Here is a 112,846-nt window from a genome sequence, read left to right on the forward strand (position 1 = left end):
GATCTTCCACGTCATCTTCTGTAACCGGAAAATTAGCGAAATCGATCTACGAATCGAGCTGTAAAATGACTAGACATGTGTCACCTATGTCTCTAGACATGTGTCACCCATGTCTCTGTGCCATACACGGCCCCCGCCCACCAAACGTATGCGTCGCCGTAACGCATGGTGGGCACGGGGTGCCCATCCTACTGGGATAGATAGGAGTATATACACGTATCTTGAAAACCGCATGACGCGCGTCGACGCGGCCGGTTAAAAAATCAGGACTGCTCGCTGCCGATGTCGTGGATGCCGGTCTCGACGACGGCGCGCAGCAGCATCCGCAATTCGAGTGCGCGTTCGCTGCCGAAGTTCCGCTCGAACGTCTGCTGGGCGCGGCGCCACAGCGGCAGCACGGCTTTCACCTTCGCCTTGCCGGCCGGGGTGAGGACGATGACGCGCTCGCGCTTGTCATGCTCGCTGGGACCGGTCGTCACCAGGGCATCGCGTTCAAGCGGCTTGAGGTTGCGGGTGAGGGTCGTGCGGTCCATGACCAGTTCGGCGGACATCTGGTTGACCGTCATCGGCCCCAATCCCAGCAGTTTATACAGGATCGAAAACTGCGTGACGCGCAGGCCGGCCTCGCTCAGGACCTGGTCGTACACGCCGGTGATGTAGCGCGACGCCTGGCGCAGGGCCAGGCAGTTGCACAGCGGGTCGTTCGGTTGCGGGCGCGAAGTCATGGTCGGTGTGTCCGGTGCCGGGCCGGCGTTAGTGCCCGCCCTCTAGCGAGTATAACCCCCCGTGCGCCGGAATCTGTGCATAATCGGCATCGAAACCTGCATATACACTCAATAACGGACGAAGGAGATTGCATGGACACGCAGCAGACGGTGGCGGAACAATGGGACGCGCAGCTGCGCGCGGTGCGCGCGCGCGTGACGCAGGGCGGCGGACGTCCAGGCATCGTGCCGGCGCAGGAAGCACGCGGGATGACGGGACTGGCGATCATGCAGGCGCTGCTCGACGGCCGCTTTCCGTACGCGCCCATCGCCGAGACGCTCGACTTCTTCCTCGTCGAGGTGGACCAGGGCACGGCCACGTTCCAGGGCACGCCGCAGGCGCAGCACCTGAATCCGATGGGCACCGTGCACGGCGGCTGGTACGCGACGCTGCTCGACTCGGCCGTGGGCTGCGCCGTGCAGACGATGCTGGAACCCGGCTATGGGTACACGACGGCGGAGCTGAGCGTGAACCTCGTGCGCGGCGCGCGGCTGGACGGCGGGCCGCTGCGGGCGATCGGGACGGTGCTCCATTGCGGGCGCCAGCTCGCCACGGCCGAAGGAAAGATCGTCGATGCGCAGGGACGCCTGTACGCGCATGCGACGACCACGTGCCTCGTGTTCGAGGCGCGCTGACGCCGTCAAACCACGCCGCGGAGTTGGCCGGCCAGCGCCGCGCCGAACCGGCTTTCGAACTCGGCCTGCGCCTGCTGCCACACGGGCAGGGCCTGCGCCAGCCGCGCGCGGCCCGCGTCGGTGAGGCGCACAACGTTGCGGCGCGCGTCGTCCTCGTGCGGGCCGATGGCCACGAGACCGTCGCGCGCCAACGGCTGCAGCGCGCGGATCACGCTGGTGCGCTCCATCGCCAGCGTGACGGCGAGATCCTTCATCGATGCCGCGTCGACCTCGTCGACGTAGACCAGGATCGAAAACTGCGTGCTCGTCAGGCCCACGCGCGACAGGTGGTCCTCGTACATCTTCGTGATCAGGCGCGCCGCCTTGCGGGAGGCGAAGCAGTTGCAGGCGAGGAGCCGTTCGGAGGCAGTCATGGGCAGATGATATCCGAAAGCCCCGACGCCAGTGACGTCCCGCCCTTCAGCGCGCGGCGAGGCCCAGTTGCCGCATCAGTGTCAGGTTGTCCTCGATGTGCCAGTTGTCGGCGATCTTCCCATCCGCGATGCGGTAGATGTCGGTGGCGATGAAATCGACGGCTTGTCCCTGTCCCTGCCTGCCGGCCCACCGTCCCGTGAAATGGCCGTGGAAGCGGTAGTGCACGGTGACGCGGTCGCCCGCGACGATCATCTGGCGCAGGTCGGCCTGCAGGTCCGGGATCGCCGTGCGCACGAAGGCCGACGCCGCGAGCGGCCCCGCCACGCCTTGCGCGCGGCCCGGCGGCAGGGTGCGGTCGGTGAAATCGGGAGACAGTGCGGCGTGGGCGAAGCGCGCATCGCCCGTGTGCCAGAACGTGGCGTAACGGCGCGCCGCCAGCATTTCAGACTCCCGCTGCGCCGGCGACAGCGACGCGTCGGCGATGACTTGCTGGGCGCTGACGAGTTGTTCGTCCGCGAAGGCCGGCAGCGACGCGAGCATGGCCGCGGCGGCGAGGAGGTGGTGAAGTGTCATGGTCGGACTCCATCGTTGATCGATGGGCGCATCATAGATTTCACGCTGGCCGAAAAATAGCGGCAGAATACGAAATCATTGTTTCCGAAAAGCGCAAGATGGACACGCTCGCCAACCACTTCCCCGCCCTCGTCACGTTTGCCCGGATCGTCGCCGCCGGCAGCCTGTCCGCCGCCGCGCGCGAGCTGGACGTGCCCGTGTCCGTCGTCAGCAAGCGTTTATCTCTGCTGGAGGCCGGCCTGGGCACGCGCCTGCTGCAGCGCACGACGCGGCGCCAGACCCTGACGGAAGAAGGCCGGCTGTTCCACGCGCGCGTGCTGCGCATCCTGGACGAAGTCGAGCAGGCCGAGGCCCTGCTCGCGCAGCGCCGCGACGGCGTGCACGGCCTGCTGCGCATCACGGCGCCGGGCGAATTCGGACGGCGCTGGCTGGCGCCGCTCGCCGCCGCGTTCCAGGAACGGCACCCGCAGGTGACGATCGAGCTGGCGCTGTCGGACGCAGTCGTCGAGCTGCTGGACAGCGGCCACGACCTCGCGATCCGCTACGGCGCGCTGGCCGATTCCTCGCTCGTCGCGCGCGCGCTGGCGCCGAACTACCGCGTGCTGTGCGCGTCGCCCGCCTATTTGCGGCGCCACGGCGAGCCGCGCACGCCGGCGGAACTGGCGGGCCACCGCTGCATCGTGATCGGAGAGATGCGCCGCACCGACTGGAAGTTCGACGGCGACGAAACGGCACCGGTGCGCGCGGACGCCGCCTTCCTCACGAACGACGGCGGCGCCGCGCAGCAACTGGCGCTGGCCGGCAGCGGCATCGCCCTGAAATCGATCTGGGACGTGGGCGACGACCTCGCGGCGGGCCGCTTGCGGCGCGTGCTGCCGAACCACGCGATGGCGGCGGCGCCGCTGCACGCGGTGTATCCGCACCAGAGAAACCTGGCGCCGCGGGTGCGGATGTTCGTGGACTATCTGAAGGAGAAGCTGCAGGAAGCGTGGCACTGGTAGCCGTCAGCTGACGCCCGCCTCCAGCAACGTCACCGTCCGCGCCTCCGTATCCAGCCGGCCCCGGATCCCGACGGGAATCGTGAACTGGTTGCGGATATGGCCGAACGAATACCCCGTCACGGCCGGCACGCGCAGCCGCTGCAGGTGCACGTCGAACGTCTCGTCCAAGGTCAGCGACGGCCCGTCGCCCTGCGGTCCGCAGTTCTCGCAGATGCCGATCATGACCCCGGCCGCTTTATCAAAAGCGACGGCCAGGTCGAGCTGCGTCATCCAGCGGTCGATGCGGTACGGCTCCTCGTTCACCTCTTCGAGGAACAGCAGGCCGCCCGTGAAATCGGCCGCATACGGCGTGCCGGCCAGCGCGCTCACGAGCGACAGGTTGCCGCCGATGAGCGGGCCCTCGGCGACGCCGCCATGCACGGTGCGCGTCGCGTACCACGGCTCGTCCAGCGCGCGGCGGTCGTTCTCCGCCGACATCGGGATCGTGTACGACGCGCGCGGTTCCGTCAGCACGGCCAGCAGGTGCTCGGTCGCATAGTCGGATGGCGTGCTGGATGCGACCGGGCCGTGGAACGTCACGAGGCCCGCGTGGCGGTGGATGGCGAGGTGCAGCGCCGTGATGTCCGAATAACCCAGCAGGATTTTGGGGTGTGTGCGGATCAGGCGGTAGTCCAGGTGCCGCAGCAGGGAAATGCAGCCGGAGCCGCCGCGGATCGCCCAGATGGCTTTTACTTCAAGGTCGCGGAACATCGCGTGCAGGTCGGCGATGCGGGCGGCGACCGTGCCGCCGTAATTGCCCCAGACCTCGCGCAGGTACGTGCCCTCCTTGACGCGGAAGCCCAGCGACTCGATGTGCTGCACGGCTTTCTGGATGGCGGCGTCGTTCGTGTAGCCGCCCGGCGCGACGAGGCCGACGACGTCGCCGCGCGCGAGGCGCGGTGGTTTGATCAATGGTGTCATGGTGGATGCGGCCCGCGCGGGCGCAGGCAGGGATGCAAAGCGCAGCAGCAGCGCCGCCGCCATCATCCGGTTGAATCTGCGCCTGCCGTTCATGGGTGGGTTCAAGTAAAACGGCCCGCGCCGCGGAAGCTTTTGGCTTCCAGGGTCGCGGGCCGCCGGTACGCCATGGATACTGGCAATCCGGATGAAGAGGTCAGAAGACGCGGGTCAGAAGAAGCGGTACTTGACGTCGAAGCTCAGCGAGCGGCCGCGCGGATCGGCCACGCGCGGATCCCAGCCGGCGCCCACGACTTCGTCCACGTTGTGCGCGGTGAACGGCGGCTCGCGGTCGAACAGGTTCTGGATGCCGACGGTGAGCGTCGCGTTCTTGAGGCCCGTGTACGTCGTCGACAGGCCCCACGTCGTGTAGCTGGCCACGCGCGGATTGAAGCCGGCCGGCGGCGTGCCCTTGCCGCCGTTCGGCAGCTCGTCCGCGTAGCCGTCGCGGTACAGGTTACTGAGCAGGAAGCTCCACGGGCCCTTGCTCACGCTGAACGTGGCGCTGTGCTTCCAGCGCAGGTACAGGTCGCGCGTATAGAAATTGCCGACGTATTCGACGTACGGCTGGCCTTCGAACTCGGCGAACTTGTAGCTCTGGGTCCAGGTGCCGTCCAGGGTCGCGTTCCAGCGCCAGCCGTCCGGCAGCTTGCCGCGGCCGCGCAGGCCGACGTCGGCGCCGCGCGTCTTGAGGCCGGCCGCGTTGATCCAGCCGGCGTCGACGTACTCGATGACGCCGTCGGCGTTGCGGTGGATGTACTGGGGCAGCGCCGCCTCGTTGGCCAGCACGACCTGCGGGGTACGGTTCAGGATGCGGTCCTTGACGTTGATGGCCCAGTAGTCGACCGAGGCCGAGAAGTTGGCGTTCGGCTCGACGATGAAGCCCAGGGTGCCCTGCTTCGAGGTCTCCGGACGCAGGTTCGGATTGCCGCCGCCGAAGTAGCGCAGGCGCTCGATCGCGCAGAAGCGCGGGTCGCCCGGGTGGGTCGCGCAGCCGACCGGATCGGTCACGCCATTGGGCAGTTCCTCGTCCAGGCGGCCCGAATACAGCTGGGCGAAGCTCGGCGCCAGGAAGCCCTTGTTCGCCGAGCCGCGCAGCATCAGCCAGCTCATGGGACGATAGCTGAACGCGATCTTCGGATTCGTCGTCGCGCCGATCACGCTGTAGTCGTCGCGGCGCAGCGCGAGCTGCAGTTCCAGGTTCTTCATGACCGGGACCACGAGCTCGGTGTAGATCGCCTTGATGTTGCGGTTGACCGTGTCCTGGTTCGCATTGCCCGGCGCCAGCAGGATCTTCGTCGCGTCGACGTCCTGCGCGAAGCCGTAGCCCTCGCGGCGCAGGTCGGTGCCGATCGCGCCCTGCAGCGGGCCGGCCGGCAGCTGCCAGAGTTCGCCCGAGATCGATGCGTTGAACTGCGTCAGCGTGGTCTTGCCGTGCTGCAGGCGGCCATAGAACTTGGTCGCCGCCAGCGCCTGCATCGCTTCCGCGCTCTGGCCTTGCGACGGCGCGGCCCACGGGTTCACGACGCCGCTGCCCAGCACCTTGTACAGCGCGTCCGTGTAGGCATAGCCGTCGACGAGATTCGTCTTCGTGTGGCTCTCGCTATGCGACAGGTCGATCTTGTAGTCCCATTTTCCGGCGATGGTGCCGTCAAGCCCCGTCATCACGCGCACGGTGTCGGTCGTGTAGTTCTGCGTGCGGTTACCCAGCGGCCAGGCGCGCCATTTGTAGATGATCGGTTTCGTCTTGTCGAACGTGGCGATGTACGGCGACAGGTCCTGGTAGTACGGCTCGCCCACCGGATACGCGTTGCCCTTGGCGAGCGACGTCGAGATCTGCACCGGCGTCAGGATCGCCAGCGAATTCGTGTGCGCGGCGACGGCCTCGGCGAACACGCGGTGGTCCGGATTGATCTGGAACGTCGCGCGGGCGACGCCGTTCGTGCGTTCCGTCGGCAGCTGCATCACGTAGTCGGCGCCGTAGTCGTAGGCGCAGGAATACGTCGAGCGCAGCGGCGACGTCACGTCCTTCCACAGCGCCGTCGCGTACTGCATCATGCCCGGCACGCTGTCGCACTTGCCTTGCAGGCTCAACAGACCGGCCTGCAGGTATTTGTTCGGATCGCCCGGCATCTGGAAATTCGAGCCCAGCGCGGTGCCGGCACCCGCCAGCTGGTTGGCGACGGGGGCGCCGGTCGTGTCCGGCGACAGGCCGCGCGCCGGCTGGTAGCCGTTGGCGAAGGATCGCTGGTGCGAATCCAGTTCGTTGTTCCTGTCGTAGCCGACGGCCACCATCACGTTGTAGCGGTCCGTATCGAGATTGCCGCGGCCGGCGACGACCTGCAGGCGGCGGGTGGCGCCGCCGCCGTGCTCGGTCCAGTTGCCGGTGGCATTCGCCTGCAGGCCCTGGAAGTCGGTCTTGAGGATGAAGTTGATCACGCCGCCGACGGCGTCCGTGCCGTAGATCGCGGACGCGCCGTCCTTCAGCACCTCGACGCGGGCGACGGCCGCCAGCGGGATCGTGTTCAGGTCGACCGCCTTGCCGGACAGGCCGTAGCCGGCAATGCGGCGGCCGTTGATCAAGACGAGGGTGCCGGTCGGGCCCAGGCCGCGCAGCGACGCGAACGAGCCGCCGCCGCTGACGCGGTCGGCATCCGCGCCGAACACGTTATTACCTGAAGTCATATTGTCGGCACCCGTGCCGTTCGCCGAGATCAGGCGCATCAGCTGTTCGGCGTTCGTGATGCCCTGCTTGTCCAGCTGGTCCGGCGTGATCGTCTGCACCGGCAGGGCGCCTTCGGTGGCGATGCGTTTGATGCTGGAACCCGTGATTTCGACGCGTGCGATCGGTTTATCCGTTTGCGCTTCCTGCGCGACAGCCGGTGCGGCGGCGCCGATCAGGGCAATCATGAACGCTAGCTTTTTGACTCTCACGTGGCTCTCCTTGTGCGCGGTGGCGATGGCCGGCTCGATGGCATGGTGGCGTAATGTCTTGGCATTACGATATGTAGTCTTTCAAAGGTAAGCGCACTGGCGCGCGCCCAGCCAATGAAAATTCCGGAGCTGACTATAACTTCAGGGAATGTTTCACTAAGTTAATCTAGCAAAAACGCTCATTTCCCTCGAGCCGCACGTGCTCTTTCCGCAACATCTACGTCGAGATAACGCCATTGCGTGAACTCGACGGGGTGCCGTTTGTAGTTTTTGAGCCACGGTTGTCGTATATCGGCCGACAACACATTCGTCAGCGGCACCCACGGGTTGTAGGCGTGGATCAGCTGGTTCATCTCGAAATACAGCTGTTGGCGTGCCGGGCCGTCCTTGAGTTGATGGGCCCGCTCGTACCGTTCGTTATAGGCCGGCAGGTTGAAGCGCGCATAGTTGGCGCGGCCCGCGTTCGGACCGTACAGCAACTGGTAAAAATTGTCGCCGTCGGGGAAGTCGGCGACCCAGTTACTCTCGAACATCTGCACCTTGCCGAGGCGCGACGCCTTGATGATCTCGGTTTTCTTGTCGGACTTGAACACGACGCGCAGGCCGACGGCATTCAGGCATTTGCGCCACAATTCGTCGCGCAGGCGCCCGCCGATCGTCGCTTCGCTGCTCATCTGCAGGGTGAGCGGCACCGTGCCGCCGCCCGGCCTGGGCATGCGTCTGAACCCGTCGGGGTCGCGCTTGTCGTAGCCGTAGCGGTCCAGCAAGGCGTTCGCCAGCGCGGGGTCGTAGGGGACGGGGCTGCGATAGTTCGGGTCATAGCCGAGCACGCCCGGCGCCAGCGGCGACTCGGCCTTGATCGCGAAACCCTGTTTCAGCAGGGCGATGTCCTCGGCGCTGTTGTAGCTGAGCGAGATGGCGCGGCGCAGCGCCACTTTCTCCTTCGAATACCCGCCCAGCACCGGGTCTTCCATGTTCATCCACATGTAGTACGTCTGCAGCACGGGAAAGCGATACAGCTGCATGCCGCGCGCGGCCAGCGCCGGTTTCAGCTTGCCGTGCTTGATCACCATATCCGTCATCGACTCCGGCACCTGCTCCAGGTAATCGTATTCGCCGTTCAGGAAACCCAGCATGCGGCCCTGGAATTCCTCCGCGATCTTGACTTCGACCCGGTCCACGCGCGGCAGCTTCTGCCCTTCGAGCGCGCGCGCGATGGCGCGGTCGGCCGGATCGGTGGCCGTGTCCGCCGTGACGCTGGAGTGGAACACGGCCGTCGAGGCCGGATTGGCGACGAGGACGATGCGGTCGCTGCGCTTCCAGTCCCCCAGCATGAACGGGCCCGTGCCGACGGGGTGGTTGCCGGCCTGGCCCGGATACGCCTCGATCACCTCGCGCGCGACGACGCCCGTGGCCGGCATGGCGAGGTAGAACAGGAAGTCGTTGTCCGGTTCGACGAGGCGGATGCGCAGCGTGTAGCGGTCGACGGCCTGCAGGCCGGGGATGCCGGTCGCGTAGCTGAATTTGTCTGTCCACGCCGCGTCGCCCAGCAGTTTGCCCTGGAACAGATAGGACCACGGCGATTTCAGCGCCGGATCGTACAGGCGCTGGATGCTGTAGACGTAGTCGGCGGCCGTCACCTCGCGCGGCGGTCCCTTGAACGCCGGGTCGGGCGTGAAATGCATGCCGGGGCGGATGTGGAAGGTGTACGTGAGGCCGTCGGCGGAGATCTCCGGCAGATCCTTCGCGCCATTGCCCTGCAGTTTGACGGGACGCGCGAGATAGTCGTAGCGCAGCAGCGGATCGAACAGGTTTTCCAGCAGGGACAAGGTCGCGATGTCGGACGCGACGGCCGGGTCGAGTCCCGTTTCGCTCGTCGACAGGAACATGTGGAGGACCTTGGGGGCGTTGTGCGCCGGCCCTTGCGCGGCGGCGAGTGGAGCGAAAGCGGTGAGCAGCAGGGAAGCGAGGAGGGTACGGCGTGTCGGCATGGCGGGGGTCCTGGGAGCGTTGCGTATCATAGGCTCAGGCGTCGGACGCAGGCAATACGCTCGCACAGTACGCAACAGCGGCAACAGCGGCAACAGCGCCGATGCGATGACAGAACGCTACGATTCACTGCGGCGCATAACTTTTTTACATATCCCCAGCCCATTCTTTCATCAGCGCAGCTTGCTCAGCGCCTATACTCTCCGCTGCACAATCGAGCTCGGGCAAGCCTGCGCGGCGCGGCCTGCCAACCCACGACATCATGGCGTTAAATTACATCTGGACCGGCTTCTTCCTCGTCGGCTTCATTGCGGCTTTGGCCCAATGGATCTTTCTCGGGGATACAGAAATTTTCAAGCGCATCATCGACGGCACCTTCGACGCCGCCAAGATGGGCGTGATGGACATCGCCCTGCCCCTGGCCGGCGTGATGACCTTATGGCTGGGCATCATGAACATCGGCGAAAAGGCGGGCGCCGTCGGCTGGCTGGCAAAACTCATCTCGCCGTTCTTTTCGCGCATCTTCCCGGACGTGCCGAAAGACCACCCCGCCACCGGCCATATGGTGATGAATTTTTCCGCCAATCTGCTGGGCCTGGACAATGCCGCGACGCCGTTCGGCCTGAAGGCGATGGAAAGCCTGCAATCGCTGAATCCGGACAAGGACACGGCCAGCAACGCGCAGATCATGTTCCTCGTGCTGCACACGTCGGGCCTCACGCTGATCCCGCTCGCGATCATGGCCCAGCGCGCCATCCTCGGCGCGAAAGACCCGTCCGACATCTTCATCCCCTGCATGATCGCGACCTATGTCGCCACCGTCGCCGGCATCGTGGCCGTGTCGATCCGCCAGCGCATCAACCTGCTGAACGGCGTCGTGCTGGGCTGGCTGGGCGGAATGACGGCCGCGATCGCGGCGCTGATCTGGTACTTCACCCACTACCTCACGAAGCCGGAGATCGAGACCGTCTCCAAGGTCGCGAGCAACCTGATCCTGTTCGTCATCATCGTCGCGTTCATCGTCGCCGCGCTGATCAAGCGCGTCAACGTGTACGAGGCATTCATCGAAGGCGCCAAGGGCGGCATCCAGACGTCGCTCACGATCATCCCCTACCTCGTCGGCATGCTCGTCGCCATCTCCGTGATCCGCAATGCCGGCGTGCTCGGCTACATCGTGCAAGGCCTCGAATGGCTCATCCGGCTGGCGGGCCTGGATACCGCATTCACGCCCGCCCTGCCCACCGCGCTGATGAAGCCGCTGTCCGGCAGCGGTTCGCGCGCGCTGATGATCGACGCCATGAAGACGTATGGCGTGGATTCCTTCGTCGGCCGGCTGGCCTGCGTGTTCCAGGGCTCGGCCGACACCACGTTCTACATCGTCGCGCTGTACTTCGGCTCCGTCGGCGTGCGCAAGACCCGCTACGCGATTCCGTGCGGGCTGATCGCCGACGTGGCCGGCATCGTCGCGGCCATCGCCGTGGCCTACGTGTTCTTCGGCTAACGTTTTGACAGGGACAGGCATGCTTCGTCGTCACGCGCTTTCTTTGATCTCCGCCGCGCTGCTGTGCATCTGCAATCCGGCCGCGGCCCAGTTGCAGCCGGCGCCGCCGTCATCGATGACGGCGCCGCTGCCGCTCCCGGTGCTGGATGCCTTGCGCACGGCCGCGATCCCCGAGGACGACGTGAGCGTGCTCGTCCTGCGTGGCGACAAGACGGTGCTGGCCCACCTGGCCGACCGTCCCATGCAGCCGGCGTCGACCATGAAACTCGTCACGACCCTGGTCGGCCTCGAGCAGCTGGGCCCCGCGTTCCGCGGCCGCACGGAGCTGCGCACGACGGGCGAGCTGAAAGGCGGCGTGCTGAACGGCGACCTCGTGCTGCGCGGCGGCGCCGACGCCGACCTGTCCACCGACACGTTGACGGACATGCTGCGCAGCCTGCGCTACCAGGGCATCCGCACCGTCAAGGGCAACCTCGTCGTCGACCGCCAGCTGTTCAATCCGGCCCGCCTGGACATCGGCGTGCCGCCGTTCGACGAATACCCGGAGGCGTATTACAACGTCGCCCCGGACGCCGTCTTCGTCAACCGCAACATGCTGCAACTGGACCTGCGTTCGACGCCCCGCGCCGACGGCCGCCCGGCCACGCGCGTGCGCGTGGCGATGCTGCCCGAGCTCGACGGCGTCACGGTCGAAGCGGACATGCAGCTCGTCGACGCCGACTGCTGGGCCTGGGAACGCGGCTGGAAGACGCCGGAAGCCGTGCCGCGCCCGGGCGGCCGCATCAAGGTCGTGCTGCACGGGACCTTTCCGCGCAACTGCGTGGCCAGCAACTCGATCAACGTGATCGACCGCCAGGAATACGTCGCCCGCCTCGTGCGCCACATCTGGAAGACGCTGGGCGGCACCCTCGCCGGCACGGCCGTCGAAGGCGCCACGCCGCCGGATGCGCGCCTGCTGGCCGCGCACGTCTCGCGCGCGCTGCCGGAAATCATCCGCGACACCAACAAGCCCTCCGACAACACATTGGCGCGCCTGCTCTTCCTGAGCATGGGTGCGCTCGAACCGGACCCGCAGCTGGGCAGCCGTCCGCAACCGGCCGGCCCCACGTCAGCCACGTCAGCCACGTCAGCCACGACGCTCGCGCGCAGCGAGGCCGTCGTGCGCACCTGGATGCACGCGCACGGCATCGACGACACGGGCCTCGTGCTGGAAAACGGCGCGGGCCTGTCGCGCAGCGAGCGCATCACGCCGATCCAGCTGGCGGGCGTGCTGCAGGCCGGCCTGCGCAGCGACTGGGCGCCGGAATTCCTGGCCAGCATCCCGATCGCCGGCGTGGACGGCACCATGCGCCACCGCCTGCAAGACGGCCCGGCCGCGGGCCGCGCGCGCCTGAAGACGGGCTCGCTTTCCAACGTCGTCGCACTGGCCGGCTATGTGCGGGACGCGGACGGCAGGCAATGCGTGCTCGTCGCCTTCGTCAACAATGACCAGGCCGGCAACGGACGCGGCCGGGCCGTGCTCGATGCCCTCGTCAACTGGGTGGCGCGGCTGGACGGCACGCCGTCGGCCGTGCCCGCCACGCCGTAACGTCACGGCTTGCTCGGCGTTCCCGTTTGCGCCGTCGCGAGCGGCACATCGCCCTCCAGCCACGGCGTGCCCTGCAGGTTCGGCTTCGCTTCCACGAGCGCGACCTGGGCCCGGGTCTGCGCGCGGATCGAACGCACGATGTCCAGCATCGTGTTCTCCGTGAATTTTTCCGGCGTGCCGAACATCATGCCGCCCACGCGGCGCGGCCACGAGAGCCAGCCGCCGTCCGGCTTCGTGAAGACGGCGTACATGTCGAGGTGGTAGCCGCTCTTGTACGGGAACAGGCAGGCGACCATGTTCATGTTGTCGCTGCCGCGCACGTGCGGGGCGGCCTTGGCGGTCCAGGCGGCGCCTTCGCAGGTCGGGCTCTTGTCGACGGCGGTGCCCGGCGCAGCGCTCGCGGGATCGGCCATCTTGAAGTGGCCCGGCAGCTCGGTGGCCTCGACGCCGGCCGGCGTCGCGACGACGGCATCCTTCACGTTGCGGTCGATGCCGTCGGTGGCGGCGCGCGCGACGGCCTGCGGCGCGGCGTCGGTCTTGATGTCGAATACGCGGTAGTACTCGACCGTGGTGTCGTGCGAAGCGAACCGGCTGCCGGCGTCGGTGCTGCAGCCGGCCAGCATCGCGAACAGGGCAAGACAGGGCAACCACGGGGACAACAACGAGCTCTTCATCTGGAATCTCCTTCGCTTGGGCGTGGGTCAGTGGACCGATTGTCCCGACAGGCGAAGGCAGGAGAATGAGCTTGCTCAAGCGTGCACGGGGGCCGTCAGCGTGGCGCGACAGCGCCGTGCGACGGGCTCAGAGCACGCGGCGGAAAGTCTGGCGCACGAGGTTGCGGTCGCCGCAATCGAAGTGCCACCACTCCGTGTTGATGCCGACAAAGCCTGCTTGGAACATGGCGTCGCGCAGCAGCCGGCGGTTGGCGACCTGGTCCGCCGTTAACTCGCCGCCGGCGAGGAAGCGCTCTTCCAGCGCGGGATGCGACAGCTCCGTCATGTCGTCGAAGCCCGTCCCCATGTCGAGTTCGCGGCCCGCTTCGTCGAGGATCGTGATGTCGAGCGCCATCCCGAACGAGTGGATCGAGCCGCGCTGCGGATTCGCGAGGTACATCTGCAGGTTCGTCCCGGCCAGCGCGTCCCACAGCTGCTGCTGCACGCGCTGCGGGCGCAGGGCGTCCAGCACGAGCGGCGTGCAGCCGGGGCGCCGGTCTTTCAGCCACGCGACGGCGCGCTCCAGCGCCGCGGCCGCGTCGCGGTGCAACCAGGCGCAGTCGTAGGGCGAATACAGATCGCGGCCGACGAAATTGTTCGGGGTCGCGTAGCGCAGGTCGACGGCGATGCCGGCGATGGTCGACAGGTGGCGGAATTCGGGGTGGCCGGCGATGTCTTCGCTGGCGATGGTCGTCATGAACATCCTTTTTCCAGGAGATGGCGCGCGGTGGCGCCGATGCAGTTGGCCAGTTCGCGCGCGCCGTGCGACAGCGGCGCGTGGCTGGCCGTCAGCAGGTACAGCTGGACGGGGATCGCGGGCGCCCACGGGCGGCACTGCACCTTGCCCGGCGCGGCGGACGCGGCCGTGAACGGGTCGAGCACCGCCGTGCCGGCCCCCGCCTCGACGAGCGACCTGGCGATCTGGTAAGTCTGCACGACCGTGTGGAAGACCGGGTGCACGTCCTGCGCCTCGCACGCGGCCACGACCATTTCGCCGAGCGGATCGCGGTCGGCCAGGCCGATCAATTCTCCGCTGAGGCCGGCCGGCGTGATCGGTTGCGCACACTCCGCCTCGGTCCACGTGCCGGCCGGCGCCATCACCGTGAGCGCGCCCTGGGCGATCGGCTCCGCTTCGATGCCGGGGTGGCGCGGGTCCTGCAGCGACAAGGCGAGATCGGCCTCGCCCAGGCGCAGCGCGTTCACGATCTCGCTCGTGTGGAACGTGGCCAGCTCGCAGCGGGTCTGGGCGAAATCGCGGCGCCAGACGGTCAGCGCGGCGGGCAGGACGGAGATGGCGATCGTGGGCGTGGAGATCAGCCGCACGGTTTCTTCGGCGCGGTTCTTGAGGCTGGCGGCCAGGCGGCGGATGCCTTGCAGGTCGCGGTTCAGCTTTTCGGTCTCGGCGAACAGGCGGTGCGCTTCCGGCTTGGGATAGAGTTTGCCGCGCACGCGCTCGAACAGCGGCATCCCCAGCTGCAGTTCGGCGTGCTGCAGGACTTTCGTCACGGCCGGCTGCGAGATGTGCAGGACCTGGGCGGCGCCGCTGATGGTGCCGACCTGCATGATGGCGTGGAACACTTCGATATGACGCAAACGCATCGTTCAATCCCCGGCGTGTAAATAGTTTCCGCGCCTCATGAGCGCGGACCTGTCGAGGATATCGGAAAACGGACGGCCCGGTGCGGCATCACTGCTGGACGGGCATCGGCGGTGTTGCAGGAACGGCATCCGACGCCGGCGGCACCGGCGGGGCCGGCAGGACCGGCGGCGCGGACGGCACAGGCGGCACGGACTGCACGGGCGGCTGCGGCGGCACGGCCGGCTGCGGTGGCACGGCCGGTTGCGGCGGCACCTCCGACGCGGGCGGCACCGGCGTGACGTCCGGGGTGATGACGGGCGACGTCGTCACGGGCGCCGGCAGCGGCGCCGGCAGCGGGCCCGTCGGGTTCGTCAGCGCTTCCAGCAAGGCGGCCGTTTCGACGTCCGGCATGCCGTCGATGTTGGCCGGACGGTATTTCATCTGGAAGACGGACAGCACGGTGCGCGTCTGCTCGTCCAGGTTACCGGACTGGACCAGGCCGTAGCCCCACGTCGCCAGCTTTTTCTGGAACCACGCGATGTCCGGCAGCTGAACCTGGAAGATCGGCTCGAGCATGGCCACGCGGTTCGCGTCCGGCCACGCGACGAGGCCGGCGGCGGCCAGCTGGCGCCACGGGAACATCGGGCCCGGGTCCTGCTTGCGCAGCGGGGCGATGTCGGCGTGGCCCAGCACGTTTTCCGGCGCGATGTGGTGGCGCGTGACGATGTCGCGCACGAGCGGGATCAGCGCGTCGATCTGCGACTGCGGGAACGGCGCGTAGACGCGGCCGTTCGGCGTGTCCTTCCAGCCCGGGTTGACGATCTCGATGCCGATCGAGCTGTTGTTCAGCTGCGTGAAATTCTTCCAGCTCGAATTGCCCGCGTGCCAGGCCGCGTTCTTCTCGTCGACGAGGTTGTAGATGACGGGGACGGGATCGTCCGTGACGAGGTAGTGGGCGCTGACTTCCTGCTGGGTCAGGATCCGGATCGAGTCCGCGCGGTTGCTGACGGTGTAGTGCAGCACGAGGAAGCGCACGCGGCTGCTCTGGCCGCGGGCCGTGTACGTGTGGTCGTATTGCGGGCCGGTCGGCGGCGTGGCGCAGCCGGCCAGCAGGGCGAGGAGCAGGGTCGCGACGAGGATCTTCATGTCGGTATCGTGAAATGGGTTGAATCGGAAGCGAGCGCCATGCGCGCCGCCGCGTGATGGGCCTGGCCGGGGGCCTGGGTCAGGTCGACGCCGGGCAAGCTGGCGCGCATCGTGTCGACGATGAGCGGATGCAGCTCCGCCGCCCGCCCCGAGACGGCCACGGGCCGCGGCCCGAAGCGTCCCGTCAGCGCCAGCGCCAGGCGCGCGAGTTCGCGGCCGGCCGCGCGCAGGATGCTTGCTGCGACGGGATCGCGGTCCGCCGCCCTCGCCACCGCGAGCGCCAGCTTGCCGACGGCGCCCCGTTCCTGGCCGTAGATGAACTGGCGCGAGTATGCCCAGTCGGCGCCGCCGACGTAGTCGAACACGGCGCGCGCCAGCGCCGACGCTTCCCAGCTGCCGGGCCGCTCGTCCTCGCGGCGCCAGATGTGGCGCAGGGCCTCCCGCGCGATCCAGAAGCCGCCGCCGCCGTCGTCCAGCACGACGCCGCGCCCGCCCGCGCGGTGGAACTGGCCGTCGGCGTCGACGAAGGCGCCGATGGAGCCGGTGCCCGCGTACACGAGATAGCCCGCGCCCGGCGCAAAGCTGGCGCGGTAGGCGATCTCCATGTCGCTGCAGAAGCGGATGGCCTGCGGGTCGAGATGCAGTTCTTCCGCGAGCCAGCGCTGCAAGAGCTCGCTGTCGCCGCCGAAGCCCGTCAGGCCGGCCCGCACCCGGCCCGGCACGCCGTGCACGAGGGCGTCGGTGGCCAGTTGCGCGAAGGTGGCGCGGACCGCATCGCGGCCTTGCGGCGTACCCATCTGCAGGGCGGACAGGCCCGCGACGCGGCCTTCGGCGACGATGGCGCCGCCGGGCGCGGCGAAGGCCCAGCGCGTCTCGGTGCCGCCGGCGTCGATGCCGAGTCCGAGGCCGCCATCCGGCCTCGGGCTCGGCGGTATAGGTTCGGGTTGCGAATCGATCATGATCATCCGCCAGTGTACGCCTTCAAACCGGCACCGAGCGAATGAATGCTGTCGTGCAATGCATGACCCAAGGTTATGCCTTGCGCCACGCCTCGACACGGGCGCTTTCGTTGCCCAGGCGGTCCACGGCGCTGACGACGACGACATCGGCCGCGCCCAGGCTGGCGTCGTCGGGCACGGCCCAGTCCACGCGCGACGCGGGCGCGACGGCGAAGCGCCACTGGTTGCCGAAGCGCGACCAGATCGCATATGTCGCGTTGGCCTTGCCGGGCACCAGCTTCAGGTAGACGGACGGTCCCTTGCGCACGGCGGCGACGGACGGCGCGCCGGGCGCGTCGTTGCCGAGCCACGGCGTGGCGGGCACGAGCGCGGGGCCGGGGTAGGACACGGCCCGCAGCCGGTCGCTGATGCCCTTGCGGTTTTCCATCAGCGGCGCCATGCTGAAGTGGAGGTGGCCGCCCGCGTTCGGACGGGACCGCGTGTGCGCGATCTGGTCGAGGATTTCCTGCGGCGCATAGTCGCGGGTGGGCGCGCCGATGCGGCTCGTGAACAGGCCCGGCCACACGTGGCGGCCTTTCTCGTTCTGGGTCAGCCAGTAGTCGAGCAGCACGTCGTAGGCCTGGCCCGGCTGGCGGATGCCCCAGTACAGCTGCGGCGAAAAATAATCGAGCCAGCCGTTCTGCAGCCACGTTTCCGCGTCCGCATACAGCTTGTCGTACTGCGAAAAGCCGACGATGCCGGGCGGACGGCGGTCCGGGCGGCCCAGGCCGAACGGGCTGATGCCGAAGCGCACCCAGCTCTTTTCGCGGTGGATGCCGGCGTACAGCGCCTCGATCAGGCGGTTGACGTTCTGGCGCCGCCACGACGCGCGGTCGAGCCGCCCGCCGCCGGACACGTAGCGCTGCCACGACGGCTCGTCCGGGAAATCCAGCTCGGCCCTGGCGCTGCGGCCTTCCAGCGCGGCGCCTTCCGCGCCCGTCGCCGCGGGCGCCTCGATCGGATAGGGATAGAAATAATCGTCGATGTGGACGCCGTCGATGTCGTAGCGGCGCACGACGTCCAGCACGACGTCCAGCGTCTGCCTGACGGCGGACTCCTCGCCCGGATCCATCCACAGGTATTTGCCGTAGGCCTTGACGACCGCCGGGTTCGTGCGCGTGATGTGATTGGGCGCCGCCGGCGAGCGGGCGCCGTTCTGGCGGGCGCGATAGGGATTGAACCAGGCGTGCAGCTCGAGCCCGCGCGCGTGCGCCTGCGTGACCCAGAATTTCAGCGGGTCGTACCACGGCTGCGGCGGCTGGCCCTGCAGGCCCGTCAGGTACTCCGACCACGGTTCCAGCTTCGACGGGTAGATGGCGTCGGCGGACGGCCGCACCTGCAGCACGATGGCGTTCAGGTTCAGCGCCTTGGCGCGGTCGAGGATGGCGAGGGCTTCGGCCTGCTGCCTGGCGGCGGGGAGGTTCGGCCGGCTCGGCCAGTCGATGTTGGCGACGGTCGACACCCAGGCGGCGCGGAATTCGCGCGGGGCGGGCGGCGGCGCGTCGCCGGCGGGCACGTCGGCCGCCACGGGCGGCGTCGTAGCGCAGCCCGACAAGAGGCCCCCCGCCGCCAGCGCACCGGCGACTCCCGCGAACGCGAATGCGCGTCGTTTCTGATCAGGTTGCAACACCAACTCCTAGACTTTGACGAACCACCGTTTGCGCCACATGCCCCACGCGACGAGGAACATGCACGCATCGAACAACACGGCATGCAGCAGCGACGTATTGACGGCGCCGATCGGCAACGCGGCGATCGGCGCGTACAACGTCCGGCCCAGCGTGCGCAGGCTGCCGTCCGGCTGCGCGAATTTTACATAGCCCAGCATTTTCGCGATAAATCCGGAAAACGCAAAGACGAACAGTGCGTTCATGCCGTAGATGACGAACGGACGTGTCCACCGCGCCGCAACCGTACGTACGCGCGGGGACGGGCTGACGTCCAGCGGCCAATAAAACGCGGCAAACGCGAGACAGGCCAGGCCCGTCATCAGGAAGCAGTACGACGGCGTCCACAGGCTTTTATTGATCGGCATGAGGATGATATCGAGAAACATGCCGATCGCGACGCACGCGACGCCGGCGCCGATCAATCCCGCGACCTGCCGGCCGCGGTCCACGCTCGAGGCGAGCCAGCGCCCGGCCAGCACGCCGAACAACTGGCTGCACAGCGCGGGCAAGGTCGACACGAGGCCTTCCGGATCCCACGTCTTCGTTTGCACCCACAAGTGACGCCCGAGCAGCGTGCGGTCGACCCACGCGCCGAAGTCCTGCCCCGGCGCCAGCACGCCCGCGCCGATGCCCGGCACGGGCACGTACAGCATCAATACGCTGTACAACGCGAGCAGGCCCGCGATGACGGCCAGTTGCATGCGCCAGCCGCAATAGACGACGATGGGCGCGGCCAGCAGGGTGCACAGCGCGATCCGCTGCAGCACGCCGGGGATGCGCACTTTTTCGATATTGAAATACGGCATGAAGTTGAGCAGGAAGCCGATCAGGAAGATCAGCATCGCCCGCTTCGCCAGCTTGGCGAGGAGCCGCGGCTTGTCGGCACCGGCCGCGGCCAGGCGTCCCAGCGACAACGCCATCGCCACGCCGCCGATGAACAGGAAGAATGGAAAGATGCAATCGGTAAAGGTCCAGCCATTCCACTTGGCGTGTTCCAGCGGCGCGTACAGATGGCCCCAATCGCCCGGATTATTCACCAGCACCATCGCGGCGATCGTGAAGCCGCGGAAGGCGTCGAGCGACACGAGGCGTCGATCGTTCACTTCTTCCCGAACTCCGGATCGACCTTGACCAATGCCGCCATCGCGAATGCGGGGATCGTCGCCAGGCAGGTCCAGACGAAGAAATGCTGATAACCGATCAGCTCCTGCAGCTTGCCGCTCCACATGCCCGGCACCATCATCCCGAGCGCCATCAGGCCCGTGCAGATCGCGTAATGCGCCGTCTTGTACGGACCTTCCGAGACCATGATCATGTACATCATCAAGGCCGTAAAGCCGAAGCCGTAGCCGAACTGCTCGATGGCGAGGAAGCCGCTGATGACGCCGAAGTGCTGCGGCTGCACGGACGACAGGTAGACGAACACGAGGTCCGGCAAGTGCACGCCGGCCACCATCAGCCACAGGCAGCGTTTCAGGCCCAGCCGCGAAATCAGCCAGCCGCCGAACAGGCCGCCGATGGTCAGGGCGATGATGCCGATGGTGCCGTACGCGGTGCCGTATTGCTCGGTCGTCAGGCCCAGGCCGCCCGCGCCGACGGGGTCCTTCAGGAACGGCGCGACCAGCTTCAACAGCTGCGCCTCGCCCAGGCGGAACGTGAGGATGAAGCCGAGGATCAGCCAGATGTCGCGCTTGCGGAAGAAGCTGGCGAACGTGGCGAAAAAGTTGGCGAGCGGATTGGTGCCCTCGGCGGCCTTGTGGTCGGCGTCGGGACGCGGCAACACGGCCTGGTGCCACGCGCACAGGGCGAAGAACAGGCCGCACAGCACGAAGAACACGATGGCCCAGGCCTGGTGCACGTCACCGAGCGAGTGGGACAGATAGCCGGCCAGGATCACGAGCGGCCCCTGCGCGGCCAGGGTCGCGAGCCGGTAGAACGTCGAGCGCACGCCGACGAACGCGGCCTGCTGTTGCTGGCGCAGGCCCAGCATGTAAAAGCCGTCGGCGGAAATGTCGTGCGTGGCGGACGCGAACGCCATGATCCACATGACGCCCAGGCTGATCATGAAGAACGACGGCAGGTGCAGGGTCGCGCCGGCGGCGCCGAGCGCGGCGGCCAGCACCAGTTGCAGCGAGACGGTCCAGCCGCGCTTGGTGCCGAACATGTCCACGACCGGCGACCACAGCGGCTTGATCACCCAGGGCAGGTACAGCAGGCTCGTATAAAACGCGATATCGGTGTTGGACAGCCCCATGTCCTTGTACATGATGACGGACAGGCTGTTGGCGACGATGTAGGGAATGGCCTGGCCGAAGTACAGCGAGGGCACCCACAGCCACGGGTTCTTGGATTGCGTAGTCTGCATGTTCTTTCGTCGTCGGGCCGGCGGGCGGTGCTGAAGGGCCCGCGCCGCGTCAGCCGGCCAGGGCGGCGCGCACGCTGCCGCGCGCGCTCTCCAGCAGGGCGCGCGCCTGCTCGACAGGGATGTTCTTGGACAAGGCCACGATCGCGACCTTGACGTGGAAGTCGCACTGCGCCAGCACCGCCTCGGCCGCCTCGTCGCCGGCGCCCGTCGCGAACGACGTCAACCGGATGGCGCGGCGAACCAGCTTGGCGTTGGTCGCCTTCAAGTCTACCATCAGGTTGCCATAAACCTTGTTCAAGCGCACCATCAGTGCGCTGGAAAACGTGTTCAACGCGATCTTTTGCGACGTGCCCGCCTTGAGCCTCGTGCTGCCGGAGATGGCTTCCGGGCCCGTGTCCAGCGTGATGCCGATCTCGGCCTCGTCGGCGACGGGTGCGCCCGGATTGTTCGCGAAGCCGATCGTCAGCGCCCCGGCCGCGCGCGCGGCGCGCAGGGCGCCCAGCACGTACGGCGTCGCGCCGGACGCGGCGATGGCCAGCACGACGTCGTCCGGCCCCACGTTCGCTTGGCGGACGTCGGCCGCGCCCTGGTCCACGTCGTCCTCCGCCCCCTCGACGGCAACGAACATCGCCTCCGTCCCGCCCGCCAGCAGCGCCACGGCGCGCTCGTGCGGCCAGGAAAAGGTCGGGTACAGCTCGACGCTGTCCAGCACGCCCAGCCGGCCCGACGTCCCCGCCCCCACATACACGAGGCGTCCACCCTTCTCCATCCTCGGCAGCGCGGCCGTGACGGCCGCGGCGATGCGCGGCGCGGCGGCGCGCACGGCGTCGACGGCCCTGAACTGGTCGTCGACGAGCACATTGACCAGCTCGGCTGTCGGGTATTGATCGAGGGACGCGTGTTGCGGCGCGGGGGTTTCGGTGTTCAGCATCGCGGTTGTGTGTGTGCGGATCGGGATGAGGACATGACCAGTGTAATACCAATGCCGCCGGGCCTGTCATGAAAGGATCGGCCGTTGTCATTCCGAAAAGTTATGCGGCATTCACGTCCATGTATTTGCCCGGCGCGGGACGAGCCCGTATTCTGGCCCGGATACCGTTACGGGAGGATGACGATGAATCGAAGCCGACGCCATTTGCTGGGCGTGGCCTTGCTGGGAGCCGCCGGACCGCTGCTGGCGGCGCCGCCGCACCGGCGCGCCGCGGTGCTGGACGCGGCGCTGGCCGCCATCGCCATCGATCCGGCCTGCGAACTGGCGAGCCTCTCGGTGCTCGCGATCCGCGCCGGCGAGGTTCGCTACGAAGCCCAGTTCGGCCGGCGCTTCATCGGCCACGACGGCTTGCCGGACAAGCCGGTGGGCCCGGACACGCTGTTCCGCATCGCGTCGATCTCGAAGATGATGACGACGCTCGGCCTGCTGTGCCTGTACGAGGACGGCAAGGTCGACCTCGATGGCGACGTGTCCCGCTATCTCGGCTTTACGCTGCGCAATCCGCATTTCCCGGCCCAGGCAATCACGCTGCGCCACCTGCTCACGCACACGTCCTCGCTGCGCGACGAGGGCGGTTATTCCTGGGGGGCAGAGGTCGCGTTGAAGGACGTGCTCGTGCCCGGCGACGACCGGATGTACGCGACGAACGCGGGTCCGGGCGCCTACTTCACCTACTGCAATCTCGGCTGGGGCGTGATCGGCACCGCGATGGAGAACATCGCCGGCGAACGCTTCGACCGCCTGATGCGGCGCCTGCTGATCGATCCGCTGGGCCTGCAGGCCGGCTACCTCCCGGCCGAACTGCCGCCCGCGGCACTGGCCAACCTGGCCACGCTGTACCGCAAGCGCACGGTCGACACCGAGGTGTGGGATCCGCACGGCCCGTGGATCGCCCAGGCCGACGACTACAGCGTCAAGCCGCCGGCCGCCATCGAGCATTACGTGATCGGCACGAACGCGACGCCGTTCAGCCCGACGGGCGGCCTGCGCATCGGCGCGCGCGACATGGGGGTCGTGATGCGCATGCTGATGGGGAGCGGTCCGCGCCTGTTGAAACCGGCGACGCTGGACCTGATGTTCAGCCGCCAATGGACGTATGACGGCCGCAACGGCGACACGTCGGACGGCCTGTTCCGGTGCTGGGGCCTCGGCAACGAGCAATTCCCGGACGCGCCCGGCACGCGCCTCGTCGACGGCGGCGGCTTCCCGGCCGTCGGGCACCTGGGCGATGCGTACGGGCTGATGTCCGTGTTCGTCTTCGATCGGGCACGCCGCAATGGCATGATCGCGCTGGTGGGCGGCACCTCGACCGATCCTTTCTCGCCCGCCAACAAGGGCAGATATTCAGCGCTGGCGCGCTTCCAGGAGCGCATCCTGACGGCGCTGTACCAAGGTGTCATAACATGACTGGCGGTTATGCCCTGCCGCTCTACATTCATTAGCCGAGCGCAAGGCCAGCCCCTAAGCTTCTTCGCATGTCCAAGATCAAAAGCGTGCACGGATGCAACAAGTAATCGTCATCGGCGGCGGCGTGGTGGGCCTGACCTCGGCCTGGTGGCTGGTTGAGGGCGGCTACCGCGTCACGCTGGTGGAGCGCGCGCCGGGCGTCGGTATGGGGACGAGCTACAGCAACGGCGGGCAATTGAGCTACCGCTACGTGTCGCCGCTGGCGGATGCGGGCGTGCCGCTGAAGGCCTTGAAATGGTTATTCCAGGAACATGGCCCGTTGCGCTTCCGGCCGCAGTTCGATCGGCACCAATGGCGCTGGCTGGCCGCCTTCCTCGCCAATTGCCGCGCCGACGTGAACCGCAGGACGACGGCTAAATTGCTGGAGCTGGGCGAGCTGTCGCGCCGCGCGATGGCCGCGCTGGCGCCCGTCGTGCCGCTGGAATCGTTCCAATGGCGCGACGCGGGCAAGCTCGTCGTCTACCGCACACGCGCCGCGTTCGACACGGCCGCCGCGAAGCCGGACGCGGGCGAGGCATGGGATGCATCCGAATGCGTCGCGCGTGAACCGGCGCTGGCCGCGATGGAAAACAAGCTCGCCGGCGGCATCTACAACGGCGGCGAAGCCGTCGCGGACTGCTACGCCTTCTGCGTGGCGCTGGCCGACCGCCTCGGCGCCCATCCGCGCTTCGACGGGTTCATACACGGCGAGGCGCGGCGCTTCGTCACCGGCGGGGGCAGGATCGCCGGCGTGGAAACGTCGGCCGGGTTGCTGTCGGCCGACGCGTACGTGCTGGCCGCCGGCATGCAGAGCCGCGCGCTCGGGGAGTCGGCCGGGATTTCCCTGCCGATCTACCCGCTGAAAGGCTACAGCCTGACGGCGCCCATCCGCCAGGACGACGTGGCGCCCGAGATCAGCGTCACCGACTTCGAACGGAAGGTGCTGTACGCGCGCATCGGCGACAAGCTGCGGGTGGCGGCGATGGTCGACATGGTCGGCGAAGACCTGAGCCTGAATCCGGCGCGCCTGGACAGCCTCACGCGCCAGGTCAAGGAAACGATGCCGCGCGCGGCCGACTACACGCGCATCACCCCCTGGGCCGGCCTGCGCCCGGCGACGCCGAACAGCGCCCCCATCATCGGGGCCACGCCGTATTCCAACCTGTGGCTGAACGTGGGGCACGGGCCGCTGGGCTTCACGTTTGCGTGCGGCACGGCGAGCCTGCTGGCCGACCTGATGCGGGGGAAGGTGCCGCCGTTCGGGTTGGATGGATTGACGCTGGCCCAGGAGCGTCGGTTTTATCCAAAAAAAGTGTCCGCAAGGCAACACAGGAATGTTAGTATGTAAATATATATATATTCCCTCATGGTAATAAAATGCCGCTCCGCAGACTCGTCTCGCTGGCCGCCGTATTGTTCGTGTTGGCCGATCCCACATCCTCCCGTGCCGCGCCGACCATCGACGAGGTCAGCAAGGAGCAATGGATCGAGGCAAGTAGTACGAATTTTCGGGTTGTAACGGAGCAGCCGGAAAAAGTGGCCCGGCAAATGGTCATCGATCTCGAAAACCTGCGCTATATATCGAACCGTCTGCGTGGCGCGACATCGCTGGAGGGGCCGCCGTTGACCATCGTGGCGGTGGGACAGGACGATGCCGATGCGCTGCAGATACCCAAGGAGTTCGAGGGCGAGTTCCAACTGTCGCGCAAGGGATATGCGGCAATCGCCAAAGTTTCGGATTCCTGGTGGCTGAGCGACCGGATCGACAATTCACGCGCCGTCTTCCTGCACGAATACCACCATTTTTTATTGATGTATTGCCCGGAATCGACCGCGTATCCCCTTTGGTATAACGAAGGCATGTCGGAATACTGGTCGTCGATGAAAATCGAAGATGGCAAGGTGTGGTTCGGCGACCATAGCCGGGGCTACGGGCGGGAGTTGAACCTGTTCGACAAGTACGGTCATATCGACTTCGACACGCGCTTCCTGTTCAGCCGCACCAAGCTGAATCAGGGCATTTCCGATTTCGACAAACGGGAAAATGCGCGTTTTTACAGCCGGGCACGCTTTGCCATCCACTATTTCAATTCCACACCCGAACTGCGCCGGCAATTGGCACGTTACCTGCGTCTGTACAATATGGGCTTGTCGCAGGAACAAGCCGTACTGATCGCGTTCAAGCAGACCTTTTTTCAGCTTGACGCGGCATTGCGCGACTACGTGGAGAAAAAGATAGTCCGGCGGGGATTCGACATCGGGCCGGATGGCCTGAACCTCCCCACATTCGCGGTGAAGGTGACGTCGATCGACCGCGCGGCGGCCCTTGCCGTGCTCGCCGACGTCGTTCCGCGTTTCATCCCGTCGGGCAGCGCGGCGACCAAGGAGTTGATCGCGACCAATCTCGCCGCCAACCCGAACGACCCGGACGCGCAGGCACTCGACCTCGAGCTTCAGCTTGGGCACATGACCGTGCGCGATGCCCTGGCGAAAGTCGAGGAACTGGAACGCCGTTCCCCCGACAATCCACGCCTGCTGGCGCTACACGCCGACATCCTTGCGAACGGCACCATCCGATACCGTGCCAAAGGCGGCAAGGGATGGGAAGCGGGCGTCGACCAGGCACGCGGGCTGTATCGCAAATCGATCGCCGCCAGCGCGTTCAACCCGCGCGCCTACACCGGCCTTGGCTACCTCTACGCCGCCGTGCCGGAACTGGATCCGGTCGACGAGGGCATCGCCGCCGTCGATACGGCGGTCATCTACGAGCGACGCCCCGAATTATTCCGCGCCCTGGCCGACCTTTATCTGCGCAAGAAGCGATTATGGCCGGCACTCTTGAGTATCCGCAGCGCCGTCGCATTCAATACCCAAGGGCAACGACCGTTCGACGTCCTACTGCTGGAAAACCTCGAACTCCTCCAGGACCTGACAGAAGCAACCCCGACCGCGACAGGCCTGAGTTTCAAGAGCGGCGACATCTATACCGGACCGGTGCGCGATGGGAAGCCGGAAGGCAGAGGCACCTGGCTGCGTCCGGACGGCTCCTCCTACGCAGGAGAATTCAAGGACGGTCTGCCATCGGGCCACGGCACGCTGAGGAGCGAGCGCGGCGACCTGTATGACGGCGACTTCGCCAACGGCTATGCGTCCGGCAGAGGAAACATGACCTTTTCGCCAGGCAAGATGAAGTCATACGACGGTGACGTCGTCAACGCCACCCCGAACGGTCAAGGTACGCTGACGACGCGAGAGGGCCGCCTGGAGGCGACCTTTCGGAACGGCCTGGCCGTGGCCAGCGGTGCCTTTACCCCGGCCCGACCTGCGGCCAAGGGAGGCAACCCAGGCAAGGCAACGTCGACTGCCGGACTATCGAGCAGCCCCGGCGGCGGAATCGTCGCGGTCGACGCGTGCAAGAATGCCGCGACGCTCAAACCGGCATGGTGCCGCTTCACCAACGGTAAATGATAGGCGCGGCACAACCTCGGCCCTCTCCGCCCTAGCGGCTCTCGACCTTCACCCCACACTCCTCCAGCCGCAGCCGGGTCTTGCTGTGATCGTCGATGGTGACGGTGATGTCGACGAAGCTACCCGCCTTCATGCTGTCGCAAGGGACGCGCAAGTGGTACTGGCCCGGCTTGACGTCGACCGGTTCGCCGCGCCGCGCGATGGCGCCGGCCAGGTCGCCCGCCTGCACGCGCTCGAAAAAGTGCGGCTGCGCGTGCTCGGGCGGGTCTTTGTCGACCGTGACCTCGGCCGCAACGGCCGTGGCCACGACGTTCATGAGCGCGGCGGCAAAAAATAGCTTGCGGATTGCGGACATGGCGCCTCCTTCAGCGTTCAGAGAGTCTGACAGCCGGTTTGTGCCATTCTTGCATCACTTTTCGGCGCAACCAAAATATTTCTCCGCCCATTTAATGGGCAGTTCATTTATTTTCGGCAAAAGATCTGCACAGATGCATTAACGCCCATCCATCTTCTCTTATCCTGCATCATGCCCCGCTCACCCTGATGCAGGAAATGGCGGATAATTGCCGCCATGTCTACTCCTGCGAAGCCTCTCCCCTGTCCTTGCGGTGGTCCGTCGATCATGCGCTGCTGCGGCCCCTTCATCGCCGGCGCGGAACTGCCGCCGACGGCCGAAGCGCTGATGCGATCCCGCTACACCGCGTTCGTGATGCGGGACGAGGCTTACCTGCGTGCCACCTGGCATCCCAGCACGCTGCCGCCCGAACCCATCATCGACCCGAATCAAAAAGTTCAGTGGCTCGGACTTGAGATAAAATCTGCTTTACGTTTACGTCAACGTAAAGCAGACCTGCCGGACAATCCTAACGAGGACACCGTCGAATTCGTCGCCCGCTTCCGGGTTCACGGCCGCGCGCACCGGTTGCATGAAGTCAGCCGGTTCGTGCGCGAGCCGGATCCCGCCGTGGGCGGCAAGATGCGATGGTTCTATGTGGACGGCAGTTTCCCTGAATAAAACCGCGCCACGAGCCGCGACCAGCAGGAGACAGGATCCGATGCCCCAGATCGACACGAAACTCAACCCGCGCAGCGAAGACTTCAAAGCCAACGCCGCCGCCATGCAAACCCTCGTCGACGACTTGCGCGCCAAGGTGGCGCAGATCGCCAAGGGCGGCGGCGAGGCCGCATGTGCCAAGCACGTCGCGCGCGGCAAGCTGTTGCCGCGCGAGCGCGTGCAGCAGCTGCTCGATCCGGGCACCCCGTTCCTCGAGTTCTCCCAGATGGCCGCGTGGGCGATGTACAAGGGTGACGATGGAGTCGGTGCGGCGCCGTCCGCCGGCATCATCACGGGCATCGGCCGCGTGGCGGGCCAGGAATGCGTGATCGTCTGTAACGACGCCACCGTCAAGGGCGGCACGTACTACCCGATGACGGTCAAGAAGCACCTGCGCGCGCAGGAGATCGCCGAGCAGAACAACCTGCCCTGCATCTACCTCGTCGACTCGGGCGGCGCCAACCTGCCGAACCAGGACGACGTGTTCCCCGACCGCGACCACTTCGGCCGCATCTTCTATAACCAGGCCAACCTCTCGAGCAAAGGCATTCCGCAGATCGCCGTCGTGATGGGGTCGTGCACGGCGGGCGGCGCCTACGTGCCGGCGATGAGCGACGAATCCATCATCGTCAAGGAGCAGGGCACGATCTTCCTGGGCGGTCCGCCATTGGTCAAAGCGGCGACGGGCGAAGTCGTCACGGCCGAGGACCTGGGCGGCGGCGACGTGCACACGCGGCTCTCCGGCGTCGCCGACCACCTGGCGCAGAACGACACGCACGCGCTGGCGCTCGCGCGCACCATCGTCTCGAACCTGAACCGCACCAAGCCCCAGCAGGGCGCGCCGATCGAGGCACAACCACCGAAATACGCGGCCGAAGAACTGTACGGGATCATCCCGGTCGATACGAGGAAACCGTTCGACGTGCGCGAAGTCATCGCCCGCATCGTCGACTCCAGCTGCTTCGACGAATTCAAGGCCCGCTACGGCACGACGCTCGTGTGCGGCTTCGCCCACATCTTCGGCATGAAGGTCGGGATCATCGCCAACAACGGCATCCTGTTCTCGGAATCCGCGTTGAAGGGCACGCACTTCATCGAACTGTGCTGCCAGCGCAAGATCCCGCTCGTCTTTTTACAGAACATCACGGGCTTCATGGTCGGCCGCAAGTACGAGAACGAGGGCATCGCCCGCAACGGCGCCAAGATGGTGACGGCGGTCGCGACGGCGTCCGTTCCCAAGTTCACCGTGATCATCGGCGGCTCGTTCGGCGCCGGCAACTACGGCATGTGCGGCCGAGCATTCTCTCCGCGCTTCCTGTGGATGTGGCCGAACGCGCGCATCTCCGTGATGGGCGGCGACCAGGCGGCATCGGTCCTCGCCACCGTCAAGCGCGACGGCATCGAAGCGAAAGGCGGCCAGTGGAGCGCGGACGAGGAAGCCGCGTTCAAGCAGCCGATCAAGGAACAGTACGAACACCAGGGCCACCCCTACTACGCCACCGCGCGCCTGTGGGACGATGGCGTGATCGATCCGGCCGATACGCGCATGGTGCTGGGCCTGGGTCTCTCGGCCGCGCTGAACGCGCCGATCGAGGACACGAAGTTCGGCGTGTTCCGCATGTGAGGAGACGAGACATGGACTACCAGACCCTCACCGTCGCGATCACCGATCAAATCGGCCACGTCACGCTCAACCGCCCGGAGCTGCGCAACGCGTTCAACGAACAAAGCATCGCCGAACTGGCCCTCGCCTTCGACGAACTGGGGCGCAAGGAACTGGTGCGCGCCATCGTGCTCGCCGCGGCCGGCCCCGCGTTCTGCGCCGGCGCGGACCTGAACTGGATGAAGAAGATGGCGGGGTATTCGGACAGCGAAAACCGCGCCGACGCCATGCGCCTCGCCGACATGTTGCGCACGATTTACCTGTGCCCGAAACCCGTCGTGGCGAAGGTGCAGGGCGATTGCTACGCGGGCGGCATGGGCCTCGTGGCCGCGTGCGACATCGCCATTGCCGTCGACACGGCGAACTTCTGCCTGTCGGAAGTCAAGCTGGGCCTGATCCCGGCGACGATCTCGCCGTACGTGATCAAGGCGATGGGCGAACAGGCCGCGCGCCGCTACTTCCTCACGGCCGAGCGTTTCGATGCGCGCGAAGCCCACCGCATCGGCTTCGTGCACGAGATCGTGGCGGCCGCGGACCTCGACACGAAGGTCGCCGGCATCGTGCAGGCCCTCGCGAACAACAGCCCGAACGCGGTGCGCGAAGCGAAACGGCTCGTGCGCGAAGTCGCCGGCGCGCCCGTGACGCAAGCGCTGCTGGACGACACGGCGGCGCGCATCGCCGGCATCCGCGCCTCGCTCGAAGGCCGCGAAGGCGTCGCGTCCTTTCTTGAAAAACGCCGGCCGTCATGGCTGGATTAGCATCACCGACAGGATTTGAATGTTGAAGCAGACCACCTCCAACGACTGGATCGCGCGCAGCCTGCGCAGCGTCTGGCATCCATGCACGCAAATGCAGCACCACGAAGAGGTGCCGCTGATCGCCGTCAGCCACGCCAAGGGGCCGTGGTTGTACGACCATGAAGGCCGGCGCTACCTGGACGGCATCAGTTCGTGGTGGGTGAATCTGTTCGGCCACGCCAACCCGCGCATCAACGCGGCCTTGAAGGATCAGCTGGACAAGCTCGAACACGCGATGCTCGCGGGCTTCACGCACGAGCCGGTGATCGAATTGTCCGAGCGGCTGGCCGCCCTGACGGGTCACGCACTGGGCCACGCGTTCTATGCGTCGGACGGCGCGTCGGCCGTCGAAATCGCGCTGAAGATGAGTTTTCATTATTGGCGCAACGCGGGCCATGCGGACAAGCAGGAATTCGTCTGCCTGCAAGGTTCCTACCACGGCGAGACCGTCGGCGCGCTGGGCGTCACGGACGTCGCGCTGTTCAAGGACGCCTACGGCCCGCTGCTGCGCGCCGCCCGCACCGTCGCGTCGCCGGATGCGCGCAACGCCGCCGACGGCGAGTCCGCGCAGGACGTCGCGCTGCGCGCCGCCAGGGACGTGGAAGCCCTGTTCGCCGAGCGGGGCGACAAGATCGCGGCCATCATCGTCGAACCACTCGTGCAGTGCGCGACGGGCATGGCGATGCACGACCCGCTGTACCTGCAGCGCCTGCGCGAGCTGTGCGACAAGTATCACGTGCACCTGATCGCCGACGAGATCGCGGTCGGCTGCGGCCGCACCGGCACCTTTTTCGCGTGCGAACAGGCGGCGATCTGGCCGGACTTCATGTGCCTCTCGAAAGGCATCAGCGGCGGCTACCTGCCGCTGTCGCTCGTGCTCACCACCGACAAGGTCTACGAGGCGTTCTACAGCGAAGACATCACGCGCGGCTTCCTGCACTCGCACTCGTACACGGGCAACGCGCTGGCCTGCCGCGCCGCGCTGGCCACCTTGCAGATCTTCCAGGACGACGACGTCCTGACCAGGAACCGCGCGACGGCCACGCGCCTGATGACGGAACTGGCCCCGCTGCTGGACCACAAGCGCGTGACGCACTTCCGCCAGCGCGGCATGATCCTCGCGTTCGACGCGGTGGAGCCGGATGCGCAGCGCGCCTCGACGTTCGCGCGCCGCTTCTTCACGAGCGCGGTGGAAAACGAGCTGCTGCTGCGCCCCATCGGCCGCACGGTCTACCTGATGCCGCCATACGTGCTGGACGAGGAAGACATCGCGGGCCTGGCCGCGCGCACGCGCAAGGTGTTCGAAACGGTGATCGCGGAATGACGATGAACCTGATCGATAACGTCCGCGCCCAACTGGACGAACTGGAAAGCCGCAGCCTGACCCGCCGCCGGCGCACGGCGGACACGCCCTGCGCGCCGCGCCAGGTCGTCGACGGCCGCGAGCTGCTCGCGTTCTGCAGCAACGACTACCTGGGCCTCGCGGCACATCCGCGCGTCGTGGCAGCGCTGCGCGAGGGCGCGGCGCTGTACGGCGCCGGCAGCGGCGCGTCGCACCTCGTGTCGGGACACGGCCGCGCCCACGCGCAGCTGGAAGAGCGCCTGGCCGCGTTCGAGGCGCCCCACCTTGAATCCGCGCGGGCGCTGTACTTCTGCACGGGCTATATGGCGAACCTCGCCGCGCTGACGGGGCTCGGCGCTACGTCCGACGCGATGATTTTTTCGGAAGCGCTGAACCACGCCTCGCTGATCGACGGCGCCCGCCTCGCGCGCGCGGGCGTGACCGTGTACCCGCACGGGGACGTGGCCGCGCTGGACGCCGCACTCGCCGCGAGCGCCGCACCCGTGAAGATCGTCGCCACGGACAGCGTGTTCAGCATGGACGGCGACCTGGCGCCCCTGCCCGCCCTGCTGGACCTGTGCGAACGCCACGGCGCCTGGCTCGTCGTGGACGACGCCCACGGCTTCGGCGTGCTGGGCGAGCGCGGACGGGGCGCCCTCGAGCATTTCGACCTGCGGTCCCCGCACCTCGTCTACATCGGCACCCTCGGCAAGGCGGCCGGCGTGGGCGGCGCGTTCATCGCGGCGCACGAGGACGTGATCGAGCTGATGATCCAGCGCGCGCGGCCCTACATCTACACGACGGCCGCCGCACCGGCGCTCGCGCATGCGCTGCTCGCCAGCGTCGACATCATCGACAGCGACGAGGGCCGCGCACGCCGCGCGCACCTGCGCGCGCTGATCGCGCAGCTGGACGACGGCCTGCGGCTCGAACGCTGGCAACGCCCGGCGTCGACGACGGCGATCCAGCCCATCGTCATCGGCGCCAACGACGAAGCGATGGCGGCGGCATCCCGCCTGCACGAACAGGGCCTGTGGGTGCCGGCGATCCGTCCGCCGACCGTGCCGGCGGGGACGGCGCGCCTGCGCGTGACCTTGTCCGCCGCGCATACCGAACAAGACGTCGCGCAGCTGACGGCTGCGCTCAACCAGCTGGAAAGGACGCGGGCATGACCCTCAACGATCCCGAACAACCGGGCGGCGCATCCATCGGCACCGCCATCCCGGCCGCCGCCGCGGCGCCGGCGCCCCTCACGGTCCCCGCGCCGCTCGCGGCGGAAGGCGTGCCGACCCGCTTCGCCTGCTTCGTGACGGGCACGGACACGGAGATCGGCAAGACACTGATCTCCAGCGCCATCCTGCACAAGCTGGTGCAGCAGGGCGTGCGCGCATGCGGCATGAAGCCCATCGCGGCCGGCGCCGAGGAGCGCGACGGCATGCTGCACAACGACGACGCCGCCATGCTGCGCGCGGCCGGCAACGTGCTGCTGCCGCAGCGGATCACCACACCGTACATGCTGCGCGAACCGTGTGCGCCGCACATCGCGGCCAGCCTGGAAGGCGTGACCATCGAACCCGTGCCCATCATCACCGCGTATGCCGAGATCCTGGGCGCGTCCGACGCGACCGTCGTCGAAGGCGTGGGCGGCTTCTGGGTGCCGTTCTCGCCGGATTTCGACAGCGCCGATCTGGCCGTACAATTGGGGCTGCCCGTCGTCCTCGTCGTCGGCATGCGCCTGGGCTGCATCAACCACGCGCTGCTGACGGCGGAGGCGATCGTCGCGCGTGGCCTCGTGCTCGCGGGCTGGGTCGCCAACCAGGTCGATCCGGACATGCGCTTCGCCGACGAAAACGTCGCGGAGCTCGCACGCCGCCTGCCCGCGCCGCTGCTCGGCCGCGTGCCCCGTCTGACCGAACCTTCGGCGGCTGCCGCTGCCGCCCATATCGAGCTCGCGAACCTGCCGGGATGGCCGGCCAAGCGCGCCTAACCAAAACAAGGAATCCGCAATGACCCAAGTCGTCACCCTCCACCCGCCGGCCACGCCGGCCTCCCTGCCGAAGGACGCCACCTGGCCGCTGGCCGACGTGCTCGCGCTGTTCGAGCTGCCGCTGCCGGAGCTGATGTTCCGCGCCCAACAGGCGCACCGCGCCGAATTCCCCGACGGCGACGTCGAACTCGCGACCCTGCTGTCGATCAAGACCGGCGGCTGCGAGGAAGACTGCGGCTACTGCCCGCAGGCCGCGCGCTACGACACCGGCGTCGAGGCGAAGAAGATCCTCGACCTCGACACGGTGCTGGACGCCGCGCGCGAAGCGAAGGCCAAGGGCGCGACCCGCTTCTGCATGGGCGCCGCGTGGCGCAGCCCGAAAGAGCGCGACATGGAAAAAGTGGAAGCCATGGTGCGCGGCGTGAAGGCGCTGGGCATGGAAACCTGCGCCACCCTCGGCATGCTGGAAGAAGGCCAGGCCGAGCAACTGAAGCAGGCCGGCCTGGACTACTACAACCACAACATCGACACCGCGCCGGACTTCTACGGCGACGTGATCTCCACGCGCGAATACCGCGACCGCCTGGACACGCTGGGCCGCGTGCGCACGGCCGGCCTGAAGATCTGCTGCGGCGGCATCGTCGGCATGGGCGAAACGCGGGCGCAGCGCGCCGGCCTGATCGCCCAGCTGGCGAACATGAACCCGTATCCGGAATCGGTGCCCATCAACCACCTCGTGCAGGTCGAAGGCACGCCGCTGCACGGCCTGCCGCCGCTGGACCCGATCGAATTCGTGCGCACGATCGCCGTCGCCCGCATCACGATGCCGAAGGCGCGCGTGCGCCTGTCGGCCGGCCGGCGCGAGCTGGGCGAAGCCGTGCAGGCGATGTGCTTCATGGCCGGCGCCAATTCCATCTTCTACGGCGACAAGCTGCTCACCACCGACAATCCGGAAGCGGACGACGACCGCAAGCTGTTGGAAAAGCTGGGCCTCAAGACGCGCTCGGCGACGCTGGAATCGGTGCAAAAGGAAAGCTGCGGCTGTTAAGAACCGTAGGGTGGGCATTCGAGGCCGGGGGCCTCGAATGAAACGTGCCCACCATGCGTTACCGTACCGCATACGTCTGGTGGGCACGGGGTGCCCACCCTACGCAAACGCTGTCAGGCCACGAGCCAAGTTTTATCGATTCATCAGGCCACAAGCCGATCCCACAACACATAAAACAGACGAGACACCATGTTCACCAAGATCCTCATCGCCAACCGTGGCGAAATCGCCTGCCGGGTCGCCGCCACCGCGTGCCGCCTGGGCGTCAAGACCGTTGCCGTCTATTCGGAAGCCGACGCCGGCGCCAAGCATGTGGCGGTCTGCGATGAAGCGATCCTGCTCGGCCCCGCCGCCGCCAAGGACAGCTATCTGCGCGGCGACAAGATCATCGCCGCGGCCCTCGCCACCGGCGCGCAGGCGATCCACCCGGGCTACGGCTTCCTGTCCGAGAATGCCGAATTCGCGGAAGCCTGCGCGGCCGCCGGCCTCGTGTTCATCGGCCCGCCGGGCTCCTCGATGCGCGCGATGGGATCGAAGTCCGCGGCGAAGCAGTTGATGGAAGGCGCCGGCGTACCGCTCGTGCCGGGCTATCACGGCGACGCGCAGGACCCGGAACTGCTGCAGGCGGAAGCGAACCGCATCGGCTATCCGGTGCTGCTGAAAGCCAGCGCCGGCGGCGGCGGCAAGGGCATGCGCGTGGTGGAACGGTCCGAGGATTTCCAGGCCGCGCTCGCGTCGTGCAAGCGCGAAGCCATCTCCTCGTTCGGCGACGACAAGGTGCTCGTCGAAAAATACCTCACGCGCCCGCGCCACATCGAGATCCAGGTGTTCGCGGACACGCACGGCAACTGCGTCTACCTGCACGAACGCGATTGCTCCGTGCAGCGCCGGCACCAGAAAGTGCTGGAAGAGGCGCCGGCGCCCGGCATGCCTTTGGACCGCCGCGCCGCGATGGGCGAGGCGGCCGTCGCCGCCGCGCGCGCGGTGGGCTATGTCGGCGCCGGCACCGTCGAATTCATCGCCAACCAGGACGGCACGTTCTACTTCATGGAGATGAATACGCGCCTGCAGGTCGAGCACCCCGTCACCGAGATCATCACGGGCACGGACCTCGTCGAATGGCAGTTGCGCGTGGCGGCCGGCCAGCCGTTGCCGAAGCAACAGCATGAGCTGGCGATCCACGGCCACGCCATCGAGGCGCGCGTGTATGCGGAGAATCCGGAAAAGGGTTTCCTGCCGTCGATCGGGACGCTGCAGTGCATGGACACGCCGGCCCACGTCGCGTTCGAACTGGGCAGCCACGGCGGCGGCGATCCCGCCGGCGTGCGCATCGATTCCGGCGTGCGCGCGGGCGATGCGATTTCGCCGTTCTACGACCCGATGATCGCCAAGTTGATCGTATGGGGCGCGGACCGGGAGCAAGCGCTGGCGCGCATGGCGCAGGCGCTGTCCGAATTCCACATCGTCGGTCTCGCGACCAATATCGCGTTCCTGAAACGCCTCGTCGAGGGCGATGCCTTTGCGCACGCGGACCTGGACACGGGCCTGATCGAACGCAACGCCACCACGTTGTTCCCGCCGGCCGGCCCGGCGCCGCTGGCCGCGCTGGCGCTGGCGGCCGTCGCCCTCGTCGGTGCAGAAACGTCGGCGGGCGCACATCCGGCCGGCAACGCCGCCGACCCTTGGCGCAGCACACACGGCTGGCGCATGAACGGGACGTACCGCCGCCGCCTGGCGTTCGGCGACGAGTACGCGGCCACGACACAGGGCAAGGTCTATGCAATCGACATGGCCTATCATTCACATGGTTGGACGCTCGAAGCGGCCGGCAAGGCGCACCCGCTGGCGCTCGTGTCGCGGCACGACGGCCGCTACGCGATCCGCCTGGACGGCCAGGCGATCCAGGGCACGGTGCGGCGCGCCGGCGACACGCTGCACGTCTTCACGGGCGGGCTGCACCACGTGCTGGAATGGAACGATCCGCTCGCGCATGCGGGCGAACACGAAACGGCGGACGGCCGCCTGACGGCGCCGATGCCGGGCAAGGTGGTGGCGGTGATCGCGTCCGGCGGGCAACACGTCAAGAAAGGCGAGCCGCTCGTGATCATGGAAGCGATGAAAATGGAACACACGATTGCCGCGCCGAGCGACGGCCTGGTCGAGGAAGTGCTGTACCAGGTCGGCGACCAGGTCGCGGACGGCGCACCGTTATTGGCATTCAAAGCCGCGGCGTAGGTGAGCGTAGAGTGGGCGGCCCTCCGCCCACCATGTTTCACCGACACCCGCGGCATCAAACAACCAACGAGACAGCAAACGCAATCCATAAAAATTAGGAGACAAGACATGCGGATACTGCTGTACCGGGGCGACGGCGTCATCGAGCCGTGGGTCCGTGATTTTTCCGATGCATTGCCGCGCGCGGAGATGGTCGTGTGGCACGACAACATGTCGCTGGCGTCAATGGCGCCTTGCGATTACGCCGTGGTGTGGGCGCCGACGCCCCGCCTGCTCGACCAGCTCGCCCACGTGAAGGCGATCTTCCTGATGGGCGCCGGCGTGGACGCGCTGCTGAAATTCGGCGACGCGCTGCCGCCGGTTCCCATCGTCCGCCTGGGCGACGCGGGCATGGCCGAGCAGATGGCGGAATACGTGGTGTACGCGACCCTGCGCTACTTCCGCCGCTTCGACGACTATGAGCAGCAGGCGCGCCAGGGCATCTGGAACCCGCTGGAAACGCGCCGGCGCAAGGCCGACTTCACGGTCGGCGTGCTGGGCCTCGGCAAGCTCGGATTGCCCGTGTTGCGCGCGCTGCGCCAGCTCGGGTTTCCCGTGCGCGGCTGGAGCCGCACGGTCCCGGACCTGCCCGGTGTCGCGTGCTTCGCCGGCATGGAGGCGTTCGACGACTTCCTGTCCGGCACCCAGGTCCTCGTCTGCATGCTGCCGCTCACGCCGGAAACGACGAACCTGCTCGACCGCGCGCGCCTGTCGCAGTTGCCCCAGGGCGCCTACCTGATCAACGTGGCGCGCGGCGCGCTGGTGGCGGAGCCGGACCTGATGGCGCTGATCCGCTCCGGCCACATCGCGGGCGCCACGCTGGACGTATTCCGCAACGAACCGTTGCCGGCCCCGCATCCGTTCTGGAACGAGCCGCGCATCACCATCACGCCGCACATCTCGGCCCTCACCTTGCGCGACGAGGCGGTGCGCCAGATCGCCGCCAAGATCGGCAAGCTGGAACGGGGCGAGGCCATCGACGACATCGTCGACCGCGCCCGCGGCTACTAGGAAACCAACATGCACATGCAACTGCCGAAACAAGTCAAAATTGTCGAAGTGGGCCCGCGCGACGGGCTGCAGAACGAACAGGAAGCGGTGGCAGCAAGCGTCAAGATCGAACTGGTCGACCGCCTGTCGCGCGCCGGCTTCGCCAATATCGAGGCGGCGTCGTTCGTCTCGCCCAAGTGGGTGCCGCAGATGGCGACGAGCGCCGAGGTCATGGCCGGCATCGCCCGCCGTCCCGGCACGCTGTATTCCGCGCTGACGCCGAACATGCAGGGCTTCGAGGCGGCGCTGGCGGCACGGGCCGACGAAGTCGTGATCTTCGGCTCGGCGTCGGAAGCGTTCTCGCAGCGGAACATCAACTGCTCGATCGCGGAATCCATCGCCCGCTTCGAATCCGTGGCGAGGGCCGCGCAGGACCACGGCCTGCGCCTGCGCGGCAGCATCAGCTGCGCGTTCGGCTGTCCGTACCAGGGCGAGGTGCCGCTGGATGCCGTCGCCGACGTCGTCGCCCGCATGCGCGACCTGGGCTGCGACGAGATCGACATCGCCGACACGATCGGCGTCTCGACCCCGCGCAAGACGCAGGCCGTGATGGAAACGGCGGCGCGCGCGTTCTCGCTGGAGCGCATCTCCGGCCACTTCCACGACACCTACGGCCAGGCACTCGCCAACATCTACGCCAGCCTGGAACTGGGCGTCGCGATCTTCCACTCGTCCGTGTCGGGCCTGGGCGGCTGCCCGTATGCGAAGGGCGCGACGGGCAACGTGGCGACGGAAGACGTGGTCTACATGCTGAATGGGCTCGGGATCAAGACTGGCATCGATCTCGACGTGGTCGTGGATGCGGGACAATTCATTGCGCAGCAGCTGGGACGCAAAGGCGTGAGCCGGGCGGGCAATGCGTTGCTGGCAAAGCGGGCGATGTAACGCGGAATTGAAAAAGGCCGGCGATCTCTCGCCGGCCTCTTGCTATACTGGTCGGAGTACAAGGATTCGAACCTTGGACCCTCTGGTCCCAAACCAGATGCGCTACCGGGCTGCGCTACACTCCGAAGACAGCCATCATACCGTCCGGGCGCCATCCCGGTCAAGGAAACCGCCGGCATCCGTGGTTTTATCGCTGACCAAGGTGAAGACGTGACGTTTGCAATCGACTCTTTCGACCATCGCGGCACCGGGGTCGCGCTTCCCGACCGCAAGCAGGTCAACCGCATCGCGGCCGGCATCGCGCTGTCGCTGGCCGCCCATGCGCTGCTGCTCGCGCTCTACCGCCAGCCCGTCACGACCTTGCCCGCCGCGCCGCAGGAACGGCTCACGATCCGCCTGCGGGCCGCGCCGCCGCCTGCGACAATCGAACCGGCCCAGGCGCCGCCCGTGCCCCGTGCGCGGCGTCCCGCCCGTAATAAAACCCGGCCGGTGATCGCCGTGGCCCCGGAACGACGCCAGTCGACCGAGGAAACCTTTGCCGTCAAACCGGCGCCGGAAACGCCCGCGCCGCCCGCCGCGCCCGCGCCGACGCGGCACTTCGACGTCGACGCCGCCCGCAGCCTGGCGCGCGGCATGGCGACGAAGCTGGCCAACGAACCCGATCCGGACAAGGTGGGCACGGCGCTCGAACGCCTGCCCAAGCCGCCGCTGCAAACGGAAAACAAGTTCGAACGGGCGATCAAGTCGGCCAAGCGGCCCGATTGCAAGGACGGCGTGCCGGGCGGCTTGCTGGCGCCGATCTTCCTGGCGATGGACAAGAAGGACAGCGGGTGCAAGTGGTAAGTTCGCCTACTCGTCGCCCTTGATCTGCAACGCCCGCTCGTACAAGGCGTTCTTCTTCTTCCCCGTGATCTGCGCCGCCAGCGCGGCCGCCTGCTTCACCGAACAGTCTTCCAGCAGGATGCGCAGCACGCGCTCCGCCTCGACGTCGCCCTGGTCGTCGTCCGCGCGCGCGCCCTCGACCAGCACGACGAACTCGCCCCGTTCGCGGTTGGCGTCAGCCTTGACCCAGGCGAGGGCCTCGGCGAGCGGGCAGCGGTGGATTTCCTCGAACAACTTGGTGAGTTCGCGCGCGAACACGACCTGGCGCGCCGGCTCGAACGCGGCCGCGAGAGATTCCACACAGTCCGTGATGCGATGCGGTGCCTCATAAAACACGAGCGTCGCCGGCACGGACTTGAGCGCGGCCAGTTCCGCTTCGCGCTGCTTCGCCTTCGCGGGCAGGAAGCCGACAAAATAGAAGCGGTCGTGCACGAGGCCACTCGCCGACAGCGCCGCGATGGCCGCCGAGGCGCCGGGCACGGGCACGACGTGCAGGCCGGCAGCGCGCACGGCGTCGACGATGCGCGCGCCCGGGTCGGACACGGCCGGCGTGCCCGCATCCGACACAAGCGCCACGCGCTCGCCCGCGCGCAGGCGCGTGACGAGTTTCTCGGCCACCTCGCGCTCGTTGTGCTGGTGCGCGGCGATCATGTGTTTATTGAGGCCGAAGCGCGTCAGCAGGGCACCCGTCTTGCGCGTGTCCTCGCAGGCGACGACGTCGGCCAGCTGCAGCACGTGCAGGGCGCGCAGCGTAATGTCGGTGACGTTGCCGATGGGTGTGGCCACCACGTAAAGCGTTGCGCTAGGATAGGACTGCTGGGCGGCCTCGCCCATGACGGGCAGTTGGGCGATCTGGCTGGACTGGGTTTCTGTCATGTTGGGGATCGGATGCGGATGAACATTCTCGAGGCGCTCTGCCTTGTGCTGCTTGCGCTGGGCGCGGGCGGCCAGGCTCTTGCCGGCATGCCGTGCGCCGGGCCGCAGCGATTGTGCGCGTCCATGGACACAAACACAAGTGCGCACGCGCCCGTCGCCCTCGCCATGCTGGATCCTGCCATCCAGCCGCGGCGCGCGAAGCCGCCGACGAACGAGCCGGCCCCGCCGCCGCCGCCGTCGAGCCCGCCCATCCGTATCGCGCTGCTGCTGCCGCTGCGTTCGAGCACCCTCGCGCCGGCCGCCGAGGCCGTGCGCGCCGGCTTCATGGCGGGCATGGCACGGGACGGCACCGGCTTCAAGGCCGACGTCGTCGCGACGGGCGATGCGCCGCGCGACGTGCTCGATGCCTACGCGCGCGCGGCGGTGGCGAGCGACGTCATCGTCGGGCCGCTGGCGCGCTCCGCCGTCGCCGCGCTGGCCGACAGCGACGCCGTCACGCGGCCCACCGTCGCGCTGAGCATGCCGGAAGACCGGGCGGCGGTGCCGCGCGGGATGCTCGTGGCCGGCCTGTCGATCGAGGACGAGGCGCGCCAGGTGGCCGAATGGGCCGCGCGCGAGCATCCGCATGGCCGCGCGCTGATCCTGACGGGCGGCGCGGCCTGGGCCCAGCGCGCGGCCGGCGCGTTCGAGGCGCGCTGGACCGAACTGGGGCACACGGACCAGCGCTTCCCCGTGCCGTCCGGCGCCGCCGGCAAGGCCGCGATGGGGGAACTGAAGCAGAGGCTGGAGATCGACCCGCCCGACCTGCTGTTCGCCGCGCTCGACAGCGCCGCGCTGCGTCCCGTGCGCGCCGTGGCCGGGGCCGCGATCCCCTGCTACGGCGGCGGCACGGCGAACCCGGGCCGCACGGCAGAACCGGGCGCCCCGGACTTCGACGGCGTGCGCCTCCTCGACCTGCCGTGGATCGTGCGGCCCGATCATCCGGCCGTGATGGTCTACCCGCGGCCGCTGGACACGGACCAGCCGCTCGACATGGACCGTCTGTACGCGCTCGGCATCGACGCCTTCCGCGTGGCGCGCGAGCTGGCGCTGCGGGACGGCGCGCCGTTCGGCATCGACGGCGTCACGGGCCGGCTCGACGTGAGCCCCGGCCCCGGCGGCCGCTTGCGATTGCAGCGGCGCGAGGCGGCCGTCGTCGTCCACGCCGGCGCGTTCGAGCCCGTGGACAGGGAACGCTGACATGTGGCCAACGCGCCTGTCGCGCAAGCAGGAACAGGGGAAGCAATGGGAAGATGTGGCGCTGGCGTATCTTGAACGCCACGGTCTCGTTCTGATCGAAGCGAATTTCCGCTGCAAGCTCGGGGAAATCGACCTGATCCTGCGCGACGGCGCCGCGCTCGTGTTCGTCGAGGTGCGCCAGCGCGCGGCGGGCGCCCAGGTCAGCGCCGCGGCGAGCATCGGCCCGGCGAAAATCCGCCGCGTCATCCGCGCCGCCCAGTTCTATTTACAGCGGTTCGACCGCCTGCCCCCTTGCCGGATCGACGTGATCGCCATCGACGGCTCTCATGTCGATTGGTTAAGGAACGCCATTGAAGTGTAAGCATTTTTTGCTGGGCTTGATCGCCGGGCATTGCCACTGCACTATAATCTTCGACCATGAATACTCAACGCATCCTCGCCCACTTCCAGGAAAGCGCCGAACTCAAGATGAAGTCGGCGACTCTCCTCGCACAACCGATTTCTCAAGCGATTGAGCTGATGTTCAATGCGCTTTCCAACGGCAACAAGATTCTTGCCTGCGGCAACGGCGGATCGGCCGGCGACGCGCAACACTTCGCCGCCGAACTGGTCGGCCGCTTCGAGCGCGAGCGCTTTCCGCTGCCGGCCATCGCGCTGACCACCGACACGTCGATCATCACGGCCGTCGGCAACGATTACAGTTTCAACGAAATTTTCAGCAAGCAGGTGCAAGCGTTCGGCCAGGCCGGCGACATCCTGCTGGCGATTTCGACGTCCGGCAATTCGGCCAACGTGCTGGCCGCCGTCGAAGCCGCGCTGGAACGCGAGATGCGCATCGTCGCCCTGACGGGCAAGGATGGCGGCAAGTTGGGGCAGATGCTGACCGACGCCGACGTCCACATCAACGTGCCGCATTCCCGCACCGCCCGCATCCAGGAAGTGCATCTGGTCGCGATCCACAGTATCTGCGACGGCCTGGACGTCGCCCTGTTCGGAGAAGAAGATGCAATTTAACGCCGGCGCCATGCTGCGTCCCCTGTCGAAGGCCGTGCTGTGCGTGGCCCTGCTGTCTTCCCTGCAAGGGTGCGTGGCCGTCGTGGCGGCCGGTGCCGTCGGCGGCGCCGTCGCCACGGCCGACCGCCGCACGCTGGGTGCCCAGACCGAGGACAAGGGCATCGACCTGAAAGCCGCGACGCATCTGGGCGACATCGTCGGCGACGCCGGCCACGTCAACGTCAACAGCTACAACCGCAAGGTGCTGCTGACCGGCGAAGTGCGCGACGAGGCGATGAAACGCGCGGTCGAGGACGAAGTGCGCGGCATCACCGGCGTCGAAGGCGTCATGAACGAACTGGCGATCGCCGGCCCGTCGAGCTACACGTCGCGCGCCAGCGATGCGCTGATCACCAGCAAGGTCAAACTCAGCCTGGCCGACAAGAAAACCGTCTCGGCCACGTCGTTCAAGGTCGTCACGGAACGCGGCACCGTCTACCTGCTGGGCCTCGTGACCCAGCGCGAAGGCAATATCGCCGCCGACGTGGCCCAGGGCGTATCGGGCGTCATGCGCGTGGTGAAAATGTTCGAGTACATCAGCGAGGAAGACCTGCGCTCGATGCAGCCGCCGCTGCAACAGCAACCCGAGCCCCGCAGCGCGTCGTAACGCACGGGCTTATAATCGCAAGGTCGCCAGATCGGCATCGCAGGATGAAGACACCATGACCACTTCAACACGCGCCTGGGTCAAGCCGGCCGTCGCCGCCGCGGCCGTGCTGGCGATCGCCGGCATCGGTTTCGCCACGTTCAGCCAGCAACAGCAGGCGCCCGACGTCACGTTCATCACCATCGCCGGCCAGAAGATCAACACGCACGACTTGCGCGGCAAGGTCGTGATGGTCAATTTCTGGGCCACGTCCTGCGCCACCTGCGTGAAGGAAATGCCGCAGATGGTCGACACGTACAACCGGTTCAAGAAGGACGGCCTGGAATTCGTCGCCGTGGCGATGAGCTACGATCCGCCGAACTATGTCCTGAACTACACCGAAACGCGCAAGCTGCCGTTCAAGGTGGCCCTCGATTCCGGCGGCGACCTCGCCAAGCAGTTCGGCGACGTCAACATGACGCCGACCACCTTTGTCATCGGCAAGGATGGCAAGATCCTCAAGCGTTATCTGGGCGAGCCGGATTTTGCATCGCTGCACGCGCTGCTGCAGAAATCCCTGAAGTCGTAATCGGTCCGCGCGCACCCCTGACCTCCCGCAAACGTTGACGTCCGCTTCGGCCCAAGCTTGACGCCGGCAAAGGAGGATGCGATGCGCAAGCATGTCAAATACGCCCTCGCAGCGGGCCTGTTGACGGCCTCGGGCTGCAGCAGTGTCGATACCGGCCTGCGCGACACCGTGGTGTTGCACTACCAGCATGTTGCCAACGCCCACCGGATCGATTTCACGAACCCCGTCGCGCTACCGAACCACGACGTCATCAATGCCGTGCTGCCGCTGGATTCGCACGGCTTCTGGGCCATATTCGTGCTGTGCGGCCTGGACGTCACGGGCGCCGACATTCCGAGCTTTTACTACGACGTCGACCGCATGCGCGTCCAGTACGGCGGCCGCAGCTACGGGCCGCTGCGGCCGTACACGCTGAGGCTGGACGATACGGCCGACGTCAACAGCCGCTTCGACACGCGGACCGTCGCCGACGCGATCGCGGCCGAAATCCAGCGCGGCCCGTCCAGCCAGTTCTTCCGCCACGGCTATTACGCGCACCTGGATTACCGTTTCGCCATCTACGTGCCGCGTGCGCTGCCCGATTATGCCGGCACTTCGTTAAACCTGAGCTACGAAGGCGGCCGGACCTTGGCGCTGAGCAATGATTATCCGCCGGCCGACGTCGCCTCCGCGGGCCCGCGCGGGTCCGGCGTCGCCGCGCACTGTCTGCCGTGACGAGGTTGGCGTAAGCTGGCGTCATCGACACGGAGGCGATCATGAACGCAACGGACACATTGACGGTCGAACAAGCCTACCGGGCCATGCTGGCCTTCCTCGAACGCGAAGTCGACTTGACGGAGTCCAGCGACCTGGCCGACCTGCTGGCCGGCTACCGGCTGGGCGCGGACGGCCGGACGAGCGACCCGGCCCTGTGGGACGAGTGGCTGGAAGCCGTCGGCCGGGCCCGTCTCAAAACGTAAAGACTTACCAGCGTCCCCGTTTCGCCTGCCGCTTGCGCGTGGCCGCGTTCTGCTGCTGCAGCAGCGCGTCGACGCGCTCCGACGCTTCGCGCGCCAGCGCCTGCGCTTCCTCGATGCTGGGGAAGAATTCCGGCATGCGATAGCCGAGCCAGGCATACGCCGAATACATGCGGCACGTGTCCTCGACTTCCTGCAAGTTTTGCCAGAACAATTCCTGCGGATGGGGTTGGAGCTTGCAGATCTTTCGCTTCGCCAGCGACTGCGCCCAATGCGACCACGCGCTTTCCAACGTGGGCACCTTGGTCGAGATCGGGACTAGCGACAGCGTGAATTTTTCCGCCACGCTCAAGTCCAGCGTATCGAGCCATTCCGCGCGCCCGTTCTGCTCCTCCGTGATGCGCGGATAAAAAAAGCCGTCCGGCACGTCGATGTTGTGCACGAACCGTTTCAGCAGCTTCACCAGCGACGTCTCTCCCGTCACCGCCGAGATGCGGTGCAATTGCTCCAGCGACGGGGCCACCGCAAAACCGCTGGCCGGCACGGGCGGGATCTTTTCCTTCATCAGGGAGCGCATGATGTCGTGCGTGTCGTCGTCGTAGCCGGCGACGAAGCCTTCCTCGTGCACGCCGTAGCGGCCGGCGCGGCCGGCGATCTGCTTGGCGAGCGCGGCCGAGATTTCTTCTTCCTCGACACCGTTGTACTTGACGGCCGTCGTCATGACGATGCGCTGGATCGGCATGTTCAGCCCCATCGCGAGGGCGTCCGTGCCGACGACGATGTCGGCCTGTCCCTCCCGGAACCGCTCCGCCTGGGCGCGCCGCACTTCCGGGGACAGATTGCCGTAGACGGTGGCCACCGACAGCCCCATCTCCGTGATCATGTCGCGCCACATCAGCACGTCGCGCCGCGAAAAGGCGATGACGGCGTCGCCCCGCTTCAGGTTCTTCAGCTTGCGCACGGCGCTCGTCTCCATCGACAGCGGCGCCTTGCGTTTCAGTACGTGCACTTCGAGCGGACACTCCAGGCGCTCGGCCAACGCCTCGATCGCGCGCCGCGCTTCCGGTGCGCCGACGAGGTACACGGTCGACGCCGGCGCGCCGCACACGGCGGCCGTCCAGGCGGCGCCGCGGTCGCGGTCGGCCAGCATCTGGATTTCGTCGATGACGGCCACTTGCACGGGCGTCCTGGTGTCGAGCATCTCGACGGTGCTCGCGACGTGCGTGGCGCCTTCGGCCAGGCGGCGTTCTTCTCCCGTGACCAGGCTGACTTTCACCGGCTCGCCATCGGCGCGGACGCACCCTTGCAGGCGCTCGTAGTTTTCCAGCGCCAGCAGGCGCAGCGGCGCGAGGTAGACGCCGCTGTCGGCCTGGGCCAGGTGTTCCATCGCGCGGTGCGTCTTGCCGGAATTGGTCGGGCCCAGCAGGGCGATGAAGCGGCGCGTCATCCGGCTGGCCACGTCGAATGACGCCGGATACTCGGCCAGGTTGATGCTTTCCTTGGTGCGGGCGGCGTGGCGTTCTTCCTGCTCGCGCTCGATGGCGTGCAGCAGGCGCTGGCGGATGCGGTCGAACACGAATTCGGCCGGCTCGGACGTCTCCAGGTCTTCCAGCACGTGCAGGAACAGCATGGGGTCGACGCCGAATTCGTCGGCCTGGCCGGCGATCTCGCGCACGAATTCCTCGACGGCCTGGTTCAGGTCGTCGACGGCGTCGCGCGTGGCCCGCTCCTCGACGAGCGCGCGGCGGGCGGTGGCGTCCATCTTGCGCCATTTGCTCGGCTTGGCCAGCACGCCGCGCGCCGGTACGAGGCGGTATTCGACGTGCAGGCCGTCCACGCGCACGGCGCCGGCGAAGCGCAGGAACACGCGGCCTTCCATGCGGACCAACGCGACGCCGCGCGCAGCCAGGTTCAGGTCCCGTTCGAGGAAAGCGTCGTCGTCCTGGGTGTCGTCGGAGGAGGGGGTGAGACGGGGGTGGTGTTCGCTCATGTTGCCAATATAGCGCGGGCGTGAAGGTGGGCGGAGGGCCGCCCACCATTTGTTCGCGTTACCGAAAATTACGCGGCCACGCCCGCCTCGTGCGCCTGCTGGTCGGCGTGATACGACGAACGCACCATCGCACCGACGGCCGCGTGCACGAAGCCCATCTCGTACGCCTTCTCTTCGAACATTTTAAACGTGTCGGGGTGCACGTAGCGGCGCACCGGCAGGTGCGAGTTCGACGGGGCCAGGTACTGGCCGATGGTCAGCATGTCGATGTCGTGCGCGCGCATGTCGCGCATCACTTCCAGGATTTCCTCGTCGGTCTCGCCCAGGCCCACCATCAGGCCGGACTTCGTGACGGCGTTCGGGTACTTGGCCTTGAAGTCGCGCAGCAGCACCAGCGAGTGCTGGTAGTCGGCGCCCGGGCGCGCTTCCTTGTACAGGCGCGGCACGGTTTCCAGGTTGTGGTTCATCACGTCCGGCAGGCCGTCGGCGAAGATCGCCAGCGCCTTGTCGAGGCGGCCGCGGAAGTCCGGCACGAGCACTTCGATCTTCGTGTTCGGCGACAGCTCACGCGTCTTCTGGATGCACTCGACGAAGTGGCCGGCACCGCCGTCGCGCAGGTCGTCGCGGTCGACGGAGGTGATCACGACGTAGGACAGGCGCAGGTCGGCGATGGTCTTGGCGAGATTGGCCGGCTCGTTGACGTCGAGCGGGTCCGGGCGGCCGTGGCCGACGTCGCAGAACGGGCAGCGGCGCGTGCACTTGTCGCCCATGATCATGAAGGTCGCGGTGCCCTTGCCGAAGCATTCGCCGATGTTCGGGCAGCTGGCTTCCTCGCACACGGTGACGAGGTTGTTGGCGCGCAGGATGTCCTTGATCTCGTAGAAGCGCGACGACGGGCTCGCGGCCTTCACGCGGATCCAGTCCGGCTTTTTCAGGCGCTCGTGCTGCTCGAGCGGCACGATCTTGATCGGGATGCGCGACGTCTTGCTTGCGCCTTTCTGCTTTTCGCTGGCGTTGTAGGTAGCTGCTGCTGCGGTGCCGTTGTCGATTTCGGAAGTCATGTGCGTAATCGCCCGGGTCGGGCTGTCAGTTGATCGTTGCGGCCTGCGCGACCGCTGCGTTTGAAGAAGGTGCCGTGGACAGGTGTTCGATCAGCGCGGCGGCAAGGGCCTGCTGCACGTCGGCCAGCGGCGCGTCGACGCCCATCGTCTTCATGTCCACCGTGGCGAGGCCGGAATAACCGCATGGATTGATCCAGGTGAACGGGGACAGATCCATCGCCACGTTCAGCGACACGCCGTGGTAGGTGCAGCCGTTGCCGCGCACTTTCAGGCCCAGCGCGGCGATCTTGGCGCCCTTGCGCGGTCCGCCGGCGATATAGATGCCGGGCGCGCCGTCGACGCGTTCGCCCGCCAGATTATACGCCGCCAGCACGTCGATCACGGCCTGCTCGATCTTGTGGACGAACTGCCGGGCATACAGTTTGCCGCCCGGCTTGTTGCGGCGCAGGTCCATCAGCAGGTAGATCACGACCTGGCCGGGGCCGTGGTACGTGACTTCGCCGCCGCGGTCGGTCTGCACGACGGGGACGTCGTGCTCCAGCGCGGTCAAGAGGTGGCCGCGGTCGGCGCCCAGCCCGAGCGTGAACACGGGCGGATGCTCGACGATCCACAATTCGTCGGGCGTGTCGGGCGTGCGCGCATCCGTGAAGGCGTGCATCGCGGCAAAAACGGGTTCGTAGTCGGCGCGGCCAAGCTCACGGATGACCGGGCGGTTCGCTTGCATGGGTAGGATCTTTGAAGGGAATCCCCGTCATTATAAGCCAGCCTGATCGCCGACGTCCTGAACCTGGGTTTACAAAACGATCTTCACCATCGGATGCGACGACAGTTCGCGGTACAGGTTGTCGAGCATTTCGCGGCTGGTGGCGCGCACGATCACGGTCAGGCCCGTGTAGGCGCCCTGGGACGACGGCCGCACTTCCATCTTGCCGGCATGGAAAGTCGGATCGTGGATGGTGACCACTTCGACGATCGTCGTGGCGAAATCGTCGTGCGTCGGGCCCATGACCTTGATCGGGAAATCGCTCGGGTATTCGATGAGGGAATCTTTCGGGTCCATGGCCACTCCTTTTCTAAAACAGCATTGTAGCCAAACCGGTCCGATTCCGCCCGGATCAGCGCTCCTTCTGGCCCTTTTCGCGCACGTCGACGCGCTGGTGGTGCTGCTCCGCCCTGGCCGGCGCGGGCGCCGGTGCCGGTGCCGGTGCGGGAGCCGGTGCGGCGGCGGGTGCCGGACGCGGCGCCATCTGCATGGGCGCCGGTGCCGGTGCCGGACGCGCTGCCATCTGCACGGGCGGCGGCGCCGGGCGCTCGATCCGGGGCTCCGGCCGTTCGAGCCGCGGCTGCGGACGTTCGACACGCTGGATCGGCTGCGGTGCCGGCATCACCGGCGCCGCCATTGCCGGCTGCGGCTGCGGCTGGGCCGGCGGCATCCGGTTGCGGCGCCATGCTTCCAGTTGTTCGCGGCGTTCGTCGCGCCGTTCGTCGCGCCGCTCGTCACGGTCCATCCGGTCGCGGCGCCAGCCGCCGGGCACGTCCGCCGGCGGCACCGTCTGCGGCGGCGGGATCGTCGGGCTGACCGTCGACAGCGGCTGCGGCGATTGGTGCGGCGCCGGGCTCGTCACGGTGCTCAGGGGCTGGGACGGCAGGTGCGGCGTGGGACTCGTCACCGGCAGACCGCGCGCCGGCGCCGGTTGCGGCACGAGGCCCGTCACCGGGGCGACGGGCGGCGCCGTCAGCACCTGTCCGGCCGGACGCCGGTCCACGATGATGTGGGGCTCGCCGCGGTCCGTTTCGATGCGGCGCTCGCGGCCCGGGTCGGCGTGGCGGCCGTCCATGTGGACGATGCCGACGGGGCCGCGGTTCGGACCATTCGGCCGCGGCGGCGCGGCCGGCGGCGCACCGGCCGGGACGTTGCGCACGAGGACCGGCGGCGCGGTCGTGATCGGCGTGCGCGGGACGTTCACCCGGCCCGACCGGTCGAAGCGGTCCTCCGGCACGACGGTGAGGCCCTGCGGACGGTAGTTGTGGGGGCGGTGCGGATTGTCGCGCACGTGTTCGTTCAGCCAGCGCAGGTGGTTGTCCGGCGCGTGCCAGGTCGGGACGTAGCGGTCGTGCGGCGTCAGCGGATACCAGCCGGCCGCGGGCCGCGGATGATGGCGGTCGCGGAACACGACGTTCCAGCCGTCGCCGCCGATCCAGCCGACGAGCGCCGGCGCCCACACGAGATGGTCGTGGTGGCGGCCCGGCGCCCACGCCCAGCGGTTGTGCACGTGCACCCAGCGGCCGTAGTGGAACGGCGCATAGCCCCACGGCGAATTGTCGACCCAGGTCCAGCCCCACGGATCGACCCAGGTCCAGCTGCCGTCGCGGTACGGTACCCAGGTCGACGCGACGGTCGGGATCCACAGCGGGCCGTATTCCGGGTCCTCGCGCCAGCTGCCGTAACGGTCGAGGTCTTCGTAGCCCGTCATCTCGGAAGTCACGTAGCGGGCGGACGCGGCGTTGTCCTCGTAGCGGTCGCGCCTGAGAGACCACTCGTCGAAGTCGTCGCGCACGGCGGCGAGCGTGCGCACGTCGTCGTCGGCCACTTCCGCACGCCGGCCGGCGCGCAGCGTCAGCTGGGTATCGGCGTCCTCGACGAGCGCCACGCCGTCGAACACGCTGACGGCCGTGGTGTCGCGCACGCGCTCGGCGTCCACGCGCACGCGGCCCGGCTGCTGCAGGCGCACGCGCGCCTGCGGGGTCTCGAGTTCGAAGCCGGACAGCACGTCCGGATTGATCACCCGCACGCTGGCGCTGCCGTAGTCCAGGCGCAGGCGCAGCGCGTCGTCGTCCAGTTGCAGCACTTCCAGCGAGGAATCGCCGTCCAGGCGGATCGACGTGGAGCCGATGCGCACTTCCGTGCGGCTGCCGGCCGTCGTCGTGATCGTGTTGCCGGACGTGACGGGCCAGTTGACCTGGGCCGCCATCATCTCGGCGCCGACGTCGCTGCCGATCGTGACCTGGCCCTGGGTCAAGGCCACGCGGCCCACGCGCGCCGGCGGATCGGCCGCCACGGCCAGCGCCGTCAGTGTGGAAAAGGCAAGGAGGACGGCTGTTTTCGCAACGCGGTTCGGCATGATGTCTCCAGGGGATAGGCTGTTCTTATAATCGATTTGCGTCTACTGCATTACAACGCACGTGCGTGCGAAACGGCGAGGCGAATTACAAATGGTTGCGAAATGTATCGGCGAAATCAACTGTGGGCCGGCTTGACGAAGAACAGCAGCGCGCCGACGACGACGAGCACGCCGCCAAAGAAGCGGTTCTGCGTCCGGACGGCGCGCGGATCGCGGAACCAGCGCTGCATGGACGACGCCAGCAGGGCGTAGCCGTGCATCACGGTGGTGTCGATGGTGACCATCGTCGCGCCCAGGATCGCCAGCTGCGGCAGCACGGGCGCGTCCTGCGAGATGAACTGCGGCAGCACGGCGACCATGAAAATGATCCCTTTCGGGTTCGTCGCATTGGTGAGAAAACCGGTCAACACGCGGCGGCCGAACGTCGGATGCGCGGCCAGTCCCGTCATCGGCACCCCGCTCGCCACGGCTTTCGAACGCCACTGGCCGACGCCGAGCCAGATCAGGTACAACGCGCCGACGACCTTGACGACGGTGAATGCAACCTCCGACGCGATCAGCAGCGAGCCGACGCCGGCGCCGGCGATCACCAGCACGAGCACGAGGCCCAGCTGCAGGCCCAGCACGGTGGCGCTGGCCTTCCTGAGGCCGTAGGCGAGGCCGTGCGACATCGACAGGATGGCGCCGGAGCCGGGCGAAATGGCGATCAGGGTGCCCGCGACGACGAAGGCGATCCAGGTGGCGAAACTCATGAGGGAATCGGAACAGGCGGGAGGGGATGAGAAAGGACGCGGGCATGGCGCACGGCGCCGGCGATTGCCGGACGGCCGCGGCCAGCCGCGGGGTACTGCTTACTTCTTCTTCGGGTTGACGGCGGCCTTCAGGGTCGCACCGGCAGCGAAGCGCGGAGTCTTCGATGCTGCGATCTTGATGACTTCGCCGGTTGCCGGGTTGCGACCCTTGCGGGCAGCGCGCTTGGTGACCGAGAACGTGCCGAAGCCGGTGATACCCACCGTGTCGCCTTTTTTCAGACGCTCGGTGATGATGTCGATGATGGTGTTCACTGCGTCGTTCGCAGCGGCGCCCGACATCTCGGTACGCTTCGCAAATTCAGCGATCAGTTCGCCTTTTTTCATAAATCCTCCGGGTTGAAAGAGCCGGAAGATTAGCATAATTAATTGCTCTGTGTAATCTTCTTACACCTCATAAACCCTGTATTGGCGGGGTTTATGCGATTTTTCCGATTAGGCGGCGGCCGGATTCGCGTCGCCGCTGGCCAGGCGCAGGCGCAGCGCGGCATTGATCAGCGTCTGGTAACCGGTGCCGGTGCGCTCCGCGCGCGAGCGGAATTCGTCCAGGACCTCGTCGTCGAGGTAGATGGTGATGCGGGTCTTGCGCTTCGGAGGACGGGCACGGCGGCGCGGAACGGTCGGCAGATCGAGGTTCTGGTTCATGGGCATCTCCTTCAGGTCGGAAAGGCTGCTGCACCGCAGCCAATATTGTCACTATACGTATCGCTTCGCGCCGGCAGCACCGGAAAGCGACGAGATGCAGATTTACGGGTTTGAAACGCAGAAAACGCGCCTGAACTGTGAACCCGGACACATCGTCCGCTCGGTTAAGATGTGGTCAACTTGATATCGAGGAGCGGTCCATGGCGGCAGGAAGTTTATTGGCACTCATCGACGACATCGCCAGCGTGCTCGACGATGTCGCCCTGATGAGCAAGGTGGCGGCCAAGAAGACGGCCGGCGTGCTGGGCGACGATCTCGCCCTCAATGCCCAGCAGGTGACGGGCGTGAACGCCGACCGCGAACTGCCCGTCGTGTGGGCGGTGGCGCTGGGCTCGCTGCGCAACAAGGCGATCCTCGTGCCGGCCGCGCTCGCCATCTCCGCCTTCCTGCCGCAGGCGATCACGCCCCTGCTCATGCTGGGCGGCGCCTACCTGTGCTTCGAAGGCTTCGAGAAAGTGGCCCATCGACTCCTGCACGGCGCCGCCGAGGATGCCGCGCATCAAGAGGAGTTGGCGACGGCTCTGGCGGAAAACGCCGACATGCGCACGGTCGAGCAGGACAAGATCAAGGGTGCGATCCGCACCGATTTTATTTTGTCGGCGGAAATCATCGTGATCGCGCTGGGCGTCGTCACCGAAAAGGGCGCGGCGTTCGGCGCGCAGGTGGCGGCCCTCGCCGCAGTAGCGGTGGCGATGACGATCGGCGTCTACGGCGTGGTGGCGGGCATCGTCAAGATCGACGACCTCGGGCTGTACCTGAGCCGCCGTTCCGGCAGCGCCGCGCGCGCCGTCGGCAATCTGCTGCTGGCGGCCGCGCCGCGCCTGATGAAGTCGCTGTCCGTGATCGGCACGGTGGCCATGTTCATGGTCGGCGGCGGCATCATCGGCCACGCGTTCGCACCGCTGCACCACCTGGCCGACGGCGCCGCAGCCATGGTGGCCGGGGTGCCCACCGTCGGCCGGTTGCTGGCGGCCGTCGCGCCGAGCGTGGTCGATGCCGTGGCCGGCGTCGTCGTGGGCGCGGTCGTGCTGGTGGCGGTGACGCTGGTGCAAAAACTGCGCGGCAAAGCGCATTGAGCGCGCGGCCGTGGTGCGTCGAAGCACCACGCATGGTCAACTGTTGCATCCATACATCTATGCACCCTGATTGAATTGACAACGATAACAAGCACCCCCCACTATCAAGACGAGTTCGACAGGTGATGTGTCTCTCAAACTGCCGCCCCCGCAGTCCATAGACCGAGAATAAGGATGAAGAGAATGCAACAACGATTCGCGCCAGAAAAAACCGTACTCGCCCTTTCCATCGCCGCGCTGTTCGCCGGCGCCCCCCTCCTGGCCCAGGCGCAGGACACCGGTCCCGACGGCGCCACCGCCACCGTCGTCGTGACCGGCACCCGCGTGGCAAACCGCACGGCGCTCGACACCGCGTCGCCCGTCGACATCATCTCGGCGGACACGCTGAAGTCCACGGGTTCGACGGAGCTGAACCAGGCCTTGTCGGTGGCGCTGCCGTCGCTGAACTTCCCGCGTCCCGCGCTGACGGACGGCACGGACACGATCCGCCCGGCCACCCTGCGCGGCATGGCGCCGGACCAGAGCCTCGTGCTGGTGAACTCCAAGCGCCGCCACGCGTCGTCGCTGGTGAACCTGAACGGCTCGATCGGCCGCGGCTCGGCCGCCGTCGACCTGAACACGATCCCGTCGGCGATCGTGAAGAACATCGAGGTGCTGCGCGACGGCGCGGCCGCGCAATACGGCTCGGACGCGATCTCGGGCGTCGTCAACGTCCGCCTGCGCACCGACCGCAGCGGCGGCGAAGGCACGATCACCTACGGCGCCCACGTCACCGAATACGACCTGTGGAACGACGACGCGCCGGCCGGCGCCACCTGGAGCGGCCCGAACTCGCGCAAGCGCACGGACGGCCAGACGACCACCGTCAGCGCCTGGAAAGGCCTGCCGCTGGGCGACTCGGGCTACATCACCCTCGCGGCCGAATACAAGAACCAGGAACACACGGAGCGCAGCGGCTACGACATGCGCCAGCAGTACCCGAAAGTGAACGGCGCCTACGATCCGCGCGAAATGACCATCAACCGCTTCGACGCGTGGTACGGCGATCCGGAGATGCAGCAGAAGACCGTGTTCGTCAACTTCGGCGACAACCTGACCCCGGAAGTGAAATTCTACGGCTGGAGCAGCTACCAGCTGCGCGACGCGCGCTCGGCCGGCTACTTCCGCAGGTCGCTGGACGCGCGCAACGTGCAGTCGATCTACCCGGACGGCTTCCTGCCGATCATCGCCCCGACCGTCGAAGACTTCAGCGCGGCCGCCGGCGTGAGCTGGAGCATCGGCGACTGGGACCTGGACACGTCGCTCGTGTACGGCCAGAACGGCATGAACTACGACATCCAGAACACGCTGAACGCGTCGATCGGCCCGACCAGCAAAACGAACTTCGATTCCGGCGGCTTCTCGTACAACCAGCTCGTGTACAACCTGACCGGCGTGCGCAAGTACGACGTGGCCGGCCTGGCGTCGCCGCTGAACGTGGCGGTCGGCACCGAGGCGCGCCGCGAGGGCTACGAGTTGCACGCGGGCGAGCCGGATTCCTGGCGCAACGGCGGCGTGATCCTGTCGAACGGTACCCCGGCCGCCTCGGGCGCCCAGGTGTTCCCGGGCTTCCGTCCCACCGACGCGGGGCATACGTCGCGCGTCGCGATCGGCGCGTTCGTCGACGTCGAGGCCAACATCACCGACAAGCTGCTGGCATCCGCCGCCCTGCGCGAAGAACACTACAACGACTTCGGCAGCAACCTGTCGGGCAAGCTGGCCGGCCGCTTCGATTTCACGAAGAACTTCGCCCTGCGCGGCTCCGTGCAGAACGGCTTCCGCGCGCCGTCGCTGCAGCAGCAGAAATTCACGTCGACGTCGACCAACTTCATCAACGGCATCCCGTACGAGATCACGACGTTCACCCCGAACGACCCGGTCGCCGTGGCGCTGGGCGCCAAGCCGCTGAAGGCGGAGAAGTCGACCAACTTCTCGCTGGGCGCCGTGGTGCGCCTCGCCCCCGTCAGCCTGACGGTGGACGCGTACCGCATCAACATGCGCGACCGTATCGTGCTGTCGGAAAACCTGACGTCGACCGCCGTGCGCAATTACATCGTGTCGCAGGGCTTCACGGGCATCGGCGGCGGCCGCTTCTTCATCAACGGCGTCGACACGAAGACCAAGGGTGTCGATATCGTGGCCAGCATGCCGTGGAAGGCGGGTGCCGCCGGCCACTTCGACTTCACGCTGGCCGGCAACTTCAACCGCACGGACGTGACCAAGGTCCCGACCACCGCCCAGCTGGCCGCGCTGAATCCGGCGCCCGTGCTGTTCGACCGCGTGAACGTGCTGACGCTGGAGAAGGGCCAGCCGAAGAACAAAATCACGGCGAGCGTCAACTGGAAGCTGAACCAGTGGGGCGTGACGGCCCGCGCCACGCGCTACGGCGACGTCCTGTCGCCGGGCACGACGGCCGCCTTCGATTACACGCTGAAGGCGAAGACGATCGTCGACCTGGAAGCCCGCTACGCCCTGTCCCGCCAGATGAGCCTGGCGCTGGGCGCGGACAACCTGTTCGACAAGTACTCGGAAACCTTGCCGCCGGCGCTGAACACGACGAGCAACACGCCGTTCTCGAACTACACGCCGTTCGGCAACAACGGCCGCTACGTGTATGCGCGGGCGACGTACAGCTTTTGATTAAGTTCGGCTGAACTGCGGCGTATTGTGAAGAATGAAGAAGCCCCTGAGCAGGGACTTCTTTTTTAAGAACCGAGCTATTGCCCGGCAAAGCTTCCTGTCGTGGCGATCAACTCGGCACCGCAAGTGGTCTTGTGCCCTTCGTAGGCAACCGCGATTCCATCGATGAGATGATGCGGATCGCCCTCGGCGATCGTGCAGTGTTCATGGCCCTTGATGGGGCAACTGCATGGATCGCCGACCCGGGCGACCGCAATGCCGTCGACCGTGAAATGCGTCGCGCTGACGCTTTCGACCTTGCCGCCATGGCTCGTGCCGTCGCCGAGACGAATGACATTGCGCATGATTCAGCCTTTGTGGGGCGGCGGGGTGTCTTCGCTGCGCTCGCCTGCCGCGTCGGTTGCGGACGTTCGTGTCGCCACGTCGGCGTGCGGGGGCGGATCGTCGTAGCCGACCAGTTTCCATACGGTCGCCGTACGGTAGGAAGGAACTTCACCCTTGAGCTTTTGCCATAAGGACGGTTTGCCCAACGTGATTGCATGGGGCATGATGTCGCCGGCCTTGACGTGCTGGCTCCCGCCGCCGTTCTTGTCCGGTGCGTCGTCGGATGCCCACCAGCCGGTTTGCGGGCAGGTGCGCCCGGTTGCGGCAAGCTCGCCCAAGGGACGGCGCGGCCCGGCATCGGCGGCCTTTGCCGGCCCGGTGCTCGTCGGGCGCACGCGGATCGTACTCGTGATCCGGTCCCAGACCGCGACGGCTTCTTCATCGGTCAGGCTGGCCTTGGTCGCGCCGGCAACGTTGTCGTCGACGCCGGTCTGCATCCGTATGTCCAGATACGGTTTGTAGGGGTCCGACGGCACACCCTTGAAATCCATGCCGAAGTCATGGATCGGGTGAGCTTCCGGCTGGTCCGGCGTGTGCGACAACGCCTCGAAGCCGCCCACAAAGTCATGGATCTGGCGGTCGCCCCTGCGCAGGTATCTGGTCTTCAATCGTGGATGATTGGGGTCTTCGGCTTTCAGTCTTTTCTCGAGCCGCTCGAGTTGCCATTTCAGTGAGTCGCTTTCGTCATAATGCGGATTCGACGGTCCGACGAAAATCGACAAGTGCGTGTCCGGGAATTCTTTCAGGCGGAAACCGACGCGGATCAGTTCGCCCAGGTGCGCCTTGTCGGCGGCCGGGTCATCCGGCAGGAAGGCGTATTCGATGCAGTTGCCGGGCTCGGTAGGGATTTCGTTTTCGGGCAGACGGCGCAGGCGGCGGGCGATGCTTTTTATCTCCGCGATAGTTTTGTCTTTTTCGTCCCGCATAGGACGCGAATCGATGACGACGCCATCCTTGTTCATTCTAAAGTACCCATTGATCTTGAGGTCATCGAGGGACTCAAAATCCTCATACCCGGTAACTATTTTTCCTTCCGGCTGACTCATTTCGTCGATAGCCAGGAGCAACGGCACATAGTTTTTATTAATATTCTTTTCACTTTTTAGCTTATTGATGAATTTTTGCTCGAGTTCTTTAACCTCATCCACTCCATCGGGATAAACGTCGACGCCAAGAGGAACACTGACGTCGCCCCATGCTACCGTCGCCGACGCCGGCACGTCGACCAGGAATCGCCCGAAGCAGACAGTTTTGGTTTTCTCGAACATGGCTTGCAGGCGCGGCGTAAGTTTGGTCATATTCGGCGTCCTCCATTCTCTTGGATTCGGGTCACAAGCGGTCAGCGCCAACATGGCTGCACAAAGAAAAAACGAACGGATGCGCTGGAACGTATTCATATGAGGCCTCTCCTTAACATGTCCACGCTGCGCTCTGGGCAATGCGCACGATGCTGTACAACGTCGACGCGATGGCACGCGGGTCTTTATAACTGGATTGATGTTCGTAACCGGTCTGACGAAAAATCCCCTTGAAGACGCCACTTCTCAACTGATGATCGCCCGACTTGGCGGGCACGGTTTGGTCGCCCGGCGCCGAAGGTGGAAGAATGGTCGCGTATATTGATGTCGGCGTCTCATCGTCGAAGGGCAGCGCCCCGATATTGTTGCCATCAGGATCGTAACGGACGAGTTCAACTCTGCCTTGCTTGGTGTCGCTCAGAATAGGCCAGCTTTGCCAGCCAGCGAGATTGGCGCAATTCTTGTCGATTTCCCATATGACTTCGCCAAAGCTCCGCCGCGCCGAGTCTGCACCATAATGCGCGTAACTATTGGGATGAAATGTGTTTACGATCTTCTGGTGGAAAATCTGCGTCTTATCGAGATAATTGCATGTCCGCTTAAATGTACCTCCTCCGTGGCCCGCTTCCAGACCGGACGGATTGATCCAGTCCTCCCTAAATAGCGAATACCACTTACCCTTTATCTTATAAATTTCACTGTACGGGTTGCCCTGCTTGGGCCATACATCCAGATCGTGGCCGTTGTGTGTCACGCGCAACCAACCATTGCCGTAAGACTCGCTCGGCAATAGTTCCAATCCGCCGCGCGCATTCGCCAATACCGCCGTAACCTCGTCGCCATGGTTCCCTGCCACTTTGGCCGCAAGGCTTTCCTCCGGGGCCGACATGATGCCTGGGTCTTCGAAGCCCGCACGCATGCGCTTGTAGGCGGCCGGGGCGCCGATCGCGGGCATCACACCATGCACGATGCCCAGGACTTTGTCCCGCAAGTTGCCGTAATCCGGATGTACCAGCGCCCGCCCCACAAGCCCGCCCATGGAGTGGGTCACGACGATCACTTGGTTGCATTCGTAGCCGGAGTGCTTGAACTCGTCGATGACCCGGTTGATGCGGGCGGCGATCAGCCTGGCGCTGTCGCCATTGGACTGCAGCCAGTTATAGCCAAACGCGTAAACGGCAAACCAACAACCGGTGACGACTTTCTTGAGCTCATCCTCGGTCAACGCCTGCTGTGGCAGGCTCGGATCGGCAAGCCAGGTCTTGGGATCGACGCCGACGACATCCCTCCACTCATGACGTAGTTTGCCGTCGGAGAAAGTATTGTTGAAGCGAGATTCGAGATGCTGCAGCAATTCTCCATAGCTCTTGAAAAAAACCTCTCCCCAGCCGCGCGCCCGCGCCTTTTGCACGGCGGTGCGCCTGTTCTTCGCGGTAGGCGGATCATCGGTCAGCAACGGCGAATCGAAGGTTTTGGCGAGTTGGACATTGCCATGTCGACCATCGCCGCTGACATCGGAAGGTCCGGAGGGATCGTAGATATCGACCGTCGTTTGCAGAGGATCCAGGCGCAGTTGGCGCTCTCGCGGCTTTTCAGTGGCGGCACCAGCGATATTCGACGGGCCCAGAACGTCCGGCCGCCACGCGATATTGTCTTTCCTATTCAGTTCTTTTTGCCGCTGATCGCTCATGCGCAGATTCGATCCCATGATCCCGGGCAGAAAAATAATCGGCAATACTTTTTTGGGGAGAAATCTGGCGCACTGAGGCTTTTTGTCCTGCTTCGGTGTCGCAAAGCCTTCGGCCTTGCGTGCGGCATGCTTATGATGTTGCGCGGGCAGCGGGTGTTCTGCTTTCGTCATCGTATCGATCCACCTGTCAGTCGTCGAGTGCTTCAACGGTATAGCGTCCGAAGGGAATGGCACTGCCAAAGCGCTCGGTCAACCCGCTCGCATCGGTCCGCCCTTCGATCGTGCGCCCGTCTTCCGTCGTGATCCGGTAACGCTGGTTCTTCATCGGTTCGTCGGTGCCTACCCAGCGCAGAACCGTTTGCTGGTCATGTGCCGCCTCGCTGGCAGGCGACACGACACCTGTGGGACTGCCGCCGCCCGGGCGGACATGCGCGAATGTCGACGACTTGATCGTGTGCTCGCCGCTGCTCTGCTGCGTGATGACGCCGCCACCGATATCCACTTGCGCGCCCTGCGAGACGACACGTACCTTGGGCGCCTGCAGCACGATTTCCTCGGCAGCGGTCAGCACAAGGCGTTTTGAGGAAGTGAGTTCGATGTCGTCGCCGTGGGTCTGCAATTCGACCTTGCCGCTCGCGGCGATGAGCTTGATGCCGAGTCGATGGGCGAACAGGCTGATACTCTCCGATACACGGGCCAGTAATTTTCTGCCGACCGAAAGCTGTGTGTTGCCGAGACTCAGCACATCGACATGCGTTTGTGCGCCTATCGCAACGTTGTCCTGGCTCGTCAGTGCCAAGCCTGAGGGCGCGGACAGCGCGACCACGGGTTGGGCACCTGCGCCCGCGCTGCCGTTTTCGGTATTGCTGCCGGCCTCCCATTGGTTCAGGTATTCAATCAGTTGCTTGAGCTGAGTGCCGTCGGTGCCGTCGGCATGATGCGTCGACGATAATTCAGCGAGGTGTTGCAGCACGCCTTGCAGTGCCTCGACGAGGCCAATCAATTCGCCACGGTCCAATTGTTTGCCGCTCGCCTGCGGACGCGCGGCCGCGCTGATGAGAACTCCTGCTGCACCTCGTATCGCGACAGCATGGTCGCTGCGCAGTTCCGCACCTTCTCCGCGTGCCTCCCCTTTTCCTTCGCTGCGGGGATGGGTAAGCCAGCCCAGATTCAATTCGGTATAGCCGTGCTGGGACGATAACTGGGCATTGATCTGCCCCGGCGTGTCATCCAGCCGTAGCTGGTTGTAGCGCGTTCCCTGCACTTCCTTGCTTTTAATCCCGGCCAGGTACTTATTCCCAGGCAGCGCTCCGATGCGGCTGAACGAAGGCGGCGCCCCGCCACCATAGACTTGCGCCACGATGATTGGCTTGTCCGGATCGCCGCCGAGGAAACCAACGATCACCTCATCGCCCACACGGGGCAGCGTAATCGTGCCGTACCGATTGCTTGCCCACGTGCTGGCGACACGTACCCAGGCGGAATCCCGGTCGCTTTTGCTGGCACCGGCGCCATGCGCATGGGCATGATCTTCTTCGCGGGTGCCCGGGAAGCGCACCTTGACCCGTCCGTATTCGTCGCAATATATTTCTTCGCCTGGCGGCCCGACCACGATCGCGCTCTGCAACTGCGGTCTCGGCAAATCGGTGCGTGGATCGAAATCCGGAACGATCGGGATGTCGCGCCGCACGCAAGAAAAACGATTGGTATAACGCGTACCGCGCTCGTCGCTGGCCTGCCGCAGTACGTTATTGGACGGGCTGGCGCCCCAACGATTAAGTGCAAACAAGCGCGCAACCCGGTCGTCGATCGTTTTCGGAAGATTGTTCTCCGCGTCGACTTCCAGGCCCGTGATAACGAATTGCCGGTCTTTTGCGGGATGCGTGTCGATCTCGTAATGGCCGCTGAGAGCAATCCATTGGCCGACACACAAAGTGCGCACACTACCTTCTCCGTAAAAGCACTTGGATTCGTATTCATGGCGCTTCATCCGCAAGTCGCCGAGTTTCAGGTAATCGGCGGCGCTATCGCCCGCATGCGGCACGTCGACAAGATAATCGTCGAGACTGGCTGCGAATCGATTACCCGTTCTACCCTGGTCGATACACGACGACGCATAGCTGGTCATTGGGCGGCCCTGCATGTAATCCCAGCTGTGACGCGTCGCCTTGCCCGGCTTGAGCTTTCGTACCGGACTCCAGGCGGTAATGGTGTCCCGCTCTTCAGTCCCATCGTCCCGGTGATAGCGCACTGTACCGGCGGCGTTTTGCGGCAGCGTATAGGCGTCGTCGCACAACACCAGAAAATGGGAAGAAACGTCCTTGTCCCGCGGCAAGCTAGGTTGGCCGGCGCGCATGAACCACGCGATGCCGCGCCGCTTCCATAGCCGGCGCAGAAAGTCGGCATCGGACTCGTTGTGCTGCATCGTGAATTCCCGTTTCGGGTAATCCCCGGAAACATGCGACCAGTCCACGTCGAAGGCCGTGGCAAGCACCGGATTCATCTGGCGCCATTCATTCAGAATGACTTCGGTGATTTCCAGTTCATTCATGTTGCGGAAGACGCGGGTATTGGTCCGGTGCCCCATCAATGCAAGCGCATCGCGCATGACCAGCTCGTACGTGGCGAGCCCGCCATCGCTCTGCCCGGCGGCCGCTTGTGCGACGATCCCGCAGACGGCATGTAAATCGCCGCCATCCGTCACGAACTGGATTTCGGCCGGTAAAGCGATCAATTCCTTCAATTGAAGATCGGCGTCCGTCGAAACGCAGAGAAGCCGATAATCCAGGCCACCGCACATTGTTTCGGTGCCCGTGACGCGTTTGATCATCAACGCGTTATCGAACCCACGCTTCCCGTACGAGAGCCGCAAACGGATGGGCCTGCCCGTCCCGGACCAGGCATCGAAAGTCTCCGCCAAAACCCTGAGGTCCAATCCAACCTCCTGTCTGGAAAACTCACTGCAACAATTCGCGCGTCACACCGCTGGCAAACCAGGCGAGCATTAGTCGATGTTACGGACAGGAGCATGGTGAAATATGATGTCGATCAAGTTCCGGCTAGCACTAGTAGCGAGCTGCGCAACCAGGCCGCCAGTGCTAATATCGAGGTAAAAATATCCTTTGGCTCAATGCGATACGTCGCCACTCTTCTGGCTAGACAAACATGACCATCACGATCACCGCCTTCGAACGCTCGCCCGACGGCGGCAAAGGCCTCGCGCGCGACACGCGCGTGCGCTGGGCGCTGGAAGAAGCGGGGCTGCCGTATGACGTGCGCCTCGTGTCGTTCCGCGCGATGAAGGAGCCGGCGCACCTGGCGCTGCATCCGTTCGGCCAGATTCCGACCTATGAAGACGATGGCCTCGTCCTGTTCGAGACGGGCGCGATCGTCCTCTACATCGCCCAGCACTACCAGGGCTTGCTGCCGGACGACGAGCACGCCCGGGCCCGCGCCGTCGCGTGGATGTTTGCCGCAGTCAACACGGTGGAGCCGCCGATCCTGGAACTCGTCACGGCCCGGATCTTCGAAGGCGACAAGCCCTGGAGCAAGGAGCGTATCCCGCTCGTCGAGGACCGCGTGCGCGACCGCATGACGCAGCTGGCGGCGCACCTGGGCGATGCCGACTGGCTCGACGGCGCGTTCAGCGCGGGCGACCTCATGATGGTGTCGGTGCTGCTGCGGCTGCGGCCATCCGGCATCCTGGACGAGTTCCCGGTGCTGGCCGCCTACGTGGCCCGCGGCGAGGCGCGGCCCGCGTACCAGCGCGCGTTCGCCGCGCAGCTGGCGATCAACGCGCCGCACCCTCCCCATCCCTGACGGCACGGCGGCACGCCATGGCGCCGAGCGCCAGGCCGATCCCGAAGGCGCCGTAGACGACGGCCAGCGACGGCCGCGACAAATGGACCTCGAAGCCGGGCTGGAAGCGCTTGGGCGTAAGTTCGTAGTCGGCGAAGCAGGCGACGGCCGATGCGGCGGTCGCCACGCCGAGCGTCAGCGCGGGTTCCTTGCGGTCGAGCAGGCGGCCGCACAGGCGCTCGAACAGCACCGACCAGAACATCGCGCTGCCGTGATGGATCAGGTAGCCGGGCACCGTGTGGCGCACGCTCGGCGCGAATTCGCGCAACGCTTCGTCGCCGTAGATCCAGTGGCTGACCGCGTTGGTGGACGCGTACGCGCTGCCGGTCTCGCGGCGGCCGAGCAGGGCCAGCGCCGCGGTCGACAGCAGGCTGGACGTCGCGCCGCCGACAAGGCCGCGCCTGAATGCCGTGTTCCATGATTCCATGAGATCCTCTGGAATGTGTGCCGTTCGGAGAAAGGAAAGACATGCGGATCCTGCTCACGGGAGCAAGCGGATTCATTGGGCAACACCTGCTGCACGCGCTGCTGGCGGAAGGCCACGACGTCGTGTGCGCGGTGCGGCATCCGCAGCGGCGCGGCGCGCTGCCGGATCACCCGCGCCTGACCGCGATCCACGCCGACTTCGCCCACGATACCGACAAATCCGTCTGGCTGGCGCGCCTTACCGGCGTGGAAGCCGTGATCAATACCGTCGGCATCTTCCGCGAACGCGGCACCCAGACGTTCGCGAACCTGCACACCCGCACGCCACGCGCCCTGTTCGCCGCCTGCGCGGAATCGGACGACGTGCATATGGTCGTGCAACTGTCCGCGCTGGGCGCCGACGCGCAGGCCGACACCGCGTACCACCTGTCGAAGAAGGCCGCCGACGACTATCTCGCCACGCTGCCGGTCCGCGCCGTCATCGTGCAGCCGTCGCTCGTGTACGGCACGGGCGGCGCCAGCGCGCGCGTGTTCAAGGCGATGGCGTCGCTGCCGTTCGTGGCGCGCCTGGGCGATTCGCCGCAGCTGGTGCAGCCGATCCATGTCGACGACGTCGTCGCCGCCATCGCGACCCTGCTGCGCCAGCGGCTGCATGCGGACAAGGCCGATGGCGGGACCGTGCGCCGCATCGCCCTCGTCGGCCCGCAGGCGCTGCCCTTCGTCGACTACCTCGCCGCCCTGCGCCGCGCGCTGGGGATGAACCGGCTGCGCGTGCTGCCGCTGCCGGGAAGCGTCGCGCGCCTGCTCGCGCGCGTAGGCGCCTGGCTGCCCGGCGCCCTGCTCGATCCGGACGCGCTGCGCATGCTCGACCGGGGTAGCACGGCCGATCCCGGCCCCACGATGCGCCTGCTGGGACGCCCGCCCCGCCCCATCGCCTCGTTCGTCGTCGATCCGGACGCCGAACGGGCGCGCGCGAAACTGGACTGGCTGCTGCCCGTGCTGCGGCTGGCCATCGCCTTCGTGTGGATCGCCACCGCCATCGTCTCGGCGTTCGTGTACCCGCTTGGGGCCAGCTACGACCTGCTCGCGCGCACCGGCATCCCGCCGCACCTGCGGCCGTTGATGCTGTACGGCGCGGCGCTGTTCGACCTTGTGATGGGAGTTTGCACGCTGTTCCTGCGCCGGCGCCGCTGGCTGTGGCGCTTGCAGTTCGCGCTGATCGGCTTTTATACGATCGTGATCGCGTGGCGGCTGCCCGAATTCCTGGTCCACCCGTACGGCCCGTTGACGAAGAACGTGCCGATGCTGGCCGCGATCTGGCTGTTGTACGAACTCGAAAAAGAGGAAGCTTGATGGATTACCTTGTCGTGAAATGGCTGCACATCCTGTCGTCGACCTTCCTGTTCGGCACGGGCCTCGGGTCGGCCTGGTACATGTTGTTCGCGAACGTGAGCCGCGACGTGCGCGCGATCGCCGTCGTCAGCAGATACGTCGTGATCGCGGACTGGCTGTTCACGGCGACGACGGCCGTCATCCAGCCCGCCACGGGTTTCTACATGGCGCACCTGGCCGGCTATCCGCTGCACAGCCGCTGGATCATGTGGTCGGTGACGCTGTACGTGATGGCGGGCGCCTGCTGGCTGCCCGTCGTGTGGCTGCAGATGCGCCTGCGCGACCTGGCGGCGAGCGCCGCGCGCGACGGCACGCCGCTGCCGCCGCGCTACTGGACCTATTTCCGCACTTGGGTGGCGCTCGGCGTGCCCGCGTTCATCGCGTTCGTCTTCATCTTCTGGTTCATGGTGGCCAAGCCGATTTAGAATTATTTCTTCGCCGCCCAGCGGCACTATCTACAAAGGCTGCATGATGATTCGTCTCGGTCTCGCCCTCCTGTTCGCATCCGGCGCCGTCTGCGCCGCACCCGCCTGGGTCGCGCGCAGCGACGCCTACACCCGGCCGGTATTGCAGGACACCGGTAAATACCAGCCGGAGGAATCCACGGAGCTGGGCGACGAAAGCTTCGACACCCAGGTCGCCGACTTCAAGCCGCACGTCTACGAGCGCGCGCTGGCCGACACGGAAAAACGCCTGGCCGATCTGCGCCGCGAACGCGCGCAAGAAAAGGACGTGAAGGTGCGCCAGGATCTCGACATCCTGATCGACTCGCGCGAAAAAGCCATCGCCACCATGAAGCTCGAGCACCGCTACCTGCTCGATTACACCAACGTCGGCGAACTGGTGTACGGCGGCCTGCGCGCCCTGCTCGACCCGCGTAACAAGCCGGCGCGCCAGAAGCTGGCCCTGGTGCGCCTGAAGCGCTACGCCGGCCGGGAAGCGGGCTACACGCCGATCGCGACGCTCGTGCGCGCCCGCGGCGAGGAACGGCTCGCCGACAAATCGCTGATCGGCCCGTACGTGCGCGAAGTCGAGGAAGGCCTGAACAACAACGCGACCTACATGAACGGCATCGCGGACTTATTCAAGAAGGCCCACGTCACCGGCTGGGAAAGCGACTTCGCCGCGCTCAAGGCCCAGGTCAAGGACTACGACGACTGGGTCCGCACCCGCATCCTGCCGCGCACGCGCAAGGAAGTGCGCCTGCCGGAAGCGATCTACGTGAACCGCCTGGCCAACGTCGGCGTCGACATCGCGCCCGAGCAGATGATCGAGCGCGCCGGCTTCGACTTCCAGGAAGTGCGCGACGAGATGCAGGTCGTGGCCAATACCATCGCCGCGCGCAACCACCTGCCGTCGTCCGACTACCACGACGTGATCCGCGAACTGAAAAAGACGTCGATCGCGCCCGACCAGCTGCTGCCCTACTACCGCGAGCGCCTGAAGGATATCGAAGGCATCATCCGCGCGCACGACCTCGTGACCTTGCCGGCGCGCGAAGCCAACATCCGCACGGCCACGCCGGCCGAATCGGCGCAGACGCCGGCGCCGTTCATGAACCCGCCGCGCCTGATCGGCAACACGGGAGAATACGGCGAATTCGTGATCCCGCTGGGGAACCCGAACGCGAAGTCGAAGGAGAAAATGAACGACTTCGACTTCGCCGCCGCGTCCTGGGGCGTGACCGCGCACGAGGCGCGTCCGGGCCACGAGCTGCAGTTCGCGTCGATGGTGGAGCAAGGCATGTCGGTGGCGCGCGCCCGCTTCGCCTTCAACAGCACCAACGTCGAGGGCTGGGGCCTGTATTCGGAGGCGACGATCCTGCCCTACATGCCGCCGGAAGGCCAGCTCGTGGCGCTGCAATTGCGCCTGCTGCGCATGGCCCGCGCCATGCTCGACCCGCTGATCAACCTGGGACGCATGACGCCGGAACAGGGCAAGCAATTCCTGATGAAGGAGGTGATGCTGTCCGAACCGTTCGCGCAATCGGAAGTCGACCGCTATTCGTACCGCATGCCGGGCCAGGCGACCGCGTACTACTACGGCTACGTGAAGCTGCGCGCGCTGAAGACGCTGGCCGAGATCGCGCTGGGCGACCGCTTCAACCTGAAAGCCTTCAACGACTTCATCATCGCCCAAGGCATCCTGCCGCCCGCGCTGATGAAACAGGCGGTGCTGGAGGAATTCATTCCGGCGCAGCAGGGCAAAATCGCGGCCAAGTAAGCCTGCGGCGGTTTTTCATGGGTGCGCCGCCTCATCGCAGGTTGCGGCGACAATAACGTCCCGCCCTTCGTGGGCGGCCGTTCAACCGATGGAGGACAGCGATGCGGGCTTACCAGATCTTACCCGGCGATGGCATCGACGGGCTGCAATGCGTGGATTTTCCTCACCGTGAGCTGGGCAACGGCGAAGTGCGCATCCGCGTGCATGCCGTCTCGCTGAACTACCGCGACCTGATGGTCGCCGGCGGCAACTACCTCGTCACCGTCGACGACCCCATCATCCCCTGCTCGGACGGCGCCGGCGAAGTCGTCGCGACCGGCCCCGGCGTCACGCGCGTGCAGATCGGCGACCGCGTCACGGCCTCGTTCTTCCCGTACTGGCACGACGGCCCGACCGGTCCCGACAAGATCCGCCATTCGCTGGGCGGCGACGTCGACGGCATGCTGGCGGAAGAAGTCGTGCTGGACCAGGAGGCCCTGGTGAAAATTCCGGCGAAGATGAGCTTCGTCGACGCGGCCACGCTGCCCTGCGCCGGCGTGACGGCGTGGAATGCCATCTTCGAGTCCAGCAACGGCGTCAAGCCGGGCGACACGGTGCTGCTGCTGGGGACGGGCGGCGTCAGCATCCTCGGCCTGCAGCTCGCGCACGCGGCGGGGCTGAACGCGATCGTCACCTCGTCCAGCGACGCCAAGCTGCAGCGCGCCAGGGAGCTCGGCGCGCGCCACGTCATCAACTACCGCACGACGCCGGAATGGCAGGAAGAGGTGCTGCGCGTGACGAACGGCGCGGGCGCGGACGTGGTGCTGGAAGTGGGCGGCCAGGAGACCGTGAACCGCTCGATCGCGTCCGCCGCGATGGGCGGCACCATCGCGGTCATCGGCGGCGTCAGCGGCTTCGGGGGCGAGGTCAACCCGGCGACCCTGCTGGCCGGCGCCAAGCGGCTCGTCGGCATCTTCGTCGGCAGCCGCGCGATGCTGGAAAAGGTGGTGCGCTTTGCCGACGCGACCGGGCTGCAGCCGGTCGTCGACCGCGTGTTCACGTTCGACCAGGCGCGCGAGGCGTACCGGCACATGGCGTCCGGGTCGCATTTCGGCAAGGTCGTGATCGCGGTGACGTGACGCTTCAAGGCCGCTGGATGGGGATCAGCTCGATCTCGAACAGCTTCGGCCACAGCTTGCCCGTCACGTACAGGCGATGGTGCTTCGGTTCGTACGCGATGCCGTTCAGGACCGCGTCCGGATCCGTCGTCCCGCGCTGGTCCGGCGGCAGCAGGCCCGTGCAATCGATCCAGCCGACGACGTTGCCGGTCTGCGGATCGATGCGCGCGATGACGTCCGTGCCCCAGACGTTGGCGAAGATCTGGCCGTCGACGATCTCCAGTTCGTTGAGCCGGATGAGCGGCTTGCCGTCGGCCGTCACGTGGATGCGGCGCTGCTCGTCCAGCGTCTTCGGGTCGAGGACGCGGATCTCGGCCGAGCCGTCGCTCATGTAGACGTGGTGCGCGTCGCTGGCCAGGCCCCAGCCTTCGCCCTTGTAGTTGAAGCGGCCCTTCAGGGCAAAGGTCTTCGCGTCGAACAGAAAGCCGACGTTCGACTGCCACGTCAGGTTGACGATGGTGTCGCCGACGGCCGTGGAACCTTCGCCGAAGTACTCGTCCGCCAGGTCTTTCTTTTGCAGGACCTTGCCCGTCTTGAGGTCGACCTTGCGCAGCGACGAGCGCCCTTTCTGGCCCGTGGTTTCGTACAGCTGGCCGTCCTTGAAGAACAGGCCTTGCGTGAACGCCTGCGGATCGTGCGGATAGGTGTTCTTGACGAAGAAACCGTACAAGGGGATGGCGGCGTGGGCGGCGCCGACGGACGCTGCGGCGACGAGCGCGAGGGAAGCAAGGATTTTCATGGGACTCCACGGTGCACGATAGTTATGCAGGATGGTAACGCAGCCGGGCCCGCGCGGTTGACACAACCGGTGGTAAGCTGGCGCCATGCAAAGAACGACCATCACCTATCTGCACCTGCCGCCCGACGCCGACCTCCCCGACCTGGGCAGCCGCCCACCGTTCCTCGCCATCGTGCTGGCCGAGGACGAGGTCGCGGAAATGTGGTTGTGGGACGTGGCGCGCTGGCTCGTCGCGTCCGGCGCGCGCTATGTGCAGGCCTGGGGCAAGGATGCCGAGGCCTGGCTTGACGCGGTCGACGACGCGGCGCTGGAAGCCGTCGACTACGAGGACGTACCCGACGAGAACCGGGTCTTGAGCGCCGCGCACGATCCCGCCGACGAGGACATCGAGGAAGTGTTCTGGTTCGCCAAACACCGCGCCGCGCATCCCGTGCTCCCCCTCGACGCGGTGCTCATCGTGCATATCGCCCAGGCGCCGCGCAAGGAAGAGATCGAAACGGCGTACGCGGACGCGTAAATCACGTTCAGCGCGCCCGCGCCAGCTCCTCGCCCAGCACACGCACCAGCTCCGCCGCCGGCAGCGCGCGCGCCAGCGGAAAACCCTGGCCGGCCCAGTTGACCGTGAAATCGTGGTTGCCGGCTTTGGTCGCCGCCGCGTTCAGCGCCTTCACGGCATCGTAGGCGATCGGATAATCGGGCAGCGGCGGATGGCCGGGCGCGCCGATCTCGCTGAACAGGCGGTTCACGAGGCCGCGGGCGGGACGCCCGGACACGACGTCCGTCACGGCCGAGATCACGCCCTCCCCCGCCTGCATCAGCGCGCGGTGGTGCGGCGTCGCCGACGATTCCGGGCACAGGATGAACCCGGTGCCCATCTGGACGGCGCTCGCGCCCAGGCGCAGCGCGGCCGCGATGCCGTTGCCGTTCATGACGCCGCCGGCCGCGATCACCGGAATGCGGACGGCGCCGGCCACCAGTTCCGTCAGCGCGAACGTGCCGATGGCCGGATCGCCGCGCTCGGGATCGAACAGCCCGCGGTGGCCGCCGGCCTCGTAGCCCTGCGCGACGACGGCGTCGATGCCGGCCGCCTCCACCTGGCGCGCTTCCGCCACGGACGTCGCGCTGGCCAGCAGCACGATGCCGGCATCCTTCAATGCCTCGATGCGGCGCGCGTCCGGCAGGCCGAAGTGAAAGCTGACGACGGCCGGCCGCGCCTCCAGCAGCACGGCCAGCATGGGATCGTCGTCCACGAAGCTGCGATAGATCTCGTGCAGGGCGGCCGGCGGCCGGGCGCCGTTGGCGGCGAAATGCGGCGACAAATAATCGAGCCAGGCCGCCTCGCGCGCGGCGTCGGCCTGCGCGGGTCGGTGGCAGAACACGTTGACGTTGAACGGCCGGTCGGTCAGGCGGCGCACGTCGGCGATGGCGGCGCGGCCCTGCTCGGCGTTGCCGGCGCCGACCGAGATCGAGCCGAGCGCGCCCGCGCCGGACACGGCCGCGGCCAGCGCCGCCGTCGAGACGCCGGCCATCGGCGCCTGGATGACGGGCAGGTCGATGCGCAGCATGGACAGCAAGTCTGGTTTCATGGTGGTCTCCAACTCTGGTCGCAGTCCGACGAGTATAGCGCCGCCGGAGACTTAAACGATATAAACCGTTTCCGCTTGCCGTATTGACGGACCGCTCCGGCGTTTTTGCGTTAGGATGCACGCTGCCCGCCCGCGGGCTTGCGGGTTATCGTTTGGCAACGGAAGGAAAGGCAATGGACAGTATCGACCTCGAAGTGCTGCACGCCTGCGACCAGTGGCTGCGCGCCGGCTGGCGCTGCGAGTACGTGACGGTCGTGCGGACGTGGGGATCGAGCCCGCGGCCGGAAGGCGCCACGATGGCGATCCGCGCGGACGGCGTCGTCGTCGGCTCGGTCTCCGGCGGCTGCATCGAGGACGACCTGATCGCCGCCGTGCGCGAACGCGGCATCGTGCGCACGGCGCCGGAAGTCGTCACCTACGGCATCTCGGCCGACGAGGCGCACCGCTTCGGCCTGCCCTGCGGCGGCACGATCCAGCTCGTCGTCGAGCCGCTCGGCCCGCACAGCCGCATGGACGAATTGCTGGCCCTCGCCCAGCGCCGCGTGCTGACGCGGCGCACGCTGGATCTCGCCTCCGGCGCGGTCGAACTGGCGCCGGGCAAGGCCGACGAGCAGCTGCGCATGGACGGCGCCACGCTCGTCACGATCCACGGCCCGCGCCTGCGCATGCTGATCATCGGCGCCGGCCAGCTGTCGCAATTCCTGGCGCAGATCGCCGTCGGCCTCGAATACCAGGTGACCGTGTGCGACCCGAGAGAAGAATACCGCGCCAGCTGGAGCCTGACCGGCGTGGACGTCGTGCACGCGATGCCGGACGACGTCGTGCTGGACATGAAGCTGGACAGCCGCAGCGCCGTCATCGCCCTCACCCACGACCCCAAGCTGGACGACCTCGCGCTGATGGAAGCGCTCAGGACGGACGCCTTCTACGTCGGCGCCATCGGCTCGCGCGCCAACAACGCGCGGCGGCGCGAGCGCCTGCGCGAATTCGACCTCAGCGAGGCGCACATCGCGAAGCTGCACGGCCCCATCGGCCTGTACATCGGCAGCAAGACGCCGTACGAGATCGCCGTCTCCATCCTCGCCGAGCTGACCGCCGTGAAAAACGGCGTGCCGCTGCCGGCGCAGATGTCGGTCGAACACGGCAAGGCCCTCGCGGCCTAGCGCTCGAACAGCAGCAGCGCCGCCAGCACGAGCATCGTTGCCCCTGTAAAAGCTTCCACGGCGCGCCAGACGGCAGGCCGCGCCAGCACGAACGCGCAGCGGCGCGCGCCCAGTCCCAGCGCGGAAAACCACAAGAGCGACGCCGTCATCGCACCGGCCGCGAACGACACCCGGTGGCCGGCCGCGAGGCTGCTGCCGACCGCACCCAGGAGCACGACCGTGTCCAGGTAGACGTGCGGATTCAGCAGCGACATCGCCAGCACGATGCCCAGCGCGCGCGCCGCGGTGATGGCGGCCTGGCCGGCGCCCGCGTCCGGCGCCGCCGCCCCGCGCCAGCAGCTTGACAGGCAGCGCACGCCGTACCACAGCAGAAAGGCGGCGCCGCCCCAGCGGGCCGCCAGCAGCAGCGCGGGCGAATGTTCGATCAACGCGCCGAAGCCGGACATGCCCAGCGCGATGAGGACGACGTCAATGAGGATGCAGCAAGCGACCGTCAGGACGACGTGACGGCCTGCGACGCCGGTGCGGATCACGTGGGCATTCTGGGCGCCGATCGGCATGATCAGGCTGGCACCCATGCCGAGGCCTTGCAAAAAAACGGGTTGCGAAAACATGGACGGCTCCTGTTGTTATTGCGTAATTGCGGAGCAGCATGCCTGCCGGACGGCGCTTCATCAATTATATTAATGACTTCTAAAGTTAATTAAATTTGGCTAATTAATGACCATCGATCCGCGCCGCAGCGAGGCGTTCGTCGCCGCCGTCGACAGCGGCAGCCTGGAGCAGGCCGCCGTCCTGCTGAACGTGACGCCGTCCGCCATCTCCCAGCGCATCGCCGCGCTGGAGCACGACCTGGGCACGCCGCTGCTCGTGCGCGCCCGTCCCTGCCGGCCGACGGCGCCCGGCATGCGGCTGCTGCAATTCCTGCGCCGCCGCGCGCTGCTGGAAGACGAGTTCTTCGCGGAGCAGCAAAGCGATCCCGGCCCCGTGCGCGTGGCGCTGGCCGTCAACAACGACACCCTCGCCACATGGCTGCTGCCCGTGCTGGCGCCCGTGCTGATCGAGGAAGGCCTGCTCGTGGAATTCGTCACGGGCGACCAGCAACACACGTTCGCGCTGCTGGAACAGGGGCTCGCCCTTGCCTGCGTGTCGGGAGAGACGGAGCCGATGCGCGGCTGCACGGTCAGCCCGCTGGGCGTGATGCGCTACCGCATGGTGGCCGCCCCACAATTCGCCGCGCGCTGGTTCCCCGGCGGGATCACGCGCGAGACCGCGCGGCGCGCGCCAGTGATGGTCTTCGACCGCAACGACCGGTTGCAGACCGCGTTCCTGCTGCAGCACTTCGGTCTGCCGGAAGGGGCGTATCCGTTTCACTACGTGCCGTCCAGCGATCCGTACGTGCAGGCGATCCGCCTGGGCCTCGGCTACGGCCTGCTGCCGCTGGAACAGTGCGCGGACATGCTGGCGGCCGGCGCCCTCGTCGACCTGACGCCGGACCGGTGCGTCGACGTGGCGCTGTACTGGCACGCCTGGCGCATCCAGCCGCCGCGCCTGGAACGCCTCGGCGCGGCGCTCGTCAAGGGCGCGCGTTCCGTGCTGCTGCCGCGATCCTGAACGACGGCGACGGGCACGGATCGGGTGACGGGCGTGGGAAATCTCCCGGAATGAAGGCGCGGCCACGTAAAACTTTGTTACAGGAAAGTGTCAGCCACCCACGGCAAGCCCGCGTTAATATCATAGGCGCCGGGAAAGGCGCACGATGACCCACGGAGATACCATGAAACGCCTGCTTGCCGCCGCCGCCGTGCTGGCCACTCTCACCCATGTCGCCTTCGCCGGCGAAGTCACGCTGTTCGCGGACAGCGATTTCAACGGGCAGCGCGTCACCATCGACCGCGACGCGCCGAACCTGCGCGACTTCGGCTTCAACGACCGCGCGTCGAGCGTCGTCGTCACGTCCGGCAGGTGGTTGCTGTGCGAGCACGCCAACTTCGGCGGTCGCTGCGCGGAGTTCGGTCCGGGCGAATATCGCCAGCTGCCGGGTTTTAACGATGCCGTCTCGTCGGTCCGCCAGATCGGCGGCGGCGGCCATGGGCGCTGGCGCGACCGCGACCATGACCGGGACGACGACCGGGATCATGATCGCGACGGTTGGCGCGGCGGCGACCGCGGCGGCCCGGACGTCCTGATGTTCGCGGGCCCGCGCTTCGAAGGCCAGCAAGTGGAACTGTCGCAGGACGTGCGCTCGCTGAACGACGTCGGCTTCAACGACCGCGCCACCTCGATCGTCATCCGCGAAGGCCGCTGGGAATTCTGCGAACACGCCGACTTCCGCGGCGAGTGCATCGTCCTGGGCCCGGGCCGCTACGACTTCCTCGACCGCATGAACAACCGCATCTCATCGATGCGCCGGCTGCGCTGAAAATTCGGGGTCAGGCTGCGGGCATGGCTTCCAGCTTGCGCGCTGCAGCGAGAAGGCCGCCTAGAATCTTGTCTGCGACTTTTTCCGAGAATCCAGCAGGCAGCGAGCCGCGGACCTTTTCCACCACGGCGGGCGTGCGGGCAATGAAATCGAGCAGTAGCGGCTCAGCATTCGCGCCGTAGCCGACCTCCTTCGCCGTGCTGTTGAAGTGTCGACGCTGGATGCCGTGCGCCAGATAGTGCCGGTTGTTTCCCAGTAGCGCCATCGCCATTTTGAGCTTACGTTCCGCCCATTGGTTCGGCCCGTTGCCGATGACAGGATAGGCGGACATGACATCATAGATGGGTGTCAGCTTGAAACGCCCCGTGCCGGCGAGTAGTTGAATGCTGAAGTTTTTGGCGTGGCCATCAGGAGCGCGCAGCATCCAGAAGAGCAGTTGCGAGGCCATGAGCGTATGCATGTCGGCTTCGGTCTGCTGCGATTGCTGCAACAGGGTGAACATCGCCTTCAAGCCAGGCCCGCCGTCACTTTCATATTTCAGTAATGGCGAGGTTCCAGTTGCCTGACAAAAGTCCTCCTGAACGAGCCGCAATAGCCGGTTACCGTTTTTCGATCGCACCCGGTCGAAACGTTCGACGACGAGCACTCGTTGGGAACCAAATGTCGCAATTTCGGCATTCGCCGTGGGTAGTCCGTATTCCTTGAATAGACGTAGGCAAAGCCACTCGTTATCGACCGAGGTGGTGAAGTCGGCCCTTTTTCCGCCTGCCAGTCCGATTGGGAGCTTGAAGATGTGCGTTGTCGGCGTAGCGCCACGCGGCTTCATCCACTGGCCATCCCACCACAGAAAGGCGTCTTTCTCTTGCGCGCCGGCCAGCGAAATTCGGAAGTCGTCGTCGGGGTCTTCCGGAGCACCGTGCCGTTCCGAGTTGACGACTTCAAGCAGGTGCCGCTCGATCGCCTCCTCATCGACAGCGATGCCGTCGACCTGTGCATGTCCTTCGGGTTCAACGCCTTCCGGCAGGAGCTGCAAGGCGCCGACGCAATCCCGACCAATGGCCTTCAGAAGGTCGAATGGTTCAAGAGAACCTGTCTTAAACCGAGCCGCGACACGTTTGAGAATGACGTCGCTGTCCGGCAGTAAGCCCGTGAAATAGTTCGAGACATTGACGCCTTTGAGCGGCTCGTTATGAATATTAAACGGTAACGACAGCGAAATCGGGCGTCCGAGTTTTGAGCCGCACCAGGCGTCGTCGTACACCAACTCCGAGTCTCCGCTCGCCTTGACCGTCCAACGGCCGACGTAATCCCCGTTGGCCCAGAGATGGAGAGTCTGGCTGTGCGAACGACGACCCACGATTACCACTCCGCCGAGCTGCTGTCCGCAGAAGTATCCTTCACGCCCAGGCGCAGCTCCAGCTCGAGTGCCGAACACCAGCTGAGCAGCTGCCTGATGCTGATTTCGTCGGGGTGTTTCTCCAAATGAGAGATACGATTCTGGCTCAAGCCGACGCGGCTCCCCACTGCGGCTTGCGTTAACTTGTGCCGCTTGCGGGTCGATACGAGCAGCTGACCGAGCTGTGGCGCGGTGACGAGAAGATGAGCAGTGGGTGCGAAAGGCATCTTTGAAATACCCGTAATTCAGATAAAAACATTTTAGCTGGAATTCGGATAAAGTCAATATATCTGAAGATCGGATAAACAAATTATATCCGAATACAGGATAATTCGACCGTCGCGTAGTTGAGAGCAAGGTGCGCCGACACCTCCTCCCAACAGAAAGTGGGATGCCGGGATTTCCTGACAGCCGCGAAATCAAATAAGCAAGGCCACTGCTTTTACTTGAGCCCAGACTTGATGACCTATCCGAATGTCGAGCGCTTTGCGGGAGCGTTCGGTGATGCGGGCAAGAAGCGGCGTCGTACCAAGGCGAAGCTGCACCAATACCTGAGCTGTACGATCGGTCGGGACAATGGCTGTGACGGTACCCCGGAAGAGGTTGAGAATGCTGGTTGCCTGGGGCTCCGCGAGCGCAAGGCTGACATCACGAGCATGGATTCGACAACGTAGCCGATGGCCGACCGGCTCCGGACGTCCGGCAACGTAAATCACGCCGCCGGCAAATTCGAGTCTCGTCAGGTCATCTGCTTCGTGTGCAGCAATCGTCGTCTCGATGACGACACCGGCATCGTCAGCAAACGCGTGCGGCAGGTCAGCGCGTGCAAGCGTTTCGGTCAGCGGTCCGCTGGCTACGGCCCGACCCGCATCAAGGAGCACAAGATGGTCGGCCAGGCGGGCCACTTCGTCCGGGGAGTGGCTGACATAGATGATGGGAATCGAAAGCTCATCGCGCAGCCGCTCCAGGTATGGCAGGATTTCCTGCTTGCGCTTAATGTCGAGCGCCGCCAGTGGCTCGTCCATGAGCAGCAGTTGTGGCGCCGTCAAGAGGGCCCGGGCAATCGCCACACGTTGGCGTTCACCACCTGAAAGACCTGCCGGCCGACGGTTCAACAGGCCACTGATACCCAACAGTTCGCTTATATCATCCGGTTTGAACTTGCGCGCAGACGCGGGAACACGTTTGTACCCGAAGAGGAGATTGCCTTCGACTGTCAGGTGCTCGAACAGGCTTGATTCCTGAAATACATAGCCTAGAGAGCGTTGGTGGGTTGGCACGAAGATGCCTCCGGCATCGTCCTGCCATACAGTATCTCCAAGCGCAAAATAGCCGCCAGGAGCGCGCTCGAGACCCGCCATCGCTCTAAGAACCGTAGTCTTGCCTGACCCTGAGTGACCGAACAATGCGGTGACGCCTCGACTGGGTAATGTGAGGTCTACGTTGAGATGAAACTTAGCGCGGTCGATACAAAAGGTTGCGCGAATCTGACTCATGCTTCGCGTCCTTTGACTGTTTGAGGCGTAAAGGTATAAAGGGTCAGCAGAATGAGAAAACTGAAGAGCAACATGCATCCGGCCAACCAGTGAGCTTGTGCGTATTCCAACGCGTCCACATGGTCGTAAATCTGGACTGAAACCACCCGGGTCTTGTCGGGGATATTACCGCCAATCATTAGTACAACTCCAAATTCCCCAACGGTATGAGCGAAGGCGAGGATGGCGCCGGTGAGAAATCCCGGCTTGGCGAGCGGTACGACGACCGACCAGAAGGTTGTCCAAGGGCCGGTTCGAAGGGTCGCAGCGACCTCGAGAGGACGGTCACCGATACCTTCGAAAGCGGTCCGTAACGGTTGCACCATGAACGGAATCGAGTAGAAGACAGAGGCAATGACCAGCCCAGGAAAGGTGAACGGCAAGTATCCTAGACCCAACGCGTCAGTAAGTTTGCCTGCCGGTCCATTTGGGCCCAGCAACAGGAGAAGGTAGAACCCCAGTACGGTTGGAGGGAGCACAAGTGGAAGCGCAACGATGGCCCCGAAGACGCCTTTCAATCTCGAGCGTGTCCTGGCCAACCACCAAGCGATGGGGGTGCCGACAAGCAGAAGTATCACTGTGACAAGACTGGCGAGTTTGAGGGTCAGCCAGATGGCACCGAAGTCACTTGCATCCATGAGTCGTAAGGTGGGATAAGATCCGGTTTTTCGTCATCTCGAAAAAACAATGACTTAGCTTGTCCATGTCGGCTGATCACGGTGGGGGCAGCACGAGGGGCAGGGCGGCGACAGCCCCCAGGGTCGGCGGCGTCCAACGTCACAGCGCGTAGCCGTACGAGCGGATGATGTCCCTGGCCTTGTCCGACTTGAGGTAGTCCGCCAGCGCCCTGGCGGCCGGATTGGCGCCGCCCTTGGCGAGGATGACGACGTCCTGGCGGATCGGGCCATGCAGCGTATCCGGCACGATCCAGCCCGAGCCCGACGTGAACTTGCCGTCGCGGACCACCTGCGACAGCGCGACGAAGCCCAGCGGCGCATTGCCCGTGCTGACGAACTGGTAGGTCTGGGCGATGTTCTCGCCCTGGACGAGCTTGTCCCGCAGGCGGCCGACCAGGTGCAGCCGGGTCAAGGTCTCGACGGCGGCCGCGCCGTACGGGGCCGTCTTGGGATTGGCGATCGCCAGGTGGGCAAAGTCTCTCGTCGCCAGGATGTGGCCCTGGCCGTCGACGTAGCCTGCCTGCGCGGACCACAACACCAGCTTGCCGGTCGCATACGTAAAACGGGTGCCGGGCACGGTGCGGTGTTCGGCCTCCAGCTTCGCCGGCGTCTTGTCGTCGGCCGCCAGCAGCACCTCGAATGGCGCGCCGTTGACGACCTGGGCGTAGAACTTGCCGGTGGCGCCGAAGGCCAGCACGGCCTTGTGGCCCGTGTCCTTTTCGAACGCCGCCGCGATCTTTTGCATGGGCGCCGCGAAGTTGGCGGCCACCGCCACCTGCACGTCGTCGGCCTGGGCGCTGCCCCATGCCACCAGCGCCAACAGGCCGGCAAGATGCTTCATGGTCGACTCCTGTCCATATCGTTATGTAGTAGAGTATATAACGGATCGAACAGGAGAAACAGTGATAGAAGAAAACGCAAGCTTCGGGCTGCAGGGATCCGTCTGGATGACGGTCGGCGATGAAAAATTCGGCGGCCCGGGGCGGGTCGAGCTGCTGGCCGCGATTGCGAGCACGGGATCGATCAGCCAGGCCGCGAAAGCCCTCGGCATCAGCTACAAGGGGGCGTGGGACGCGATCGACGCGATGAACAACCTGGCCGGCGAAACGCTGGTGGAACGCGTCACCGGCGGCAAGGGCGGCGGCGGCACGCGCCTGACGGCGCGCGGCGCGCAATTGATCAGGAACTTTCGCGCGATCGAACAACTCCACCGGCAATTCGTGGCGCAACTCAACGAGCAGGCCGGCAATCTGTCCGCCGACCTCACCCTGATCGGCAGACTGAACATGAAAACCAGCGCACGCAACCAATTCTTCGGCACGGTGTCCCGCGTCCAGCCCGGCGCCGTCAACGACGAAGTCGACATCGACATTGCCGGCGGCCACAAGATCGTCGCCATCGTCACGCGCGAGAGCACGGACAGCCTCGGGCTCGCGCCGGGCGCCCAGGCGTTCGTCCTGATCAAGGCCTCGTCCATCATCCTCATGACGGCAGCGGACGGCGCCCGCTTCTCGGCCCGCAATCGCCTCGAGGGAACGGTCGCGCGCCTGACGCCGGGGGCCGTGAACACCGAGGTCGTCCTCGACCTGGCGGGCGGCGGCACCATCGCCGCCATCATCACCAACGAGAGCGCGCGGGCGCTCGAGCTGGCCGAGGGGAAGACGGCCACGGCCATGTTCAAGGCGTCCAGCGTGATCGTCGGCGTGCCGGCGTAAGGTAGGAACATTACAAGTGCAGGCTCGTCCGCCATGCATCCCGGGTACATTTAGGATGGGTCAAATCCATCGCATTCTCTTCCGCGCAAGATCGGCAGACAGCGCGCTGCCTTCGAACGTTTACCGGAGAATGGAAAATGGAAAAGTTCTGTAAATTCCTGGCCTGTGTCGCGGGTTTCCTGACCTTGACGGCGGTATCCCCGGCATGGGCGGGCGACTTCTACCATCAACGCAACCTGGTATCGGACAGCGCCGCCGTGCCGGCGGAGCAACGCGATCCCAACCTCGTGAATGCCTGGGGCCTGGCATTCAATCCGTACGGCGTGGCCTGGGTCGCCGACAACCACACGGGCCTCGCGACCCTGTACAACGGCAACGGCAATCCGCAGCGCCTCGTCGTCACCGTCCCCGGTGCGGCAGGCGCCACCGGCAGCCCCACGGGCACCGCGTTCTACGGCGGATCCGGCTTCGTCGTCGCCAAGGGTGCCGCGTCCGGTCCCAGCCGCTTCCTGTTCGCGAGCGAGGACGGCGGCATCGCCGGCTGGGCGCCCAACGTCGATGCGACGCACGCCATCCGCGTGGTCGACAACGGCGCGCGCAATGCCGTCTACAAGGGCATCGCCCTCAGCGGCAACGGCCGCGGCACGCTGCTGTACGCCACCGACTTCCACAACGGCAAGATCGATGTGTACGACAGCAATTTCAAGCCCGTCTATTTGTCCGGCCATTTCCACGATCCCCAGCTGCCGGCCGGCTTTGCACCGTTCGGCATCCAGAACGTGGGCGGCGATCTTTACGTCACCTATGCCAAGCAGGATGCGGAACGCATGGATGACGTGCCGGGCCGGGGCCTGGGCTTCGTCGACGTGTTCGACCCGGACGGCCACCTGCTGCGCCGCCTCGTCACCGGCGGCGCGCTCAATGCGCCCTGGGGCGTCGCGCTGGCCCCCGCCAGTTTCGGCCGCTTCGGCAACCGCCTGCTGATCGGAAACTTCGGCGACGGCCTGATCAACGCCTACGACCCCGCCACCGGCACATGGCTGGGCCGCCTGAAGGCGCCGCGCGGCAAGGCGATCCACATCGATGGCTTATGGGGCATCGCGTTCGGCAACGGCGTCAATGATCAACCGATCGACACCCTGTTCTTCGCCGCCGGCCCGAACGACGAAAACCACGGGCTGTATGGCCGGATCGACGTGGCGCCCGGCGACGAGCACGACGACACGCCGGACACGCAGTAGGGCACGCGCGGATGGCGTGCCGCCGTGCGCGTTCCATCTGAGTAAATCGCGCACATTCCGGGGCCAAAGACCCGCATAATCCGGCTGTGATGACGACAGACGGACGGTAATGAGCGACTTTTTGCCCAAGGAATGCGATATCGTGATGGAAGGCGGGGTGACCTCCGGCGTGGTCTACCCCGCGTTCGTGGCACGGCTGGCCGAGCGTTTTACCCTGCGCTCGATCGGCGGCACCAGCGTCGGTGCGGTGGCGGCGATCGCCGCCGCCGCGGCCCAGTTCAAGCGCAACCGCGTGCGCAAGGACGGGCAAGGCGTCGACGACGGCTTTCACCAGCTTGCCCGGCTGCCGGGGCAGTTGCAGGAAAGCGTCGACGGCCGCACCCGGCTGTTCTCGCTGTTCCAGCCCTGCGCCGCGCTGCGGCCGCATTTCCGCGTGATCGCGGCGGCCCTCAACGAGACGAGCAAGACGAAGGCGGCCGGCTATCTGTCCGTCGCCATGGTGCGGCATTTTCCGCTGGGCGCCATGCTCGGCGCGGGCATGTGGCTGCTGGGCTTCCTGATCAGCAGCAGCCTGCTGAGCGGGCACTGGGCGCGCGTGCCCCTGGTCGGCATCGCCAGCGCCTTGTGGTTCGGGCTGTGCATGTTCGTGGGCGCGCTGGGCGGGGCGCTGCTGCAGGCCACGCTGACGGCCTGGCGCGGGCTGCGCGCCAACCGCTGCGGCATCTGCTCCGGCCTGCGCACGGATGCGGACAATCCGCCCGCGCTGACGGAATGGCTGCACGCGCTCGTGCAGGACATCGCCGGCCTGCCGCCGGATGCGCCGCTGACGTTCGGCCAGCTGCGCACGTCCGAGCCCCCGATCGAGCTGGCGCTGATGACGACGGGCCTGTCCGAGCTGCGCGCGCACCGCCTGCCGCATTCGAGCGCCGACCTCGTGTTCCGCGCGTCCGAACTGTCCGCGCTGTTCCCGCCCGCGATCGTCGACTGGATGAAGGCGCGTTCGCGCCACACGCGCCACGGCGCGCGCACGGTGGCGCTGTTGGCACGCATGAACGCCGCCGGCGAGGATTATTACTTCATGCCGGATCCGGACGACCTGCCGCTCGTCGTCGCGGCGCGCATGAGCCTCAGTTTTCCCGTGCTGCTGCAAGCCGTGCCGCTGTTCCGCCTGCGCGCGCTGCCCGTGCATGCGGACGGCGTCGACCTGCTGCGCGTGTGGTTCTCGGACGGCGGCTTGACCAGCAATTTCCCGATCCATTTTTTCGACGACATCCTGCCGACCCGCCCGACCTTCGGCGTCACCTTGCAGGGCGACCTGGAAGAGAGCGATCCGTTCGCCGCGCGCGTATCGCTCCCGTCGAACAACAACACCGGCGTGACGGCGGCGTACATGCCGGTCGACGAGGGCGACGGGCGGCCCTCGCTGCCGCGCTTCACGAGCGCCCTGCTGCGCACGATCCGCACCTGGCGCGACGAAGCGCTGAAACGCACGCCGGGCTACCGCGACCGCGTCGTGCAGATCCGCCACACGAAGCGGGAAGGGGGCCTGAACCTGAACATGACGCGCGCCGCCATCGACGTGATGAGCCGCAGCGGCGACGAGGCGGCGCGCCAGGTCATCGAACGTTTCCTGGATCCCGTCGCAAAGGACAACGGCTGGCTGAACCACCGCTGGGTACGCATGCGCAGCACGGCCGCCGTCCTGCAGGAGACGTTCGCGCCCCTGGCCGAAGCGTGGCACGACGCGCACCTGGTGCCGTCGTACGAAGCGCTGTGGATGGCGCACGGCGTCGATGCCTTGCCGGCCTACCAGCTCAGCAAGACGAACCGCACCGCGGGCTTCGCGCTGTGGGAACGCATCGTGACGCTGCCGCAGCAGGTGGCGCCGGCGGAACTGTCGGCCCACGCGCCGCGGCCGCAGCCGGAACTCGTGATCGCGCCGCGCATGAACTAGCCGCCGCGCGGGAGATTTGCAAGCGCGTATGTCGAGACGCGCGGCGGACACAATCGGACATCGTCCCGTGCGCGCGAGCGGCTACAGTGAGCGCATCGTCATCGACCGGACGCACGCCATGACTATTCTCCGCACGGTTCTCCCGCTCGCCATCGCCACGCTCCTCGCGCCGCTGCCCGCGGCGGCGCAACGCGTGGATGTCTGCGCGCTCGTCTCCTGCAGCGCCAGCGGCCAGCGCGCGGCCGTGCTCGACGATTCCACTCCTGCGCGGCCCGCGGCGCGGTCGTCCACACCGGCGCGCCGCGAAGAACCGGAAGCGGCAACCCGCGATCCGTGGGCGCGGCGCTTCCAGGGACGAGAAACGGAAGACGACGACGTCTGCCTGCTGAACTTCGGCATCGGCGGCCAGCTGGCCAGGAAGGGAGAGATCACCAGCCACGCGCTGGGCCGCACGCAGACGTGGCGCGCGGCGGCCCAGGACGGGCGTTGAGGGATCAAACGGCCGGCCGCACGAGCGCGGCGAGACGACGGCCGGGCACCTCGTTGGCGATGCACAGGATGGGCGCCTGGCGCGTGACCGCGTAATGGGACGCCAGCGCGAGCGCCGTCACGAACGAGACGATGCCGCTGTAGCCGCCCGCCGCGCCCACGCGCACGACGTCCACGCCGGCGCCCTGCTGCCGCAGCCCGCCGGATGCGTACTCCATCAATTCCAGCACGTAGCGCGAACGGTGCCCGGTGTCGGCGACGAGCATGGCCACGCCGGCGGCGGCGACGTCCGCGCGTGCGAGCGCGCGCTCGGCCAGCTCCTTGAGCACCCGCGCGCCGTCGCGCCTGCGCGCATCGATCGGCGCGTCCTCCACGATGGGCGCCAGCAGCGCGCCGGCGCTACCGTCGGTTGACTTGACCAACAACAGGCCGGCGGCGCCTTCGCCCGGCATCATGCCCTGCGGCTGCGTGGCAGTGAACAAGGTCCGGTCGAGCGCCCAGCGCGCGACGGTGTCGGCGCCCACGTGCGACGCGCACGCCACCACCAGCGTGACGCTGGACCCGTCGCCGGCCGCGGCGACATCGGCCAGCCGCGCGATGCCGGCGGCCGGATCGGCATCGACGGCCGCCTGGCCGATCTCGCCCTGCCATCCCGCTTGCGCCGCCGTCTGCCGCAACCACGCGGCGGCCGCGTCGCGCTGCGCGGCCGACCAATCGGCGGGCAGCAGCGGCAAGACCAGGAGCGTGGGCGCGGCTTCGTCGCGCACGATCCACTCGATCGCCGCGCGGCCCGCCAGCTCGGACGCGACGGCAGTCGCCAGGGTCAACGCGCGCCATTGCTCGTCGCCGAACAACGGATCGGCGATGCCATGCGCGGCGAGCCAGTCCGCCACGTCTTCGCGCAGCGCGTCGTCGCGGGCGTCCGGGCAGCGGGCGCACATCACGGGGCCGCCGTCGCCGTCGACGAGTTCATCGTCGAGGTCCGGACGCGCCTTGTTGTCCGCGATGACGGCGGCCAGCTCCTCGGCCGAGTCGCCATGCGGCGAGCGCAGGGCCGTGGCGAGGATCGCGAGGTGTTGCGCCCGCACCGGTTGCGCGGCCGCGCCGGATGGGCGCGCGGACACGGCGGGTGTCGCCGCAGCCGGGGCGGCGGCGCGCCGCGCGATCCAGGCGCGGCCGGCAACACCCGCCAGCAGCAGGGCCGACGGCAGGCCGAACAGCAACGTCATCCATTCGCGCGGAGCGGGCACGCGCGCGCTCACGCGCCACCAGACGAGCGTGCCGCCCCAGCAGGCGACGCAGACACCGGCGGCGATCAGGCCCTGCCTGATCCGGCCGGGCAGTGTATTGGAGGCGGCGAGCGGTTGCGCTGTGAGAGGTGCTGACATGGTCATAAGAAAAGCGAAGGTTGTCGATGGTTGCGCCAGGCAGATTCAGGCGGCAACGGCCAGCAGTTCGAGCTTCAGGCCCGTCATCCCCGACGGCACGTAGATCGCCATCGATTGCGCTTGCAGCATGCGTTCGACCATCTGCCCCTTGGCCTCGAGGATGAAATAGCACGTGTCGGGACGCACCGGCACGGCGGCGGGCAGTTGCGGCGCGTATTGCAGGCGCACGCCGGGCAGGGCGGACAGCACGCATTTCTCGACGTCGTCCGGCGCGCCGACTTTAAAGCGCAGCGGCACGGTGTCGACCAGTTCCAGGGTCGGGATATCGGCCGACACGGCGATATAAAAGGTGGTCTTGTCGTCGATCTTGCCGGAGTCGAGCATGCCGTGGTGGTAGGACGGCCGCACTTCGTTCAGGACGATGGCGAAGTACTTCGACGAGATCACCGTGTCGAGCAAGTCGCGGATGATCTGGAACATCTTGTCGAAGCCGGGGCCGGGTTCGGCGTGTTGGTACACCGGCAGGTCGGACAGCGTCCAGCTGCGGGAAAACGTCATCAGCGCGCCGGCCACGCCCAGCAATTGTTCGTGCAGGCGTTCCGGGTGCAGCTCGGGATGGTGCAGGTAGTGCGACAGCGAGGCGCAGGCGGAACTGGCCGTGTGCAGCAGCCAGAACGACGACATGTCGCCGGACCGAAATTCGATCACGTTGCGGCTCGGCTCGCGGTGGTGGCCGTACAGCGCGCTCACCTTGGCCTGCAGCGCGTCGAGCAGGCGGCGCACCTGCTGGAACAGAGTCGGCGCCGCGCCCACCGACAGGCTGGGCGGCACGAAACCCGGGTCCAGCTCGAACTGGCCGGACGGCGCGCGGCGCAGCCGCAGCAAGGGAAAGCTGAGATAGGCGTCGCGCGGCTCGAATTCCGGCACGAGACGCACGGTTTTCCTGAGATAGGACACGGACGCCGGCGCCGCCTGGGTGTAGAGATCGGGCGTTTCCTCGTTGGCTTGCACGAAGCGGACGGCCTTCGTCGGCTGGCCCGGCGGGGCGAAATTGCCGCTGAAGGGTTTCAGGCCGGGCAGGGCGGCGTAGTAGGTGACGGTCTGCTGCGTCAGCTGGCTGAGGTCGACCGTGTCGGGCAGTTCGTCGGCGCCGGGGGCGTCGACCCATTCGCCGTCCTGAAAGCGCAGCGCGAGCGTGAGGACGCGCAAGACATTGCTGGCGAGCGCCTCGCGCTCGATCTGCAGCGCTTCCACACCCCACGCATACGGGTTGACGGCCCGGATGCTCTTGTACAGCCGGTGCTCATGGTACTGGTCCTGGCGCTGGAAATGCTGCGGACGCAGGAGCAGGCCTTCGCCCCACAATACCTTGCTGGCCATATTGCCGATCGTCGTGCTCGTCATCCACGCCCCCTTCATGTTGCTTGTCCCAAGTCGACAACCTTAGTCCCTTGTGACGGTTTTTTTTCTGCAACAACCTGCGGTTTTGCTACCGCTCAAAGTAACCGTGGGTCATTCCCAACTGAACTATTTTTTCGGCCCCGACTGTGTGAAGATGCCGGCTTGGCTGGCGCCATGGAGGACGTCCGATGGAGGGATTCACGCCTGGTTTTTTCGACCGCCTGCTGGGCACGGCCGTGCGCGGCGCCGGCAACGTCGCCGTATCGCGCATGACGGTCGAGGAGTTCAAGGATGCCGTCGCGCGCGACCTGGAAGCGCTACTCAACACGCGCGCCGTGATTCCGGACAATACGCTGCAGGGTTTTCCGGAATGCAGCAACTCGCTCGTGACCTATGGCCTGACGGATTTCGCCGACCGCTCGTTGTCGAGCCCGAGCGACCGCGCCTACATCTGCGCCTGCCTCGAACAGACGATCGCCCGCCATGAGCCGCGCCTGCGCAAGGTCAAGGCGATGCTCGAAGTGCGCGACGATCAGGCGGTGAACCGTCTGAAGTTTTCGATCACGGCGCTGCTCGTCGTCAGCACGTCGGAAGAACCCGTCAATTTCGACGCGCTGCTGCAGCCGTCGACCCTGCAGTACAGCATCAGCAAGGCGGGCAGGGGCTCGATGGCCGCGTCCGCGGGAGGCTGAGCTTGGAACAATTGCTACCGTATTACGAGAGGGAACTCGGTTACCTGCGCCGCCACTTGCGCGAGTTCGCCGAGCGCTATCCCAAGATCGCCGGCCGCCTGCTCATCGGCGGCGAGGTGTGCGAAGACCCGCATACCGAACGCATGATCGAATCGTTCGCGCTGCTGAACGCGCGCATCGCCAAGCGGCTCGACGACGATTATCCGGAATTCACGGAAGCCCTGTTCGACGTGCTGTACCCTCATTACCTGCGGCCATTTCCCTCCTGTTCGATCGCGCGCGTGGACATCGCCGACCCCGCCGACAAACCGACGGGTGTCAGCATCATCCCGCGCGGCACCGTGCTCAACACGCGTCCCGTGCGCGGCGCGGCGTGCACGTTCCGCACCGTCTATCCCGTCACCGTGGCGCCGCTCGCGCTCGGCAATGCCGCGTTCTCCGCCATCATCGACCATCCGGACGCCGTGCGCCTGCCGGAAGGCGCGGGCTCCGGCCTGCGCCTGACGCTGTCCGTCACGGCCGGCCAGTTGCACCTCGGCCAGCTGGCCATGCCGCGGCTGCGCGTGTTCATCGACGGCGAGCCGTCGTTCTGCGCGGCGCTGCGCGACACCTTGTTCATGCGCGCCGCGGCCGCATACGTCGAGGTCGATCGCGGCCGCTGGTTCCCGGTGGCCGCGGTCCCGATCCACCCCGCCGGCTTCGACGACGAAGACGCCCTGATCGATTTCCCGGCCCGCTCGCATGCCGCTTACCGGCTGCTGACCGAGTATTTTTGTTTCCCCGACAAATTCAACTTCTTCGACATCGACCTGGCCGCGCTCATGGCCGCGCTGCCGACTGCGCTGGCCGAGAATACGACGACGGTCACCTTGCACCTGGCGCTGGCCGGGCTGCGCGCCGATTCGAACACGGCGAGACTACTCGGCACGCTGTCGGCCAACAACCTGCTGCTCGGCTGCACCCCTGTCATCAATCTGTTCCGCCAGCGGGGTGAGCCGATCCGCCTGACGCATGCCGGCGCCCACTATCCCGTGCTGGCCGACGCGCGCCGCGCCTTTGCCTACGAAGTGCAATCGATCGACGCCGTCAACCTCGTGCGCGAGACGCCGCAAGGCGAAACCATCGTCCAGTTCCACCCGTTCTATTCGCTCAAGCATGCCCAGACGCCCGAACAGAACGGCCATTACTGGGTGCTGCGGCGCGACGAGACGCTGGCCGAGAAAAGCCCCGGCTTCGAAACGCAGATCGCCATCGTCGACATCGATTTCGACCCCGCGGCCGTCGAAACCCAGACGCTGAACCTCGCGCTCACCTGCAGCAACCGCGACCTGCCGGCCACACTCCCGTATGGCCATCCGGAAGGCGATTTGTTCCTGGAAGGCGGCGCGAAGATGCGCTCGATCAGCTTCCTGCGCAAGCCCACCGTCACGTACCGCTTCGAAAGCGGGCGCGGCGCGCATTGGCGCCTGATCTCGCATCTGACGCTGAACCATTTATCGCTGGCGCACGGCGGCGTCGACGCGTTCCGCGAAATGCTCGCCCTGTACGACCTGCCCCGTTCGCCGTCGTCGCAACGCCAGATCGGCGGCATCGTCGACATCGAACAACGCACCGCCAGCGCCTGGATGGCGGGCAATCCATTCACCTGCCTCGTGCGGGGCGTGGAGGTGCGCCTGGTCATCGACGAAGAGGCGTTCGTCGGCAGCGGCATCTACGCGTTCGCCCACATCGTCGAGCGCTTCCTCGCCCTGTACGTGCATGCCAACAGCTTCACGCAACTGGTGGTCGTGTCCCATAAAACCGGAGATAAATTATTGACATGCCGACCGCGAAGCGGCGATTCGAGCCTGCTGTAATCGAGCGCCTGTTCAAGGAACCCTATCGCTTCAACTATTTCCAGGCCGTGCGCATGCTCGAGCTGTGGCTCAAGCGCCACGGCCGGCCGCAGCACGACGTCGTCGCCCACTACCTGCGCTTCCAGAACTCGACGTCGCTGGGTTTCCCGGCCAGCCAGCTGGAAGCCATCCAGCCCGAGCCGCGCGACATCGACCGCAACGCGCACGCGCTGGGCGCGGCCCTGAAAGACGCCACACTCAGCACCATCCGCGTCACGCCCTCGTTCATGGGTCTGCTGAGCGGCCACGGCGTGCTGCCTGTCCATTACACGGAACGCATCGCCGAGCACCAACAGCGCCACGCCGACGACGGTCCGCGCGCCCTGCTCGACACGTTCTCGAACCGCTCCCTGGCCCTGTTCTATGGAGCCTGGCGCAAGTACCGGCTTCCGTTCAAATACCAGCTCGACGGCCACGACGCCTTCCTGCCCCTGCTGCTGGCGCTGGCCGGGCTCGGCCACGACGCCTTGCGCGGCCGCCTGTCGCACGACCGCGACGGCGCCCTGCTGGACGAGTCGATCGGCTACTACGCCGGCGCGCTGCGCCAGCGCCCGCTCTCGGCCGTGCAGATGGGGCGCGTGCTGTCCGAGTATTTCGGCCAGCCCGTGCGCGTCGAGCAATTCGTCGGCGCCTGGTACGACGTGCCGCCCGGCCAGCAGACGGTGCTCGGCCGCCCCACCGCCGTGCTGGGGGCGAGCGCGATGGCCGGCGTGCGCGTGTGGCAACGCGACCTGCGGATGCGCGTCGTCATCGGCCCGCTGGACCACGCCGGTTTCACCTCGTTCCTGCCCGGCGGCCTGGCGGCGCGCGCGCTCAAGAGCCTGCTGGGCCTCATGGCCGGCGTCACGCTCGACTACGAAATCGAGCTGGTCCTGCGTGGGCCGGAGGTCCGCAGCACGGTCCTCGGCCCCGCGCCCAGCGGACGCCTCGGTTGGGATGCCTACCTCGTCGCCGGGCCGCAGGCGGACGACCGGAGTGACGTCCGCTACGACGTGCATCCGCTCTGACGCGGGCCTCGGCCGTGCTGCCTGCGCCTTGATGGCATGACCGGCCGCGTGGTCCGCTATTGGCACACCTCCCGCTCGGTCGCTGCATCGGCCGCCGCATGTTCAAACAATTCGCGGCCATCCCAGCGCGGCAGGGCAATGTCCAATTGCGTCGGCACCGCGCGGCCCGCATAGAACGGCCCGAGCCGGGCGATGATGCCGGGGAAGGCGCGGCAATAACTCGACGCGACGCCCGCCAGCTGGGCCAGCCGTTTATACGTGATCACGCTCCTGGGCGGCAAGGCGTCGAGCACGTGCACGATGCGCTCGCGCCAGTCGTCGGACCAGGCCGGCAACGGCGGCCCCGCGGCCCGGACACGGTCGCCCGGCAGGATGGTCCCGCCGCGCAGCACGCGCGCCAGCATGCCGCGCCGCGTGCCGATGCGTGTCGACAAGCCCGGCCGGTGGACGTCCAGGTGCCCGCAGGCTTCGCACTGGAACATCAGGCGCAGCAGGACTTGTTCTCCGACCTGCAGCACGGTGCCGGAGGCGAGTCGCGCCGTGTCGAGATCGACCAGCAGATTCTCGCGCAGCGCATGCGGCGGCAGCGCGAACGCGTCGTAGGCGTCCGTGCCGGCCAGCAGCAGCTGGCGCGGCGACAGCGGGTCGGCGTGCACGTCGCCGTCCAGCCCCAGGCCGGCGATGGCGCGCACGCCGTCCACGCGCGCGGGCGGCGCGGCGAGACTTGCGCGCACGGCCAGGGCTTCGATCCGTCCGATGTCCATTGCGGTATCCGTGTCGGTTGGCGAGCTCCAAGTCTGCCATAGACGCGGCCGTTCCGGACGCCGCGTCGACGTGCTCACCAGGCCGGTCAACGATGTCTCCGATCGCGGGAACTTCGGTGCGCCCACGTGTACAACGCCGGCAGGATCAGCAAGGTGAGCGCCGTCGACGACAGAATGCCGCCGATGACGACCGTCGCCAGCGGCCGCTGCACCTCGGCGCCGGTACTCGTCGCCAGCGCCATCGGCAAGAAGCCGAGGGAAGCGACGAGCGCCGTCATCAACACGGCGCGCAGACGCGCCTGCGCCCCCTCGCGGATGGCGTCCTCGGGCGTGCTGCCGGCATCGCGCAACGAGCGCACGAAGGCCAGCATGACGAGCCCGTTCAAGACCGCGACGCCGGACAGCGCGATGAACCCGACCGCCGCCGACATCGACAGCGGCATCCCGCGCAGCCACAGCGCCAGCACGCCGCCGCTCATGGCGAACGGAATCCCGCTGAACACGAGCAGCCCGTCCTTCACGCTGCCGAACATCAGGTACAACAGCGCGAACACGAGCGCCAGCGCGGCGGGGACGACGACGGCCAGGCGCCCGGCCGCCGCCTGCAGGTTCTCGAACTGCCCGCCCAGGCTGAGCCATACGCCGGCCGGCAATGTCACCTGGCGCAGGCCGGACTGCACATCCGCGACGAACGACCCCAGGTCGCGCCCGCGCACATTAGCCGTGACGACGATGCGGCGCTTGCCGTTTTCGCGGCTGATCTGGTTCGCCTCCGGGACGAACGCCAGCGTGGCGATCTCGGACAGCGGGATGCTGGCCGCGCGCCCGTCCCGCGCGGGCAGGGAGATCGGCAGGCGGCGCAAGGTCTCGATGTCGTTGCGTGCCCCTTCCGCCAGACGCACGGTGATGGCGAAGCGGCGGTCGCCCTCGAACAGGGTGCCTACGTCGCGGCCGCCGACGAGCGTTCCGAACGCTTCCTGCACGTCGGCCACGTTCAAGCCGTAGCGCGCAGCCTTGACGCGGTCGACGGCCAGCGTCAGCGCGGGCAGGCCTTCCGTCTGCTCGATCTTGACGTCGGCCGCACCCGGCAAGCGGCCCAGGACCTGGGCGATGCGCTGGGCCGTCGCGAGCATCGTGGCCGTATCGTCGCCGAACACCTTGACGGCCACGTCGCTGCGCACGCCCGAGATCAGCTCGTTGAAGCGCAGCTGGATCGGTTGCGAGAACTCGTAGTTGTTGCCGGGGATGCGGTGCGCGGCCTCCGTGATCGCGGCCACGAGTTGCGCATGCGAGCGGCGCGGCTTGGGCCATTCCCGTTCCGGCCTCAGGATCAGATAACTGTCGGCGACGTTGGGCGGCATCGGATCCGTCGCCACCTCGGCCGTGCCGATGCGCGCGAACGCTCGCTCGATCTCGGGAAATTCGCGCAGCAGGGCACTTTCCAGCTTCTGCTGCATCGCCACCGATTGCTGCAGGCTCGTGCCGGGGATCCGCACCGTCATCACGGCCAGATCGCCTTCGTTCAGGTTCGGCGCGAACTCGGTGCCCAGGCGCGTGGCCAGCAGGCCCGTGAGCAGCACGCTCAAGACCGCGAACGTCAACGCCACCGGGCGGTTGCGCAGCACCCGATCGAGCAGCGGCCGGTACAGGTCGCGCGCCTTGTGCATCAGGCGGTTGTCGTGTTCGGCCACGTTGCTGACGAACAGCGCGACGGCCGCCGGCACGAACGTCACGGACAGCACCATCGCGCCGGCCAGCGCCATCACGACCGTGATCGCCATCGGATGGAACATCTTGCCTTCGATGCCGGACAGCGCGAGGATGGGCAAGTACACGGTCATGATGATCAGCTGGCCGAACAGCAGCGGCCGTCTCGCCTCCGCCGCCGCGAGCGCCACTTCGACGCGGCGTTCCGCGGGCGTCAACGGGCGGCCCGCCGCGGCCTGGGCGAGACCGAGCCGGCGGATGCAGTTCTCGACGATGACGACGGCGCCGTCGACGATGATGCCGAAGTCGAGCGCCCCCAGGCTCATCAGGTTGGCGCTGACGCCGGTTTCCACCATGCCGGTGAACACGAGCAGCATCGTGAGCGGGATCACCAGTGCGGTGACGAGCGCCGCGCGCAGGTTCCCGAGGAACACGAATAAAATTGCAACGACGAGCAGCGCCCCTTCGACGAGGTTCTTGCGCACGGTCCCGATTGCCTTGTTCACGAGCACGGAACGGTCGTACACGGGCAACGCCTGCACGCCGGGCGGCAGCGAGCGGTTGACTTCGTCCAGCTTGCGGCGCGCGCTGTCCGCCACGGCCCGGCTGTTCTGGCCGATGAGCATGAAGACGGCGCCCAGCACGACCTCCCTGCCGTTCTCCGTGGCGGCGCCCGTGCGCAGTTCGCGGCCCGGTTCGACGTCGGCCACGTCGCGCACACGCACGGGGGCGCCGTCGACGACGTCGAGCACGATGTTGCGGATCTCTTCCAGCGATGTCAGCTGCCCCGGCGTGCGCACGACGAACTGTTCTCCTCCCCGCTCGATGTAGCCGGCGCCCGCGTTGACGTTGTTGCGGGCGATGGCATCCGTCAGGGTCGCCAGCGACAGACCGTGCGCGGTCAGCTTCGCCATGTCCGGCGCGACCTGGTATTCCTTCAGATAGCCGCCGATCGTGTTCACTTCCGTCACGCCCGCCACGCCGCGCAGCTGCGGCGCCACGATCCAGTCCTGGATCTCGCGCAGGTCGGCCGGCGAATAGGGCGTACCGTCCGGCTTGACGGCATCGGCGCGGGCTTCGACGGTCCAGTAGAAAATTTCGCCGAGGCCCGTCGCGATCGGGCCCAGCGTCGGCTCGGCCTGGCCGGGCAACCGGCTCTTCGCCTGCTGCAATCGCTCGTTCACGAGCTGGCGCGCAAAATAAATGTCGGTCCCTTCCTGGAAGACGACGGTGACCTGCGACAGGCCGTACCGCGACAACGAACGGGTCTGCTCGAGCCGCGGCAGGCCGTTCATCGCCGTCTCGATCGGGAAGGTGATGCGCTGCTCGACTTCCAGCGGAGAATAGCCGTGTGCCGCCGTGTTGATCTGCACCTGCACGTTGGTGATGTCGGGCACGGCGTCGATCGGCAGGCGCTGGTAGTTATAAATGCCCAATCCCGCCAGGGCGAGGACGGCGAGCACCACGAGCCAGCGGCGCGCGATGGCGCATGCGATGAGTTTCTGGAACATGGCGGCCTCGTCAATCGTCGTGTCCGGCTTCGCTCTTGCCGAGGTCGGCCTTGAGCAGGAAGCTGCCGCCGGCCGCGACCACCGCGCCGGACTCCAGCCCCCGCACGATCGCCGTCCGCTTGCCGTCCGAGGCGCCGGGCACGACGTCGCGCGCCTGGAAGCCGGCGGCCGTGCGGACGAACACGACACTATGCTCGTGGATGGTCTGGATGGCGTCGCTCGCCACCGTCACGGGTGCGCGCTCCTGCGGTCCCAGCAAATCGACGCTCGCCAGCATTCCGGGCCGCAGGCGTGCGTCGCGATTCGGCAGGACAATGCGCGCGGTCGCCATGCGCGTCGTCTCGCCGAGGACGGGGCCGAGGAAGGCCACGGTGCCGTCGATCTCGTCCGGCTGCGTGCCCACGCTGATCTTCGCGGCCATGCCCGCGCCGACCTGGCCCAGGCTGTCGGCGGGCACGGCCGCCTCGACCCACACGTGCGACAGATCGGCGATCGTCACCAGGGGTTTCATGTCGTCGACGGCCTGGCCAGCGACGGCCGGCTTCTCGACGACGACGCCGGCGATCGGCGCGCGCACCGTCACGCTGCCCGACACGGCGCGCCCGGGCTCGATGCCGAGGGCGGCCAGGTGTTGCGCCGCGGCCTGCGCGGCGATCTCCGCTTCCTGCACGGCCGTGGCGGCCGCCTCATAGTCCTGGCGCGCGGAGATGCGCTCGTCCCACAACGTTTTTTCGCGTCGATAGGTCGTACGCGCCAGCGCGAGGCGCCGGTGCGCACGCGCGGCCTCGGCACGCCAGCTTGCTACGGCCGGACTCTGGATCGTCACGAGCGCCTGCCCTTTGCGCACGACGCTCCCGGGCGAGACGAGCACGGCCTGCACGATGCCTTGCGCAGGCGCGGCCAGCGCAACGGTGCGTTCCGCATCGACTTTCACTTGCGCGGGCAGGTGCAGCCGCTGCCGCAGGGTGGCCGGGCCGGCCGTGTCGAGCGCGATGCCGTTGGCCTGGATTTGCGCAGCCGTCATCGCGATGCCGCGCGCGCCGGCGCCGCCTTGCGCCGTTTCGTCGGCCGCCGCGCGATCGTGGCCGTGCGCATCCGTTTGCTTGGGAGATTCCGGCGCGCGCCACAGCATCGAGCCGGCCAGGAGGAGGGCGAGCGCGCACAGCAGCGCGATCGCCAGTGTCTGTTTCTTCGTCATGGTGATCTCTTCAATGTTGTCCGGCGAGGCGTTCGATGTCGGCATAGGCGCGCCATGCGCCCTCCAGGCTGTCCCACCGGCGCGACTGCGCCTGGAACCAAGTGCGCTGGGCATCGAGCACATCCAGGAAAGAAAATTTTCCGTATTCAAAACCCTTCAAGGTCTGCTCATAGGCGTTCCTGGCGTTCGGTACGACCTCGTCGCACAGCAGCCGGGCTTCGTGCCTGGCCGACTCGTAGCGAGTGTGGGCGGCCGTCAATGCCGCGGCCGTGTCGGCCTCGGCGGCGGCCAACTCATCGCCGGCCGCGTCGACGCGGCGCAAGGCCGCGCGCAAGGCGTCCTCGTTGCGGTTGAACAGAGGCAGCGGCATCGATAAACCGACGACGGCCTGGCGCCGGCCGACCTGGTCATCCCGTTTCGTGCCGACCGACAAGGTGACGTCGGGCACGCGCGCCGCCCGCTCGACGTCAGCCTGGGCCCGCCGGGCCGCGAGCTGGCCGTGCGCGCGCCGGACGGCGGCCGATTCGCCGGCCCGGGCCAGCAAGGCGGCGAGGGGGCCTGCATCCGGCAAGGCCTCGCTCTCGTCCGCGAGCACGATGGCCGATGATGGCCGGCCGATCAGCGCGCCCAGCCGGCTTCTCGCGATGGCCAGCGCGGCCGTCGCCTGGGCGGATGCGGTCGCGGCGTCGACGGCCGCGAGGCGGGCCCGCGTCTCGTCGATGGGGGAGACCTTGCCGGCCGCCACGCGCTTGGCGGCCACGTCGACGGTCCTGCGCGCCAGATCCGTCAATGCCTGCGCGAGCGCCAGGCGGTGTCCGGCGACGAGGACGTCGTGATAGGCGGCGATGGCGTCGGCCCGGATGGCCTGGCGCCGCACCTGCGCGTCGATCCGCGCGAGGCCGGCCGCTTCCTGCGCGAGGGCGACGCGGGCCCGGCGTTTATGGCCCAGCTCAATCGGCTGGTCGATCTGCACGGTGGTCGTGCGCGTGCCCGCCTGCTGGCCTTCGCGCAGATACGACAGCGCGGGATTCGGCAGGCGGTCGGCCTGGTCGACCAGTGCTTCGCTCGCCTGGGCTTCGTGCCGGGCCGCGCGTGCGGCGGGCTGGTCCAGGGCGAGCTGGATTGCTGTGGATAAGTCGATGGATGCGGTGTCCGGCGCTGCGGCGCGCACGGGCTCGGCGCCGCAGCGCCAAGCCAATGCGGACGCGACGACCAACACCGCCAGATGTCTGGATGTGTTCATGCGTGCTCCTGAAAATGGTCGATTCAGGCGCGCGGAGATTGCAAGGCATCAAGCCTGCGAAGGATAAGCCGCGCGCGGGTCAGGCGGCGGCGGACCATTTCGGCCGTTCGGGACGGCCGGCGGGCGGGGCGGTGAGAAACGGCGGGAAAAACGCGGCGTTGACCGCATGCCGGCGAACGACCGGGACGACGACGAATGGTGCCGGCAGGCAGGCCGTGTGCGCAAACGTGCAGGCCGCGCAATGCGGATCGGCAGCGGAGGCGCCGTCGTCGTCGGCCACGAACACGGGTTCGGCATGCGCCGCGCCGGCCGCGACGCTGTGGTGGGTCACGCCATCCGGCGTCATCGCGCAGCATTTGTCCGCCACGGCCAGGGCGACCTGGAATGGATAGACCAGCAGCAGGATGATGAGGATCAGGCGACGCATGGACGCGATGATACCGCATGTGCGCTTGCACCGGTTTTCTCGATCAGAAATATTAAGCAATTGAAATTAAATTCGGCTAAATGAGCAACCTCAATAGATCACGGGAATAAGGTTGGGTTCGCCATCGTTCTGCATATACCTTTAGCTGGAGGGTTTATTTACGCCGCCGTCGCGCTGAATAATTCCCGATATTAATTGCTGATTTGCTGGAGGTCACTGCAATGAAAAGCGCACATATTCTCTGCGGACTTTTTGCATTAGGAACTTTATCCGCTTGTTGCAATCCACCGCTGGTGGCCACGATCGACGTCCCGAAATTGCCGCAGCAAGCATCGAATTGGTGCTGGGCAGCAAGTGGCCAGATGACCATGCGTTTCCTGGGCCGCGATGTGGCCCAATGCGTGCAGGCCAATAATCGCTTCGGCCTCACGACGTGCTGCGTCAATAATGGCGGCAGCTGCAATAACGGCGGTTGGCCGGAATACGAGAAATACAATTTTTCGGCCGATCAGACTTCCGACACCGCCCTCACGTTCAGCCAGCTCAAATCGCAGATTTATTGCAGAAAGAAACCGGTCGCCTTCAGTTGGCATTGGCCCGGCGGCGGCGGTCACATGATGGTCGTAAAAGGTTATTTCACCGTGAATGGCGTCCAATGGGTGGACGTCAACGATCCCGAACCTTATACGAATCTGGATACGCTGGTCGGCGGCACCGAAACCCTCATGACGTATGCCGACTACGTCAGCAAAGCCGGTGACCATACCCACTGGAACGACTATTACAACATCACGTACAAAGGTGACTAACATGCGCACACTTCCTTTCGCGTCGATCGTTTTAATGGCCTGCTTGCTGGGCGGATGCCAAATGAGCCAACCCCGCCCCAGCAACAACGAAACGACCGCCGCCCAGCACGGGCTGGCCACGCTCAGGCAGGTCGTCAATGCCGGCAACTATGCGGCGCTGGGTTTCAATTCGGTCGACGAAGTGCGCCAGGCCACGCTCGGCGAACCGCTGCAGGTGTACCGGGTCCGGCTCGACGCCCTGCGCGCCTTTACCGGGCAGACGAATCCGGAAACGCTGCTCGTCGATATCCGGCGCAACCTGTTCCCGGTCATGGTCGGCGACCGCGTGGCCACGTCGATCTTCGTGCTCGGATCGCGCCAGGGCTGGCGCGCGTCCGAACTGGGCAATGCGGCCGTGGCGCGGCTCGTCAGCCGCTATCGCCACGGCGCCGGCGATTTCGTCGTGCACGTGCCCGCGATGAAGGCATATTTCGTCGCCAACCGGGTCGAAGGCAAGCTCATGCTGACGCCCGTCATGGACGATCCGCGCACGAAGCTGCGGGCGGGAGAGACCTTGCCGGCGGAGGTCGTCTTCCTGCAGCTGAAGGCGGCCTCCGAGGGCTATAACGGTCTCCCGCAGTAGCGGTCACCCGCCGATCTGGCGGAACGGATCGAAGGCGAGGTCGATCAGGCGGCGCTTGCGCACGACGATTTCCGCGCTTGCCGTCATGCCGTAGCGCAGCGGGTACGACGTGTCGCCCACCGTGTAGTGGTCGCGGTCGAGGGCGACGCGGCCTTCGTAGACGGGTAATCGCGTCTGCGGCGAGGCGCGGGTCGCCGGCGCGATGGTCTGCAGGGTGCCGTGCAGGATGCCGTAGCGCTGGTAGGGAAAGGCATTGAACTTGAGTTGCACCGGCAAGCCCTCGCGCAGGAAGGCGCGATCCTGCTCGGCGATCTCGATCTTGACGATGGGCCGCGTGTTCTTGGGCACGATGCCGCCCAGCGGCGTGTTGGCCTGGATCTTGTCGCCGGGCTGGGTCGACGTCACCTCGGTGATCACGCCGTCCACGGGCGCGAGGATGCGCAGGAAGTTATCCTTGTCGATGTTCTCGAACTGGATGCGCGACGCGGCGTCCGCCACCAATCGCGCCGTCTGCACCTGCAATCTCAACTTTTCCTCGACGTTGGTCGCCTCGCGCGTCGCGGCTTCGTATTGCAGACGCAGGCTGGCCAGTTGCTGGCCGCTCGTTTCCAGCTGCGACTGGGCCTCGGTGGTTTCCTGGCCCTGGCGCGCGGCGAGTTCGTTCACGCGCGATTCGGCCACGCGCACCGCGTTCTCGGCCGCCTGCAGCGCATTCTTCTTGCCCTCGACCTGCAATTGCGAGACCCCGCCGCCGCCGGGCAGCGCGAACAGGCGCTCGTACTTGGCCGCCTCGTCGCGCGCCGCATCGCGGGCGCGGCGCGCGTCCGCGAGGTTCGTCCGCGCTTCCTGCGACTGCGCGCGCTGCCCCGCGGCGAGGCGGCTCGTGCCTTCGGCCAGGCGGCGCGCGTGCTGGCGTTCCTCCGTGTCCATCGCATCCTTGAGCGCGGCCACGCGCTGGTCGAGCAGCGCCTTCTTTTGCGGGAACTCCTTCCATTCGCGCTCGGCATCCTCCAGCTTGAGGCGCGCCTCGAGCGCGTTGCGCGCGGCCTCGATGGCGCCGCGCGCGTACAGCCGCGCCACCACGTCGCCCTTGAGCACCGGCTGGCCCTCGGCGATGTAGATGTTCGCCAGTTCGCCGTCGATCGGCGCGTACAGGCGCCGCACTTCGGACGCCGGCACGAGCGTGCCCGGCGCCATGACGAGCACGTCGGCGCGGCCGAAGAACGACCACGCCAGGCCCACGAGCACCAGCGCCACCATCACGTAGATGGCCAGGTGCGTGAAGCGCGCGGGGGCGGCCGTCAGGATGCCGATGCCCTCGTCGCTGTGGTCCTCCAGTGCGCCGATCAGCGGCCGCACGGGTTTATGCGTCGTTGCCATTGCCGCCTCCCGCCAGCGCCAGCTTGCGCAGGTCGCTGGCCGCTTGCGCATACGTGTCGCGGAACGCCGGCACATAGGCCGAGATGGTCGCGAACGCGCGCTGGTGCGCCGCTTGATCGTCCTGCCATTGCCGCACGATCCGCCGCACGCGCGCCCCGTCGGCCGGATTGCGCACGGGCGCATCGGCGCCGCCGCGCGCGTGGGCGAATTGCTCGACGCCGCCGACCCAGGCGATTTCCGCCACGAGCGGCTGCGCGTCGGCATTGTTGCGGCTGAGGTGACGCATGCGCGCCACGGCCTGCGCCGCGCGGTCGAAGCGGCGCGCCTTGACGTCGGCCATCCATTGCGGCAGTTCGGCTTTCATCAACGCTTCCGTGCCCAGCGACTTGACGTCGGCATTGTCCGGGTCGCGCGCGAGGCGGTCGTCGGCCAGCCGGGCGGCGCCGGTAAAGTCGCCGCTGTCGACCAGGCCCTGCAACGCCCGCTCCGGCGCGCCGGACACATGAAACAACAGCACGGCCGCCACCACGAGCGCCGCCGGCACGGCCAGCCAGCGGCGCAAGCGCGCCTGGTCGGCGTCGCCGGCGGCGCCCAGCGCTTCCAGCAGGGCCGCCGCCATCCGCGCCGCCTTGCCGCGCGCGTCCGCCGGCGGCTCGGCGCCGGCGGGGTGCGCCGCCGCGGCGGGATTCACCTCGTCTTCCTGGGCGGCCGCGTGGTCGTCGGCGCAAAAGATGTCGAGGAAGGAACCGGCGGAGGCGACGAACGTCGTATGGTCGGCGTCGGCCGCGGCGACGGCACCCGCGGTCGGGAACGAGACCCGGGTGACGGTCGGCTCGGGCCCGGCCGGCTCCCATTGCAGGCGCACGCGATAGACGAAGTGGTGGCCGCCGAACGCGAGCACGTCGCCCTCCTCGAGCGCATGCGCATGTTCGTCGAGCCGGATCGCGCCGATGAACGTGCCGTTGGTGCTGCCCAGGTCTTCCACGTACGGCACACCGCCCTTGAGGAACAGGTGGGCATGGCGGCGCGACAGATAACCCACCTGGTGCGGTTCCTTGTCCTTGTAGCGGGAGAACGCATCGTCGACCTTGCTGATCAGGAAGGGGAAACTCGTGACGACGATGGGTTCCAGCCCGAGTTCCGGCCGCTCCGGTTCGAGCACGAGGCTGGCGAGCCGCGCGGCCGGCGCGGACGCGGGCGGCGCCGGCTGCAGGCGCACGCGATAGGCCAGCACGCGGGCCAGGCCGACCTCGTCGCCGTCGTGCAGCCGCACGATCGTTTGCCGCACCGCCACGCCGTTGACGGTGGTGCCGTTCTTGCTGCCCAGGTCCGCCAGGTAGGCGTCGCCGCCCTCGACGAAGATGCGCGCGTGGCGGCGCGACAGGTCGGCGACGACGTCGGGCGGATAGCCGGCGAACGGCGGCTCGGTGCGGCCGATGGCGAACAGGCCGTCGTCGATGGCGACCGGCCCGAGCTCGGGATGGTTCAGCGGTTCGAGCACGATCCCGACGCGTGGCGAGGGCGGCGCCTGCATCTTGCTCACCAGGGCGTCGTCAGGGGCCATCGGCGGCCACCTCCACCGGCGGCCAGCCGCCGCCCAGCGCCTTGTACAAGGTCACCGTGTCGGACAGGATCTGCTGGCGGTTGGCGAGCAGCGCCAGTTGCGCGCCCAGCAGCGAACGCTCCGTCTCGAACACTTCCAGCTGCGACGCCACGCCTTCCTTGCGCTGCGCATCCGTGGTCTCTGCCACCAGGCGCAGCTGGTCGACCTGCTGCTGCAGCTCGGCGCGCTGCTTCTTGTGCGCCTCCAGGTTCACCAGCGCGTTTTCCACGTCCTCGAACGCGGCCATGACGGTCTGGCGGTAAGACTGCTCGGCCACCTTCGTTTGCGCCTCGGACGTTTTCACGTGCGCCTTCACGCCCGGATCCAAAATGGGGAAATTAATGCTGGGCAGCAGCCCGAACGTGAACGATTTCAGCAGCGACGACAGCGCGAAGCTGGACGTGCCGCCCCGCCCCGTCAGGCTGATCGACGGCAGTTGCGCCAGCTTGGCCTGCCCGGTCAGGTCGTACGCTTCCAGCACGCGGTACTCGGCCGCCACGACGTCGGGCCGGCGCTTGAGCAGTTGCGACGGCAGGCCGGCCGGCACTTCCGGCACGCTCACCCGCTCCTGCAGGCGGCCGGCCGGCAGCTGGAAATCGCCGGCCGGCACGCCGATCAAGGTGGCCAGCGCATTGCCGGCCAGCGCGCGCAGGCGCTGCAATTCGATCAGGTCCGTGGACAGGCGGTTGACCTCGGCCGATTGCTGCAGCACGCGCGTCTGCGGGATGAGCCCGTTCTGCGCCATCGCCTGGTAGGTCGCCAGGATGTCGCGGTTCCTGGCCAGCGTCTGCCGCTGCTGCTCGATCTGCTCGTCGAACTGCAGGATCTCGAAATATGTCGTCGACACGTCCGACACGAGTTTCAGATAGCCGGCGCGCCAGTCGGCCTCCGTGGCCGCGAATTCGGCCTTCTGCGCCTGCACGCCCTTTTCGACCTTGCCCCAGATGTCGATGTCCCAGTTGGTCTGCGTGGCGAGATTGAATTGCTTGGTGAACGGTTGCCCGGTGACTTTTTCGAAGCTCGCGCCCGCGCCCGCGTCGAGGGTCGGCAGCGCGCCGGCCCGCGCCTCTCCGATCTGGGTATTGGCCACGCCGATACGCGCGGCGAGCACGGCCAAGTCGAAATTGCCGGCGAGGGCGCGGTTCACGAGCTGGTCGAGGGTAGGGTCGCGAAATTCGTGCCACCAGTCGGGGACGATCAGCTCCGTCTTGGACAACGGCAGCGTGGCCGAGTTCGCCCACGCCGTCTTGGCCGGCACGGACGGCTGCGCGTACGGGCGCATGCTGACGTCAGCGCAGGCGGCGAGCAGCAGGGCGGTGATCAAGCCGAGAAGACGGGCCGCCATCATCCCCCCATCCACGCGCGGGCGTCGACGAACACCTGGAACAGCCGCGCATCGATATGCCCGGCGTCGCACTCCTCGTGCATCAGGTCCAGCGCCTGTTCCACCGGCACGGCCTTCTTGTACGGCCGGTCGCCGGCCGTGAGGGCGTCATAGATGTCGCAGATCGTCAGGATGCGCGTCTGGATGCTGATCTGCGGCCCGCGCAAACCGGACGGATAGCCCGATCCATCGAGCTTTTCGTGGTGGCCGTGCGCGATCGCGGGCACGCCGGCCAGGTCGCGCGTCCACGGGATCAGGACGAGGAAGGAATACGAATCGACCACGTGTTCCTCGATCTGGCGCCGCTCCTCCGCCGTCAAACATCCTTTCGACAGGCTCAGCGCCGCGACCTCGTGCTCCTCGAGCAGATTCAGGGGCTGGCCGTCCGGGTCGTGGCAGCCGTAGTGGACGATGTCGCGCAGGTCGGGCAGGGCGCTGGTGCGCGAGATCGCGGGCTCGTTGGCGCTGCGGATCGTGGCGAGGAAGCCGTCGAGCCGGGCCGCTTCCTCCGCCAGGCGCGCGTCCGCGCTGTCCCGTTCGGCCTGGAACGTGGCCGCGCTCCAGCCTTCGTCGATGTGGCGCTGCGCCAGCGTGTGGTAGGCCTGGCGCTCCAGGCAGGCGCGCGCGTACAGAAAACGCTGTTCCAGCAGGCGCATGTCGGCATGGTGCAGCTTTTTTTCCTTGCGCAGCACGTGCTCGCGCACGCCGACCTTGCCGAAATCGTGCAGCAGCGCCGCGTAGCGGATCTCGCGCAATTGCTCGCGCGTGAAAGCGATGCGGCGCAGTTGCGGGTCCTGGGCGCGGTCGAGCGCCGTGGCCAGGCGCTCGGCATAGCTCGCCACGCGGAACGAGTGGCCGGCCGTGACGGGGTCGCGCTCCTCGATCGCCTGCACGGAGGCGCGCACGAAGCCGTCGAGCAGGCGCTCGATGTCGGAATACAGCTGGAAATTCTTGAGCGCGACGGCCGTTTCCGCGCACACGCCCGTCAGCAGTTCGAGGTCGGCCTCGTGGAAGGCGCGCGGGTCGGACGAGCTATCGACCTGGATCAGCCCCAGGACTTCATCGCCGACGATCAGCGGCGCGCACATGACGCTTCGGATGGCCTGGGCGACGATCGAATCCTGCGCCGCGAAGTGCCGATCGGCCAGCGTGTCGGCCGACAGGATGGCGCGCTTGTTGCCCAGCACCTCGTCGACGATCGTGTGCGACAGCCGCGCCTGTCCCGGGTCCTCGACCATGCCGTTGCGGTGCCGCGCCGCCACCGGCACGGGCGGATCGCGTTCGTTCTGGCGCAGCAGGATGAAGGCGCGCTCGGCCAGCGGGAACAGGTCGAAGATGAAGTTCATGATTTTTTCGGTCAGCGTCGCGCGGTCGGTGACGGCGCCCAGCGCGATGCTGACCTGGGCCATCGCATGCAGTTTCGACACCGACTTTTCCAGCTCGCCGCGGGTGGCGTCGCGCGGGTCCGCCGTGGCCGCGTACCGGGTGGCGTCGACGGATTTGCGGATCACCGTCGGGCTACTTGCAGCGCTCGGGGCGACCAGCGAACGGAACACGAGCGGCGTGGACGCGAGCACCAGTTCGTCACCGTCGCCCAGGACGCGCCACGAGCCGGGCTGCAGGCGCTCGGCGTTGACGAACGTGCCGTTCGACGAGTGCAGGTCTTCGACGGACCAGGCCTCGCCGCGGCGCCGCAGGCGCGCATGGCGGCGGCTGATCGTGTGCAACGGGATGCACACGAACTGGTCGGACGCGAGCGCATCCTGGCGGTCGCGGCCGATCACGACCTCGTCGTGCAGCGGGAACAGCTGCGGCCTGACCTCCCGGCTGCCCAGCAGCTCGAGATAGGCGCTCACCCCGCCGCCCGCCTGGGCCGGCCCGGGTGCGGCGGATATGTCCGGTGCCCGTTCCATCGCCATGCCATCCTCGAAAGCGATCACATCGACCACGTCGACCAGGTCGACCAGGTTCGTAAGATTCGTAAGACAGCGGCCCCGCGCTACAGTTCGCGGCCGCGCGCGTTCGAGCGCTCATTTGGCGATGATCGTGATTTTTTTCGATTGGACGGAAGGGTCGAAGGTGATGTGCCGGTCGTCGCCCATGACGAGCTGCAGGGTGTGCTTGCCGGGCGGGAGTTCGATCGTCGTCTCCGTCTCGCCGGCGCCGAAATGCAGGTGGTTGCGGTCGTTCGGGATCTCGACGCCCGGCCCGGGCGGATCCGTGTCGATCAGCAGGTGGTGGTGCCCCGTGTTCGGGAATTTGACGCCTTTCGGCGCCACCCCCATGTTGCGCAGGCCGAACCAGACGCGGATCGGCTTGTTCGCCGCCACCACCTGGCCGTCGTTGGGCCAGCCGATGTAAACGTAGGCATTGGGCGGCGCCGGCGTCGGCTCGGCGGCGAACGCCGGGGCGCCGGCCAGGGCGGCAACAACGAAGACGGCGGCGGATGACGTACGCATCGGAGGCTCCTGTTGTCCTGTTGGCGGTGCCGGCTCACTTGACCGTGACCGTGATCTTCTTCGAATAGACGGGCGGGTCGTGCGGGATGTGATCCTTGTCGGCCAGCAGCAATTGCAGCGTATGGGGCCCGGGCGGCAATTCGACGCGCGCCTCCGTTTCGCCGGCGCCGAAGTGCAGGTGGTTGCGGTCGTTCGGTACCGGTTCGTCCATGTTCTTGGGCAGGTCGGTGTCGATCAACAGGTGGTGATGGCCCGTCTTCGCCAGGTCCGTGCCCTTGGGCGCCACCCCCATGTTGCGCAAGCCCATGCGGACCCAGAAGGCGCCATGAACGACCATGCCGTCGCTGGGCCAGATGAAGTACACCTGCGCGTTCTCGGGCGACGGCGTGCGCGCGCACACCGGCACGGCTTGCAGGATGGCCGCAGTCGCGATCAAGACCATTGTTTTGCGCATCAATCTCTCCCGGCGGACCGGCCGCTGTTCCGGCAGCATCCGTCAATCGGAGTGCGCGGCATCTGTGGTCGCACAAACGTGTGGCCGGCACAATCGCGGCCGTCCGTGGTCTAAGCGGTTTCCTGACACTTGCGGAGGCGCCCCGTGTGGATGAGGCTCTTGATCCTGTGCATACTCGTGGGGCTGACGGCATCGGTCGGGACGGCCGTCGCGCCGGCCGGCGTGCTGCCCAAGAACAGCGCCGAACAGTTCGAGCTGGCGTTCTGGAACTCCATCAAGGACAGCAAGCAGGCCAGCGACTACGAGGCTTACCTGCAGGCCTATCCCAAGGGACGCTTCGCCGCCTTGGCGCGGGCGCGCCTCCAGCAACTGAAGGCGGCGCCGCAAGCCCAGGCGCCGCCGCAGCAGCCTGCACCGGCACCGGCACCGGCACCGGCACCGGCCAAGCCGGAGCAGGCAAAGACCGCCCCGCCACCGCGGCAGGACAAAGTGCCGGCCAAGCCGACCGAGAAGGCACGCCCGCCGCCCGCGCCCGCGGCCGCGCCCGCACCGGGTCCGGCCGGCTCCGTGGCCACGATCAAGGATTGCGATGCCTGTCCGGTGATGGTCGCGCTGTCGCCGCGGCCGTTCACGATGGGCAGCAACGACAGCGACCCGTCAGAGCGCCCCGCGCACAAGGTCGCGTTGCACACGCCATTCGCGATCGGCAAGTACGAAGTCACGGTGGGCCAGTGGCGCCAGTGCGTCCGGGCCAGCGTGTGCCCGGCCATGCCGTCGCTGGGCAATGTGCCGGACAATCTGCCGATGCGCGACGTCAGCTGGGACGAGGCCCAGCTCTACCTCAAATGGCTGAGCACGGTGAGCGGCAAGCCGTACCGGCTGCCGACCGAGGCCGAGTGGGAATACGCGGCACGCGGCGGCACCGCCACCCGCTACTGGTGGGGCGATCAAATGAAAGGCGGCAATTCCAGCTGCGAAGGCTGCGGCGAACCGTGGAACGCCGAGCATCCGCCGCCCGTCGGCAGCTTTACCGCCAACCCGTTCGGCCTGAACGACATGAACGGCAGCGTGTGGGAATGGGTGCAGGACTGCTGGCACAGCACGTACAAGGGCGCGCCGGACGACGGCAGCGCCTGGGTCGGCGGCACCTGCCAGGCGCGCGTGATCCGCGGCGGCTCGTGGCGCGAGAACGGCAGCTATATGCTGTCCACGACGCGTTTCAAGTACGACGCCAGCGTGCGCCAGTCCCAGAACGGGTTCCGGGTCGCGCGTTCGCTCGAGTGAACCGCGGCATGCACTCGCTAACGTCCGGCATGCGTCGTGATCTGCAAAAAATCCACGGCGACCGCGCCGGCGCCGTGCGCCTTGGCGATCCGCGCCAGGCGCTCGTCCAGCGCGCGCAGGTAGGCCGGCCCGCCTTCCGCATCCGGCCGCATGGTGTCGAACAGCGGGACCGGCGTGGCCACCAGCACGAGCATCTCGGTGCCGAACGGCGGGCCGATCACCCAGTTGCCGAGGCTGCCGACGGTGGCCGTGTAGCGCGGCGGCGCCAGGTTTTCGCGCGCGGACGCGTTGGGCAGCAGGTGGACGACGTGCCCGTCGAGGACGAAATAATCGACCGTCACATACGACTGGAAGTCCGGCGTGACGACGTCCACCATCAGCGTGTCGCCCGCCGTCAGGTCGCCGCCCTTGCCGCTGCCTCCATTCAGGCGCAGCGACCCGCCGCGGTGCGCCATGCGGCCAGCGACCCAGTAGGGGCCGAGGACACCCATCAGCGCGCACTTGTCGTCGCCGATCTCCTGCAGCGCCAGGTCGACGCGGCCCACGCCCGGCAGCGCCGCCACCTTCTGTTTCAGGCGCGCAGGCCCCACGCTGCGCGCGAGATAGCCTTGCACGCGCACCGCATGCCCGTCGACGGCCGGGACGAGGGCCGAACACGGCACGCCGGCCAGGACGGCGGAAACGGCCGCCAGCGTGGGCCCGGGCGCGGGAGCAGGCGGACTCTTGACGACGGCCGGAGACGGCGCCTGCGCGACCTGCCCGCCGCCGTGCCGGGGCAGCAGCAGGCGCAGCGCGACGAACACGACCAGGGCCGCGGCGGCGGCGGCCAGCACGGCCCCGGTACTGATCAATGCCTGACGCCGGCGCCGCGGCTCCCGTGCGCCGATCTCCTTGAGGAAACCGTTGACGGTGGGCGTGCGCGCCTCGCGCCGCAACGCGAGCGCATTGCGCAGCGCGCGCCATTGCCGGTGGCCGAGGCCGGGCGGACGCTGCGGACGCAGGCCGGCCTCGCGCGCCTGCAGCGCGGACATGCGGTTGAACGGATGGCGGCCCGTCAGCAATTCGTACGTGATGCAGCCGAGCGCATAGATGTCGTCGCGGGGATCGGGCTCGCGGTTTTCCAGCATCTCCGGGCTCGCATACGCGGGCGTCAACGCGCCCAGGCTGCCGGGATCGAAGACGGTCACGTCCGAATCTTCTTCCGCTTTCTGGAACACGCGCGCGATGCCGAAGTCGATGACCTTGACGCCGCCCGACTCCGTGAGAATCACATTGGCCGGCTTGAAGTCGCAGTGAACGAAGCCGCGCTCGTGCGCATACGCGAGCGCACGGCCCATGCCGCTCACGATCTTCATCGCGTCGTCGAACGGCGGCACGCGGAAATCGGGCGCGCGCAGCAACTGGCTGAGCGATTTGCCGGGCAGGTATTCCATCGTGATGTAGACCATCGCCCCGTCGCGGTCGAAGTCGTACACGGCGACGATGTTCGGATGGGCCAGCGTCTGCGCCTTGCGCGCCTCCCGTTGCAGGGCGATCAGCGACTTGGGGTGCCCCTGGAACTGCACGTTCAGCACCTTGATCGCGATGTACGGATGGCGATCCGACGCCTCCAGCTTGCGCAGATCAAGGGCCTTGTAGACGGTGCCCATGCCGCCGAAGCCGACGCACTCCTCGAGCACGAAGCGGCCGTTGAGCGTGTCGCCCACGCCCTTCATGCGCTCGACCGGCGCACCGGGCGGGGCGCCCGCGATGCCGGCCGGCTGCGTGGGCGGTTGCAGGGGCTTGGTCTGGACATAGGTTTCCTCGTCGCCGACGCGCTGTCTCTGGCGCGCCTCGATCGCCTGGGCGATGCGGCGCTCGACCTCGCCGTAGACCTCGGCCGGCAGCGGCGCGCGGCGGTGGGCGTCGTTGAGCGTCTTCAGCAGGTTCGATACGGTCTCGGGCGTATTGGCCAGCAGGCGGTCGACGCGCGCCAGCATCTCGGCTTGTCCGAGGGCGCCGCTCTGGAACTGGCGAAGGGTGTCGGCGAGGTTGTCCATGTCTATTCCTCAGACACTGGGGCGGTGTGCAAATTCACCGCACAGGCGGTGTGTTGTTCCCGGCCAAACAAGCTGTCGGCAGGTGTTGGGTTGTTCCCACCGGATGCGCCTGAAAAACCCCTGTCGATGGCGCAAAACAGGCCGAAAAGGGGCTGGCACGCTTCTCGCAAAGACTTGGGTGAGCGCGACGAAACCGGCTCACCAACCAACCCAATCATTTAGTTAAGGAGCATGACCATGAAAACCCTGACGATCAAAGACCTGGCCCTGACCTGCGACCTGGACCGCGGCGCGATGGCGCGCGTGCGTGGCGGCTACGGCAAGATGCAGCCGTCGTATTCGCTGTATCCGATGCCGTACTCCAGCCCGAGCTACACGTCGACCGTCGACGTCAACCAGAACCTGCAGCAACTGCAGAACGTGACCAACGCGACGGCCAACGGTTCGGCATTCATCAACGGCGTCACCGCGAACAACAACACGAGCCAGTTCGGCCAGAACAACGCCCTGATCGGCCACTAAGCACCGCAATCCCCGCCGGCCCGGCCATCTCGCGATGGCCGGGCTTTTACCCATTTTTCAGGAGGACATCATGGCCACCATCACCATCAAGGATTTGACCGAGAACACGGACCTGGACCGCAAGGCCATGCAGGCGATCTCGGGCGGTGCGCGCGCCCGCTCCCACGCCGGCGCGCTGCGCCCAGCAGGGACGGCGCCGGCACGGCCCCACAGCATCGTCGACTTCCGCACGGGCGCGACGCCGCCCAAGCCAGGCAAATAAACGCTATAAACCGTTTAGTTCGATATCGACGCAGCCCGGCCCGCCAGCCGGGCTTTTTGTATGCATCGCCAAATCCAGCGTTCGGCACGATCCAACAGTTTTTATGCCGCTGTTGGTCCGCACCCGCCACTTTCTTCCCCGATCCACAAGAAAGCCCGGTTTTACGGGGCTTTCGGGCCTGGCACGCATTCTGCTCATACCCTGGTGAGCGCAAATCAAACGCTCTTTCAACCCAAATCACCGACGCAAGGAGAATCGACATGAACACCCTGAACATCAAAGACCTGGCCGTGAGCTGCGAACTGGATCACAAGCAAATGGCACATGTGCGCGGCGGCCACAACGCCAGCAGCCAGAAAATGGACAGCTACAGCACGAGCAGCCCGTCGTACTCGCTGTTCCCGATGCCGTCCTACGCGACGACCGTCAATGCGACGCAGAACCTGGCCCAGGTCCAGAACGTCCTCAACGACACGGCCAACGGTTCCGCGTTCGTCAGCGGCGTCACCGCGAACAACAACACGTCGCAGTTCGGCCAGAACAACCTGCTGGTCATCTGAACCGGAACACGGAACGAAGGAGAACACCATGTCGTCGATCGTCATCCAAGACCTCGCCCGCACGCGCGCGCTGGACACGCATGCCATGTCCGCGATCCGGGGCGGCCAGGCATTCGGGCCGAACGTGAACGTGAACCTGAACCTCGACCAGCGCATCGGCCAGGTGCAGGACATCAAGGTCAACGTCCTGAACAACAACGGCGTGATCGGGTCCGGCTTCACCGCCCCCGACGTCACGTTGAGCCCGCTGCAATGGGCCGCCAACAACGCCGCCATCCCCCTGTAAAACATTTGAACATTTGACTTCAAGGAGCATCATCATGAAAACCCTGATCATCCGAGACCTGACCGTGACGTCCGAACTCGACCACCACGCCATGCGCGCCGTCCGCGGCGGCCATGGCATGACCCAGACGTCGTGGAATCCGTTGCCGCCATCGCCGACGTTCCGCTCGTCGGTGGACGCGACGCAGAGCCTGACCCAGTTGCAGAACGTCGTCAACGCGACCGCGAACGGATCGGCCTTCATCGACGGCGTGACCGTGAACAACAACACGAGCCAGTTCGGCCAGAACAATATCGCGGCGGCCGGGCACGCGTAGTAAGCAAGCCAACGGCGGAGGCCGCACCCCGGCCTCCGCCAAGGGAACCAAACCGGCAGCCGAGATGTCTGTTGAATGAGAAGAATGAGGAGATGCACATGGCGCACATCACGATCGGCGACCTCCGCTGCGAACGCACGCTCGACGCTCGCGCGCTGGCGCGCATCCGCGGCGGCGACGGTGCGGCGTGGTGCTTCGGCTGGATCCAGCCTTACGTGCCCGAATCGTTGCGCACTGCCCCGGTCATCAATTTTTACCAGATCAATAATTACGCGGACCAGATGATCAACCAGTTCCAGACGGTCAGCGTGAGCAACACGGCGCCGAACGCGGTCGTGACCGTCGGCGTGGATGAGCGGAGCACCAACAACGGACACGTCTGATGGGCGAGGCGCTTCAACTTCGCTGGACCTCGGCGGCGCGCAGCGACGTGGGGCTGGTGCGCAGCAATAACGAGGATGCCGTGCTCGACCGGCCGGCCCGCCGCATGTGGGCCGTCGCCGACGGCATGGGCGGCCATGCCTACGGAGAGATCGCGAGCCGCATGACGGTGGATGCGCTGGACGCGCTCCCCGCCGATTCGTCCCTGCAGCAAGCCGTCGCCGCCGCGCGCGCGCGCCTGCTCGAGGTGAACGACGCGCTGGTGCTTGAGGCGGCCGCCCGCAACGTCCCCGTGATCGGCACGACGCTCGTGCTGCTGCTGGCATCCGGCCGCACCGGCGTGTGCATCTGGGCGGGCGACAGCCGCATCTACCTGTGCCGCGGCGGCAGCCTGCACCAGCTCACGCGCGACCACAACCAGTTCGAGGAATTGCAAGCGAAAAGCCACCTGTCCGCCGCGGACGCCTCCACCTATCCGGGCGCCGCCATGATCACGCGCGCACTCGGCGCGGCCGCGACGCTGGAGCTGGACGAAGTGCAGGTGCAGGTCAGCGACGGCGACGTGTTCCTGCTCTGCAGCGATGGCCTGAGCAATGCGGTCAGCCTGGACGCCATGTTCGGCGCGCTGACGAGCGGCGACTGCGACCAGGCGGCCGATATGCTCATCCGGCTCGCGCTGGCCGGCGGCGGGCGAGATAATATCTCCGTCATCGTCGTGCGCGCGGATGACGTCGAGGCCGATCGGACCGTCCTCAATCCGTCCTTGTAAAGGCTTGTATCTGTAACAATACCGGTCGACGTACCGCCAGCAGATGAGCGAGCAGGCTAGCGAGAGAAAGGCCTGATGTCACCGATCCGTGGTTGACCACCTTGCGGACTCGGCTGGTGCACCGGGAGATGAGTTGCAATAAGAGACCAGAGTTCGTTGGAAATGAGTGCTTTGGCCATGGCATCGGTCCGGCTAAGAACAGGCCGTCCATGTTAACGCCAGGACCATGACTGCTACGGCTGAAAACGACCCAACGCAGTCATTCACTTGCGGTAAGCAGGACTGGGTAAGCCTCCTTTCAATCCCCGTCAGCTTCCCGGATTACGTGCCATGACGATCCACGCCGCGCCGCCGATCATCACCGACCGCTCGCCGGGGAGGTCCGCGAAGACGGCACGGACCGCGGCCGAAGCGCGGACGCGGATGCCATCGGGCTGGTCAGCGAGCGCACGCGACAGCGGGCCGACCTCGAGCGCCATCTTGACCGCGTCGTCGAGCGCAGCGTCCCGCGTCCCGCCTTCGCCGAACGGGACGGAAGCATCGAAGGGCGCGATAGCGATATGGGTGAAACCGGCTGCCGTCAGGATGCGCGCCACACGTCCCGGGTCGGCGAACGAAAATGGGCCGGGCGTTTCGGGACCGG

General features: G+C 66.8%; 105 protein-coding genes, 1 tRNA gene and 2 pseudogenes (1 of these 108 cut by a window edge). 54 read left to right on the forward strand and 54 right to left on the reverse strand.

Going from position 1 to position 112,846, the window contains the following annotated elements; genetic code table 11:
- Window positions 1–263 precede the first annotated feature (263 nt).
- Window positions 264–725 carry a MarR family winged helix-turn-helix transcriptional regulator gene (locus tag ISF28_RS17575; RefSeq protein ID WP_198118479.1) on the reverse strand — a complete coding sequence of 154 codons (462 nt, stop codon included), beginning with the start codon at window positions 723–725 and terminating at the stop codon, window positions 264–266.
- A 132-nt stretch (window positions 726–857) separates the two neighbouring features.
- Between ISF28_RS17575 and ISF28_RS17580 the strand changes: the two genes are divergently transcribed.
- A complete protein-coding gene (locus ISF28_RS17580; protein WP_198118480.1) occupies window positions 858–1,400 on the forward strand; it encodes a PaaI family thioesterase in 543 nt (180 codons plus the stop codon).
- Window positions 1,401–1,405: 5 nt separating this feature from the next.
- Here ISF28_RS17580 and ISF28_RS17585 read toward each other — a convergent pair whose 3' ends face one another.
- Entirely contained in the window at window positions 1,406–1,813 is a 408-nt protein-coding gene (locus tag ISF28_RS17585) for a MarR family winged helix-turn-helix transcriptional regulator (RefSeq protein WP_198118481.1), read from the reverse strand.
- A gap of 46 nt (window positions 1,814–1,859) precedes the next feature.
- Window positions 1,860–2,387: an ester cyclase gene (locus tag ISF28_RS17590; RefSeq protein WP_198118482.1), complete on the reverse strand. Its 528-nt coding sequence runs from the start codon at window positions 2,385–2,387 to the stop codon at window positions 1,860–1,862.
- Window positions 2,388–2,485: 98 nt separating this feature from the next.
- On the opposite strand from ISF28_RS17590, the gene ISF28_RS17595 reads away from it, so the two are divergent.
- Window positions 2,486–3,388: a LysR family transcriptional regulator gene (locus tag ISF28_RS17595; RefSeq protein WP_198118483.1), complete on the forward strand. Its 903-nt coding sequence runs from the start codon at window positions 2,486–2,488 to the stop codon at window positions 3,386–3,388.
- Between the two features lie 3 nt (window positions 3,389–3,391).
- On the opposite strand, the gene ISF28_RS17600 is transcribed toward ISF28_RS17595, so the two are convergent.
- From ISF28_RS17600 to ISF28_RS17610, 3 genes are all read right to left on the reverse strand, one after another.
- Window positions 3,392–4,441, reverse strand: coding sequence for a S66 peptidase family protein (locus ISF28_RS17600; protein ID WP_198118484.1), 1,050 nt, complete (start codon window positions 4,439–4,441; stop codon window positions 3,392–3,394).
- 114 nt (window positions 4,442–4,555) lie between these two features.
- Entirely contained in the window at window positions 4,556–7,294 is a 2,739-nt protein-coding gene (locus ISF28_RS17605; RefSeq protein WP_198118485.1) for a TonB-dependent receptor, read from the reverse strand.
- Window positions 7,295–7,497: 203 nt separating this feature from the next.
- Window positions 7,498–9,309: an ABC transporter substrate-binding protein gene (locus tag ISF28_RS17610; RefSeq protein ID WP_198118486.1), complete on the reverse strand. Its 1,812-nt coding sequence runs from the start codon at window positions 9,307–9,309 to the stop codon at window positions 7,498–7,500.
- A gap of 260 nt (window positions 9,310–9,569) precedes the next feature.
- On the opposite strand from ISF28_RS17610, the gene ISF28_RS17615 reads away from it, so the two are divergent.
- Complete coding sequence (locus tag ISF28_RS17615) at window positions 9,570–10,808, forward strand: spore maturation protein (protein WP_198118487.1); 1,239 nt, start codon at window positions 9,570–9,572, stop codon at window positions 10,806–10,808.
- 19 nt (window positions 10,809–10,827) lie between these two features.
- Window positions 10,828–12,396 (forward strand): D-alanyl-D-alanine carboxypeptidase/D-alanyl-D-alanine endopeptidase, encoded by a 1,569-nt coding sequence (dacB, locus tag ISF28_RS17620; protein WP_198118488.1) that lies wholly within the window; start codon window positions 10,828–10,830, stop codon window positions 12,394–12,396.
- 2 nt (window positions 12,397–12,398) lie between these two features.
- On the opposite strand, the gene ISF28_RS17625 is transcribed toward dacB, so the two are convergent.
- The 9 genes and pseudogenes from ISF28_RS17625 to murQ form a co-directional block, all read right to left on the reverse strand.
- Window positions 12,399–13,070, reverse strand: coding sequence for a hypothetical protein (locus ISF28_RS17625; RefSeq protein WP_198118489.1), 672 nt, complete (start codon window positions 13,068–13,070; stop codon window positions 12,399–12,401).
- 127 nt (window positions 13,071–13,197) lie between these two features.
- Window positions 13,198–13,806 carry a M15 family metallopeptidase gene (locus ISF28_RS17630; protein WP_198118490.1) on the reverse strand — a complete coding sequence of 203 codons (609 nt, stop codon included), beginning with the start codon at window positions 13,804–13,806 and terminating at the stop codon, window positions 13,198–13,200.
- On the reverse strand, window positions 13,803–14,708 hold the full coding sequence (locus ISF28_RS17635; protein WP_198118491.1) for a LysR family transcriptional regulator: 906 nt from the start codon (window positions 14,706–14,708) through the stop codon (window positions 13,803–13,805). The genes ISF28_RS17630 and ISF28_RS17635 overlap by 4 nt, the downstream gene beginning before the upstream one ends.
- Before the next feature lie 349 nt (window positions 14,709–15,057).
- Window positions 15,058–15,834, reverse strand: a pseudogene (locus ISF28_RS17640) (N-acetylmuramoyl-L-alanine amidase); the annotation flags it as partial.
- On the reverse strand, window positions 15,831–16,793 hold the full coding sequence (locus ISF28_RS17645) for an N-acetylglucosamine kinase (protein ID WP_198118493.1): 963 nt from the start codon (window positions 16,791–16,793) through the stop codon (window positions 15,831–15,833). The gene ISF28_RS17645 and the pseudogene ISF28_RS17640, both read right to left, overlap by 4 nt.
- A 73-nt stretch (window positions 16,794–16,866) precedes the next feature.
- Window positions 16,867–18,465 (reverse strand): glycoside hydrolase family 10-like protein, encoded by a 1,599-nt coding sequence (locus ISF28_RS17650; protein WP_370663458.1) that lies wholly within the window; start codon window positions 18,463–18,465, stop codon window positions 16,867–16,869.
- A 3-nt stretch (window positions 18,466–18,468) separates the two neighbouring features.
- Window positions 18,469–19,605 carry an acyltransferase family protein gene (locus tag ISF28_RS17655; protein ID WP_370663459.1) on the reverse strand — a complete coding sequence of 379 codons (1,137 nt, stop codon included), beginning with the start codon at window positions 19,603–19,605 and terminating at the stop codon, window positions 18,469–18,471.
- Window positions 19,602–20,867 (reverse strand): MFS transporter, encoded by a 1,266-nt coding sequence (locus ISF28_RS17660; RefSeq protein WP_198118495.1) that lies wholly within the window; start codon window positions 20,865–20,867, stop codon window positions 19,602–19,604. The genes ISF28_RS17655 and ISF28_RS17660 overlap by 4 nt, the downstream gene beginning before the upstream one ends.
- 49 nt (window positions 20,868–20,916) lie before the next feature.
- Window positions 20,917–21,798 carry an N-acetylmuramic acid 6-phosphate etherase gene (gene murQ, locus ISF28_RS17665; RefSeq protein WP_198118496.1) on the reverse strand — a complete coding sequence of 294 codons (882 nt, stop codon included), beginning with the start codon at window positions 21,796–21,798 and terminating at the stop codon, window positions 20,917–20,919.
- Window positions 21,799–21,981: 183 nt separating this feature from the next.
- Here murQ and ISF28_RS17670 point away from each other — a divergent pair, with 183 nt between their 5' ends.
- The 3 genes from ISF28_RS17670 to ISF28_RS17680 all read left to right on the forward strand — a co-directional run bounded on the left by ISF28_RS17670 (window position 21,982) and on the right by ISF28_RS17680 (window position 26,772).
- Window positions 21,982–23,265, forward strand: a complete 1,284-nt coding sequence (locus tag ISF28_RS17670; protein WP_198118497.1) for a serine hydrolase domain-containing protein — start codon at window positions 21,982–21,984, stop codon at window positions 23,263–23,265.
- 94 nt (window positions 23,266–23,359) lie between these two features.
- Window positions 23,360–24,652, forward strand: a complete 1,293-nt coding sequence (locus ISF28_RS17675) for a D-amino acid dehydrogenase (protein WP_198118498.1) — start codon at window positions 23,360–23,362, stop codon at window positions 24,650–24,652.
- Between the two features lie 29 nt (window positions 24,653–24,681).
- Window positions 24,682–26,772 carry a hypothetical protein gene (locus tag ISF28_RS17680; RefSeq protein ID WP_198118499.1) on the forward strand — a complete coding sequence of 697 codons (2,091 nt, stop codon included), beginning with the start codon at window positions 24,682–24,684 and terminating at the stop codon, window positions 26,770–26,772.
- 31 nt (window positions 26,773–26,803) lie between these two features.
- Here the strand turns inward: ISF28_RS17680 and ISF28_RS17685 are convergent, their stop codons facing one another.
- The gene (locus ISF28_RS17685) at window positions 26,804–27,127 is read right to left on the reverse strand and encodes a hypothetical protein (RefSeq protein WP_198118500.1); all 324 of its coding nucleotides are present in this window, start codon (window positions 27,125–27,127) and stop codon (window positions 26,804–26,806) included.
- A 216-nt stretch (window positions 27,128–27,343) separates the two neighbouring features.
- Here ISF28_RS17685 and ISF28_RS17690 point away from each other — a divergent pair, with 216 nt between their 5' ends.
- The 10 genes from ISF28_RS17690 (at window position 27,344) to ISF28_RS17735 (ending at window position 38,872) form a co-directional block, all read left to right on the forward strand.
- Complete coding sequence (locus ISF28_RS17690) at window positions 27,344–27,787, forward strand: YchJ family protein (RefSeq protein ID WP_198118501.1); 444 nt, start codon at window positions 27,344–27,346, stop codon at window positions 27,785–27,787.
- A 40-nt stretch (window positions 27,788–27,827) separates the two neighbouring features.
- On the forward strand, window positions 27,828–29,450 hold the full coding sequence (locus ISF28_RS17695) for a carboxyl transferase domain-containing protein (RefSeq protein ID WP_198118502.1): 1,623 nt from the start codon (window positions 27,828–27,830) through the stop codon (window positions 29,448–29,450).
- 11 nt (window positions 29,451–29,461) lie between these two features.
- Window positions 29,462–30,247, forward strand: coding sequence for an enoyl-CoA hydratase/isomerase family protein (locus ISF28_RS17700; RefSeq protein ID WP_198118503.1), 786 nt, complete (start codon window positions 29,462–29,464; stop codon window positions 30,245–30,247).
- A gap of 19 nt (window positions 30,248–30,266) precedes the next feature.
- Window positions 30,267–31,610, forward strand: coding sequence for an adenosylmethionine--8-amino-7-oxononanoate transaminase (gene bioA / locus ISF28_RS17705; protein ID WP_198118504.1), 1,344 nt, complete (start codon window positions 30,267–30,269; stop codon window positions 31,608–31,610).
- Between the two features lie 2 nt (window positions 31,611–31,612).
- Window positions 31,613–32,800, forward strand: coding sequence for an 8-amino-7-oxononanoate synthase (gene bioF / locus ISF28_RS17710; protein ID WP_198118505.1), 1,188 nt, complete (start codon window positions 31,613–31,615; stop codon window positions 32,798–32,800).
- A complete protein-coding gene (gene bioD, locus ISF28_RS17715; RefSeq protein ID WP_198118506.1) occupies window positions 32,797–33,615 on the forward strand; it encodes a dethiobiotin synthase in 819 nt (272 codons plus the stop codon). The genes bioF and bioD overlap by 4 nt, the downstream gene beginning before the upstream one ends.
- Window positions 33,616–33,634: 19 nt before the next feature.
- Entirely contained in the window at window positions 33,635–34,663 is a 1,029-nt protein-coding gene (bioB, locus tag ISF28_RS17720; protein ID WP_229519178.1) for a biotin synthase BioB, read from the forward strand.
- Window positions 34,664–34,852: 189 nt separating this feature from the next.
- Window positions 34,853–36,898: an acetyl-CoA carboxylase biotin carboxylase subunit gene (locus ISF28_RS17725; protein ID WP_198118507.1), complete on the forward strand. Its 2,046-nt coding sequence runs from the start codon at window positions 34,853–34,855 to the stop codon at window positions 36,896–36,898.
- A 108-nt stretch (window positions 36,899–37,006) separates the two neighbouring features.
- Window positions 37,007–37,948 carry a 2-hydroxyacid dehydrogenase gene (locus tag ISF28_RS17730; RefSeq protein ID WP_198118508.1) on the forward strand — a complete coding sequence of 314 codons (942 nt, stop codon included), beginning with the start codon at window positions 37,007–37,009 and terminating at the stop codon, window positions 37,946–37,948.
- Window positions 37,949–37,963: 15 nt separating this feature from the next.
- On the forward strand, window positions 37,964–38,872 hold the full coding sequence (locus ISF28_RS17735; RefSeq protein WP_198118650.1) for a hydroxymethylglutaryl-CoA lyase: 909 nt from the start codon (window positions 37,964–37,966) through the stop codon (window positions 38,870–38,872).
- Window positions 38,873–38,920: 48 nt separating this feature from the next.
- Here ISF28_RS17735 and ISF28_RS17740 read toward each other — a convergent pair.
- Window positions 38,921–38,997 (reverse strand) — tRNA-Pro (locus ISF28_RS17740).
- A gap of 85 nt (window positions 38,998–39,082) precedes the next feature.
- On the opposite strand from ISF28_RS17740, the gene ISF28_RS17745 reads away from it, so the two are divergent.
- Entirely contained in the window at window positions 39,083–39,715 is a 633-nt protein-coding gene (locus tag ISF28_RS17745; protein WP_198118509.1) for a hypothetical protein, read from the forward strand.
- 6 nt (window positions 39,716–39,721) lie between these two features.
- Here ISF28_RS17745 and rsmI read toward each other — a convergent pair whose 3' ends face one another.
- Window positions 39,722–40,630: a 16S rRNA (cytidine(1402)-2'-O)-methyltransferase gene (rsmI, locus tag ISF28_RS17750; protein ID WP_198118510.1), complete on the reverse strand. Its 909-nt coding sequence runs from the start codon at window positions 40,628–40,630 to the stop codon at window positions 39,722–39,724.
- A 123-nt stretch (window positions 40,631–40,753) separates the two neighbouring features.
- Here rsmI and ISF28_RS17755 point away from each other — a divergent pair, with 123 nt between their 5' ends.
- The 7 genes from ISF28_RS17755 to ISF28_RS17785 all read left to right on the forward strand — a co-directional run bounded on the left by ISF28_RS17755 (window position 40,754) and on the right by ISF28_RS17785 (window position 45,056).
- Entirely contained in the window at window positions 40,754–41,869 is a 1,116-nt protein-coding gene (locus ISF28_RS17755; RefSeq protein ID WP_198118511.1) for a penicillin-binding protein activator, read from the forward strand.
- A 1-nt stretch (window position 41,870) separates the two neighbouring features.
- A complete protein-coding gene (locus tag ISF28_RS17760) occupies window positions 41,871–42,230 on the forward strand; it encodes a YraN family protein (RefSeq protein ID WP_198118512.1) in 360 nt (119 codons plus the stop codon).
- A gap of 56 nt (window positions 42,231–42,286) precedes the next feature.
- Entirely contained in the window at window positions 42,287–42,883 is a 597-nt protein-coding gene (locus ISF28_RS17765; protein WP_198118513.1) for a phosphoheptose isomerase, read from the forward strand.
- Window positions 42,873–43,529 (forward strand): BON domain-containing protein, encoded by a 657-nt coding sequence (locus ISF28_RS17770; protein WP_229519179.1) that lies wholly within the window; start codon window positions 42,873–42,875, stop codon window positions 43,527–43,529. Before ISF28_RS17765 ends, ISF28_RS17770 begins: the two co-directional genes overlap by 11 nt.
- 55 nt (window positions 43,530–43,584) lie before the next feature.
- Window positions 43,585–44,097: a peroxiredoxin family protein gene (locus tag ISF28_RS17775; protein ID WP_198118514.1), complete on the forward strand. Its 513-nt coding sequence runs from the start codon at window positions 43,585–43,587 to the stop codon at window positions 44,095–44,097.
- A gap of 81 nt (window positions 44,098–44,178) precedes the next feature.
- Window positions 44,179–44,811 (forward strand): hypothetical protein, encoded by a 633-nt coding sequence (locus ISF28_RS17780; RefSeq protein WP_198118515.1) that lies wholly within the window; start codon window positions 44,179–44,181, stop codon window positions 44,809–44,811.
- Between the two features lie 41 nt (window positions 44,812–44,852).
- Complete coding sequence (locus ISF28_RS17785; protein WP_198118516.1) at window positions 44,853–45,056, forward strand: hypothetical protein; 204 nt, start codon at window positions 44,853–44,855, stop codon at window positions 45,054–45,056.
- Window positions 45,057–45,060: 4 nt separating this feature from the next.
- Here the strand turns inward: ISF28_RS17785 and ISF28_RS17790 are convergent, their stop codons facing one another.
- The 8 genes from ISF28_RS17790 to ISF28_RS17825 all read right to left on the reverse strand — a co-directional run bounded on the left by ISF28_RS17790 (window position 45,061) and on the right by ISF28_RS17825 (window position 52,680).
- Entirely contained in the window at window positions 45,061–47,043 is a 1,983-nt protein-coding gene (locus tag ISF28_RS17790) for a helicase-related protein (RefSeq protein ID WP_198118517.1), read from the reverse strand.
- A gap of 68 nt (window positions 47,044–47,111) precedes the next feature.
- Window positions 47,112–48,104 carry a lipoyl synthase gene (lipA, locus tag ISF28_RS17795; protein ID WP_198118518.1) on the reverse strand — a complete coding sequence of 331 codons (993 nt, stop codon included), beginning with the start codon at window positions 48,102–48,104 and terminating at the stop codon, window positions 47,112–47,114.
- A gap of 25 nt (window positions 48,105–48,129) precedes the next feature.
- Window positions 48,130–48,828, reverse strand: coding sequence for a lipoyl(octanoyl) transferase LipB (gene lipB, locus ISF28_RS17800; RefSeq protein ID WP_198118519.1), 699 nt, complete (start codon window positions 48,826–48,828; stop codon window positions 48,130–48,132).
- A 69-nt stretch (window positions 48,829–48,897) separates the two neighbouring features.
- Window positions 48,898–49,164 carry a DUF493 family protein gene (locus ISF28_RS17805; protein WP_198118520.1) on the reverse strand — a complete coding sequence of 89 codons (267 nt, stop codon included), beginning with the start codon at window positions 49,162–49,164 and terminating at the stop codon, window positions 48,898–48,900.
- 55 nt (window positions 49,165–49,219) lie between these two features.
- On the reverse strand, window positions 49,220–51,226 hold the full coding sequence (locus ISF28_RS17810) for a DUF6600 domain-containing protein (protein WP_198118521.1): 2,007 nt from the start codon (window positions 51,224–51,226) through the stop codon (window positions 49,220–49,222).
- A gap of 116 nt (window positions 51,227–51,342) precedes the next feature.
- Window positions 51,343–51,978 (reverse strand): LysE family transporter, encoded by a 636-nt coding sequence (locus ISF28_RS17815; RefSeq protein ID WP_198118522.1) that lies wholly within the window; start codon window positions 51,976–51,978, stop codon window positions 51,343–51,345.
- A gap of 99 nt (window positions 51,979–52,077) precedes the next feature.
- Window positions 52,078–52,362 carry an HU family DNA-binding protein gene (locus ISF28_RS17820; protein WP_036239618.1) on the reverse strand — a complete coding sequence of 95 codons (285 nt, stop codon included), beginning with the start codon at window positions 52,360–52,362 and terminating at the stop codon, window positions 52,078–52,080.
- 108 nt (window positions 52,363–52,470) lie between these two features.
- Window positions 52,471–52,680 carry a BrnA antitoxin family protein gene (locus ISF28_RS17825; protein WP_198118523.1) on the reverse strand — a complete coding sequence of 70 codons (210 nt, stop codon included), beginning with the start codon at window positions 52,678–52,680 and terminating at the stop codon, window positions 52,471–52,473.
- Here ISF28_RS17825 and ISF28_RS17830 point away from each other — a divergent pair.
- The 3 genes from ISF28_RS17830 to ISF28_RS17840 all read left to right on the forward strand — a co-directional run bounded on the left by ISF28_RS17830 (window position 52,679) and on the right by ISF28_RS17840 (window position 56,495).
- Entirely contained in the window at window positions 52,679–52,864 is a 186-nt protein-coding gene (locus tag ISF28_RS17830; protein WP_198118524.1) for a hypothetical protein, read from the forward strand. The two genes, ISF28_RS17825 and ISF28_RS17830, sit on opposite strands and share 2 nt — an antisense overlap.
- Window positions 52,865–52,880: 16 nt before the next feature.
- On the forward strand, window positions 52,881–53,816 hold the full coding sequence (locus ISF28_RS17835) for a DUF808 domain-containing protein (RefSeq protein ID WP_198118525.1): 936 nt from the start codon (window positions 52,881–52,883) through the stop codon (window positions 53,814–53,816).
- 183 nt (window positions 53,817–53,999) lie between these two features.
- Entirely contained in the window at window positions 54,000–56,495 is a 2,496-nt protein-coding gene (locus tag ISF28_RS17840) for a TonB-dependent receptor plug domain-containing protein (protein WP_198118526.1), read from the forward strand.
- Between the two features lie 77 nt (window positions 56,496–56,572).
- On the opposite strand, the gene ISF28_RS17845 is transcribed toward ISF28_RS17840, so the two are convergent.
- Genes ISF28_RS17845 through ISF28_RS17860 form a run of 4 tightly spaced genes read right to left on the reverse strand, consistent with a single transcriptional unit; the run spans window position 56,573 to window position 62,697 of the window.
- A complete protein-coding gene (locus ISF28_RS17845) occupies window positions 56,573–56,839 on the reverse strand; it encodes a PAAR domain-containing protein (RefSeq protein ID WP_198118527.1) in 267 nt (88 codons plus the stop codon).
- Window positions 56,840–56,842: 3 nt separating this feature from the next.
- Complete coding sequence (locus tag ISF28_RS17850) at window positions 56,843–58,276, reverse strand: T6SS immunity protein Tli4 family protein (protein WP_198118528.1); 1,434 nt, start codon at window positions 58,274–58,276, stop codon at window positions 56,843–56,845.
- 13 nt (window positions 58,277–58,289) lie between these two features.
- Entirely contained in the window at window positions 58,290–60,038 is a 1,749-nt protein-coding gene (locus ISF28_RS17855; protein WP_198118529.1) for a lipase family alpha/beta hydrolase, read from the reverse strand.
- A 16-nt stretch (window positions 60,039–60,054) separates the two neighbouring features.
- Window positions 60,055–62,697, reverse strand: coding sequence for a type VI secretion system Vgr family protein (locus ISF28_RS17860; RefSeq protein WP_229519180.1), 2,643 nt, complete (start codon window positions 62,695–62,697; stop codon window positions 60,055–60,057).
- A gap of 335 nt (window positions 62,698–63,032) precedes the next feature.
- On the opposite strand from ISF28_RS17860, the gene ISF28_RS17865 reads away from it, so the two are divergent.
- Window positions 63,033–63,686, forward strand: a complete 654-nt coding sequence (locus tag ISF28_RS17865; protein ID WP_198118531.1) for a glutathione S-transferase family protein — start codon at window positions 63,033–63,035, stop codon at window positions 63,684–63,686.
- Here ISF28_RS17865 and ISF28_RS17870 read toward each other — a convergent pair.
- Window positions 63,658–64,152, reverse strand: a complete 495-nt coding sequence (locus ISF28_RS17870; RefSeq protein WP_198118532.1) for a hypothetical protein — start codon at window positions 64,150–64,152, stop codon at window positions 63,658–63,660. The genes ISF28_RS17865 and ISF28_RS17870 overlap by 29 nt on opposite strands.
- Before the next feature lie 41 nt (window positions 64,153–64,193).
- On the opposite strand from ISF28_RS17870, the gene ISF28_RS17875 reads away from it, so the two are divergent.
- The 4 genes from ISF28_RS17875 (at window position 64,194) to ISF28_RS17890 (ending at window position 68,884) form a co-directional block, all read left to right on the forward strand.
- On the forward strand, window positions 64,194–65,504 hold the full coding sequence (locus tag ISF28_RS17875) for an SDR family oxidoreductase (RefSeq protein ID WP_198118533.1): 1,311 nt from the start codon (window positions 64,194–64,196) through the stop codon (window positions 65,502–65,504).
- Window positions 65,504–65,968 (forward strand): DUF2269 family protein, encoded by a 465-nt coding sequence (locus ISF28_RS17880; RefSeq protein ID WP_198118534.1) that lies wholly within the window; start codon window positions 65,504–65,506, stop codon window positions 65,966–65,968. Before ISF28_RS17875 ends, ISF28_RS17880 begins: the two co-directional genes overlap by 1 nt.
- 43 nt (window positions 65,969–66,011) lie before the next feature.
- Window positions 66,012–67,766: a DUF885 domain-containing protein gene (locus tag ISF28_RS17885; protein ID WP_198118535.1), complete on the forward strand. Its 1,755-nt coding sequence runs from the start codon at window positions 66,012–66,014 to the stop codon at window positions 67,764–67,766.
- A gap of 101 nt (window positions 67,767–67,867) precedes the next feature.
- On the forward strand, window positions 67,868–68,884 hold the full coding sequence (locus ISF28_RS17890) for a zinc-dependent alcohol dehydrogenase family protein (RefSeq protein ID WP_198118536.1): 1,017 nt from the start codon (window positions 67,868–67,870) through the stop codon (window positions 68,882–68,884).
- Between the two features lie 4 nt (window positions 68,885–68,888).
- Here ISF28_RS17890 and ISF28_RS17895 read toward each other — a convergent pair whose 3' ends face one another.
- Window positions 68,889–69,662, reverse strand: a complete 774-nt coding sequence (locus ISF28_RS17895) for a glutaminyl-peptide cyclotransferase (RefSeq protein ID WP_198118537.1) — start codon at window positions 69,660–69,662, stop codon at window positions 68,889–68,891.
- A gap of 85 nt (window positions 69,663–69,747) precedes the next feature.
- Here ISF28_RS17895 and ISF28_RS17900 point away from each other — a divergent pair, with 85 nt between their 5' ends.
- A complete protein-coding gene (locus tag ISF28_RS17900; RefSeq protein ID WP_198118538.1) occupies window positions 69,748–70,179 on the forward strand; it encodes a DUF7684 family protein in 432 nt (143 codons plus the stop codon).
- A 7-nt stretch (window positions 70,180–70,186) separates the two neighbouring features.
- On the opposite strand, the gene ISF28_RS17905 is transcribed toward ISF28_RS17900, so the two are convergent.
- Window positions 70,187–71,248, reverse strand: a complete 1,062-nt coding sequence (locus ISF28_RS17905; RefSeq protein WP_198118539.1) for an NAD(P)H-dependent flavin oxidoreductase — start codon at window positions 71,246–71,248, stop codon at window positions 70,187–70,189.
- 173 nt (window positions 71,249–71,421) lie between these two features.
- On the opposite strand from ISF28_RS17905, the gene ISF28_RS17910 reads away from it, so the two are divergent.
- Window positions 71,422–72,411: an XdhC family protein gene (locus ISF28_RS17910; RefSeq protein WP_198118540.1), complete on the forward strand. Its 990-nt coding sequence runs from the start codon at window positions 71,422–71,424 to the stop codon at window positions 72,409–72,411.
- On the opposite strand, the gene ISF28_RS17915 is transcribed toward ISF28_RS17910, so the two are convergent.
- Window positions 72,408–73,025: a LysE/ArgO family amino acid transporter gene (locus ISF28_RS17915; RefSeq protein ID WP_198118541.1), complete on the reverse strand. Its 618-nt coding sequence runs from the start codon at window positions 73,023–73,025 to the stop codon at window positions 72,408–72,410. The two genes, ISF28_RS17910 and ISF28_RS17915, sit on opposite strands and share 4 nt — an antisense overlap.
- Window positions 73,026–73,131: 106 nt before the next feature.
- Here ISF28_RS17915 and ISF28_RS17920 point away from each other — a divergent pair, with 106 nt between their 5' ends.
- Entirely contained in the window at window positions 73,132–74,025 is an 894-nt protein-coding gene (locus ISF28_RS17920; RefSeq protein WP_198118542.1) for a LysR family transcriptional regulator ArgP, read from the forward strand.
- Between the two features lie 163 nt (window positions 74,026–74,188).
- Complete coding sequence (locus ISF28_RS17925; protein WP_198118543.1) at window positions 74,189–74,833, forward strand: beta/gamma-crystallin; 645 nt, start codon at window positions 74,189–74,191, stop codon at window positions 74,831–74,833.
- A gap of 10 nt (window positions 74,834–74,843) precedes the next feature.
- Here the strand turns inward: ISF28_RS17925 and ISF28_RS17930 are convergent, their stop codons facing one another.
- The 5 genes from ISF28_RS17930 to modA form a co-directional block, all read right to left on the reverse strand.
- Window positions 74,844–76,190 (reverse strand): type II toxin-antitoxin system HipA family toxin, encoded by a 1,347-nt coding sequence (locus ISF28_RS17930; protein ID WP_198118544.1) that lies wholly within the window; start codon window positions 76,188–76,190, stop codon window positions 74,844–74,846.
- Between the two features lie 2 nt (window positions 76,191–76,192).
- Complete coding sequence (locus tag ISF28_RS17935) at window positions 76,193–76,456, reverse strand: helix-turn-helix domain-containing protein (protein WP_198118545.1); 264 nt, start codon at window positions 76,454–76,456, stop codon at window positions 76,193–76,195.
- A gap of 192 nt (window positions 76,457–76,648) precedes the next feature.
- The gene (gene modC / locus ISF28_RS17940; protein WP_198118546.1) at window positions 76,649–77,725 is read right to left on the reverse strand and encodes a molybdenum ABC transporter ATP-binding protein; all 1,077 of its coding nucleotides are present in this window, start codon (window positions 77,723–77,725) and stop codon (window positions 76,649–76,651) included.
- Window positions 77,722–78,402, reverse strand: a complete 681-nt coding sequence (gene modB / locus ISF28_RS17945) for a molybdate ABC transporter permease subunit (RefSeq protein ID WP_198118547.1) — start codon at window positions 78,400–78,402, stop codon at window positions 77,722–77,724. Before modB ends, modC begins: the two co-directional genes overlap by 4 nt.
- 139 nt (window positions 78,403–78,541) lie before the next feature.
- Window positions 78,542–79,282, reverse strand: a complete 741-nt coding sequence (gene modA, locus ISF28_RS17950) for a molybdate ABC transporter substrate-binding protein (protein WP_198118548.1) — start codon at window positions 79,280–79,282, stop codon at window positions 78,542–78,544.
- A gap of 106 nt (window positions 79,283–79,388) precedes the next feature.
- Here modA and ISF28_RS17955 point away from each other — a divergent pair, with 106 nt between their 5' ends.
- The 4 genes from ISF28_RS17955 to ISF28_RS17970 all read left to right on the forward strand — a co-directional run bounded on the left by ISF28_RS17955 (window position 79,389) and on the right by ISF28_RS17970 (window position 83,841).
- Window positions 79,389–80,156 (forward strand): TOBE domain-containing protein, encoded by a 768-nt coding sequence (locus ISF28_RS17955; protein ID WP_229519183.1) that lies wholly within the window; start codon window positions 79,389–79,391, stop codon window positions 80,154–80,156.
- Between the two features lie 137 nt (window positions 80,157–80,293).
- Window positions 80,294–81,397, forward strand: a complete 1,104-nt coding sequence (locus ISF28_RS17960; protein WP_198118550.1) for a TIGR03118 family protein — start codon at window positions 80,294–80,296, stop codon at window positions 81,395–81,397.
- 109 nt (window positions 81,398–81,506) lie between these two features.
- Complete coding sequence (locus ISF28_RS17965) at window positions 81,507–83,351, forward strand: patatin-like phospholipase domain-containing protein (protein ID WP_198118551.1); 1,845 nt, start codon at window positions 81,507–81,509, stop codon at window positions 83,349–83,351.
- Window positions 83,352–83,469: 118 nt separating this feature from the next.
- The gene (locus ISF28_RS17970) at window positions 83,470–83,841 is read left to right on the forward strand and encodes a hypothetical protein (protein ID WP_198118552.1); all 372 of its coding nucleotides are present in this window, start codon (window positions 83,470–83,472) and stop codon (window positions 83,839–83,841) included.
- A 4-nt stretch (window positions 83,842–83,845) separates the two neighbouring features.
- Here ISF28_RS17970 and ISF28_RS17975 read toward each other — a convergent pair whose 3' ends face one another.
- Together ISF28_RS17975 and tssK are read right to left on the reverse strand one after the other, a co-directional pair.
- The gene (locus tag ISF28_RS17975; protein ID WP_198118553.1) at window positions 83,846–85,228 is read right to left on the reverse strand and encodes a hypothetical protein; all 1,383 of its coding nucleotides are present in this window, start codon (window positions 85,226–85,228) and stop codon (window positions 83,846–83,848) included.
- Window positions 85,229–85,273: 45 nt separating this feature from the next.
- Window positions 85,274–86,608, reverse strand: coding sequence for a type VI secretion system baseplate subunit TssK (tssK, locus tag ISF28_RS17980; RefSeq protein ID WP_198118652.1), 1,335 nt, complete (start codon window positions 86,606–86,608; stop codon window positions 85,274–85,276).
- A 209-nt stretch (window positions 86,609–86,817) separates the two neighbouring features.
- Here tssK and tssE point away from each other — a divergent pair, with 209 nt between their 5' ends.
- The 3 genes from tssE to tssG are packed head-to-tail and all read left to right on the forward strand — an operon-like array spanning window position 86,818 to window position 90,223.
- Window positions 86,818–87,321 carry a type VI secretion system baseplate subunit TssE gene (gene tssE, locus ISF28_RS17985; protein WP_198118554.1) on the forward strand — a complete coding sequence of 168 codons (504 nt, stop codon included), beginning with the start codon at window positions 86,818–86,820 and terminating at the stop codon, window positions 87,319–87,321.
- A 2-nt stretch (window positions 87,322–87,323) separates the two neighbouring features.
- Window positions 87,324–89,177, forward strand: a complete 1,854-nt coding sequence (gene tssF, locus ISF28_RS17990; RefSeq protein WP_198118555.1) for a type VI secretion system baseplate subunit TssF — start codon at window positions 87,324–87,326, stop codon at window positions 89,175–89,177.
- Window positions 89,141–90,223, forward strand: a complete 1,083-nt coding sequence (gene tssG / locus ISF28_RS17995) for a type VI secretion system baseplate subunit TssG (protein ID WP_198118556.1) — start codon at window positions 89,141–89,143, stop codon at window positions 90,221–90,223. The genes tssF and tssG overlap by 37 nt, the downstream gene beginning before the upstream one ends.
- A gap of 56 nt (window positions 90,224–90,279) precedes the next feature.
- On the opposite strand, the gene ISF28_RS18000 is transcribed toward tssG, so the two are convergent.
- The 5 genes from ISF28_RS18000 to ISF28_RS18020 all read right to left on the reverse strand — a co-directional run bounded on the left by ISF28_RS18000 (window position 90,280) and on the right by ISF28_RS18020 (window position 97,073).
- Window positions 90,280–90,987, reverse strand: a complete 708-nt coding sequence (locus tag ISF28_RS18000) for an MOSC domain-containing protein (RefSeq protein WP_198118557.1) — start codon at window positions 90,985–90,987, stop codon at window positions 90,280–90,282.
- Between the two features lie 86 nt (window positions 90,988–91,073).
- Window positions 91,074–94,205: an efflux RND transporter permease subunit gene (locus ISF28_RS18005; protein ID WP_198118558.1), complete on the reverse strand. Its 3,132-nt coding sequence runs from the start codon at window positions 94,203–94,205 to the stop codon at window positions 91,074–91,076.
- A gap of 10 nt (window positions 94,206–94,215) precedes the next feature.
- Window positions 94,216–95,403 carry an efflux RND transporter periplasmic adaptor subunit gene (locus tag ISF28_RS18010; protein WP_198118559.1) on the reverse strand — a complete coding sequence of 396 codons (1,188 nt, stop codon included), beginning with the start codon at window positions 95,401–95,403 and terminating at the stop codon, window positions 94,216–94,218.
- Window positions 95,404–95,413: 10 nt separating this feature from the next.
- Window positions 95,414–96,646: a TolC family protein gene (locus ISF28_RS18015; protein WP_198118560.1), complete on the reverse strand. Its 1,233-nt coding sequence runs from the start codon at window positions 96,644–96,646 to the stop codon at window positions 95,414–95,416.
- 79 nt (window positions 96,647–96,725) lie between these two features.
- On the reverse strand, window positions 96,726–97,073 hold the full coding sequence (locus ISF28_RS18020; RefSeq protein WP_198118561.1) for a hypothetical protein: 348 nt from the start codon (window positions 97,071–97,073) through the stop codon (window positions 96,726–96,728).
- 221 nt (window positions 97,074–97,294) lie between these two features.
- On the opposite strand from ISF28_RS18020, the gene ISF28_RS18025 reads away from it, so the two are divergent.
- Both ISF28_RS18025 and ISF28_RS18030 read left to right on the forward strand, forming a co-directional pair.
- A complete protein-coding gene (locus tag ISF28_RS18025) occupies window positions 97,295–97,882 on the forward strand; it encodes a C39 family peptidase (RefSeq protein WP_198118562.1) in 588 nt (195 codons plus the stop codon).
- 61 nt (window positions 97,883–97,943) lie between these two features.
- Window positions 97,944–98,504 (forward strand): hypothetical protein, encoded by a 561-nt coding sequence (locus ISF28_RS18030; RefSeq protein ID WP_198118563.1) that lies wholly within the window; start codon window positions 97,944–97,946, stop codon window positions 98,502–98,504.
- Between the two features lie 3 nt (window positions 98,505–98,507).
- On the opposite strand, the gene ISF28_RS18035 is transcribed toward ISF28_RS18030, so the two are convergent.
- The 6 genes from ISF28_RS18035 to ISF28_RS18060 all read right to left on the reverse strand — a co-directional run bounded on the left by ISF28_RS18035 (window position 98,508) and on the right by ISF28_RS18060 (window position 105,784).
- Entirely contained in the window at window positions 98,508–99,884 is a 1,377-nt protein-coding gene (locus tag ISF28_RS18035; protein WP_198118564.1) for a beta-barrel domain-containing protein, read from the reverse strand.
- Entirely contained in the window at window positions 99,868–101,448 is a 1,581-nt protein-coding gene (locus tag ISF28_RS18040) for an FHA domain-containing protein (RefSeq protein WP_198118565.1), read from the reverse strand. Before ISF28_RS18040 ends, ISF28_RS18035 begins: the two co-directional genes overlap by 17 nt.
- On the reverse strand, window positions 101,438–102,835 hold the full coding sequence (locus ISF28_RS18045) for an efflux transporter outer membrane subunit (RefSeq protein WP_198118566.1): 1,398 nt from the start codon (window positions 102,833–102,835) through the stop codon (window positions 101,438–101,440). Before ISF28_RS18045 ends, ISF28_RS18040 begins: the two co-directional genes overlap by 11 nt.
- Complete coding sequence (locus tag ISF28_RS18050) at window positions 102,832–104,820, reverse strand: HD domain-containing phosphohydrolase (protein ID WP_370663460.1); 1,989 nt, start codon at window positions 104,818–104,820, stop codon at window positions 102,832–102,834. The genes ISF28_RS18045 and ISF28_RS18050 overlap by 4 nt, the downstream gene beginning before the upstream one ends.
- An 81-nt stretch (window positions 104,821–104,901) precedes the next feature.
- Window positions 104,902–105,330 (reverse strand): DUF4399 domain-containing protein, encoded by a 429-nt coding sequence (locus ISF28_RS18055; protein ID WP_198118567.1) that lies wholly within the window; start codon window positions 105,328–105,330, stop codon window positions 104,902–104,904.
- A 34-nt stretch (window positions 105,331–105,364) separates the two neighbouring features.
- A complete protein-coding gene (locus ISF28_RS18060) occupies window positions 105,365–105,784 on the reverse strand; it encodes a DUF4399 domain-containing protein (RefSeq protein ID WP_370663461.1) in 420 nt (139 codons plus the stop codon).
- 150 nt (window positions 105,785–105,934) lie between these two features.
- On the opposite strand from ISF28_RS18060, the gene ISF28_RS18065 reads away from it, so the two are divergent.
- Window positions 105,935–107,068 (forward strand): formylglycine-generating enzyme family protein, encoded by a 1,134-nt coding sequence (locus tag ISF28_RS18065; RefSeq protein WP_198118568.1) that lies wholly within the window; start codon window positions 105,935–105,937, stop codon window positions 107,066–107,068.
- A gap of 17 nt (window positions 107,069–107,085) precedes the next feature.
- On the opposite strand, the gene ISF28_RS18070 is transcribed toward ISF28_RS18065, so the two are convergent.
- Window positions 107,086–109,107: a serine/threonine protein kinase gene (locus tag ISF28_RS18070; protein ID WP_198118569.1), complete on the reverse strand. Its 2,022-nt coding sequence runs from the start codon at window positions 109,105–109,107 to the stop codon at window positions 107,086–107,088.
- 237 nt (window positions 109,108–109,344) lie between these two features.
- Here ISF28_RS18070 and ISF28_RS18075 point away from each other — a divergent pair, with 237 nt between their 5' ends.
- The 7 genes from ISF28_RS18075 to ISF28_RS18105 all read left to right on the forward strand — a co-directional run bounded on the left by ISF28_RS18075 (window position 109,345) and on the right by ISF28_RS18105 (window position 112,203).
- Window positions 109,345–109,629 carry a hypothetical protein gene (locus ISF28_RS18075; protein ID WP_198118570.1) on the forward strand — a complete coding sequence of 95 codons (285 nt, stop codon included), beginning with the start codon at window positions 109,345–109,347 and terminating at the stop codon, window positions 109,627–109,629.
- Between the two features lie 70 nt (window positions 109,630–109,699).
- Entirely contained in the window at window positions 109,700–109,891 is a 192-nt protein-coding gene (locus tag ISF28_RS18080; protein ID WP_198118571.1) for a hypothetical protein, read from the forward strand.
- A gap of 260 nt (window positions 109,892–110,151) precedes the next feature.
- Entirely contained in the window at window positions 110,152–110,451 is a 300-nt protein-coding gene (locus tag ISF28_RS18085) for a hypothetical protein (RefSeq protein ID WP_198118572.1), read from the forward strand.
- Window positions 110,452–110,479: 28 nt separating this feature from the next.
- Window positions 110,480–110,737 carry a hypothetical protein gene (locus ISF28_RS18090; protein WP_198118573.1) on the forward strand — a complete coding sequence of 86 codons (258 nt, stop codon included), beginning with the start codon at window positions 110,480–110,482 and terminating at the stop codon, window positions 110,735–110,737.
- 34 nt (window positions 110,738–110,771) lie between these two features.
- A complete protein-coding gene (locus tag ISF28_RS18095) occupies window positions 110,772–111,053 on the forward strand; it encodes a hypothetical protein (protein ID WP_198118574.1) in 282 nt (93 codons plus the stop codon).
- A gap of 98 nt (window positions 111,054–111,151) precedes the next feature.
- On the forward strand, window positions 111,152–111,436 hold the full coding sequence (locus ISF28_RS18100) for a hypothetical protein (protein WP_198118575.1): 285 nt from the start codon (window positions 111,152–111,154) through the stop codon (window positions 111,434–111,436).
- A complete protein-coding gene (locus tag ISF28_RS18105) occupies window positions 111,436–112,203 on the forward strand; it encodes a PP2C family protein-serine/threonine phosphatase (RefSeq protein WP_198118576.1) in 768 nt (255 codons plus the stop codon). The genes ISF28_RS18100 and ISF28_RS18105 overlap by 1 nt, the downstream gene beginning before the upstream one ends.
- Before the next feature lie 308 nt (window positions 112,204–112,511).
- On the opposite strand, the pseudogene ISF28_RS18110 reads toward ISF28_RS18105, so the two are convergent.
- Window positions 112,512–112,846 (reverse strand): annotated as a pseudogene (locus ISF28_RS18110) (class I SAM-dependent methyltransferase) (its annotated part continues 508 nt past the right edge of the window); the annotation flags it as partial.

The organism is Massilia rhizosphaerae (assembly GCF_016093545.1).
GTDB lineage: Bacteria > Pseudomonadota > Gammaproteobacteria > Burkholderiales > Burkholderiaceae_D > Telluria > Telluria rhizosphaerae.

Bases quoted from the DNA above. Each gene is read 5' to 3' on its own strand.
- ISF28_RS17680 (WP_198118499.1), top strand. From the start codon at position 24,682: ATGCCGCTCCGCAGACTCGTCTCGCTGGCCGCCGTATTGTTCGTGTTG.
- ISF28_RS17875 (WP_198118533.1), top strand. From the start codon at position 64,194: ATGCGGATCCTGCTCACGGGAGCAAGCGGATTCATTGGGCAACACCTG.
- ISF28_RS17625 (WP_198118489.1), bottom strand. From the start codon at position 13,070: ATGAAGAGCTCGTTGTTGTCCCCGTGGTTGCCCTGTCTTGCCCTGTTC.
- ISF28_RS17815 (WP_198118522.1), bottom strand. From the start codon at position 51,978: ATGAGTTTCGCCACCTGGATCGCCTTCGTCGTCGCGGGCACCCTGATC.
- ISF28_RS17765 (WP_198118513.1), top strand. From the start codon at position 42,287: ATGAATACTCAACGCATCCTCGCCCACTTCCAGGAAAGCGCCGAACTC.
- ISF28_RS17880 (WP_198118534.1), top strand. From the start codon at position 65,504: ATGGATTACCTTGTCGTGAAATGGCTGCACATCCTGTCGTCGACCTTC.
- ISF28_RS17825 (WP_198118523.1), bottom strand. From the start codon at position 52,680: ATGAACCAGAACCTCGATCTGCCGACCGTTCCGCGCCGCCGTGCCCGT.
- ISF28_RS18065 (WP_198118568.1), top strand. From the start codon at position 105,935: ATGAGGCTCTTGATCCTGTGCATACTCGTGGGGCTGACGGCATCGGTC.
- ISF28_RS17965 (WP_198118551.1), top strand. From the start codon at position 81,507: ATGAGCGACTTTTTGCCCAAGGAATGCGATATCGTGATGGAAGGCGGG.
- ISF28_RS17725 (WP_198118507.1), top strand. From the start codon at position 34,853: ATGTTCACCAAGATCCTCATCGCCAACCGTGGCGAAATCGCCTGCCGG.
- ISF28_RS18040 (WP_198118565.1), bottom strand. From the start codon at position 101,448: ATGGCCCCTGACGACGCCCTGGTGAGCAAGATGCAGGCGCCGCCCTCG.
- ISF28_RS18030 (WP_198118563.1), top strand. From the start codon at position 97,944: ATGAGCCAACCCCGCCCCAGCAACAACGAAACGACCGCCGCCCAGCAC.
- ISF28_RS18045 (WP_198118566.1), bottom strand. From the start codon at position 102,835: ATGATGGCGGCCCGTCTTCTCGGCTTGATCACCGCCCTGCTGCTCGCC.
- ISF28_RS17900 (WP_198118538.1), top strand. From the start codon at position 69,748: ATGCAAAGAACGACCATCACCTATCTGCACCTGCCGCCCGACGCCGAC.
- ISF28_RS17845 (WP_198118527.1), bottom strand. From the start codon at position 56,839: ATGCGCAATGTCATTCGTCTCGGCGACGGCACGAGCCATGGCGGCAAG.
- ISF28_RS17840 (WP_198118526.1), top strand. From the start codon at position 54,000: ATGCAACAACGATTCGCGCCAGAAAAAACCGTACTCGCCCTTTCCATC.
- ISF28_RS18070 (WP_198118569.1), bottom strand. From the start codon at position 109,107: ATGGACAACCTCGCCGACACCCTTCGCCAGTTCCAGAGCGGCGCCCTC.
- tssE (WP_198118554.1), top strand. From the start codon at position 86,818: ATGGAGGGATTCACGCCTGGTTTTTTCGACCGCCTGCTGGGCACGGCC.
- ISF28_RS18095 (WP_198118574.1), top strand. From the start codon at position 110,772: ATGAAAACCCTGATCATCCGAGACCTGACCGTGACGTCCGAACTCGAC.
- ISF28_RS17895 (WP_198118537.1), bottom strand. From the start codon at position 69,662: ATGAAAATCCTTGCTTCCCTCGCGCTCGTCGCCGCAGCGTCCGTCGGC.
- ISF28_RS18080 (WP_198118571.1), top strand. From the start codon at position 109,700: ATGGCCACCATCACCATCAAGGATTTGACCGAGAACACGGACCTGGAC.
- tssG (WP_198118556.1), top strand. From the start codon at position 89,141: ATGCCGACCGCGAAGCGGCGATTCGAGCCTGCTGTAATCGAGCGCCTG.
- bioA (WP_198118504.1), top strand. From the start codon at position 30,267: ATGTTGAAGCAGACCACCTCCAACGACTGGATCGCGCGCAGCCTGCGC.
- ISF28_RS17755 (WP_198118511.1), top strand. From the start codon at position 40,754: ATGGACACAAACACAAGTGCGCACGCGCCCGTCGCCCTCGCCATGCTG.
- ISF28_RS18025 (WP_198118562.1), top strand. From the start codon at position 97,295: ATGAAAAGCGCACATATTCTCTGCGGACTTTTTGCATTAGGAACTTTA.
- ISF28_RS17605 (WP_198118485.1), bottom strand. From the start codon at position 7,294: ATGATTGCCCTGATCGGCGCCGCCGCACCGGCTGTCGCGCAGGAAGCG.
- ISF28_RS17920 (WP_198118542.1), top strand. From the start codon at position 73,132: ATGACCATCGATCCGCGCCGCAGCGAGGCGTTCGTCGCCGCCGTCGAC.
- ISF28_RS17820 (WP_036239618.1), bottom strand. From the start codon at position 52,362: ATGAAAAAAGGCGAACTGATCGCTGAATTTGCGAAGCGTACCGAGATG.
- ISF28_RS17905 (WP_198118539.1), bottom strand. From the start codon at position 71,248: ATGAAACCAGACTTGCTGTCCATGCTGCGCATCGACCTGCCCGTCATC.
- ISF28_RS17760 (WP_198118512.1), top strand. From the start codon at position 41,871: ATGTGGCCAACGCGCCTGTCGCGCAAGCAGGAACAGGGGAAGCAATGG.
- ISF28_RS17675 (WP_198118498.1), top strand. From the start codon at position 23,360: ATGCAACAAGTAATCGTCATCGGCGGCGGCGTGGTGGGCCTGACCTCG.
- ISF28_RS17575 (WP_198118479.1), bottom strand. From the start codon at position 725: ATGACTTCGCGCCCGCAACCGAACGACCCGCTGTGCAACTGCCTGGCC.
- ISF28_RS18085 (WP_198118572.1), top strand. From the start codon at position 110,152: ATGAACACCCTGAACATCAAAGACCTGGCCGTGAGCTGCGAACTGGAT.
- ISF28_RS17590 (WP_198118482.1), bottom strand. From the start codon at position 2,387: ATGACACTTCACCACCTCCTCGCCGCCGCGGCCATGCTCGCGTCGCTG.
- lipA (WP_198118518.1), bottom strand. From the start codon at position 48,104: ATGACTTCCGAAATCGACAACGGCACCGCAGCAGCAGCTACCTACAAC.
- ISF28_RS17660 (WP_198118495.1), bottom strand. From the start codon at position 20,867: ATGCAGACTACGCAATCCAAGAACCCGTGGCTGTGGGTGCCCTCGCTG.
- ISF28_RS17855 (WP_198118529.1), bottom strand. From the start codon at position 60,038: ATGACGAAAGCAGAACACCCGCTGCCCGCGCAACATCATAAGCATGCC.
- bioD (WP_198118506.1), top strand. From the start codon at position 32,797: ATGACCCTCAACGATCCCGAACAACCGGGCGGCGCATCCATCGGCACC.
- ISF28_RS17790 (WP_198118517.1), bottom strand. From the start codon at position 47,043: ATGAGCGAACACCACCCCCGTCTCACCCCCTCCTCCGACGACACCCAG.
- modC (WP_198118546.1), bottom strand. From the start codon at position 77,725: ATGAGTCAGATTCGCGCAACCTTTTGTATCGACCGCGCTAAGTTTCAT.
- ISF28_RS17915 (WP_198118541.1), bottom strand. From the start codon at position 73,025: ATGTTTTCGCAACCCGTTTTTTTGCAAGGCCTCGGCATGGGTGCCAGC.
- ISF28_RS17870 (WP_198118532.1), bottom strand. From the start codon at position 64,152: ATGGAATCATGGAACACGGCATTCAGGCGCGGCCTTGTCGGCGGCGCG.
- ISF28_RS17585 (WP_198118481.1), bottom strand. From the start codon at position 1,813: ATGACTGCCTCCGAACGGCTCCTCGCCTGCAACTGCTTCGCCTCCCGC.
- ISF28_RS17615 (WP_198118487.1), top strand. From the start codon at position 9,570: ATGGCGTTAAATTACATCTGGACCGGCTTCTTCCTCGTCGGCTTCATT.
- ISF28_RS17925 (WP_198118543.1), top strand. From the start codon at position 74,189: ATGAAACGCCTGCTTGCCGCCGCCGCCGTGCTGGCCACTCTCACCCAT.
- modB (WP_198118547.1), bottom strand. From the start codon at position 78,402: ATGGATGCAAGTGACTTCGGTGCCATCTGGCTGACCCTCAAACTCGCC.
- ISF28_RS17670 (WP_198118497.1), top strand. From the start codon at position 21,982: ATGAATCGAAGCCGACGCCATTTGCTGGGCGTGGCCTTGCTGGGAGCC.
- dacB (WP_198118488.1), top strand. From the start codon at position 10,828: ATGCTTCGTCGTCACGCGCTTTCTTTGATCTCCGCCGCGCTGCTGTGC.
- ISF28_RS17960 (WP_198118550.1), top strand. From the start codon at position 80,294: ATGGAAAAGTTCTGTAAATTCCTGGCCTGTGTCGCGGGTTTCCTGACC.
- ISF28_RS17830 (WP_198118524.1), top strand. From the start codon at position 52,679: ATGGGCATCTCCTTCAGGTCGGAAAGGCTGCTGCACCGCAGCCAATAT.
- ISF28_RS17975 (WP_198118553.1), bottom strand. From the start codon at position 85,228: ATGTCAGCACCTCTCACAGCGCAACCGCTCGCCGCCTCCAATACACTG.
- ISF28_RS18035 (WP_198118564.1), bottom strand. From the start codon at position 99,884: ATGGCAACGACGCATAAACCCGTGCGGCCGCTGATCGGCGCACTGGAG.
- ISF28_RS18010 (WP_198118559.1), bottom strand. From the start codon at position 95,403: ATGACGAAGAAACAGACACTGGCGATCGCGCTGCTGTGCGCGCTCGCC.
- murQ (WP_198118496.1), bottom strand. From the start codon at position 21,798: ATGCTGAACACCGAAACCCCCGCGCCGCAACACGCGTCCCTCGATCAA.
- ISF28_RS18005 (WP_198118558.1), bottom strand. From the start codon at position 94,205: ATGTTCCAGAAACTCATCGCATGCGCCATCGCGCGCCGCTGGCTCGTG.
- ISF28_RS17690 (WP_198118501.1), top strand. From the start codon at position 27,344: ATGTCTACTCCTGCGAAGCCTCTCCCCTGTCCTTGCGGTGGTCCGTCG.
- ISF28_RS17700 (WP_198118503.1), top strand. From the start codon at position 29,462: ATGGACTACCAGACCCTCACCGTCGCGATCACCGATCAAATCGGCCAC.
- ISF28_RS18000 (WP_198118557.1), bottom strand. From the start codon at position 90,987: ATGGACATCGGACGGATCGAAGCCCTGGCCGTGCGCGCAAGTCTCGCC.
- ISF28_RS17645 (WP_198118493.1), bottom strand. From the start codon at position 16,793: ATGATCGATTCGCAACCCGAACCTATACCGCCGAGCCCGAGGCCGGAT.
- ISF28_RS18090 (WP_198118573.1), top strand. From the start codon at position 110,480: ATGTCGTCGATCGTCATCCAAGACCTCGCCCGCACGCGCGCGCTGGAC.
- ISF28_RS17775 (WP_198118514.1), top strand. From the start codon at position 43,585: ATGACCACTTCAACACGCGCCTGGGTCAAGCCGGCCGTCGCCGCCGCG.
- ISF28_RS17600 (WP_198118484.1), bottom strand. From the start codon at position 4,441: ATGAACGGCAGGCGCAGATTCAACCGGATGATGGCGGCGGCGCTGCTG.
- ISF28_RS17810 (WP_198118521.1), bottom strand. From the start codon at position 51,226: ATGCCGAACCGCGTTGCGAAAACAGCCGTCCTCCTTGCCTTTTCCACA.
- ISF28_RS17890 (WP_198118536.1), top strand. From the start codon at position 67,868: ATGCGGGCTTACCAGATCTTACCCGGCGATGGCATCGACGGGCTGCAA.
- ISF28_RS18060 (WP_370663461.1), bottom strand. From the start codon at position 105,784: ATGCGCAAAACAATGGTCTTGATCGCGACTGCGGCCATCCTGCAAGCC.
- ISF28_RS18100 (WP_198118575.1), top strand. From the start codon at position 111,152: ATGGCGCACATCACGATCGGCGACCTCCGCTGCGAACGCACGCTCGAC.
- ISF28_RS17835 (WP_198118525.1), top strand. From the start codon at position 52,881: ATGGCGGCAGGAAGTTTATTGGCACTCATCGACGACATCGCCAGCGTG.
- ISF28_RS17970 (WP_198118552.1), top strand. From the start codon at position 83,470: ATGACTATTCTCCGCACGGTTCTCCCGCTCGCCATCGCCACGCTCCTC.
- ISF28_RS17730 (WP_198118508.1), top strand. From the start codon at position 37,007: ATGCGGATACTGCTGTACCGGGGCGACGGCGTCATCGAGCCGTGGGTC.
- ISF28_RS18075 (WP_198118570.1), top strand. From the start codon at position 109,345: ATGAAAACCCTGACGATCAAAGACCTGGCCCTGACCTGCGACCTGGAC.
- ISF28_RS18055 (WP_198118567.1), bottom strand. From the start codon at position 105,330: ATGCGTACGTCATCCGCCGCCGTCTTCGTTGTTGCCGCCCTGGCCGGC.
- ISF28_RS17910 (WP_198118540.1), top strand. From the start codon at position 71,422: ATGGACAGTATCGACCTCGAAGTGCTGCACGCCTGCGACCAGTGGCTG.
- ISF28_RS17595 (WP_198118483.1), top strand. From the start codon at position 2,486: ATGGACACGCTCGCCAACCACTTCCCCGCCCTCGTCACGTTTGCCCGG.
- ISF28_RS17780 (WP_198118515.1), top strand. From the start codon at position 44,179: ATGCGCAAGCATGTCAAATACGCCCTCGCAGCGGGCCTGTTGACGGCC.
- ISF28_RS17610 (WP_198118486.1), bottom strand. From the start codon at position 9,309: ATGCCGACACGCCGTACCCTCCTCGCTTCCCTGCTGCTCACCGCTTTC.
- ISF28_RS17850 (WP_198118528.1), bottom strand. From the start codon at position 58,276: ATGAATACGTTCCAGCGCATCCGTTCGTTTTTTCTTTGTGCAGCCATG.
- ISF28_RS18105 (WP_198118576.1), top strand. From the start codon at position 111,436: ATGGGCGAGGCGCTTCAACTTCGCTGGACCTCGGCGGCGCGCAGCGAC.
- modA (WP_198118548.1), bottom strand. From the start codon at position 79,282: ATGAAGCATCTTGCCGGCCTGTTGGCGCTGGTGGCATGGGGCAGCGCC.
- ISF28_RS17955 (WP_229519183.1), top strand. From the start codon at position 79,389: ATGACGGTCGGCGATGAAAAATTCGGCGGCCCGGGGCGGGTCGAGCTG.
- rsmI (WP_198118510.1), bottom strand. From the start codon at position 40,630: ATGACAGAAACCCAGTCCAGCCAGATCGCCCAACTGCCCGTCATGGGC.
- ISF28_RS17860 (WP_229519180.1), bottom strand. From the start codon at position 62,697: ATGATCAAACGCGTCACGGGCACCGAAACAATGTGCGGTGGCCTGGAT.
- ISF28_RS17635 (WP_198118491.1), bottom strand. From the start codon at position 14,708: ATGCGTTTGCGTCATATCGAAGTGTTCCACGCCATCATGCAGGTCGGC.
- ISF28_RS17805 (WP_198118520.1), bottom strand. From the start codon at position 49,164: ATGGACCCGAAAGATTCCCTCATCGAATACCCGAGCGATTTCCCGATC.
- ISF28_RS17785 (WP_198118516.1), top strand. From the start codon at position 44,853: ATGAACGCAACGGACACATTGACGGTCGAACAAGCCTACCGGGCCATG.
- ISF28_RS17770 (WP_229519179.1), top strand. From the start codon at position 42,873: ATGCAATTTAACGCCGGCGCCATGCTGCGTCCCCTGTCGAAGGCCGTG.
- ISF28_RS17885 (WP_198118535.1), top strand. From the start codon at position 66,012: ATGATGATTCGTCTCGGTCTCGCCCTCCTGTTCGCATCCGGCGCCGTC.
- ISF28_RS17630 (WP_198118490.1), bottom strand. From the start codon at position 13,806: ATGACGACCATCGCCAGCGAAGACATCGCCGGCCACCCCGAATTCCGC.
- bioB (WP_229519178.1), top strand. From the start codon at position 33,635: ATGACCCAAGTCGTCACCCTCCACCCGCCGGCCACGCCGGCCTCCCTG.
- ISF28_RS18015 (WP_198118560.1), bottom strand. From the start codon at position 96,646: ATGAACACATCCAGACATCTGGCGGTGTTGGTCGTCGCGTCCGCATTG.
- ISF28_RS17865 (WP_198118531.1), top strand. From the start codon at position 63,033: ATGACCATCACGATCACCGCCTTCGAACGCTCGCCCGACGGCGGCAAA.
- lipB (WP_198118519.1), bottom strand. From the start codon at position 48,828: ATGCAAGCGAACCGCCCGGTCATCCGTGAGCTTGGCCGCGCCGACTAC.
- ISF28_RS17695 (WP_198118502.1), top strand. From the start codon at position 27,828: ATGCCCCAGATCGACACGAAACTCAACCCGCGCAGCGAAGACTTCAAA.
- tssK (WP_198118652.1), bottom strand. From the start codon at position 86,608: ATGGCCAGCAAGGTATTGTGGGGCGAAGGCCTGCTCCTGCGTCCGCAG.
- ISF28_RS18020 (WP_198118561.1), bottom strand. From the start codon at position 97,073: ATGCGTCGCCTGATCCTCATCATCCTGCTGCTGGTCTATCCATTCCAG.
- ISF28_RS17735 (WP_198118650.1), top strand. From the start codon at position 37,964: ATGCAACTGCCGAAACAAGTCAAAATTGTCGAAGTGGGCCCGCGCGAC.
- ISF28_RS17935 (WP_198118545.1), bottom strand. From the start codon at position 76,456: ATGCCTTTCGCACCCACTGCTCATCTTCTCGTCACCGCGCCACAGCTC.
- ISF28_RS17580 (WP_198118480.1), top strand. From the start codon at position 858: ATGGACACGCAGCAGACGGTGGCGGAACAATGGGACGCGCAGCTGCGC.
- ISF28_RS17685 (WP_198118500.1), bottom strand. From the start codon at position 27,127: ATGTCCGCAATCCGCAAGCTATTTTTTGCCGCCGCGCTCATGAACGTC.
- bioF (WP_198118505.1), top strand. From the start codon at position 31,613: ATGAACCTGATCGATAACGTCCGCGCCCAACTGGACGAACTGGAAAGC.